At 30.2% G+C, this 115,343-nt stretch carries 106 protein-coding genes, 1 pseudogene and 2 other annotated features (2 of these 109 running past the window's edge); of the genes and pseudogenes, 18 read left to right on the top strand and 89 right to left on the bottom strand.

Annotated elements, in window-relative coordinates; genetic code table 11:
• The 5 genes from HYG85_RS20850 to HYG85_RS20830 form a co-directional block, all read right to left on the bottom strand.
• Positions 1-174: the 5' end (the start) of a glycoside hydrolase family 130 protein gene (locus HYG85_RS20850; protein ID WP_212691289.1), read on the bottom strand. Its footprint begins 813 nt before the window's first position; 174 of the gene's 987 nt are visible here — the first part of the coding sequence; its start codon is at positions 172-174; the stop codon falls past the left edge of the window.
• Positions 175-189: 15 nt separating this feature from the next.
• Positions 190-804, bottom strand: coding sequence for a YesL family protein (locus tag HYG85_RS20845; protein WP_212691288.1), 615 nt, complete (start codon positions 802-804; stop codon positions 190-192).
• An 82-nt stretch (positions 805-886) separates the two neighbouring features.
• Positions 887-2,383: an ABC transporter substrate-binding protein gene (locus tag HYG85_RS20840; protein WP_212691287.1), complete on the bottom strand. Its 1,497-nt coding sequence runs from the start codon at positions 2,381-2,383 to the stop codon at positions 887-889.
• A 72-nt stretch (positions 2,384-2,455) separates the two neighbouring features.
• Positions 2,456-3,370 (bottom strand): carbohydrate ABC transporter permease, encoded by a 915-nt coding sequence (locus tag HYG85_RS20835; protein ID WP_212691286.1) that lies wholly within the window; start codon positions 3,368-3,370, stop codon positions 2,456-2,458.
• A 14-nt stretch (positions 3,371-3,384) separates the two neighbouring features.
• Complete coding sequence (locus HYG85_RS20830; protein ID WP_113675707.1) at positions 3,385-4,305, bottom strand: ABC transporter permease; 921 nt, start codon at positions 4,303-4,305, stop codon at positions 3,385-3,387.
• Between the two features lie 489 nt (positions 4,306-4,794).
• Here HYG85_RS20830 and HYG85_RS20825 point away from each other — a divergent pair, with 489 nt between their 5' ends.
• Positions 4,795-6,597: a sensor histidine kinase gene (locus tag HYG85_RS20825; protein WP_212691285.1), complete on the top strand. Its 1,803-nt coding sequence runs from the start codon at positions 4,795-4,797 to the stop codon at positions 6,595-6,597.
• Positions 6,598-8,160: a response regulator transcription factor gene (locus tag HYG85_RS20820; RefSeq protein WP_113675516.1), complete on the top strand. Its 1,563-nt coding sequence runs from the start codon at positions 6,598-6,600 to the stop codon at positions 8,158-8,160. It begins immediately after the preceding gene.
• Between the two features lie 50 nt (positions 8,161-8,210).
• Here the strand turns inward: HYG85_RS20820 and HYG85_RS20815 are convergent, their stop codons facing one another.
• The 6 genes from HYG85_RS20815 to HYG85_RS20790 all read right to left on the bottom strand — a co-directional run bounded on the left by HYG85_RS20815 (position 8,211) and on the right by HYG85_RS20790 (position 15,920).
• On the bottom strand, positions 8,211-11,327 hold the full coding sequence (locus HYG85_RS20815) for an alpha-mannosidase (protein ID WP_212691284.1): 3,117 nt from the start codon (positions 11,325-11,327) through the stop codon (positions 8,211-8,213).
• Positions 11,328-11,399: 72 nt separating this feature from the next.
• Positions 11,400-12,230 (bottom strand): nucleotidyltransferase domain-containing protein, encoded by an 831-nt coding sequence (locus HYG85_RS20810; RefSeq protein WP_212691283.1) that lies wholly within the window; start codon positions 12,228-12,230, stop codon positions 11,400-11,402.
• Positions 12,231-12,385: 155 nt separating this feature from the next.
• Positions 12,386-13,336, bottom strand: a complete 951-nt coding sequence (locus tag HYG85_RS20805; protein WP_212691282.1) for an AEC family transporter — start codon at positions 13,334-13,336, stop codon at positions 12,386-12,388.
• Between the two features lie 28 nt (positions 13,337-13,364).
• Positions 13,365-14,255, bottom strand: a complete 891-nt coding sequence (locus HYG85_RS20800) for a helix-turn-helix domain-containing protein (protein ID WP_113675520.1) — start codon at positions 14,253-14,255, stop codon at positions 13,365-13,367.
• 77 nt (positions 14,256-14,332) lie between these two features.
• The gene (locus tag HYG85_RS20795; RefSeq protein WP_113675521.1) at positions 14,333-14,764 is read right to left on the bottom strand and encodes a SoxR reducing system RseC family protein; all 432 of its coding nucleotides are present in this window, start codon (positions 14,762-14,764) and stop codon (positions 14,333-14,335) included.
• 133 nt (positions 14,765-14,897) lie between these two features.
• The gene (locus HYG85_RS20790; protein ID WP_212691281.1) at positions 14,898-15,920 is read right to left on the bottom strand and encodes a uroporphyrinogen decarboxylase family protein; all 1,023 of its coding nucleotides are present in this window, start codon (positions 15,918-15,920) and stop codon (positions 14,898-14,900) included.
• 462 nt (positions 15,921-16,382) lie between these two features.
• Here HYG85_RS20790 and HYG85_RS20785 point away from each other — a divergent pair, with 462 nt between their 5' ends.
• Positions 16,383-17,204 (top strand): helix-turn-helix domain-containing protein, encoded by an 822-nt coding sequence (locus HYG85_RS20785; RefSeq protein ID WP_244971350.1) that lies wholly within the window; start codon positions 16,383-16,385, stop codon positions 17,202-17,204.
• 85 nt (positions 17,205-17,289) lie between these two features.
• Here HYG85_RS20785 and aspS read toward each other — a convergent pair whose 3' ends face one another.
• The 21 genes from aspS to HYG85_RS20680 all read right to left on the bottom strand — a co-directional run bounded on the left by aspS (position 17,290) and on the right by HYG85_RS20680 (position 42,355).
• Positions 17,290-19,083 (bottom strand): aspartate--tRNA ligase, encoded by a 1,794-nt coding sequence (gene aspS / locus HYG85_RS20780; RefSeq protein ID WP_212691279.1) that lies wholly within the window; start codon positions 19,081-19,083, stop codon positions 17,290-17,292.
• An 85-nt stretch (positions 19,084-19,168) separates the two neighbouring features.
• Complete coding sequence (gene hisS / locus HYG85_RS20775) at positions 19,169-20,428, bottom strand: histidine--tRNA ligase (RefSeq protein WP_212691278.1); 1,260 nt, start codon at positions 20,426-20,428, stop codon at positions 19,169-19,171.
• A gap of 66 nt (positions 20,429-20,494) precedes the next feature.
• Positions 20,495-20,729, bottom strand: a binding site (T-box leader).
• A gap of 123 nt (positions 20,730-20,852) precedes the next feature.
• On the bottom strand, positions 20,853-21,626 hold the full coding sequence (gene trpA / locus HYG85_RS20770; RefSeq protein ID WP_212691277.1) for a tryptophan synthase subunit alpha: 774 nt from the start codon (positions 21,624-21,626) through the stop codon (positions 20,853-20,855).
• A 67-nt stretch (positions 21,627-21,693) separates the two neighbouring features.
• Positions 21,694-22,866, bottom strand: a complete 1,173-nt coding sequence (trpB, locus tag HYG85_RS20765; RefSeq protein WP_212691276.1) for a tryptophan synthase subunit beta — start codon at positions 22,864-22,866, stop codon at positions 21,694-21,696.
• 47 nt (positions 22,867-22,913) lie between these two features.
• The gene (locus HYG85_RS20760) at positions 22,914-23,528 is read right to left on the bottom strand and encodes a phosphoribosylanthranilate isomerase (RefSeq protein ID WP_212691275.1); all 615 of its coding nucleotides are present in this window, start codon (positions 23,526-23,528) and stop codon (positions 22,914-22,916) included.
• Positions 23,518-24,303, bottom strand: coding sequence for an indole-3-glycerol phosphate synthase TrpC (gene trpC, locus HYG85_RS20755; protein WP_244971236.1), 786 nt, complete (start codon positions 24,301-24,303; stop codon positions 23,518-23,520). Before trpC ends, HYG85_RS20760 begins: the two co-directional genes overlap by 11 nt.
• 9 nt (positions 24,304-24,312) lie before the next feature.
• On the bottom strand, positions 24,313-25,329 hold the full coding sequence (gene trpD, locus HYG85_RS20750; protein WP_212691274.1) for an anthranilate phosphoribosyltransferase: 1,017 nt from the start codon (positions 25,327-25,329) through the stop codon (positions 24,313-24,315).
• Positions 25,326-25,901, bottom strand: a complete 576-nt coding sequence (locus tag HYG85_RS20745) for an anthranilate synthase component II (protein WP_212691273.1) — start codon at positions 25,899-25,901, stop codon at positions 25,326-25,328. Before HYG85_RS20745 ends, trpD begins: the two co-directional genes overlap by 4 nt.
• 27 nt (positions 25,902-25,928) lie before the next feature.
• Positions 25,929-27,323, bottom strand: coding sequence for an anthranilate synthase component I (gene trpE, locus HYG85_RS20740; RefSeq protein WP_212691272.1), 1,395 nt, complete (start codon positions 27,321-27,323; stop codon positions 25,929-25,931).
• Between the two features lie 451 nt (positions 27,324-27,774).
• On the bottom strand, positions 27,775-29,307 hold the full coding sequence (locus HYG85_RS20735; protein ID WP_212691271.1) for a YARHG domain-containing protein: 1,533 nt from the start codon (positions 29,305-29,307) through the stop codon (positions 27,775-27,777).
• A 47-nt stretch (positions 29,308-29,354) separates the two neighbouring features.
• Positions 29,355-30,818: a coproporphyrinogen dehydrogenase HemZ gene (hemZ, locus tag HYG85_RS20730; RefSeq protein WP_212691270.1), complete on the bottom strand. Its 1,464-nt coding sequence runs from the start codon at positions 30,816-30,818 to the stop codon at positions 29,355-29,357.
• 153 nt (positions 30,819-30,971) lie between these two features.
• Positions 30,972-31,598 (bottom strand): MBL fold metallo-hydrolase, encoded by a 627-nt coding sequence (locus tag HYG85_RS20725; protein ID WP_212691269.1) that lies wholly within the window; start codon positions 31,596-31,598, stop codon positions 30,972-30,974.
• Positions 31,599-31,672: 74 nt separating this feature from the next.
• Positions 31,673-32,122, bottom strand: a complete 450-nt coding sequence (gene dtd / locus HYG85_RS20720) for a D-aminoacyl-tRNA deacylase (protein ID WP_113675535.1) — start codon at positions 32,120-32,122, stop codon at positions 31,673-31,675.
• Between the two features lie 17 nt (positions 32,123-32,139).
• Positions 32,140-34,350 carry a RelA/SpoT family protein gene (locus tag HYG85_RS20715; RefSeq protein WP_212691268.1) on the bottom strand — a complete coding sequence of 737 codons (2,211 nt, stop codon included), beginning with the start codon at positions 34,348-34,350 and terminating at the stop codon, positions 32,140-32,142.
• 288 nt (positions 34,351-34,638) lie between these two features.
• Positions 34,639-35,151, bottom strand: a complete 513-nt coding sequence (locus HYG85_RS20710) for an adenine phosphoribosyltransferase (protein ID WP_212691267.1) — start codon at positions 35,149-35,151, stop codon at positions 34,639-34,641.
• A gap of 236 nt (positions 35,152-35,387) precedes the next feature.
• Positions 35,388-35,555, bottom strand: coding sequence for a hypothetical protein (locus tag HYG85_RS20705; protein WP_212691266.1), 168 nt, complete (start codon positions 35,553-35,555; stop codon positions 35,388-35,390).
• A gap of 181 nt (positions 35,556-35,736) precedes the next feature.
• Complete coding sequence (gene recJ, locus HYG85_RS20700; RefSeq protein ID WP_212691265.1) at positions 35,737-37,812, bottom strand: single-stranded-DNA-specific exonuclease RecJ; 2,076 nt, start codon at positions 37,810-37,812, stop codon at positions 35,737-35,739.
• Positions 37,813-37,870: 58 nt separating this feature from the next.
• Complete coding sequence (secD, locus tag HYG85_RS20695; RefSeq protein ID WP_212691264.1) at positions 37,871-40,024, bottom strand: protein translocase subunit SecD; 2,154 nt, start codon at positions 40,022-40,024, stop codon at positions 37,871-37,873.
• 215 nt (positions 40,025-40,239) lie between these two features.
• A complete protein-coding gene (scfB, locus tag HYG85_RS20690; RefSeq protein ID WP_113675540.1) occupies positions 40,240-41,595 on the bottom strand; it encodes a thioether cross-link-forming SCIFF peptide maturase in 1,356 nt (451 codons plus the stop codon).
• Positions 41,596-41,723: 128 nt separating this feature from the next.
• The gene (gene scfA / locus HYG85_RS20685) at positions 41,724-41,864 is read right to left on the bottom strand and encodes a six-cysteine ranthipeptide SCIFF (protein ID WP_113675541.1); all 141 of its coding nucleotides are present in this window, start codon (positions 41,862-41,864) and stop codon (positions 41,724-41,726) included.
• A gap of 95 nt (positions 41,865-41,959) precedes the next feature.
• The gene (locus tag HYG85_RS20680; protein WP_113675542.1) at positions 41,960-42,355 is read right to left on the bottom strand and encodes a TIGR04086 family membrane protein; all 396 of its coding nucleotides are present in this window, start codon (positions 42,353-42,355) and stop codon (positions 41,960-41,962) included.
• Between the two features lie 141 nt (positions 42,356-42,496).
• Between HYG85_RS20680 and HYG85_RS20675 the strand changes: the two genes are divergently transcribed.
• On the top strand, positions 42,497-43,342 hold the full coding sequence (locus tag HYG85_RS20675; protein ID WP_212691263.1) for a PHP domain-containing protein: 846 nt from the start codon (positions 42,497-42,499) through the stop codon (positions 43,340-43,342).
• A 76-nt stretch (positions 43,343-43,418) separates the two neighbouring features.
• Here the strand turns inward: HYG85_RS20675 and yajC are convergent, their stop codons facing one another.
• The 3 genes from yajC to HYG85_RS20660 form a co-directional block, all read right to left on the bottom strand.
• Positions 43,419-43,811 (bottom strand): preprotein translocase subunit YajC, encoded by a 393-nt coding sequence (gene yajC, locus HYG85_RS20670; protein ID WP_113675544.1) that lies wholly within the window; start codon positions 43,809-43,811, stop codon positions 43,419-43,421.
• A gap of 203 nt (positions 43,812-44,014) precedes the next feature.
• Complete coding sequence (tgt, locus tag HYG85_RS20665; RefSeq protein WP_212691262.1) at positions 44,015-45,136, bottom strand: tRNA guanosine(34) transglycosylase Tgt; 1,122 nt, start codon at positions 45,134-45,136, stop codon at positions 44,015-44,017.
• A gap of 150 nt (positions 45,137-45,286) precedes the next feature.
• Positions 45,287-47,599 carry an EAL domain-containing protein gene (locus HYG85_RS20660; protein ID WP_212691261.1) on the bottom strand — a complete coding sequence of 771 codons (2,313 nt, stop codon included), beginning with the start codon at positions 47,597-47,599 and terminating at the stop codon, positions 45,287-45,289.
• A gap of 278 nt (positions 47,600-47,877) precedes the next feature.
• On the opposite strand from HYG85_RS20660, the gene aroC reads away from it, so the two are divergent.
• Positions 47,878-48,984: a chorismate synthase gene (gene aroC / locus HYG85_RS20655; protein ID WP_212691260.1), complete on the top strand. Its 1,107-nt coding sequence runs from the start codon at positions 47,878-47,880 to the stop codon at positions 48,982-48,984.
• 42 nt (positions 48,985-49,026) lie between these two features.
• On the opposite strand, the gene HYG85_RS20650 is transcribed toward aroC, so the two are convergent.
• Positions 49,027-49,461 carry a Fur family transcriptional regulator gene (locus HYG85_RS20650; RefSeq protein ID WP_212691259.1) on the bottom strand — a complete coding sequence of 145 codons (435 nt, stop codon included), beginning with the start codon at positions 49,459-49,461 and terminating at the stop codon, positions 49,027-49,029.
• Positions 49,462-49,637: 176 nt separating this feature from the next.
• Between HYG85_RS20650 and HYG85_RS20645 the strand changes: the two genes are divergently transcribed.
• The 8 genes from HYG85_RS20645 to HYG85_RS20615 all read left to right on the top strand — a co-directional run bounded on the left by HYG85_RS20645 (position 49,638) and on the right by HYG85_RS20615 (position 55,663).
• Positions 49,638-50,540: a metal ABC transporter solute-binding protein, Zn/Mn family gene (locus tag HYG85_RS20645; protein ID WP_212691258.1), complete on the top strand. Its 903-nt coding sequence runs from the start codon at positions 49,638-49,640 to the stop codon at positions 50,538-50,540.
• Positions 50,541-50,553: 13 nt separating this feature from the next.
• Positions 50,554-51,246 (top strand): metal ABC transporter ATP-binding protein, encoded by a 693-nt coding sequence (locus tag HYG85_RS20640; protein WP_212691257.1) that lies wholly within the window; start codon positions 50,554-50,556, stop codon positions 51,244-51,246.
• A 2-nt stretch (positions 51,247-51,248) separates the two neighbouring features.
• The gene (locus HYG85_RS20635) at positions 51,249-52,052 is read left to right on the top strand and encodes a metal ABC transporter permease (RefSeq protein ID WP_113675551.1); all 804 of its coding nucleotides are present in this window, start codon (positions 51,249-51,251) and stop codon (positions 52,050-52,052) included.
• 85 nt (positions 52,053-52,137) lie between these two features.
• Positions 52,138-52,506 (top strand): GntR family transcriptional regulator, encoded by a 369-nt coding sequence (locus HYG85_RS20630; RefSeq protein ID WP_113675552.1) that lies wholly within the window; start codon positions 52,138-52,140, stop codon positions 52,504-52,506.
• Positions 52,507-52,572: 66 nt separating this feature from the next.
• Positions 52,573-53,427, top strand: coding sequence for an ABC transporter ATP-binding protein (locus HYG85_RS20625; protein WP_212691256.1), 855 nt, complete (start codon positions 52,573-52,575; stop codon positions 53,425-53,427).
• Positions 53,428-53,443: 16 nt separating this feature from the next.
• Complete coding sequence (locus HYG85_RS24840; protein ID WP_408647974.1) at positions 53,444-54,106, top strand: ABC-2 transporter permease; 663 nt, start codon at positions 53,444-53,446, stop codon at positions 54,104-54,106.
• An 18-nt stretch (positions 54,107-54,124) separates the two neighbouring features.
• On the top strand, positions 54,125-54,748 hold the full coding sequence (locus tag HYG85_RS20620) for a hypothetical protein (RefSeq protein WP_212691255.1): 624 nt from the start codon (positions 54,125-54,127) through the stop codon (positions 54,746-54,748).
• Positions 54,749-54,820: 72 nt separating this feature from the next.
• Complete coding sequence (locus HYG85_RS20615; protein WP_212691254.1) at positions 54,821-55,663, top strand: CPBP family intramembrane glutamic endopeptidase; 843 nt, start codon at positions 54,821-54,823, stop codon at positions 55,661-55,663.
• Positions 55,664-55,785: 122 nt separating this feature from the next.
• On the opposite strand, the gene HYG85_RS20610 is transcribed toward HYG85_RS20615, so the two are convergent.
• Positions 55,786-55,989: a hypothetical protein gene (locus tag HYG85_RS20610; RefSeq protein WP_212691253.1), complete on the bottom strand. Its 204-nt coding sequence runs from the start codon at positions 55,987-55,989 to the stop codon at positions 55,786-55,788.
• A 180-nt stretch (positions 55,990-56,169) separates the two neighbouring features.
• Here HYG85_RS20610 and HYG85_RS20605 point away from each other — a divergent pair, with 180 nt between their 5' ends.
• Positions 56,170-57,279: a coiled-coil domain-containing protein gene (locus tag HYG85_RS20605; protein ID WP_212691252.1), complete on the top strand. Its 1,110-nt coding sequence runs from the start codon at positions 56,170-56,172 to the stop codon at positions 57,277-57,279.
• A gap of 156 nt (positions 57,280-57,435) precedes the next feature.
• On the opposite strand, the gene HYG85_RS20600 is transcribed toward HYG85_RS20605, so the two are convergent.
• From HYG85_RS20600 to lspA, 7 genes and pseudogenes are all read right to left on the bottom strand, one after another.
• Positions 57,436-58,869 (bottom strand): hypothetical protein, encoded by a 1,434-nt coding sequence (locus HYG85_RS20600; protein ID WP_212691251.1) that lies wholly within the window; start codon positions 58,867-58,869, stop codon positions 57,436-57,438.
• A 79-nt stretch (positions 58,870-58,948) separates the two neighbouring features.
• A complete protein-coding gene (locus tag HYG85_RS20595; protein ID WP_212691250.1) occupies positions 58,949-60,421 on the bottom strand; it encodes a DUF4153 domain-containing protein in 1,473 nt (490 codons plus the stop codon).
• A gap of 52 nt (positions 60,422-60,473) precedes the next feature.
• A complete protein-coding gene (locus HYG85_RS20590) occupies positions 60,474-60,689 on the bottom strand; it encodes a helix-turn-helix domain-containing protein (protein ID WP_212691249.1) in 216 nt (71 codons plus the stop codon).
• A 28-nt stretch (positions 60,690-60,717) separates the two neighbouring features.
• A complete protein-coding gene (locus tag HYG85_RS20585; protein ID WP_212691248.1) occupies positions 60,718-61,185 on the bottom strand; it encodes a DUF2975 domain-containing protein in 468 nt (155 codons plus the stop codon).
• Between the two features lie 434 nt (positions 61,186-61,619).
• Positions 61,620-62,909, bottom strand: a pseudogene (locus tag HYG85_RS24865) (IS30 family transposase).
• Positions 62,910-63,259: 350 nt separating this feature from the next.
• Positions 63,260-64,981, bottom strand: coding sequence for a dienelactone hydrolase family protein (locus tag HYG85_RS20575; protein ID WP_212691247.1), 1,722 nt, complete (start codon positions 64,979-64,981; stop codon positions 63,260-63,262).
• Between the two features lie 108 nt (positions 64,982-65,089).
• Positions 65,090-65,539 (bottom strand): signal peptidase II, encoded by a 450-nt coding sequence (gene lspA / locus HYG85_RS20570; RefSeq protein ID WP_212691246.1) that lies wholly within the window; start codon positions 65,537-65,539, stop codon positions 65,090-65,092.
• 187 nt (positions 65,540-65,726) lie between these two features.
• Between lspA and spoVB the strand changes: the two genes are divergently transcribed.
• Positions 65,727-67,259, top strand: coding sequence for a stage V sporulation protein B (spoVB, locus tag HYG85_RS20565; RefSeq protein ID WP_212691245.1), 1,533 nt, complete (start codon positions 65,727-65,729; stop codon positions 67,257-67,259).
• Positions 67,260-67,500: 241 nt separating this feature from the next.
• Here the strand turns inward: spoVB and HYG85_RS20560 are convergent, their stop codons facing one another.
• The 3 genes from HYG85_RS20560 to HYG85_RS20550 form a co-directional block, all read right to left on the bottom strand.
• Positions 67,501-68,562 (bottom strand): Gfo/Idh/MocA family protein, encoded by a 1,062-nt coding sequence (locus tag HYG85_RS20560; protein ID WP_212691244.1) that lies wholly within the window; start codon positions 68,560-68,562, stop codon positions 67,501-67,503.
• A 3-nt stretch (positions 68,563-68,565) separates the two neighbouring features.
• A complete protein-coding gene (locus HYG85_RS20555) occupies positions 68,566-69,261 on the bottom strand; it encodes a ThuA domain-containing protein (protein WP_244971235.1) in 696 nt (231 codons plus the stop codon).
• A gap of 84 nt (positions 69,262-69,345) precedes the next feature.
• Positions 69,346-70,206, bottom strand: coding sequence for an AraC family transcriptional regulator (locus HYG85_RS20550; RefSeq protein WP_212691242.1), 861 nt, complete (start codon positions 70,204-70,206; stop codon positions 69,346-69,348).
• A 203-nt stretch (positions 70,207-70,409) separates the two neighbouring features.
• On the opposite strand from HYG85_RS20550, the gene HYG85_RS20545 reads away from it, so the two are divergent.
• Positions 70,410-71,198: a sugar phosphate isomerase/epimerase family protein gene (locus HYG85_RS20545; RefSeq protein ID WP_212691241.1), complete on the top strand. Its 789-nt coding sequence runs from the start codon at positions 70,410-70,412 to the stop codon at positions 71,196-71,198.
• A 390-nt stretch (positions 71,199-71,588) separates the two neighbouring features.
• Here the strand turns inward: HYG85_RS20545 and HYG85_RS20540 are convergent, their stop codons facing one another.
• The 14 genes from HYG85_RS20540 to HYG85_RS20480 form a co-directional block, all read right to left on the bottom strand.
• Positions 71,589-71,738: a hypothetical protein gene (locus HYG85_RS20540; protein ID WP_212691240.1), complete on the bottom strand. Its 150-nt coding sequence runs from the start codon at positions 71,736-71,738 to the stop codon at positions 71,589-71,591.
• A gap of 467 nt (positions 71,739-72,205) precedes the next feature.
• Positions 72,206-73,981, bottom strand: a complete 1,776-nt coding sequence (locus HYG85_RS20535; RefSeq protein ID WP_212691239.1) for an alanine--tRNA ligase — start codon at positions 73,979-73,981, stop codon at positions 72,206-72,208.
• A 52-nt stretch (positions 73,982-74,033) separates the two neighbouring features.
• Positions 74,034-74,280, bottom strand: a binding site (T-box leader).
• A 241-nt stretch (positions 74,281-74,521) separates the two neighbouring features.
• A complete protein-coding gene (locus HYG85_RS20530; protein ID WP_212691238.1) occupies positions 74,522-75,793 on the bottom strand; it encodes a tyrosine-type recombinase/integrase in 1,272 nt (423 codons plus the stop codon).
• Between the two features lie 89 nt (positions 75,794-75,882).
• On the bottom strand, positions 75,883-76,080 hold the full coding sequence (locus HYG85_RS20525) for a helix-turn-helix transcriptional regulator (protein WP_212691237.1): 198 nt from the start codon (positions 76,078-76,080) through the stop codon (positions 75,883-75,885).
• A gap of 223 nt (positions 76,081-76,303) precedes the next feature.
• Positions 76,304-76,846 (bottom strand): hypothetical protein, encoded by a 543-nt coding sequence (locus tag HYG85_RS20520; protein ID WP_212691236.1) that lies wholly within the window; start codon positions 76,844-76,846, stop codon positions 76,304-76,306.
• A gap of 113 nt (positions 76,847-76,959) precedes the next feature.
• Positions 76,960-77,535 (bottom strand): hypothetical protein, encoded by a 576-nt coding sequence (locus tag HYG85_RS20515; protein ID WP_212691235.1) that lies wholly within the window; start codon positions 77,533-77,535, stop codon positions 76,960-76,962.
• A 59-nt stretch (positions 77,536-77,594) separates the two neighbouring features.
• A complete protein-coding gene (locus HYG85_RS20510; protein WP_212691234.1) occupies positions 77,595-78,146 on the bottom strand; it encodes a hypothetical protein in 552 nt (183 codons plus the stop codon).
• A gap of 78 nt (positions 78,147-78,224) precedes the next feature.
• Positions 78,225-79,094 (bottom strand): NADAR family protein, encoded by an 870-nt coding sequence (locus tag HYG85_RS20505; RefSeq protein ID WP_212691233.1) that lies wholly within the window; start codon positions 79,092-79,094, stop codon positions 78,225-78,227.
• A 59-nt stretch (positions 79,095-79,153) separates the two neighbouring features.
• Positions 79,154-79,699, bottom strand: coding sequence for a hypothetical protein (locus HYG85_RS20500; RefSeq protein WP_212691232.1), 546 nt, complete (start codon positions 79,697-79,699; stop codon positions 79,154-79,156).
• A gap of 42 nt (positions 79,700-79,741) precedes the next feature.
• Positions 79,742-79,858 (bottom strand): hypothetical protein, encoded by a 117-nt coding sequence (locus HYG85_RS24835; protein ID WP_408647996.1) that lies wholly within the window; start codon positions 79,856-79,858, stop codon positions 79,742-79,744.
• 31 nt (positions 79,859-79,889) lie between these two features.
• The gene (locus HYG85_RS20495; RefSeq protein ID WP_212691231.1) at positions 79,890-80,189 is read right to left on the bottom strand and encodes a DUF6678 family protein; all 300 of its coding nucleotides are present in this window, start codon (positions 80,187-80,189) and stop codon (positions 79,890-79,892) included.
• Between the two features lie 261 nt (positions 80,190-80,450).
• On the bottom strand, positions 80,451-82,775 hold the full coding sequence (locus tag HYG85_RS20490; protein ID WP_212691230.1) for an ATP-dependent DNA helicase: 2,325 nt from the start codon (positions 82,773-82,775) through the stop codon (positions 80,451-80,453).
• A gap of 487 nt (positions 82,776-83,262) precedes the next feature.
• Positions 83,263-83,664 (bottom strand): hypothetical protein, encoded by a 402-nt coding sequence (locus HYG85_RS20485; protein ID WP_212691229.1) that lies wholly within the window; start codon positions 83,662-83,664, stop codon positions 83,263-83,265.
• A 344-nt stretch (positions 83,665-84,008) separates the two neighbouring features.
• Positions 84,009-84,551 (bottom strand): DUF1492 domain-containing protein, encoded by a 543-nt coding sequence (locus tag HYG85_RS20480; protein ID WP_212691228.1) that lies wholly within the window; start codon positions 84,549-84,551, stop codon positions 84,009-84,011.
• 165 nt (positions 84,552-84,716) lie between these two features.
• Here HYG85_RS20480 and HYG85_RS20475 point away from each other — a divergent pair, with 165 nt between their 5' ends.
• Together HYG85_RS20475 and HYG85_RS20470 are read left to right on the top strand one after the other, a co-directional pair.
• Positions 84,717-85,148, top strand: a complete 432-nt coding sequence (locus HYG85_RS20475; RefSeq protein WP_212691227.1) for a helix-turn-helix domain-containing protein — start codon at positions 84,717-84,719, stop codon at positions 85,146-85,148.
• 30 nt (positions 85,149-85,178) lie between these two features.
• Complete coding sequence (locus HYG85_RS20470) at positions 85,179-85,610, top strand: ImmA/IrrE family metallo-endopeptidase (RefSeq protein ID WP_244971234.1); 432 nt, start codon at positions 85,179-85,181, stop codon at positions 85,608-85,610.
• A gap of 296 nt (positions 85,611-85,906) precedes the next feature.
• Here the strand turns inward: HYG85_RS20470 and HYG85_RS20465 are convergent, their stop codons facing one another.
• The 28 genes from HYG85_RS20465 to HYG85_RS20330 all read right to left on the bottom strand — a co-directional run.
• A complete protein-coding gene (locus tag HYG85_RS20465; RefSeq protein ID WP_212691226.1) occupies positions 85,907-88,990 on the bottom strand; it encodes a type I restriction endonuclease subunit R in 3,084 nt (1,027 codons plus the stop codon).
• Positions 88,991-89,005: 15 nt separating this feature from the next.
• The gene (locus tag HYG85_RS20460) at positions 89,006-90,286 is read right to left on the bottom strand and encodes a restriction endonuclease subunit S (RefSeq protein ID WP_212691225.1); all 1,281 of its coding nucleotides are present in this window, start codon (positions 90,284-90,286) and stop codon (positions 89,006-89,008) included.
• Positions 90,286-92,862, bottom strand: a complete 2,577-nt coding sequence (locus tag HYG85_RS20455; RefSeq protein WP_212691224.1) for a type I restriction-modification system subunit M — start codon at positions 92,860-92,862, stop codon at positions 90,286-90,288. Before HYG85_RS20455 ends, HYG85_RS20460 begins: the two co-directional genes overlap by 1 nt.
• A gap of 461 nt (positions 92,863-93,323) precedes the next feature.
• The gene (locus HYG85_RS20450) at positions 93,324-94,334 is read right to left on the bottom strand and encodes a hypothetical protein (protein ID WP_212691223.1); all 1,011 of its coding nucleotides are present in this window, start codon (positions 94,332-94,334) and stop codon (positions 93,324-93,326) included.
• Between the two features lie 358 nt (positions 94,335-94,692).
• Positions 94,693-95,340, bottom strand: a complete 648-nt coding sequence (locus tag HYG85_RS20445) for a DUF2971 domain-containing protein (protein ID WP_212691222.1) — start codon at positions 95,338-95,340, stop codon at positions 94,693-94,695.
• A 374-nt stretch (positions 95,341-95,714) separates the two neighbouring features.
• Entirely contained in the window at positions 95,715-96,203 is a 489-nt protein-coding gene (locus tag HYG85_RS20440) for a HEPN domain-containing protein (protein ID WP_212691221.1), read from the bottom strand.
• Positions 96,196-96,501 carry a hypothetical protein gene (locus tag HYG85_RS20435; protein ID WP_212691220.1) on the bottom strand — a complete coding sequence of 102 codons (306 nt, stop codon included), beginning with the start codon at positions 96,499-96,501 and terminating at the stop codon, positions 96,196-96,198. Before HYG85_RS20435 ends, HYG85_RS20440 begins: the two co-directional genes overlap by 8 nt.
• A 128-nt stretch (positions 96,502-96,629) precedes the next feature.
• On the bottom strand, positions 96,630-97,958 hold the full coding sequence (locus HYG85_RS20430; protein ID WP_212691219.1) for an IS4 family transposase: 1,329 nt from the start codon (positions 97,956-97,958) through the stop codon (positions 96,630-96,632).
• A gap of 140 nt (positions 97,959-98,098) precedes the next feature.
• The gene (locus tag HYG85_RS20425) at positions 98,099-98,968 is read right to left on the bottom strand and encodes a DUF262 domain-containing protein (RefSeq protein ID WP_212691218.1); all 870 of its coding nucleotides are present in this window, start codon (positions 98,966-98,968) and stop codon (positions 98,099-98,101) included.
• Between the two features lie 51 nt (positions 98,969-99,019).
• Positions 99,020-99,412: a hypothetical protein gene (locus tag HYG85_RS20420; protein ID WP_212691217.1), complete on the bottom strand. Its 393-nt coding sequence runs from the start codon at positions 99,410-99,412 to the stop codon at positions 99,020-99,022.
• A 431-nt stretch (positions 99,413-99,843) separates the two neighbouring features.
• A complete protein-coding gene (locus HYG85_RS20415; protein ID WP_212691216.1) occupies positions 99,844-103,230 on the bottom strand; it encodes a tetratricopeptide repeat protein in 3,387 nt (1,128 codons plus the stop codon).
• A 1-nt stretch (position 103,231) separates the two neighbouring features.
• Positions 103,232-103,462 carry a hypothetical protein gene (locus tag HYG85_RS20410; protein ID WP_212691215.1) on the bottom strand — a complete coding sequence of 77 codons (231 nt, stop codon included), beginning with the start codon at positions 103,460-103,462 and terminating at the stop codon, positions 103,232-103,234.
• A gap of 16 nt (positions 103,463-103,478) precedes the next feature.
• Positions 103,479-103,688, bottom strand: a complete 210-nt coding sequence (locus HYG85_RS20405; protein ID WP_212691214.1) for an RNA methyltransferase — start codon at positions 103,686-103,688, stop codon at positions 103,479-103,481.
• A gap of 104 nt (positions 103,689-103,792) precedes the next feature.
• The gene (locus HYG85_RS20400; RefSeq protein ID WP_212691213.1) at positions 103,793-104,257 is read right to left on the bottom strand and encodes a hypothetical protein; all 465 of its coding nucleotides are present in this window, start codon (positions 104,255-104,257) and stop codon (positions 103,793-103,795) included.
• 374 nt (positions 104,258-104,631) lie between these two features.
• Positions 104,632-104,793: a GIY-YIG nuclease family protein gene (locus tag HYG85_RS20395; RefSeq protein ID WP_212691212.1), complete on the bottom strand. Its 162-nt coding sequence runs from the start codon at positions 104,791-104,793 to the stop codon at positions 104,632-104,634.
• A gap of 586 nt (positions 104,794-105,379) precedes the next feature.
• Positions 105,380-105,781, bottom strand: coding sequence for a helix-turn-helix domain-containing protein (locus HYG85_RS20390; protein ID WP_212691211.1), 402 nt, complete (start codon positions 105,779-105,781; stop codon positions 105,380-105,382).
• Entirely contained in the window at positions 105,774-106,757 is a 984-nt protein-coding gene (locus tag HYG85_RS20385; RefSeq protein WP_212691210.1) for a hypothetical protein, read from the bottom strand. Before HYG85_RS20385 ends, HYG85_RS20390 begins: the two co-directional genes overlap by 8 nt.
• Positions 106,735-106,905 carry a hypothetical protein gene (locus tag HYG85_RS20380; protein ID WP_212691209.1) on the bottom strand — a complete coding sequence of 57 codons (171 nt, stop codon included), beginning with the start codon at positions 106,903-106,905 and terminating at the stop codon, positions 106,735-106,737. Before HYG85_RS20380 ends, HYG85_RS20385 begins: the two co-directional genes overlap by 23 nt.
• 18 nt (positions 106,906-106,923) lie before the next feature.
• Complete coding sequence (locus HYG85_RS20375; protein ID WP_212691208.1) at positions 106,924-108,705, bottom strand: VirB4 family type IV secretion system protein; 1,782 nt, start codon at positions 108,703-108,705, stop codon at positions 106,924-106,926.
• Positions 108,702-109,334 (bottom strand): hypothetical protein, encoded by a 633-nt coding sequence (locus HYG85_RS20370; RefSeq protein ID WP_244971233.1) that lies wholly within the window; start codon positions 109,332-109,334, stop codon positions 108,702-108,704. Before HYG85_RS20370 ends, HYG85_RS20375 begins: the two co-directional genes overlap by 4 nt.
• Before the next feature lie 95 nt (positions 109,335-109,429).
• Positions 109,430-109,702, bottom strand: coding sequence for a DUF3846 domain-containing protein (locus HYG85_RS20365; RefSeq protein ID WP_212691207.1), 273 nt, complete (start codon positions 109,700-109,702; stop codon positions 109,430-109,432).
• A 13-nt stretch (positions 109,703-109,715) separates the two neighbouring features.
• Positions 109,716-110,915, bottom strand: coding sequence for a C40 family peptidase (locus HYG85_RS20360; RefSeq protein WP_212691206.1), 1,200 nt, complete (start codon positions 110,913-110,915; stop codon positions 109,716-109,718).
• 95 nt (positions 110,916-111,010) lie between these two features.
• Positions 111,011-113,017, bottom strand: coding sequence for a hypothetical protein (locus tag HYG85_RS20355; protein WP_212691205.1), 2,007 nt, complete (start codon positions 113,015-113,017; stop codon positions 111,011-111,013).
• Positions 113,018-113,092: 75 nt separating this feature from the next.
• On the bottom strand, positions 113,093-113,758 hold the full coding sequence (locus tag HYG85_RS20350) for a hypothetical protein (protein WP_212691204.1): 666 nt from the start codon (positions 113,756-113,758) through the stop codon (positions 113,093-113,095).
• Entirely contained in the window at positions 113,748-114,074 is a 327-nt protein-coding gene (locus tag HYG85_RS20345; protein ID WP_212691203.1) for a PadR family transcriptional regulator, read from the bottom strand. The genes HYG85_RS20350 and HYG85_RS20345 overlap by 11 nt, the downstream gene beginning before the upstream one ends.
• Before the next feature lie 83 nt (positions 114,075-114,157).
• Positions 114,158-114,685, bottom strand: coding sequence for a hypothetical protein (locus HYG85_RS20340; RefSeq protein ID WP_212691202.1), 528 nt, complete (start codon positions 114,683-114,685; stop codon positions 114,158-114,160).
• The gene (locus tag HYG85_RS20335; RefSeq protein ID WP_212691201.1) at positions 114,673-115,065 is read right to left on the bottom strand and encodes a DUF4320 family protein; all 393 of its coding nucleotides are present in this window, start codon (positions 115,063-115,065) and stop codon (positions 114,673-114,675) included. Before HYG85_RS20335 ends, HYG85_RS20340 begins: the two co-directional genes overlap by 13 nt.
• Positions 115,066-115,229: 164 nt before the next feature.
• A protein-coding gene (locus tag HYG85_RS20330) for a hypothetical protein (protein ID WP_212691200.1) crosses the window boundary here: on the bottom strand, positions 115,230-115,343 show its end. It continues 2,973 nt past the right edge of the window; only the last 114 of its 3,087 coding nucleotides appear in the window; the start codon falls outside the window, past its right edge; its stop codon occupies positions 115,230-115,232.

The raw sequence follows: 115,343 nt of genomic DNA, 5'->3' as shown, positions 1-115,343 counted from the left end.
ACCATCTTCAAATGGAACAACAGCACTATTGAAGATACTATTTGATGTTGGTAGATGATCTCTTTTTATTATTGGGTTCATATTAGAACGCCAAATCACTTCTTTACAATCAGTTGGTTTTTCTTCCCATGGAATGTTTTTTAATGGTTCACCAATAATCTTATATTTTCCCATTGATGTCTATCTCCTTTATTCTAATATAATTTTATCTTTTATAATCAAAGATGTAAGCATAATCAGACCGCTTATACCTGCACAAAGTATAATCGGTACATGAAATAAACCAATAAGAACAATTATCATGAGTGCTAAGCAAGTTAATGTTGTAAAAAAATACTTATTACCTAAAACAAATGCTACCTTAAATAAAAGGTTAACTGGTTTATCATACATTGCCAATAAAGAAAATATATATATGCTTATAATCAATATTTCAATGAGCACCAACAATTGGACTGCAAAAAGAAACATTGTCATATATGTATTTCCAATTATACTTTGAAAAAAGGTGATATTATTGATGTTAACATATATTATTGAAAATACTGATACAAGAACAATCCAGACTATAGTAGATTTCTTAAAGTTTTTCTTAAAACCATAAAAGAACTCTTTGAAATTACAATTACCCTTATCTTCAGCTCTTCTCAACATCACATAGTATAAAGCTGTAGTGGATGCTCCACCTGTAATGCCTAATCCTAATATGGTAAACAATATCCATAGCAAATTCATGTAAAATAAATCAATAATGATTGTTCCTATTCTATAAAATAAACTATCTATAGAAAATAATTTTCCCAATTCCAAGCACCTCTTTTCAAAGTATATTTATTAGTATAAAAGGGGCTATCAGCCCCTTTTAGTATTAAATTTATATCAATTCTTACTTATTTGCACGCCACTCATCATATTGTTTTTGAAGTTCTTCAATTACTTTATCTATTCCTGCTGCTTTAAATTTCTCAATAGCTTTTGGAACATATTCAGTAGGATCAACTACTCCTAATTGAATAGAAGCATTTACTTCTTCAGCCACGTTAGTAACAGCTGACATTGTAGTCTTAACTGATGATAGGTCAGGAGTAAATCCTAATGATGGAGCATTGATACATGAGTTGTTGAATTCTTCGAATTTATCCCATTTATCATCTGGAGTACCTTCTAATGAATAAGTGTTGAATAAGTTACCAATAGAAAATCCTGGGAACACATATGATTTTTTACCTTGTTCAGTCTTAGATATATGTTTGTCATCAACTTTATTATAATGAGTTCCTTCAATACCATAATCAATTAGATTAACTACATACTCATCAGTATATAATAGATTCAAGAATTCCATTGTTTTTTCTGGATGTTCAGAAGTTACTGAAATACCTTGCATAGCACCACGAGTTGAACTATTATTTGCATAAGGCTCATGTACAGGCATAATTGCTATCTCTGACATACTGAAATCTCCATCATGCCATATCAATTCTGCATATGGTTGATAGTGTGCTTTCGCTATGAAGTAATTTCCTGATTTATTGTAGTCTCCAACTGTATTGATTGCTGCATCTGGATGAACGAATCCTTTTTCATAATATCTGTGCATTGTCTTGAATATTTCCATTGCTTCTTCAGTTTCGTATGTGTTGACAATCTTTGAATCATCATCAAGTTTTATACCAAATGGTAAGTTAGCTCCTAAGAAATCATCTATATTAGGAATATATGGAGCACTTTGCTTATCAAGAGTCAATGGTACTACTTCTGGCTCATTGTCTTTGATAATTTGTAAATATGGCTCTAAGCTTTCTAAAGTAGTAATTTTGCTAACATCAATATCATATTTATCAGCTAGGTCTTTATTGATGATCCACATTGCCTGCCATCCTAATTCTTTATTAGTAGGCAATCCGTAGATTTTACCATTAATAGTTGCACCTTCTAAGAATAATGGATGTAAGTTATCTTTGATACCTTTTCCATACTCGTTGATTAAATCATCAAGTGGAAGTAATGCACCCTTTGATACATTTGAAGCAAAGTCATTAGCCCAAGAACATGAAAACATTAGGTCAAAGTTTTCTCCTGAAGCAATCTTAACTTGCATTTTTTGATTGTATTCAGCCCAGTCAAACATCTTGATATCAACTGTAGCATTGATTTTTTCTAATAAATATTTATTTAATTCTTCTTCTACAAGAGCTTCATCCTTTTGAGGTGTACCAATTGTATACCAAGTCAGATTAACTGGCTTTTCTTTCTCTTTGTCTGAACCTGAATTAGTAGAATCTGTTTGATTTTTATCATCTTTCTTTTCTCCACACCCTACTAACATTGTTGATAAAGCAAGCATTAATGCTAAAACTAAAATTAAACTTTTTTTAAACATTATATTTCCTCCCTTTGAATTGAAATTTAACTCTATATTAAATTGCTGATAATAGCAAATAATACACTTATATTAACCTTTTACTGAACCTACTGTAAGTCCTTGTATAAAATACTTTTGAAAAAAAGGATATGCACAAGCTATAGGTATTGTTGATATAACTACAATTGCCATTCTCAACGTTTCAGAAGGCAGCTTGTTGACTTCTTGTCTACTCATACCCATTTCATTTGCATTTTGAATAAGAAACTCCATCTGTTTCTCAATCTTCATCAATAAGTACTGTATAGGAGTTACTTGTGCAGAATCAATATATAATAATGCATTAAACCAATCATTCCAATATCCTAAAGTTGTAAATAAAGCAATAGATGCAACAGAAGGTAATGATATAGGTAGTATTATCTTAAAAAATGTTCTAAATTCACCTGAACCATCAATTTGTGATGCTTCAATTATGGAATCCGGCACACTAGTTCTAAAGAATGTTCTCATAACTATAACATAAAAAGCATTCACCGTTAATGGTAAGATAAGGGCCCATATAGTATTTTGAAGTTTAACTACCCTTGTTACAACTAAATAAGTTGGTACAAGTCCACCACCAAACAACATAGTAAAAAATGCCATGTAATTGAAGAAACCCTTGTATTTAAAACACTTTCTAGATAATGCATAAGCATAGAAAGCTGTTACTGTAACACTAATGATTGTTCCAACAACCGTTATAAATACTGATACACCAAAAGATTTTATAATCTGTGTACCTGTCTTAAATATATATTCATAAGCAGCAAAATCAAATTTTGCTGGAAATAAAGAATATCCATTAACTCTCAAAACTGCTTCATCTGTTATAGATGACATTATAACTGTTATGAATGGCACAATACACATTAGTGAAAACAAGCCAAAAAATACTGTTATAATTATATCTGATTTTTTAGAAATATCATGGAAACTTCTTTTTCTTTTATTTTTAGCCATTTATTTCACCTCCACTAGAATATTGCGTTTTCTTTATCTACTTTTCTAACAATACCATTTGTAACCATAATCAATATGAATCCTACAAATGATTGGAATAAACCTGCTGCCGTACTCATACCCACATCACCTGATTTTATCAAACCTCTATATACATAGGTATCAATTACATTAGTTACAGGAAATAAAGGTCCTGATTCTTTTGGTACATTATAGAAAAGACCGAAATCAGCACTAAAGATTCTTCCAATAGCTAATATTGTCAGTGTAATGATCAATGGTTTTAAGTGTGGTAAAGTAATATGTTTGATCTGCTGCCATTTTGTAGCTCCATCCAACATTGCAGATTCATAATACGCCTTATCTATACCACAAATTGCAGCTAAATAAAAGACTATACTATACCCAAGATTTTTCCAGTTATTAATAAATACTAATAGTAAAGGCCATTTTCCAGGCTCAGAATACCAAGATATCTTGTCCATACCTAAAGAAACCAAGATATTATTAACTATTCCTTTGTCCAAACTTAAAAAGGTATATACAAAATATGAAACAATTACCCAAGATAAGAAATATGGAAAAAACATGCTTGTCTGATATATTTTACTTAATTTTTTTCTAGTCATTTCATTAAGCATGATTGCAAATGCTACAGAAAGAATCGTCCCAGTAAGTATGAATACAGCATTATAACATATTGTATTTCTAACTATTATGAATGCATCACTGGAACTGAATAGAAACTTAAAATTATCAAAGCCGACCCAATCACTTTTTAATAAACTGTTAATGAAACCACCAGGAAAATATCTAAAATCTTTAAATGCAATAACAACTCCAAACATCGGCAAATACTTAAATACAATCAACCATATTGCCCCTGGTAAAATCATTAATAATAAAGCAAAATTTCTTTTAATGTTGCTCGTCATTTTAAAAGTAGTCTTTTTGTTAGTTAAAGCTTTCACTACCTTTATCACCTACCTGTCTTTATTTATCGCTAACGTATGTATATTATATAAGCTATCTTCAATATTCTCTAGTTTAAATTGTTTAGTTTTACTATAAAAATATCACTTTCCTAGTTATAATTATATATTTTACTTATATCCATATATAAAATCATTTGGTTTTATAGCAAAAAGTTGTCCATTTATCAATAATAATCACTGTTTATATGCATAATACTTGTTCATTTGCAGATGTTATAGATATTACACAAATATTAGTTTTCACTATTATTTTTTTACTGCAACTATCACAAAACAACTATAAATTATTTATATTTACTAGATTTTTTTTATATATTTTTTTCTAATTAGTTATATCTTACATTATTGATGGACTAAAAAGTAATTTCATATTATAATATAAACATACTCAACTAGAAATATTTATTTAAGATTGGATGTGTTGCAAAATTGACAAGATGGATATCAAACATTAAAAACCAGCTTTTCAAAAAAATCATAACTTTTTACTCACTCATAGCAATAATTTTTCTTACATGTTTATCTTGTTTATCTATATATATAATTAATGATAATAAAACAAAAGAGATTAAGAATGCTAATTCAAGATTGATAGATGAAACCTATTATACTCTAACATCAAAATACAATACTTCGCAGAATATATTAAACAATCTTTATGTGAATAAATCTTATGCTGACTCTGTTTTAACTTTTTTAGAAATTGGTTACCCTGATTTTTATACTTATTCTTTGAATAGTTACTTCAAAAATAACATATCACATTTCGCCAGACTAAATGCTTATCTGGAGATTTCACTATTACAGGATAGGGATATTGACAGCATAATACTATATAGTATAAAAAGCGAATTCCTATATACCTTTAATGGCGAAACTGAATCAAAATATTATAATAATGATACAGAATTATTCAAGAGTTATAAAGAAGAATTGAGTAAGTACCCCCTTACAGAAAAAGCCATATTCAAGACAAACTGTCCTACTGATAGTTCTACGTCTAGTACTTACAGCTATATATTAACCATTCAGAATCCTATTTCATTAAGACCTGTAGGAAAAATAATAATTAATTATGACAGCAAGAGTATTCATAATAGTATATTCAATAATTCAAACAGCATCAATCCTGGACATGTCAAAATACTCACAAACAATAATAATGTAGTTTTTGATTCGGCTAATGAGTATAACCAAAACATTGATCCTGATATCATTAGATATTCAAATCATAATTATAGGCTAGTTGATTCTACCTATGTAAAATCAATTAAGAATACAGATGCTGATATAGTTATTCTAGGTGTAATACCCAAAAAGATCATTCAAAATTATGTAAAACCTACTATTTTGTTAATTTTATTAGTTACAATATTATGTATAATAGCAATTATCGGTTTGTCTATTTTATTTACTGCATCTTATTCAAGTCGTTTGCATAACATAACATCAGCTATAAAAAAAGTACGTAATGGTGATTTATCAGTACGCATAAAAACAAAAAATAAAAAAGATGAATTAACAGCTATCTCCAATAATTTTAACAAGATGTGCGATGACCTGAATGATTATATTGAAAAAGTATATGTATATCAGGTTAAACAAAAAAGTGCTGAACTAAAATCTTTACAAGCTCAAATAAATCCACACTTTTTATATAATACATTAGAATCCATTAGAATGAGAGCTGCCGTAAGTGGTGCAAAAGATGTAAGTGAAATGATATATATCTTAGCAACCTTCTTCAGGAATTCATTAAAGACCGAAACCATAACTACTATAGAAAAAGAACTTGAACACTGTCAATTATATTTGAAATTATTTCAAATTAGATATAATAATAAATTAACTGTAAACTTAAATGTTGAAGAATCCATGCTGTCTTATAGTATAGTTAAACTATCATTACAACCCATAGTAGAAAACTATATTGTTCATGGAATAAATTTGGATGCAACAAACAATAGTATTACCATTAATAGTTATTTCAAGGATAAGGATATCTATATCGAAATAGAAGATAATGGATGTGGAATAGAAGAAAGTACTCTAAATAATATAAAATTGGCTCTTGAGCATGAGGTACAGCCTACTAGTATAGGAATATATAATGTTCATGAAAGATTGAGGATAGTATATGGTGATTCTTATGGACTAAAAATATCCTCACAAAAAAATGTTGGAACCAAGGTGACAATTCATATACCTGCAAAGAAGAAGGGAGATTTATAAATGTATAATGTTTTATTAGTTGATGATGAACCTTTTATTGTTGACGGACTTGAAGTGTTAATAGATTGGGCTAAATTGAATTTAACAGTTGTCGGTAAAGCCTATAATGGAAAAGACGCTCTTGATTTCATGAAATTCACTCATGTTGATATTCTCATAACTGACGTAAAAATGCCTAAGATGCAAGGTCTAGAACTTATATCAGAAGCAAAAATACTAAATCCTAATTGTAAATGTTTAATACTAAGTGGATATAATGACTTTGAATACGTTAAGGAAGGTATAAAGCTTGGTATAGAGAACTACCTGACAAAACCAGTTAATACAGATGAATTGACTGCTACTCTGGAAGAAACAGTCAAGAGTCTTGATCTAGCAACATCCAAGGTTATTTTTACACCTGATAATAGTGAATGGCATATATTAAGAGGCAATATCTTATCTAGATGGGTAAATGATTCAATTACTTCAGAAGAACTTAGAAATAGAGCAGATATGCTGCAAATAATTACGGATAGTTCCTGCTATAGTGTGGCAATAATCAATATTACATTAGACAGCAATGTAAACTCTCAAGTATCCAAGATATACAACATCTGTTATAACTATATAAAATCCGATGGTAAAATAATGTCCTTTGAAGACATGTATGGTAATTTTGTTTTGATATTCACCCATGAACAATATGATGATAGAGATTCTTATATACTCAATATACTAGGTAGAATATATGATAATATAACTTCTCTTAATGTAAAAGTACATATAACTCTAGGACCAACAGTTATATCTTATAAAGAACTTTCTAAAAGTTATAAGACAGCAAGAAAACTTTTTGAGTACTTTCTGATATACCCAAATAAAAAGGTTATATGTAATGATTTAATTGATGATAGTAAATTGAAAGTAGAAAACCTAATATCTATAGACCATAATTTTATAGCATCTTCACTGGTATCCAAGAACAAAGAAGAATTGTTTGACTATATAGACAAACTATTTGATGAAGTCATCAATATACCTGGAATAACTCCAGAACATCTGAAAATGATTGTTGTAAAAATCTTATTAACATTATATAAATCCATGAGCAGTCAATTTGTTCTATTTCAAAACGAAATTATAAATCATCAATCAAATTTACTATCTACTATACACAACATACATGACTTAAAAATACTTAAAGAAACTTTAAAAGATCTATTCACCTATATAATAGATAAACTAAATGAAAAAGAAACCTCAACTAGTCCAGTAGTATATCAGGTATTAAAGTATATTCATAAAAATTACAGCAAAGAGCTTTCTTTAAAAACTCTAAGCTTTCAGTTCAACATAAATACAACTTACCTGGGACAGTTATTCAAAAAAGAAACTGGTGTATCATTTCCTAATTACCTGAATAATTATAGAATCGACAGAGCTAAGGAATATTTACTGGAAAGCAATCTTAAAACGGCTCAGATTGCCAAGAAAGTCGGTTATATGGACCCTAATTATTTTTATAGGATATTCAAGAAATATACTGGTGTCTCTCCTACCGATTATAAATCATTAAAATAACTATCATTAAAAAAGGAACTGTTTAATAACAGTTCCTTTTTTTGAATCAACTATTTCAATATTAATTTGAATGTTTTAATTTCATATGGTTTAATTTCAAACTGGAATTCTCCATTTGCAGTTTCTATATTGTTTAATACTTCTCTTTCTTCTAGATCACACTCAACAACTTCTTTCAGATCTTTAAAGAATGTAAGCTTAGCATTAGTTCTTCTATTATAGCATTCATGCACACGGACTATAATATCATCACTATATTCTCCTTGCTTAACTACTTCAGCTATAACATTTTCACTATCAATATTTACAAAAGATAGTTCTTTAGGCATTGTACCCTGATTTGAACCAACTACACTAGTGTGTACTGGTACGTTGACTTCATATGCTTGCTTAACAGTTCCTCCATCTTTCCAATCACCAATGTGAGGATATAATGAATACTTGAAGTTATGAACTTCTCTATCAGCATCTTCATTAGGTACAGTTGCTGATTTTAATAATGTCAATCTAATATTGCCATCTTTTATATCATGACCATACTTACAATCATTCAATAAACTTATACCATAATTATCTTCTGACAAGTCAGCCCACTTATGACCACACACCTCAAATTTTGCAGTGTCCCAACTAGTATTCCAATGTGTAGGTCTCTCAACATTACCAAACTGAATATCATAAGTAGCTTTATCTGCATGGATATCTACAGGGAATGCTGCTTTTACAAGTATATGTTTTTCTTTCCAATCTATAGTAGTATCAAAATCAATTCTTGGAACGTTATGATATATAGTCATTAATTGAATTATAGTAGAATCCATGAAATTCCTCTTAATCTCTAAAGTAGCCTTTAGTGAAGTTTTCTCTACCACTTCTATACTCGCTACATCATCTATTTCCCACATTTTTTCTTGATAATAGATATTGATGTCCCATGCATCCCAGTTATGAGGTTTATCTTCGAATGCTTGAAGAACATTACCTCTTTCACCTTCTTTTAATACCTGTCTGTTGACTCTCTTATCCAATAATGAAATAATATGTCCCTTGTCATCTAATCTAATATCATAGAACTCATTTTCTAGATGAGCTTTATCAGCTATCAATTCATTAGAAGATTCATTTGCTTCTTTTCTTATACTGAATGTTTTATACCCTTTTGCTGGTACATTAGCATAGAAAGAGATAGTACCATTACTATAAGTAGTTAAAAGTTTTTCATCACCATCATATACACATACCTGTTCTGGGTATTCAAAATCGATTATTTCTGCTCTATCAAATGATAGTGGATTGAATACTACAACTGATTCTTCATCAACATCAATATTCTTGGTGATAGCATCTATAGAACTATCTTTTATTTCATTACCCTTAGCTATAATCTCTTCATATTGTTCTTTTGAATCATCATATACCTTTTTGATTGATGAACCTGGTATTATGTCATGGAATTGATTTAGGCATATAGTTTCCCAACCATTATATATATCTTCTTTTGGATAAGGAACTCCATCAACCAAATTAGCCATTGATGATAACCACTCAATACCTTCATATAAAAATTCGGATTTTCTATTGTAACGTTTGTTTCTTGCCATACTAGTCAATGTTCCTCTGTGGTATTCAAAATATAATTCTCCTACCCAGCGAGGTAATTTATTATTGTCTGAAACATTTCCATCTAGTGTCTCAAAGAAATCTGTTGCTGTAGTTAACTTGACAGCAGGACAACCTTTCACACCTTTTTCAAGACGTTTTGATATCTCTAACATATCTTTAGTTGGTCCACCACCACCATCGCCGAAGCCATAGCTTATTAGTACTTCATCGCTTAAATCTTTTTGTTGATATCTTTCCCAAGCTCCTTTAACAGATTTTGGATCAATATAACCATTATAAGTAGTAAAGAATCTTTCTGGAAGATCATCAAAATTAGCTGTAGTAATGAAGTGTGTCAAAATCTTAGTACCGTCAAGACCTTCCCATTCAAAAGTATCATAAGGTAATTTATTGTATTCATTCCAACTAATCTTTGTTGTCATAAAATAATCTACGGAAGATTTTTTCAAGATCTGTGGTAAAGCTGCACTATAACCGAAAACATCTGGCAACCATAGAATTTTATTCTCCACACCGAATTCATTTCTGAAGAACTGCTTACCATAAACAACTTGACGAACTAAAGATTCACCTGAGCTTAGGTTACAATCCGCTTCAACCCACATAGCTCCTTCAGGCTCCCAACGTCCTTCTTTTATACGCTCTTTGATTTGTTCATATAAATCAGGTCTATCTTCTTTTAAGAATTTATATAATTGTGGTTGACTAGACATGAATATATAATCATCATAATGATTCATAAGTTCTAAAACTGTTGAAAAACTTCTTTGAACTTTTAGTCTAGTTTGGTCTAGATCCCATAGCCATGCTACGTCAATGTGTGTATGTCCAACACATTTTACGACTACACTCTTATCTCCACAGAATTCATGATAGTATTTGTCTTCAAGATAATCCAATGCATCATTTATACTCGCATAGAATTCTTTATTATATGGTTTTCTTAAATCAATTTTGTTAACTGCATTAGTTAAAAACTTTATTGTATCTATTCTATCTTTATTTTCTTTAGGAAGTAATTTTATAACTTCTAGAGGCACATATATATCATAGTATAATTTTTCTACAGTATCATCAAATATACTAACAACATTTCTACATTCTGATAAGCTATCAATTGTTCCGCTATATGCTTGAAGATCAACAACGAATTTTTCACCTGCAACAGCCTGATTAGTTAAAACTATTTCAGTATGATTTATATCAAGTCCCTGTACTAATTTTCCATTAACAAAGATAATGAATTGTGGGTTATTAGCATCCCATTCGCCTTCTTTACCTGTAAGCACCTGAAAAACTAATTTCTTGTTTGCATATTCTTCTGTTACTTCGAATTCTCCTCTGAACCAAGCATATTTATCTTTGCCGCCCCATCTGTCATCTTTATTGAATGTTTGCCAAGGCTTATTAGATTCATCAGCTTCACAGCTTTCTTTGTACAAGCCTTCTTTCATCTGAATATTTTCAAGGGTATGTTTTTTCACATATCTCAATTCCTTGAGTTCTTCTAACAACTTACCTATTCTTTCAATCTCAAAAAACATCTTGTGACCTCCTTATAATAGTTAATTTATATTTTAAAATTAATTAATATTTACAAAATCAAAAAGCAATTATCATACAAAGGAATACCATTCATCCAACCAAGGCTGGTTTCCATATTTTAATTGTATTTGATTCTTTAAATCTGTTATTATACCGTCCGCCAATACATATTGACTATATTCATCAAGTTCTTTATCTACCTGTAATGGAATATTGTTATTTATAATATTCTTACCTAATTCCTTGATTTTATTTTCTTTCCTGCTGCCAAATTCAGTTTCTTTCAAATAGTAAAACAACCATTTATCGTGGGGATAAGTTTTCTCATCTATCAAGTAGCTTAGTTGACATATCAGCCTAATTATGTTTGAACAATGAAGAATTACAGATAATTCGTCACCTCTTTTTAATGGATGCCTTAACCAGTCTAGAGTTAATTGTAAGTTCAAATATTTGTCCTTTATATCAGCTATAACATCTTGAAATACATAATCATTATACTCCTCTATTATTCCACTGAACCTGTTTAACTCATCATGGAGTATAATTACATTAGTGTATTCCCAAATCTCTGGATAATTCTTCTCCTTAAAATACCCTATCAAATTATCATATGACTCAAGATTGTAATGTCCAATCCATTCAGGCAAGGGTAAAAAGATTCCATCTTCCCTTGATATTAAACCTTCATCATAATAATCCTTCACTATTCTATCTAATATATTCTTGTCACAGAAAAACACCAAGTCTATATCAGAATACTGGTCAGAATTACCTCTAGCAGTACTTCCTTTTAGAACAAGTGCTAATTCATACCAATACTTACTTAAAATGTGATGTTTTGATAACTCATTACAATAGTATTTCGCTTTTTCAAGAAGTTCACTACTTCTATAATTCAAATACATCCCCCCTAGTGAATAAAAAATATTCTCCAATATAAGAAAGACACTTATATATGCCTTTATTATATTTGGAGAATGCTCTCAATAAAATATTTATATTAGACTATTATTTAAGATTTTGGGACATTTTGAAATTGGGTCATAAAATATCCTTAAGTCAGTCCCACAAGTATATTGATACCCACGATTATACTGACTATTGAACAAGCTGTAGTCAATATTATAATAGCAGCTGCCAATTGACTATCATTATCCATGGCATCAGACATTGCAAAACTGCTAATTGCAGTAGGTGAAGCAAAAGCAATCAATATTATACCTAAGCTGTCACCTCTAAAACCTAAATAATAAGCTATTGTAAGCATTATTATAGGATTTACAATAATCTTTAGGAAAGTAACAATCAAAGCATAATTGAAGTTATCTTTAACTTTATCCCAAGAAAAGAAAGCACCTATACAAATCAAGGATAAAGGTAATGTCAATTGTCCAGTATATTCAATTGTATTATGTATGAATGTGGGTATTTGTATATGCAATGAAGCAAATATCAATCCAATGAATATAGAAATGATCAACGGATTTTTAGCTAGATTAACTAATGTCACCCGGACATTATTTTGAGATTCTTCTTTGGGCATAAAAACAGTAAGAGCTATAACAGCCATAATATTATAAATTGGCACTAAAAAAGCTGTTAGCAAAGCAGCTTTTGCCAAAGCTACTTCTCCAAACAAATTCAATATTAATGAATACCCTATAATAACGAAATTAGTTCTTACTATACCTTGTACAAAAGGTCCTCGTGCCCTGAAATCACGTACAATCTTTCCTGCTAATAGAATTGACAGTAAAAAAAGAATTATATTGGTAATTAATAAAAATAATATTAAATTAACTATCTCCGAGCTGAATAATTCTTTTGTATTGACACCACTGACACTTTGAAATATCATACATGGCAGACTAACTTTAAATACAATTTTAGTAGCTTTTTTTACAAATTCGTCATTTATCAATTTTAATCTTTTTAATATATAACCTATCAATATCACTAAAAAAATAGGTAGTACACCATTAATGGTAAATATTATGTTATCCAATTTATTTCTCCTTACAACTAAATTCAAATCAGAAATTTATTATATTAATCCTAAATATTCCAGGAGGATACCCTTCTTCTCTTTTAAAAAATTGGCTGAAATAATACTCACTGGAAAAACCTAATTGTTCTGAGATTTCTTTTACGAGTAAGTCAGTATTCTTAAGTAGATCCTTAGCTTTTTTAAGTTTTATTTTATTGATATATTGTTTAGTAGATAAATCTGTTTTCTTTTTTATTATTCTATTTATCTGTTTTTCACTAAGATACATATAATCAGCTATGTCCTTAGCGCTGACTTTATTACCAATGTTGTCAAATATATATTGGGTTATTTGAGTAAAACGATAATCGTCTTTTTTATGTTTTACTGGAACTTCATAATTATACTCTTTATTTCTACTAATCACTTGAACTGATGATATCATAATCAAGAGAATATAAAGTTGTATTTGATTATAGTAACCTATCTTCTCATAATATGCACAAGATAGTACTTTTTCAAATAGATTAATGATACCGTTATAATCATTATAGGCTTTACACTTATTATCATTAAGGAATTTGTATATTATTAAATCTTCAATGTTGTTTTCATTGTTTAATGAAACATGACAGTTCATACAGTATTCTACATATTTGTTACCATCAACGTTGATCTGTTCATGGTACTCACCAGGTTTAGTTATATAAAATTCACCTTTACCTATTTTAAATTCATATGTGTCCATTTTTACTATTGACATCCCATCCGCAACAAAATGAAATTCATAAGCAGAATGAGTATGCCTAGCAATATTCCATTGACCTTCAACGGTCATAACTCTAAACCAAAACATCTCAATGTCAAAAGAACCCTTAGAAAACTTCAAGTCTAATTGAGATAATTTTTTTGATGCTTTGGCAATATCGAATTTCATGATATAACCTCCTAGTTTCTACATTAATATAAAGTAACTCAACTTTCCCACTTCAAAATAAAATGCAGGTAAGCTGATTATATTTCCTTGCTTCTAACAATATTATTAGCTATTGGTCTGAATTTCTTATCTCTCCATTTGTCTTCATTTGATCTAATAATCAAATATGAAATTGCTAAGAGAGCAAAACCACATATAACAGCTATTATCTCTACATTCTGCAATTGAAATGCATAAGATATCAAGTAACCCACTCCTAAACCAACAAATAAAAACATTAGTGGTACGGTATACATGATTAATACAGCTTTCAGAAAATTACTTTGTTCTAAGGAAATTTCTACTTCATCTCCTTCTTTTGCATTACATATATTTTCAGCTTCAATAATCATATCTTTTGTCTCAAAACCTGCTGTACACGCTCTACACTTAGCACATGCTTCTCTTCTTTCAAGCTTTACTGTTACATATTTACCTGTTTCTTTTATAACAATGCCTGTTTCTGCCATAATTTCACCTCTCTAAATGTTATCTAATATATATATAGCAAAAAATAAAAATCCATTTCCTTTATAGTATCAAAATGTTTACTATAAGTCTATGGATTTTTTTGTATTGTATATATTATTTGTTTTTCATATATTACATTTCAGTTGAAACTTCTTTTAATGCTAATATATTTTCTAAAGGTACATCACTTTGCAATGCCTCATGACTTGGAGATACAACAAAACCGTCCCCAAATATCTTCTTGAGCCTTTTTACTTCATTGATGATATCCTCTGGCGAAGCATTTGGTAATAAATCTTGAGTATCTACACCACCAACGAAAATTATATCGTCCTTATACTTAGCTAACTCTTCTGCTGACATGCCTTTCGCTTTTGCTTGAAGTGGGTGTAAAGCATCCATGCCTGTACTAATCAAATCTGGAATCACCTTATATATGGAACCGCATGAATGAAGCATTACCTTTAGATCATATTCTTTTCCTAGACTAACTAATTTCTTAAAGGAAGGAAGAACAAATGTCCTGAACATATCCGGACTTATCAATAAATCCAATTGGCTTCCAAAGTCATTACCAAAAAAGAAACCAAAAAGTATGTCTTTATCTTTACAGGCTTCAAATATCCTTTTATTTGCTTCCAAGTAAAAATTGACTATTCTATCTGTTACTGCTTCAACTACCTCTGGCTCTGTATACATTTTTATAAAATAATTTTCCATTCCAAAGAAGTCACATACCAAATGGAAAAACGGTGACCACATACCACCAAATACTGCTAAACCTTTTTCATTAGCTCTTGTAATAATCTTAATATATTCATCTACATCAAGATATTTTGGATCAGGCCAAGGAATCTTATCTACATCCTCCAACTTGATATCAGCATATTTTCCGCCTTCACTTAATGTTTCTCTATGACCTATAACTGCTTCAAACATTCCTTCTCCACTAGGATGTTTCCATGCCATTCCTGCTGGAAGCCACACAAAATCATCATTGAATTTCTCACTCAACAAGATTTGATCCCCTGTAGGTATTCCAAAATATTCACAAACAATTTTCTCAGTCTCTATAGTTGGATTACCCTTCCAAAATGGATTTCTATCAGTCTTCTCTCTATTAAAAGTTGCCCTTATACGCTCTTTCCCTGTCATTTTAATCCTCCTAATATTATATCTATTATAGATAGTATAGATTATAAAAATACTCTTTCATATAGGAAAAACTAATGTAATGTTAAACAAAATTCAGATTAGATATTTATATTTTTAGCTAATAATTTATACAAAATTTATGTACATTAGAGGAAAAAGTGTTTTGTGATTGTATCTAAGATTAATATAAAGCAAAATAGTATATGTATATGTGAAGTAGTGAGGCAGGACGCCGAACCCAGCTTTTTGCTCAGGACGAGCAAGTAGCTGGCGTAACATATACATATACTGTTTTGCAAAGTCCAAGTCAGAACAAAACACTTTTTCTGACTTACTTGCTATATATTAATTACTTTTATTACAAAAATGGGTTAAATTAAATATTCTACCTATTGACTTATATTTTTAAACAATCTATACTTTTTCTATGGTAATAAAAAAGAGGTGAATAACTTGGATAAAATGACAAGCCATACAAAGATACTTAATCAAGTATTCGGAAGTGTTAAACCAAATTTTATCAATGGCGGTTATACTGTATGTAATCATTTATGGTCTAGTAATAATTATTTATTTGAATATGATAGTATAGGAATAGTATTAGACGGAAGTATATGGTTAAAATACGATGATATAGATTTTGTTGTAGACAAAGGTGAATTATATTATTTTCCAGGAAATACAATACAGTCTTTTAAGATTCATAACTGTAAAAAGGCAATCAAGTATTGGTGTCACTTCACTGCTCAAATCGGAGAAAACTCTTTATTTGATATGGTTGAATATCCCACTAAGATCAAATGTAAAGATGTACATAAAGTCATTAACATCTTTAAAGAAATGCTGAAAACATACCATAACGAATATATAGGAAATTCTTTTTATTATAATTCCAAATTATATGAACTGATACATGAATATATATATACAGCTGGAAACCAGATAACTCTAAGGAAAAATCAACTATCCCAAGATATGTATACCATTAACGAATATATTGAAAAACATATCAACAAGAACATATCCGTAAAAGAATTAGCTGATCTGGCAGGTTTTAGCACCAATTATTTTATTGAGATCTTCAAGAACTATTTTAATATGACTCCCCTTCAATATATAATCAATAAAAAAATAGTTCTGGCAAAATCATTATTAACCTGCACAAATATGTCAATAAAAGAAATAAGTATACATCTAGGTTTTTCTAGCCAAAATTATTTTTCAGAAATATTTAAGGCACAGACTAACTTTTCTCCATCCATTTATAGGAAATTGCATATATAAAAAGAAAGGTGCTGTCACACTCTGGTAACCCATAATGTTACCAGAGATACAAGACAGCACTTATAAAATATTTTTCTATATATTATTAAATTTCAATAGTATCAATTTTAAGTCCTAATTCATTTAACTGTTTATCATCAACAGTACCTGGAGCTTCTGTCATAGGACAAGATGCATCTTTAACTTTTGGGAAAGCTATTACGTCTCTAATACTATCAGATTGTGTCATTAACATTATAATTCTATCTAATCCAAAAGCTAATCCACCATGTGGTGGTACACCGTATTTAAATGCATTCAATAAGAAACCAAATCTGTCATAAGCATCATCTTTACTGAATCCAAGTGCTGCAAACATCTTCTCTTGGATATCTCTTTGGTGAATTCTTATACTACCTCCACCAAGCTCACATCCGTTAAGAACCATATCGTATGCAATTGCTCTAACTCTACCAGGGTCAGATTCTAGATACTGTAGATCTTCTTCCATAGGCATTGTAAATGGATGGTGCATAGCAGTATATCTCTTATGCTCTTTGTTCCATTCAAGTAATGGGAACTCTGTAACCCAAGCGAATTTATATACTGAATCATCAAGAAGCTCAAGTCTTCTACCAATCTCAAGTCTCAAGTTTCCAAGTGTACTATATACTACATCATTAGAATCAGCACAGAAAAGTAATAAGTCTCCTGGTTTACCATTCATAGCTTTTACCATGTTTTCCACTTCTTCATCTGCTAAGAATTTTGTAATGGCTGATTTGTAAGTTCCATCTTCATTTATAACAATCCATGCCATTCCTTTTGCACCGTATGTCTTAGCTAACTCACCTAATGCATCAATTTGTCTTCTTGGAAGATTACCTAAACCTTCTGCGTTAATACCTCTAACACTTCCACCGCTTGCAACAGTACCAGAGAATACTTTGAATCCACAATCCTTCACTATATCAGATAAATCAACTAGTTCAATACCGAATCTAAGGTCTGGTTTGTCAGAACCAAATCTATCCATAGCTTCTTTATAAGTCAATCTTTGCATTGGAATCTCAATTTCAATATCCAATACTTCCTTAAATAACTTCTGCATAAGTCTCTCATTTACATCAATTACTTTTTCTTGGTCAACAAATGATAATTCCATGTCTATTTGTGTAAATTCTGGCTGTCTATCTGCTCTAAGGTCTTCATCCCTAAAACATTTAGCTATTTGGAAATATCTATCATATCCTGATAACATCAATAATTGTTTGAAAATCTGTGGTGATTGAGGCAATGCATAAAAGTTTCCTTGATGAACTCTACTTGGCACTAGATAATCTCTAGCCCCTTCAGGAGTACTTTTAGTAAGCATTGGTGTTTCTATTTCTAAAAACTCTTCGTTGCTTAAAAATTCTCTTGTAATCATAGCAACTTTATGTCTCATTATAAGATTTCTTTGTAAATCAGGTCTTCTAAGGTCTAAGTAACGGTATTTTAATCTTAAGTCCTCTTTTACATTACTATTTTCTTCAATTTGGAAAGGTGGTGTCTCTGCCTCTGATAATATTCTAAGTGAATGAGCTCTAACTTCAATCTCTCCAGTTTTTAGGTTAGGATTGATTGTTTCATCAGATCTGCTTTCAATAATACCTTCAACAGCAATTACAAATTCACTTCTAAGCTTTTCAGCTTTTGCAAATCCTTCATCACCTATACTACTTGCATCAAAAACTATTTGAAGCAATCCTGTTCTATCTCTAAGGTCGATGAAAATAACACCGCCCAAGTCTCTTCTTTTTTGAACCCATCCCATTACAGTTACTTTATCATCAATATTTTTAGCACTTACCTCTGTACATTTATTCGTTCGTTTCAATCCTTGCATTGATTCACTCATTTTGTTACCTCCTAGTCTAATATAACTTCATTTAATATACTTTTTTAATATGCCTAAACATATGGGTTGTCAGTCATTGTTCCAGTTATTTGTTCTCTTTCATGTATTTAACTATTTCTTCAATATTTAGGTCTATCTGTTCTCTTGTTTCCATATTCTTGATTCTAACTGAATTCTCTTCTAATTCATTATCACCAATTATAGCTGAATATCTGGCTCCAATTTTATTAGCATATTTCATTTGTGCTTTTACACTTCTTGACATTAAGTCTGTCTCTACAGATATATTATTATTTCTTAATTCATTAACAAGTGCAAAAGTTGTTTTCTTAGCATTTTCTCCTACATATCCTAAATAGATATCACGAGTAGGTTTATCTTCATTAGCACCATTTATAGCTTCCATAGTCATAATCAGTCTTTCTATACCAGCGCCGAATCCAACTGCTGGAGTAGGTGAACCACCACATTCTTCAATTAATTTATCGTATCTTCCACCACCGCATACTGTTCCTTGAGCACCAATATCCTTAGATATGAACTCGAATACTGTTCTAGTATAATAATCCAATCCTCTAACAATCCAAGGATCAACTACGTATTCTATTTCCATGGCATCCAATAAACTAAGCAGTTCTTCAAAATGTTCCTTACATTCAGTATCCAATTCATCTTTTGCAAGAGGTGCATCTTTTAATACTGCTTGACAATTTTCATTTTTACAATCCAGAATTCTTAATGGATTCTTTTCATATCTTTCCAGACAAGTAGGACATAATGAATCTATATTCTTACTTAGGAATTCTTTTAATGTATTATTATATTTCTTTCTACATTCAGGACCACCTAAACTGTTGATATGAAGTTCTACATTGGTAATGCCTAGATTCTTTAACATATTAGCTGCAAGAGCAATAACTTCTGCATCAGCTGACGGCTTATCAGAACCAAAAAGTTCTACTCCAAACTGGTGGAACTGACGATATCTACCTGCTTGAGGTCTTTCATATCTAAAAGCAGGTGTTATATAAAATAATTTTGTAGGTTGTGCATCAGCATACATTTTTCTTTCTAGATAAGCTCTAACCACACCAGCTGTTCCTTCTGGCTTAAGGGTTATATTCCTATCACCTTTATCAGTAAAACTATACATCTCTTTTTGAACAATATCCGTAGTTTCTCCCACGCCTCTTTGGAAAAGTTCTGTATGTTCAAAAATAGGAGTCCTGATTTCATTAAAACCAAAATTAGTGCATATTTCATTAACTGTGTCTTCAAGCTTCTTCCAAGTATTCATATAACTGCCGTATATATCTTTCGTTCCTCTTGGTGCATTTGTCAACATATTTATTCACTCCTATTCGTTTATTAATAATCCATATAATTAAAAAATCTCGTCACTGACTTAATAGTCAGGGACGAGATGTATATAATCATATTCATTCCGCGGTACCACCCTAATAGAAGCACATGCTTCCACTCATAATCTGTTAACGGTGATGAACCGAACTCGCTTACTAGTTGTTAGCGTTCAACGAATCACTCTGAGGTGTCTTTCAATCATGGTCTATAAGAAGCTTTCCAGCTAATGGCTTCTCTCTCTGCATAGGTGGACATAATTTACTTTTCCTCTTCAACGTTTTATTGATATCTTCTTAGTAAAATAGTTTCTTACAGTTTATTCGTTTATTCATGATTTGTCAAGTACTTTTTGATATTTTCCTTAAATTGACCTATTATCTTATGATATATTATTATACTTATATTGATTATTTAGTCAAACTCTCAATATATTCTTTCAAAACTATTACATCCCCTTTTGAGCGCTTAATCTCTCTTACTATAGCAGAACCTACAATGACACCATCAACATGGTCTTCTAATCTTTTTATATCATCCCTGCAAGAAATACCGAACCCTACAGCTATTGGGAGACTTGAATTTTCTTTCACATCTTGTAGATATGATTGGATATCTGAATAAAAATTAGATTTTCCACCTGTTACTCCTAAAGAAGAAACGCAATATACAAAACCGTTACATCCATCAATTATCTTTCTGATTCTATCTTTTGATGTTGGTGCAACTAGAGGTATCAAGCAAAGTTTATCATAATCCATTATTTTTTCTAACTCATCTCTTTCTTCAAGAGGCAAATCAGGTATTATTAATCCATCAACACCTATTTCTTCACAAGTCCTAATGAACTTCTCTTTTCCATATATTAAAATAGTATTGTAATAAACTAAAAACAAGAGAGGAATTTCTGTATTTTTTCTTATATCCTTGACTAAGTCCATTATTTTATCAACAGTCACACCTGCATTCAATGCTCTAAGTCCGGCATCTTGTATCACGGGTCCATCTGCTAAAGGATCAGAAAAAGGAATTCCTAATTCAATAATATCTGTTCCTCCTTTTTCTAAAGCATAGACAAATTCTTCTGTTTTTTCAATGTTGGGGTCACCTGCTGTAAGATACCCTATAAAAGCTTTTTTATTCTTAGATTGTAATTCTTGAAATTTTTTGGTTATCCTGTTCATTTATTATCAACTCCATTATCTATTATTATATTGCGTAGTGTAACCGCTTAGGGTTTACATTGAATATTTATATGACATTTAATATTGTCTGTACATCTTTATCGCCTCTACCAGATATATTGATGATGACTACTTCATCTTTTGCCATCTCTGGTACGATTTTCAGAGCATATGCAACTGCATGTGAACTTTCTAAAGCTGGTATTATACCTTCCGTTTCGGATAATAACTTGAATGCTTGTACAGCTTCTTGGTCAGTTACTGCTTCGTATTTGGCTCTACCAGTATTATGTAAAAATGAATGTTCTGGTCCAGTTCCAGGGTAATCTAATCCTGCTGATATAGAAAAAGCTGGTTTTATATTTCCATCATCGTCAGTCAATAGATAGGTTTTCATACCATGGAGAACTCCAACTTTTCCATCTGCACCATCCGATAACACCGCAGCGTGTTTTCCAGTACCAATACCTTCTCCTCCTGCTTCTACTCCTATAAGTGATACTTCCTCCTCTTCTATAAATGGATAGAATATACCTGCCGCATTACTTCCACCACCAATACATGCTATTACTGTATCTGGTAGTTTATTTTCTTTTTCTAGTATTTGCTGTCTGGCTTCATCACCAATTATTCTCTGAAAATCCCTAACCATTGTTGGATATGGATGGGGTCCTACTACTGAACCGATTACATAGAAAGTATCTTCAACCAATTTTACCCATTGTCTTATTGCTTCATTGGTAGCGTCTTTCAATGTACCTGTACCAGACACTACTGGCTGAACTTTTGCTCCCAAAAGCTCCATCTTGAAAACATTGAGTTTTTGTCTTCTTATATCCTCTTCTCCCATGAAAACTGTACATTCCATACCGAATAATGCAGCTCCTGTTGCAGTTGCGACACCATGCTGTCCTGCTCCTGTCTCTGCTATGACCTTAGTTTTACCCATCCTTTTTGCTAATAGAAGCTGACCAATGACATTATTGATTTTATGGGCTCCCGTATGATTAAGGTCCTCTCTTTTTAGATAGACCTTAGCACCTCCAAGATAATCAGTTAATGTCTTAGCATAATACAAAGGAGATTGTCTTCCCACGTATTCTTTAAGATAATATTTGTACTCATTAATAAAATCTTCATCTATTTTATATTTCTCATAAGCCTCTTCCAGTTCTTTTAGAGGATACATCAATGTTTCTGGAACATATTGTCCTCCGAAATCGCCAAATTTTCTTTTCATTCTTATTTCCTCCTGTCCTCTTATAATAGTTGCTATATTACAATTATTTAATTAAGCTTATATAGCTCAACAAACAACTCGCTTATCTTATTCTCATCTTTGTTCAAGTTAGTTTCTACACCTGAATTCACATCAATAATTTGAGGTTTTACTGTATTAATTGCTCTAACTACATTATCTGGTGTTAAACCTCCTGCCAATACTATTTGATTGCTCTTAGAAATATTCTTGACCAAATTCCAACTAAAAACTTTACCGGTACCACCACTTTTCCCATTATGATAAGTATCCAATAAAATACCATCAACATTTTGATAAGCATCAATGATTTTTAGGCTACTCTCATCACTTACAGCAATGCTCTTCCATACTTTACATAGTATTTTTTTACAATATTCGTTACTTTCATTTCCATGAAGCTGCACTATATCCAACCTGCAAGAATGCACTAATTTATTAACATATTCAACATTTTCATTGACAAATACCCCTACAACCTTAATATCTTTTCTAATGTGTTTCCTAAGTTCTATTACTTCGTCTTCTGTAACTTGTCTTTTACTGTCTGCAAATATAAAACCTATATAATTTACAGGGTATTTGTTGATTATCTTTATTTCCTGTATGTTCTTTATTCCACAAATCTTTATATCAGGTATCATATACAAGTCGCATCTCCTTAGCCATTTTACCTATGTCATCGCATCTCATAAAAGTTTCACCAACTAATATTCCATCTACATCAGCTTTCTTCAAATCTTTCATATAATCTAATCTGTCTATACCACTTTCACTAATAACCAAACAATCATCAGGAATATGATTCCTTAACTGCAAAGTAGTTTTTATATCAGTTTTGAAAGTCTTAAGGTCTCTATTGTTTATACCTATAATCTTAGCTCCTGCATCTAATGCTTTTTCTATTTCCTCTTTTGAATGAACTTCCACTAAGGCATCCATAGATAGTCCGTGAGTGATAGTTATGAATTCATTAAGCTTTTCCTTATCTAATATAGCTGTAATAAGTAATACACAGCTTGCCCCTAGTAATTTAGCATTATATATTTGGTTTTTATCAATAATAAAATCTTTACATAGAGTTGGTATATCTACATTATCACTTACCTCCCTAAGATAACTGTCTCTGCCTAAAAAATAATCTTCTTCAGTAAGTACAGAGATTGCATCAACTGAATCCTTGTAAATATGGGACAAAGCTATAGGTTTGAAATCTTCTTTTATCAAGCCTTTTGATGGAGAAGCTTTTTTTATTTCACCAATAATTGATAGACCTTCTTGTTTAATAGCATCATAAAATGATGGTCTTGTGTTTACTTTACTGATTTCTTGTATTAATTTATGAAGGTCATATTGTTTTTCTATAATCCTCTTTTTCTTGCTTTTTATAATGTCTTCTAGGTATATTCTATCTCCCATTTCATCACCTCATTTAAAACTATTTGAATACCTAATGAATTCTTCTAACTTTAATCTGGCTTTTCCTGAATCAATAATTTCCTCTGCCATATTTATCCCTTTCTCAAATGAGTCTGCTTTTCCTGCAACATAGATGGCGGCTCCTGCATTAAGGATTAATATATCCCTCTTAGCCCCTTTTTCACAATCTAACAGTTTCCTTATTATCTCTGCATTCTCCTGCGCAGTACCTCCTGTAATATCCTGTATTTTGGCTTTTTCTATCCCATACATACCTGGATTGATTTCATAGGTTTTTATACTCTTATTATTAAGTTCTGTCACTTTACTGTCACATGTTATAGTCAATTCATCTAAACCATCTTTCCCATGAACAACCAAGGCTCTTTCAACTCCTAGATTACTTAATACATGAGCAATCTTATCCATCATATTTTCATCATAGACTCCAACTATCTGTGCCTTTGCTTTTGCAGGATTAGCCAAAGGACCTAATATATTAAATATTGTTCTAAATCCTAGCTCCCTCCTGACTGGTGCAACATGTTTCATAGTCTGATGATACTTAGGAGCAAATAAAAAGCATATACCAATATCTCTTACCATTGATTCTGATTGTTCAGGAGTAAGATCAATATTAATACCCAATGCCTCTAAAACATCTGCACTCCCACAATTACTTGATACAGAACGATTTCCATGCTTAACTACTGTAATTCCTGCTGCTGCCGTTATCAGCGATGAGGCTGTTGAAATATTATAGGTTGAAAAACCATCTCCACCAGTACCACATGTATCCACTGTATATAGATCATTAAGGTTTACTGGAACAGCTTTTCTTCTTAAAACTTTTGCACCACCTGTAATCTCCTCAATACTTTCCCCTTTTATAGTCATAGCAGTCAAGAAACTGGCTATTAAAGTATTACTGACTTTTCCTGTCATTATCTTTTCAACACAATCCATCATCTCTGATTCTGACAAATCAAAACCTGATTTAACTTTATTAACAGCATCTCTTATCATATACAGCACTCCTTATCTATAAAATTTTTAATTAGCTTCTTCCCTTCATCTGTCATTATGGATTCAGGATGAAATTGTAATCCAACTATATCTAAATCCTTATGTTTAACAGCCATTATTTCTCCATCACTTGTTGCAGCTATGTTTTCTAAACATAAGGGCAAACTACCTTTTTCAATTGCCAATGAATGATATCTTGCAACTTTTAGAGGATTTTTAATACCTCTAAAAATATTGGTGTTATTATGTTTAATCAAACTACTTTTCCCATGAAATAAGGTTTTAGCATGGGTTATATTACCCCCGAAAGCTTTACCAATACATTGATGTCCCAAACAGATACCTAATATGGGAATCTTGCCAGCAATACTTTTTATAATATTAAGACAGTTACCAGCATCATCAGGTGTTCCTGGACCAGGCGAAATAATAACCTTCTTAGGATTAAGTTCCAATATTTCTTCTGCTGTGATTTTATCATTTCTATACACTCTAATATCATTTTCAAATTCACCAATATATTGATATAGGTTATAAGTGAAAGAATCATAGTTATCAATAATTATTATCATATTTTAGCCCTCCTTTTATAGTTACTGTCAGCTATTAATAGCCGTTATCAAACCTTTTACCTTGTTCTCAGTCTCTTCATATTCCATAACTGGGTCAGAATCTGCAACAATACCTGCCCCTGCCTGTAAATATAATGTATCATCCTTGACCACCATAGTTCTTATAGCAATACACATATCCATATCACCATCAAATCCAAAATATCCTATAGCCCCACCGTATATACCTCTCTTTTCTTTCTCCAACTCATCTATAATCTCCATAGCTCTAATTTTAGGAGCTCCAGATAAAGTACCAGCTGGAAGAAAACTCATTAATACATCAAACATATCCTTATCGTCCCTTTTTGTACCACCGACCAAGGATACCAGATGCATGACATGGGAATATTTCTGCACCTGCATAAAAGATTTTATTTCAACAGAAGATATCTTCGAGACTTTCCCCATATCATTCCTACCAAGGTCTACCAACATAACATGTTCTGCCTTCTCTTTTTCATCATTCAGTAAATCATTAGCCAATTCCTTATCTTCTTCATCATTCATGCCCCTTTTTCTTGTCCCTGCTATTGGACAATTAAGTATTTTCCCTTTTCTTAATTCAACCAACATTTCGGGGGAACTGCCTATAACATTGTAATCACCAAAATTAAAATAAAACATATATGGAGATGGATTTACTTGTCTGAGTTTCCTATAAAGTTCGAAAGGAGGTATCTCACTTTTCCCACTCCATCTTCTAGAAATAACCACTTGAAAAATGTCTCCCTCGTAAATATATTCCTTAGCCCTTTTCACTGCATCCTCAAATTCTTCCTGAGTACTATGACTATGAAATGAAACCTTCCCCCCATTGTTGCATCTCTCATTACATTTGATGTTTTTCTGGAGATTATTTTTTATAACATTAATTCTCTTATTAGCTCTTAGACTAGATATTTCATCTTCTTTTTCCAAAACAATGATATTTATTTTGTTAAGAAAATGATCATAGGCAATCAATTCTTTAACAAACATCATATGTAAATCTGGTAATTGCATCTTGTCGATATTTTCATTTGGCAGATATTCATATTGTCTTATAATGTCATACCCTACAGTACCTACAGCTCCTCCTACAAAAGGAATACTAATCGTATTACTCAAATCGTATCTCTCCAGATATGTTTTAACAATATCAAGGACCCTACCTTCTTCCTTCCTCTCAACTCCATTTTCACAAATGCATACTTGATTTTTAAATGCTTTAATTACTATAAAAGGATTAATACACAAAAATGAATATCTGCCCTTGGGCTGCTCTTTACTCTCAAGGAGAAAACCTACCTGATCTTTCACATATTTCTTAAACAGCGTTATAGGTGTCTCTGTATCACCCGAAATTGTTTCCACATAAGGTACTAGTTTAATTTTATCCATCACACTACCTCCATTTAATTCTGAATACAAAAAAACCACTCCACCCCCTATTGGGACGAAATGGTTTTTCGCTAATGCCACCCAACTATAGATTCAGTAATCTATAAGTCTATTATAATAAAAAACTTATAGAAACAAAAAAACGGTACTTCCGTCATGTTGAGACGAAAGACCGTTATACCACTCAAATCTATGCTATATTTTCAGATACAGAATTACATCGATATCCTAACTCAATAACGGGAGTTCCCGGCATCAACTACTCAGTCAACAACCTTTCATCTAGCATCTCATGGAGCCATTCCTATTCATCATCTATACCGTACCTCACACCTACCGACGGCTCGCTGTAATAAATTCAGAAAAGTACTCTTTCCAATCACAGATTTTTAAAATATTTTATCAGATTATAACATATTTTATTTTGTTTGTAAATATTTAAATTAATATTTTAATATTCTTCAACTTCTACTTCAAATGTATCTGGTTCAAAATAATACCAAGCAACAATGACTGTATCTTTACATTTTCTGACTCCAATTATATATCTTCCTTTTTCGTCTATACCTTCATATGCGAAATACACTGAATCATTATCATCTGTTTTAGGAATATATGAACCCTTATGATTGTCCTCATAGTCATAATCTTTATGTAGAATATCCATTGCTTTCTTTATGCCATTATAATCTTTCTTTGTTACATAATTCCCAAATCCCAATGAAAATCCTTTTTCACTATTGGCTATTTCTGTTTCTTCAATTTTAATGTTTACAGTATCATCTGATATACAGATCTCACCACTACCTTTATTTCCCCATAAATCATCGTTATATGAAAAATTTCCTTTACCATAATGGTCAAATTTAGTTTCTGTCTTTATTTCTGCGAAACCCTTTTCCTCTGAACTGCTGACTAATGTTATCATTGCACTTTTATTATCATCTGAAAAATCTAGTTTTATCATATTAACACCTTCATCAACATTAATGAATGAAGTATCGTACCATTCCCCTTCATATTTAGAAAAATCATAAATAGTGTTATCTTTATCATCTTCATCTGTTATATCCTGTGTTATAACTTCTTCTTTTATTTCTTCTTTATTATTTGCTGACAAATAATAAAATATTTTATCTCCAAACTTTACAGCTAACGGTTCATTTTCATCAGTTTTAATATTGAAATCAAGTGCTAACTCATGAATACTTGAGTCAGTGACATCTTGTATAATGATTTTTCCACCTGTTAATTCTTTCTCACTAATCATAGATGGAGAAGCATTAACTAACTTTCCCCCATGATAATATTCCTCTTGTATAGGTTGCAAATACAACTTGTCATTTAATATGAACCACTTGCCCATATATGCCTTAACTCTATTATCACCAATATACTGACTAAAATGGAATGAATAAGTTCTGTCACTATTAAATTTATATACTTCCCCATATCCAGCTGCAACATAAGGTGTTTCATGCCAAAACCCAACTAAGCTCTGTTCAACAACAGTTAAATTATTAGATAAAGCATTAAAGTTTTTTTCCGCTTTTAGTATTAAGTCTATATTAAGCAAATCATTTTCATTTAATAACACATTTATATCAGTAATTGTTTCCTTTGGCTCATACCAACTTTGCTTCCTAAAAAAATTATCATATTTTGAGGTACTAAATACATAACCATACTTAGCAAAAATTGCATTTCTTAATATGCTCAGATTTTCCTTTGATATATTACTAATTTCCTTAAATGTAAAAGTAGAATTAAGGTCTACTTCCATATTGTTTAATACTAGCTTGTATTCTAAGATATTATCGTCACTACCATCATTATTGTCAATAACTTCTATATCTTCTTCTACTTTATCTACATTTTCTAAATCAGAGTTATCTATTACTTTATCGGTATTACTTGAATTTTGGTTTTGGCAACCAACCAATAAAAATAATAGTGTAAATATTAACAAAATATTTTTTAACATTTATATTACCCTCCAAAATTTTTGAATGATTACCTGTAGCCCAATTATCAGCCAAAAAACTTCCTCTTTCTATCAATCATCTCATCAATACGCTCAATATACTGCTCCACATTCTTAACATTCTCAATTCTCTCAATCCTATTCTCATCCCTGAATACAATCTTAGAAACAGAACCTGCACCAAGAGCAATTATAGATTGCGCCTCTTCCATGATCTCAACATTATATATACATTCCATTCCTGTAGAACAATACCCCACATTTTCATAATTACCAACCATGTTTTTTTGCCTATACATATAATATGGGTTCAATCCTACCAACTTACATTCATGATAAACCATATCAATCATATCCCTGATTGTCTTATCACTAATCAAATCATACTCATTGATACTCTCTCTTAACCTAGAAGCCCGTTTTACCGCCATAGTATGAACAGTAACACTCTCAGGATTTAATTTCTTGATCTGTTCCATGGTCTGTTTAACGTCAGAAAAAGTCTCCCCAGGAAGCCCTATTATCAAATCCATATTAATATTATCAAAACCTGCTGTTCTAGCCATAGAAAAAGCACTATATATATCCTCAACTGTATGTCGTCTACCAATAATCTCCAATGTCTTATCATTCATTGTCTGAGGATTAATAGATATCCTTGTAACACCATATTTCTTTAATACTTCTAACTTAGCACCATTAATAGTATCCGGTCTACCTGCTTCTACAGTAAATTCCTCCAATGATTCAATATCAAAATGCTTATCTATCATTATCATAAATCTTTCTAACTGTTCAGCATTTAGAGAAGTAGGAGTGCCACCACCCACATATATGGTTTTAACCTTCTTACTAGCCAACAATTCTTTTGAAACATACTCCATTTCCTTTTCCAAGGCATGGAGATAATCCATAACACGAGACATCCATTTATCTATTGGATACGACGTGAAAGAACAATACAAACATCTAGTTGGACAAAAGGGTATCCCTAGATATATATTAATCTCATCATCCTTGTTAGTACTTAATATCTCCATCTCACTTCTTACAATTTCCATCATCAAATTAACTTTTGATGGAGATATCTTATAATGATTTTCAAGACAATATCTAATTCTATCTTCATCATCACCATATCTATCTATTAAATCAAACACTATCTTAGTAGGTCTTATACCTGTCAATATACCCCAAGGCTGCTTTATACCTGTTACTTTTGAAGCCACATTGTAAAGTAATCTCTTAAGCAATATTTTTGATTGTTTTCTTCTTTCGAGAGGTTCATTTGGTAAATCCTTAATATACTCCTTGTCCAAAGAAGAAGTTTCTATAATTTCACCATTTTCATAATAAGCAGCTTTAAAATAATCCTCACATACTACTGTTTCAATAGAAACACCTTGAGAGGGTATGTCTTCTACTATATCATAATCTTCTCCATGATAAAATAGATTAAGCAGCATTTTGATTTCATATTCATAATCATGACCTTTTAGTAATAAATACATTAAATCTTACTCCTATATATATTGAACTTACACAGCTATACACCCATTATAATAAGTTCAATATCTTTCTTGATTTATAAGTATAATAAGTTAACAATTACTGAAGTAATCATTTAAACCAACTTATATAATTAAATTTTCACATGATTAATATTAACACATGTATATATTCGTCTTTTTCTCATAACCAATAGTTGTTTGAAAACCATGACCTGGATAAACTTTTGTCTCTTCTGGTAAAATCATAAGCCTATCCTTTATACTATTAATTAATGTATTTTGTGGTCCATCATAAAAATCAGTTCTACCTATGGAACCAGCAAACAATGTATCCCCACAAAACAATACATCATTATCTTTATTATAATAACATACACTTTCTGGTGAATGACCTGGAACAACGATACAGTCAAACTCTAATTCACCAAATTCAAGAATATCTTTATCTCCAACAACTTCATCATTTTCTACTGCAACAACTGTTCTCATAAGATTCAAGGATAGATTTTTATTAGGGTCAGCCATAAGCTCCCCTTCTTGTCTACTAGTAAATACAGGCACACCATAATTATCCCTGATTGCATCTACTACTCCAATATGATCAAAGTGTCCATGTGTAATAAGAATACCCATTAATCTTAGATTATTCTCTTCAATAAATCTAATGATTCTATCTTCATCCCCAGCTGGGTCAATAACTACTGCATCTTTACTTTCTTCATCATAAACAATGTAAACATTTGTCTGCAAAATCCCTAACATCATTGTTTTAACTTTCATTATAAATCCTCCTCTTACAAAAAGATAGCTAAGAGTAATAACCTTCTCCTACTATCAATTTGATTAAAACTATGCTAAAACACTTTCTCACTATCTAAAAGTAAAGTTACAGGTCCATCGTTTAATAGCTCTACCTTCATATCAGCTTGGAACATACCTTGCTTTATTCCATCATATTTTTCATTAGCTCTCTTAATGAATTCATCAAAAATCATTCTAGCTTTATCCGGCTTAGCAGCTACTGAATAACTAGGTCTCCGTCCTTTTCTACAGTCGCCATACAAAGTAAAGTTAGGAACAATAATTATCTCACCTTCAATATCTTTGACTGACAGATTCATTTTATCATCTTCATCTTCAAATATTCTTAGGTTAATTATTTTATCAAGCATATAATCATATACTTTCATATCATCATTATCTAAAAATCCTACTAACACTAATATTCCTTTACCTATTTCACCTATCAATTCGCCTTCAACTTTTACAGATGCATGTTTAACTCTCTGTACAACAACTCTCATAATACTACTTATCCTTTCTAGCTATTGGTTCTTATTATTTCTTCAACACCTTCAATGTTTCTTAACTTTTTAGTAAGTTTATTCAATTGATTAACACCATTGATGTCCATAGTTACATTAAAAATAGATTTATCACCCTTATTGGAACGAGCATTCAATGATTTTACGGGTATTCTTTCTTCAGTTAATACTTTTGATACATCATACAATAAACCTACTCTATTAGAACTTATTATCTGAATTTCAACCTGATATAGACGACTAGATTCTTTCTCATCCAGACTTTGCCATTCAGCTTCAATCAATCTATGTCTTTCCAATTCTGATAGATTAATGATGTTACTACAATCCGTTCGATGTATTGATACACCTCTACCTCTAGTAATAAATCCTATTATTTCGTCCCCAGGTACTGGATTACAGCATTTACTAAATCTAACAGCCAAATCTTCTACACCTTTTACAACAATGCCACTTTTGGACTGCTTCGCTGTTGAAGTGTTTATATCAAATACTTCTTCAACTACTTCACTATTTTTATTGGCTACCTTAATTTTCTTTTTATATTCTTCATAAAGCCTATTGACTATCTGTCCTTCCTTCAAGCCTCCATGACCTATAGCAGCACATACAGCTTCCCAATCCTTGAAGCCATATTTTCTTTTAACGGCTTGTGTAAATTCAGGTTTGATTATATCACTAAGGGGTATCCCCTTGGCTTTTGAATATTTCTCTATTAATTCTTTACCTCTGACAATATTGTCTTCCTTGAATTCTTTCCTGAACCACTGATTGATTTTACTTTTAGCTTGTGAGCTTTTTATGATGTTTAACCAATCTCTACTTGGACCATGAGAATTCTGTGAAGTAATTATTTCAATTCTATCTCCATTTTTGATCTTATAATCAAATGTAACTATTTTTCCATTGACTCTAGCCCCTACCATTTTATTTCCTACAGCACTATGGATATGATAAGCAAAGTCAATAGGCGTTGAACCAGCCGGTAGATCTATTACATCACCTGAAGGTGTAAATGCATATACCTGATCGGCAAAAACATCTAAATCTGATTTGAGAACATCCAGGAATTCTTTATTATCAGACATGTCTCTCTGCCATTCCAAAATCTGTCTTAACCAATTTAGTTTTTGTTCCTCGCTCTGCTCCATTGACTGTGTTGTCTTACCTTCTTTATATTTCCAGTGAGCAGCAATACCATATTCAGCAGTTCTATGCATTTCATATGTTCTGATCTGCATTTCGAAAGGTTCTCCTTCTGGACCAATAACCGTTGTATGTAACGATTGATACATGTTAGGTTTTGGCATAGCAATATAGTCTTTGAACCTCCCTGGTATTGGTTTATACATTTCATGGATTACACCTAAGACTCCATAACAGTCTTTAACTGATTCTACAACAGCTCTTACTGCGAAAAGATCATATATTTGATCAATGGTCTTATTTTGTCCAACCATCTTTTTATAAATACTAAAGAAGTGTTTTGGTCGACCATCTACTTCTGCTTTTATTCCAATCCTATCTATTTCACCTTTTATATCTACAACAATCTTATCTACGAAGCTAATTCTATCATCTCTTTTTCTAGCTATCTTTTCAACTAGATCATAATAGGCCTCGGGATTAAGGTATCTGAAAGACAGGTCTTCTAATTCAATTTTAAATTTTGAAATACCTAATCTATGAGCTAAAGGAGCATAAATATCCAATGTTTCCTTAGCAATCTTCTTCTGCTTTTCTTCTGACTTATATCTTAGGGTACGCATATTATGAAGTCTGTCTGCCAATTTTATAAGGATTACACGTATATCCTTTGACATAGCCAAAAACATTTTTCTATAATTTTCCGCTTGTATTTCTTCTTTATCTGTAGAATAAGGGATTTTTTCTAGTTTAGTTACTCCATCAACCAATAGAGCAACTTCCTTACTGAATTCATTTGTAATATATTCTATTGTATATTCTGTATCTTCTACAACATCATGAAGTATACCAGCCATTATTGATTCTTTATCAAGCTCTAGTTCAGCTAACAAATGAGCAACAGCCAAAGGATGTATTATATAGGGTTCCCCTGATTTCCTAAGCTGTCTTTCATGTGCTGTCTTAGCAAGTTGATATGCTTTTTGAATCATAGAAAAATCTTCGGATGGATGGTATTTTCTTATTACTTCTAATAAATCCATATAAATTTTATCAGGCATTTCATCACCGCTTCTATTTACATTTTATTTAGTATTTCTAGTTTTTCAAACTGAATTATTGATGAATCTAATATATCTATATATTATAGTTTTTTTTCTTACAAAATGCAAGAATTATTGCACTCTAAACTTTAATCTATTCAGCATAATAATTTATAGAATAATATATATTATTATTTAGTATGTATTATACGCTATTACTGGATAAATGTTCTATTGAGAAAAAGAGATAAAAAATAATAAAAATAAGACCTTTACTTTAACTTATTCAAAGTAAAGGTCTTATTTTTATCCATGTATAATAGAATCTACATCATAATTTTTTAATTTATCTCTGCCTTTTAGGAAGTCAAGCTCGATTAAATATACTAACTTTACAACTTCTCCTCCTAAACTTTCAATTAATTCTACGGTAGCTTTTGATGTTCCACCTGTTGCTAATAAATCATCTATAATTACAACTTTATCGCCTGGTTTAATAGCATCAATATGCATCTCAATAGTCGCAGTACCATATTCTAAAGCATATTCTTTGCTTTTTGTTTTATATGGTAGTTTACCAGCTTTTCTGATAGGTAAAAATCCTTTACCCGTATTATAAGCTACTGGTACACCAAAAATAAAGCCTCGTGATTCTGGTCCAACTATGTAATCGAATTCAATACCTTCCAATTTAACTTGTATCTGATCGATAGAAGCCTTTAATCCTTCTGGATTTTGTAAAATTGTAGTAATGTCATAAAATAAAATACCTTCTTTTGGGAAATCAGGTACTTCTCTTATAAGAGTTTTAAGATCCATACTTCCTTACTCCTTTTCATATACCCTATAAGGAATTAATTAGACTATAATAATATAAAATAATGTATATCATTAATTACTTTTAAAAATAGTAGTGCCTTAAAAGGATATTTATTTATCAAATTTATATGTTTAACTTATAGCTTTTCAAACATAATTAAACATACAATATTAGTATACCAAATTTAATAGCTTCTAGCAAAGCTTTTTCAAGTTTTTATTAAGAAATATATCTCCTACATAAAAAACTCTAATAATTTAATGAACAATATAACTATAAAAGCACCACAAGCAAAAGGCATAAAAGCTACTAAACATTCAAAGCCAAAAAGATATATGAATACTATTAAACAAACCAATACTATTATTAAATCACAAATTAATTTACGTTTAGACCTTCCCATTAAGAGACCTCCAATAATAGATATAAATTTTGATATAATCCTTTTAATTATAATTTGTTTATTGAATATATTCAATATTACATCTATTATTTTTCATATCATTAAGACATTAATTCAATATAGCACATATAATGTATGTTTTTCAATAATATTATTTAAAGAACATATGTAATATTTCATTTTAAATTATTTTATTATATATACTTGATTCATCTAACTTGACTCTGATGCCTTTATTCAATTTAAAACTCAAATTCATATTCTCTACTCTATATTCTAATAATCTAAGTTCACTAAATACCTCTAGGCAAGTCAATAAGGTCAATATTTTATTTGGTTGTTCAAAACCCAGCAGCTGCATTAATTTAGTGAATATAATAGTTTCTTTCATTTGTTTTTCCAGATTCAAGAGGGTTCTATATATAGTTTCAAACTCTTTTCTAGTAGGAATTACTTGTTCATCTTGAAGATATCCTTTAGTTTTTCCATCAAAATTTGCATTTTTAATGTTATTGAATTCATCATAATACCTTTTTAATGATTCTACAAACTCATTATTAGGATTAATATCCTTCAACATGATTTGAGGTTTTTTAGTACCGTTCCATTCATTTATATTCAACGTTCCTAACAATGATATATCATGGGTCACATTAATATAATCATAGTACTGTGCCATCCCGAATCCTATTCCATCCAAATAATTCTTGTTATAATCTACTCTCATCTTCAGATGGTTACTCTCTTTACCTATTTTTCTAACATCATTAACTTTCCCTTTACATATGAATTTGGGTTCAGGATTTCCTACACCATAAGGTTCCAACTTAATAATTTCTTCTATAAGAGGTATGCTGATATCTTTTATATCTATTTCCATATCAGCAGTTAATTTTGGTATTAGTGTGTCAGATTCCATAGTATTTTCGGCATATTCATTGAGAATTTCTCTAAGTCTATCAATATTCTCTTCTTTCAATGACATACCAGCTGCCATCTCATGTCCTCCAAACTTCATAAAAAGCTCTTTGGTAGAACATAAAGCCTCAAATATGCTAAACCCATCTACACTCCTTGCTGAACCAGTAGCTACCCCATCTTCAATACTTAACAGTATACTTGGTCTATAATACTTCTCAGTAATTCTAGAAGCCACAATACCAATTACTCCATGATGCCAATTACTTGATGCTGCCACTATGATTTTAGTATTATCCATGTCAATATTTTCTTCGATTATATGTACAGCTTCATCAAATATCTCTTGCTCCAATTGTTGACGCAGAATATTTTCTTCGTTGAGTTTTTCAGCAATATCATCCGCTTTATTCTTATCTTCTGTGATAAATAATTCTATTCCTCTCTTGGCATCTCCAAGTCTACCAGCTGCATTTAATCTAGGAGCGATACGGAATCCAATTATCCCAGCCGTTATTTTATCATCTTTTTTATTTCCTGATACTTTTATTAGTGCTTTTAGACCCACATTCCAAGTATCTTTCATGGTTTTAAAAGCCAACTTGGTAATAATCCTATTTTCATCTTTTAAAGGTACTATATCAGCCACTGTACCAACAGCTACAATATCTAAATATTTCCATATAGAATCTATATTACCTAATTTTATTGATAATGCATGAATTACTTTAAAAGCAACACCTACACCTGCTAACATATCAAATGGATATCCGCAGTCTTCTCGCTTGGGATCAATTACAGCTACGGCATCAGGTATACTTTCTTGACATTCATGGTGGTCTGTTATTACCATATCCAATCCTAATGAATTAGCTAAATCTACTTGTAATATGGCTGTAATACCTGTATCAACAGTAATAATCAACTTTGTGCCACCTTGATGTATACTTTTTACAGCATCATCATTAACCCCATATCCTTCTTCTAATCTATTAGGTATATAGTAATCAACCTCTGCGCCATTTTCTTTTAGATACATATATAGAACAGATGTACTTGTGATACCATCCACATCATAATCTCCATATATAGTTATTTTCTCATTCTTATCTATTGCTGTAATGATACGTTCTACAGCTTTGTCCATATCTTTCATTAAGTATGGATCATAGAATTTGTCTTTATCTGCATTAAGAAACCTGACAATATCTTTTTCTACTACAATATTACGGTTAGCTAATATAGTTGCCATTATAGTAGACAGCTTGTATTTTTCAGATAATTCATCTACAAGTTTTTCGTTTTTCTGTTTTAAGTTCCAGATGTATTTTGGTTCCAAATAAACAACCTCCAAAAAATCCCCCTAGCAAAGATTTGCTAGAGGGATGTAAGTTCAATTATCTTTGTTGATGTGCCTGTTGAATTTTCTTTTCTTCTTTTCTTTTAAATACATACCATAATGGACTTGCAATAAATATAGAAGAATATGTTCCTGAAAGGATACCTACCATTAATGGTAGAGCAAATTCTCTAATCGAAGCAACACCAATTACATATAGTATCGCAACCATAAGGAAAGTTGTAAGTGATGTATTTATTGAACGTGACATTGTTTGACTTATAGATGTATCAACAACACCTTTGAAATCTCCACGTTTCATATATTTTTGATTTTCACGAACACGGTCAAATAAAACTATTGTATCATTGATTGAGTAACCAACAATCGTTAACATTGCAGCAATGAATGAATTATTGATAGGTACTCTGAATAATGAATATACTGCTAATACAATAAATACGTCATGAATTAATGCAACAACCGCACTAACACCGAATCTATAATCTTTGAATCTTAATGTTATATATATCAACATACAGATAGCAGCTAATATTATAGATAGCATAGCGCTCTTACGCATCTCATTACTGATTGTTGGACTTATACTTTCACTTTCAATATCTTCAGAAGTTATACCGTATTTCTCAATCAATTTTTCTTGTAATTTAGTTCTTGATTCATTATCTAATTTACTAGTTTTGATAATGACTTGTTTCTTATCTATAACTGCCTGGAATTGAGGACTGTTATCATTAGTCGCTTCAACAACTATTGGTGTCAACTCACTATCCATTTCAGCTTTACTCATTGTTTTTCCTATGTTAACAAGAGTTGTAGAACCACCACTAAATTCTATATCATAATTAAGAGGAGTACCCTTTGAAGCATTATATATTGGCATTGCAAGAAGTCCTATAACTATAATAACAATTGAGATACTAAACCAAACTTTTCTCTTTGCAACAACTTTGATAGCTCTTGTTTTTTGAGCAATACCGTATAATTTTTTATTCTTGATTCCTAATCCAGCAAAAGCTCCTAGGATAAGTCTAGTAATTACTAGAGCTGTAAACATAGAAACAATAATACCAATTGCAAGAGTTTGAGCGAAACCTTTGATTGGTCCAGTTCCCATTAGATATAGGATAGCTGATGCTATTAATGTTGTTATATTACCATCTAAAATAGCTGATGTAGCTTTTTTAAATCCAGCTTTCAGTGAAGCTCTAAGTGTTTTCTCAAGTGCTAATTCTTCCTTTATCCTTGAGAATATAATTATATTGGCATCTACAGCCATACCGATCGATAATATGATACCTGCAATACCAGGTAATGTTAATGTAATCTTGAATATGCTTAATATGATAATTACTAATGAAGAATAGAATACTAATGCTATGTCAGCAGCAAGTCCAGGTATTCTATAGAATATTATCATAAATAATAATATTAAAGCAAGACCGATAATACCAGCTTTTACACTTGTATTAACTGCTTCTTCACCAAGTGTTGCTCCTACTACATTTGATCTTAATTCTTCAAGTTCTAGAGGAAGTGCACCGATACGTATATTAGATGCCATTGCTTCCGCTCTTTCCATACTTCCCATATTACTGATAGAAGCGTTACCATCTTTGATTGGATCATTAACTATAGGTTCCATTATGTTTTCACCATTATAAGCAATGGCTATTCTTTGACCTACAAACTTTTTAGTAGCTTCATAGAATTTATCTTTTCCACTTTCATTAAGTTCAAGTGAGATAATATATGGGTCAATTTCTCCTGATACCATTTTTGCAGTAGCATTCTTAACATCTTGTCCAGTTAATACTACATTTCCTTCTGGATCAATGAATTCTAGTTTACCTGGTTTACCAAGTTCTTCTAATACTTCTTCTGCATTTGTTGCATTAGGAATATCCACATTTACACGGTCAGAACCTTCTCTGTAGACTTGTCCTTCCGTATAACCCATTCCATCTATTCTTTTTCTGATTTTAAAGACTGTGTCATCTAGTTCTTTGTCAGTTGGTTTATCTTTGACAGTAGTGTATGTTATACTAACACCACCAGCTAAGTCAAGACCTAATTTTACATTGTTTGCTCCACCGATTTCATCTTTTCCTACTCCTTTAACTGCTACAAATACAGAACATGCGATTATAACAACTAAAAGCAATAGGGTAATAATTTTTTTCCCCTTCATTGCAACAATATCCTCCTTTGTACATTATCATATTTAATTTCTAATTTTTTATATTGAATCTACAATATATTCTATAGATGTCAATATATATTAATTATTTTGTAAGTTATACTTAAATAAATATCAGACCTTCTATTCATATATATTATAACTTACATACTACGTTAAATTATAAATATTATCTTAAAATTAGTCAAGATAATTTATATAATGTATTATTCCATCATTTCTTTTGCTTTCATATAAATAGCACATTCAACTCGTTTTTTCTCAAGCTCACAGCCTATTTCATATGTATCATATATATTACCGTGGAATTGATATGCATTAGCTGTACATCCACCACTACAATAGAATTTTGCCCAACAATTTTGACATTTATCTTTTGAATATACACAACATTCTTTGAATTCTTTACGTCTTTCCAGATTAGTTATTCCTTCATCAACTGTTCCAAGTTTGAATTCATCTATTCCTACAAATTGATGACATGGGTACAAATCACCCCATGGTGTAACAGCCAGGTATTCAGTTCCTGAACCGCAACCTGAAAGTCTCTTTATGACACATGGTCCTTGTGATAAGTCAATCATGAAGTGGAAGAAATTAAAATCTCTACCTTCTTCTTTTCTCTTAATCATTTCTTTTGCTAATATATCGTATTGTTCACATAGATATGGTATATCCTCTTCCCTAAGAGCATAAGGCATATCCGCTGGTGCTACAACAGGTTCTATAGATACTTGTTTGAATCCTTTATCAGCTAGATGTAATACATCCTGTGAAAAATCAAGATTAAAATGAGTGAAAGTTCCTCTTACATAATAATTCTCTTGATTTCTACTTTCAGCCATCTTCTCAAACTTAGGCATTATGATATCATAACTACCCTTGCCATTTTTGGATGATCTCATTCTATCATTTACTTCTTTTCTACCATCTATGCTAAGTACTACATTATACATGTTTTCATTAACAAATTCCATTACATCATCATCAAGTAATATTCCATTAGTAGTTATTGTAAATCTAAAGTTCTTATTATATTCTTTTTCTCTAGATCTAGCATATTTCACAATGTCTTTTACTACTTCAAAATTCATCAATGGTTCTCCACCAAAGAAATCTACTTCAAGGTTTCTTCTATTACCTGAATTCTCTAATAGAAAATCAATGGATTTTTTACCTATTTCACTAGTCATAAGTGAACGGTCTCCATGATATTCACCTTCACCTGCAAAACAATACTTGCAACACAAGTTACAATCATGTGCTATATGCAAACACAAAGCTTTTACAACAGGTTCTCTTTTTTTAAAGCTGATAATTGCTTCTTTGTATGTATCATCAGTAAAAAGTAATTCTTTATCAATAAGTTCTTTTACTTCATTAATTGATTCAATTATTACTTCCTTATCATATTTTGAAGAAAGCTTGTTTAATAAGTCCTCACTAGATAACTTCTCATAACTTTCTATTACATCATAAACAATATCATCAACTACATGAATTGCACCGCTATAAACATCTACTACGATGTTCATATCGCCCATTTTATATTGATGTACCACTGTTATTCTTCCTTTCTTATGCTTAACTATATGTAATACAGCTAAATTAATAAAATACTTTGATAATAAAGTATCCATCAAACCTAATATAAGCAGCGACTAACGTCACTGCTTAATAAACTTATAAATTATTTGTTTTCACAAGTTTGATTACCAACTGTACATGATGTTTTACATGCTGATTGGCATGATGTTTGGCATTCGCCGCATCCACCATTTTTTAAACTCTTTTTAAGAGTAGCTGAGTTTAATGTTTTAATATGCTTCATTGCTTTTTCCTCCTTTAAGCACCTGTTACTTTAACTTAAAACATTATATCACAAGATTGTCACTTTTAAAAGTAGATTTTAAAGTAACTTGTAACTTATCCTAGCATTCCTCCTAATGTACTGCCACCTACACACATGAAGAATAAACTTATTGCACCTCCAGAAATTCCACTATTCTTGTTGATTATAATAGATGCTATGACAAATATCACAAAATAAATAACTCCGGCTATAGCGCCATACATCCATTTATTTTTACCTATGCTTCTTCCTATTAGTAAGCCCATAATAATAGTTGCCAATATTATAATAATGACTCTTCCAATATTAATCTGACTATTACTCAAATCATACTTATATACGATGAATGAAAGAAGAAGTACACATAAAATAGTAATTATGTATCCAATCATAATAGCTTTAAGCACGTTCACTATTATTTTTTGCGTGTTAATGTCTGGTTTCTTTGAAATTCGAGATGTTCTGCCCATAATCCTCCCCCTTATTGTTCCATATAATATTATACTGTGCTATAATTTAAAATATGCCATGCTTTTATTTAAATTGTGGTTTGTAAATAATCGTATTATTTATTGCACATATATATATTATGTAGGAAGGACTGATTTTATTTGAAAAAACTTATAGATCTACATATTCATACGACTGCTTCTGATGGAACTTATGAGCCCTGTGAATTAGTAGAATATGCTTCAAAAAAAAATATAGCTGCTATTGCTATAACTGACCATGACTGTATCTCTGGAATTAAAGAAGCTAAGAAATGCGGTAAAATATATAATGTAGAGATAGTTAGCGGTATTGAATTTTCAACAAGATATAATGATACTGAAATACACCTTTTGGGTTTATATATTGATGAAAACGATAAAACATTTGTAAATGGATTAAATGAAATAGTGGATGCTAGAGAATCACGGAATATCAAAATGATAGAAAAACTTAATGATCATGGAATAGACATTTCCCTAGAAGATGTTTTGGCAACATCTAACTCCGATGTTTATACAAGAGCTCATTTTGCTAAGGCTATGCTTAATAAAGGCTATGTTTCATCTATGAGAGAAGCCTTTAACAAATATATAGGCAATGATAGCCCTTGCTATGTACCAAGAGAAAAAGTTACTCCAGAAATGGCTATAGAACTTGTCTTATCCTGTGGTGGTGTACCCATTCTAGCACATCCAACTCTATACAATATGGATTTAAGACAATTAGATAATCTTATTAGTGAGTTATCAAAAATAGGTTTGTTAGGAATTGAAGGACTTTATTCTCTATACAATAAATCTGAAGAAAAATATTTGAAAGACTTCGCAGATAAATATGGTCTTGTAATCTCTGGAGGTTCTGATTTTCACGGAAGCAATAAGCCAAATATCGATCTTGGTGTGGGAAGAGGCAATCTAGAAATCCCTTATTCTATACTTGAAGCTATAAAAGCTAAGAGAACATAATGACTGTAGACTTTTCTTTAATAAAAATATAAAAGGGCTGTAATCATATACAGCCCTTGTGTAAAACCCATTAATTCTATTCTTCGTCTTTCTTTTCTTCTTTGTCTTCTTTTTTATCTTCGATTAAGTCATCTCTATTTATTGTTAAATCTGGTTCTTTAACTGCAGCAACTGCATTTCTTTCAATAGGAACTCTTACGCTTTTGTTAGTACCAAGTTCAACTATAAGAACATTATTTACAGAATCAACAACTTTACCATAGAAACCACCATTAGTCATAACAGAATCACCAATATTAATGCTTGACTGCATTTGGTCTATTTCTCTTTGTCTCTTTTTTTGAGGTCTGATAAGCATTAGGTACATAAAACCAAATAAAATTACCATAGGTATTAACATAGCACCTATACTGCCAGCAGTAGATGGTTGTGCGCCAGCTCCAGCTTCTAATACAAATAAACTTGACATAAATTATTATCCTCCTTGTTTTTACACAGAAATTTATCTATTCGGTAGCTTGTAAGAATCATTATTCTTATATAATAAGATACACTGTTAATAACTTCCTGTCAACTGTTTTATCCATATATTTCAACTTAATCATCTATATAACCATAATAATAAGTTCAATATATTTTCCTAATATTTGTTAGAAAATTTTATATAATTTCTTATAACATATTCTCTATTTTATTATTTTTATATTCTTGGTATTCATTTTTATCAATAGCTTCTCTTATTTCTTCCATAAGTGTATTATAGAAATACAAATTATGAAGTACACATAATCGCATACCCAGCATTTCTTTAGCTTTTAGAAGATGCCTTATATATGCTCTGCTATAATGCTTACATGCTGGACACTGGCAGCCTTCTTCTATTGGTCTGTCATCTAGCTGAAATTTCGCATTCCATAAATTGAGTTTACCAAAATTAGTATATACATGACCATGTCTTCCATTTCTGGCTGGATATACACAGTCAAAGAAATCTACTCCTCTTTCAACAGATTCCAAGATATTAATAGGTGTTCCTACCCCCATAAGGTATGTTGGTTTATTCTGTGGAAGGTGTGGGACTACTTCTTCTAGAATTCTATACATTTCTTCATGAGATTCTCCTACTGCTAGTCCTCCAACAGCATATCCATCCAAGTCTAATTCTGAAATAACCTTAGCATGTTCTATCCTTATATCTTCATAAGTTCCACCTTGATTAATTCCAAAAAGCATTTGTTTTTTATTGATAGTATCTTCAAGGGAATTAAGTCTATTCATCTCAGTCTTACATCTTTTCAACCATCTAGTTGTCCTATCAACAGAATTCTGCATATATTCTCTTGTCGCTGGATATGGGGCACATTCATCAAATGCCATGGCTATTGTTGAAGCAATGTTTGATTGGATTTGCATACTCTCTTCTGGTCCCATGAATATTTTACGTCCATCTACATGAGAAGAAAAATATACTCCTTCTTCTTTGATTTTTCTAAGACCAGAAAGTGAAAAAACTTGAAATCCTCCAGAATCCGTAAGTATTGGTCTATCCCATACCATGAATTTGTGAAGTCCTCCCAATTTCTTAATTACATCATCTCCAGGTCTGACATGGAGATGATAAGTATTTGATAATTCAACTTGACATTTGATTTCTTTTAAATCCATACTTGAGACTGCACCTTTTATAGCTCCTGCAGTACCAACATTCATAAAAACCGGAGTCTGAATCACACCATGAACCGTGTGCACTTCTGCTCTTTTTGCTCTTCCATCTACATTCAATAATTTATACACTTTAATCACCATTCGTCAATTTTTTGTTTTTTACACGTCTACCAAGTATACAACTAATTTATTAACATTTCAAGGACATATTATACAATCTAACTTAATCTTAATCTTAACAAATTGTCATAAACAATCTGCTTAAAATATGTATAACCATTACTTATCTATATATTGTGACAAGTCTACTTTTCCCGCTTTGATTATATCAACTACTTGGTCTGCAGGCATTGGTTTACCTGTTAAGAAACCTTGTATGTTATCACATAATGATTGATATAGGAAGTTAAGCTGCTTATCATTTTCCACACCTTCAGCTATAGTTTCAAGACCGATTTTCCTTACTAGGTCTATAACCGATCTAGTAATTTCTCTTTCCACTCCTGTATATGTAGTATTCTTAATGAAGGATTTATCAATTTTAAGAGTATCAATAGGTAATGATTTCAGATAACTCAATGAAGAATATCCTGTTCCAAAATCATCCAATGATATTCTGACTCCCAACTCAATCAATTTGTTCAATAGCATTTTTGCTGAGTCTAGAGCATCAATAAATAAGTTCTCCGTTATCTCTAATTCCAAACAACCTGATTTGATACCTGTCTCTTTTAAGATATCAGAAACGATATTATAAAAGTTATGTGTTTTCAACTGAATAGGAGAAATATTTACAGATATAATACCATTAAATGAAAAATCATAAGTCCATTGCTTATATTGATTACACGCTTCCTTCAAAACCCATTCTCCTATTTCATTGATTATTCCTATTTCTTCTGCTATTGGAATAAATGTCATAGGACTTACCAATCCCAGTTTTGGATTAATCCATCTAAGCAATGCTTCAAAACCTCTTATACCACCTGTTTTCATATCAAATTGAGGCTGATAAAAAAGCTTGAATTCATTATTTTCTAATGCTTTCTTCAATTGTTTTTCAATATTTATTCTCTTCAAAAATTCTTCTTTCATATCTTGTGTAAAAAAAGATATACTGTTTTTGCACATGTTTTTAACTTTGTACATTGCAGTATCAGCATTCTTGATCAAGTCTTTTGAATCGACTCCATCATAAGGTGAAACCGCAATTCCTAAACTAATACTCAATTGATGTATGTTATTTTCAGCAGTGAACGGTTCATTAAAACAATCTTTAACTAGATTGGCTCTTTCTATTATATCTTCGTTATCATCGACATCATTCAGTATTACAGCAAATTCGTCACCTCCAAGGCGGGCAATAAAATCATTTTCAGCAATGGAGCTTGACAATCTTAATCCTACTTGTTTTAGGATAATATCACCTATTGAGAAACCAACACTATCATTAACACTCTTGAAGTTATCAACATCCATTACTATTAATGCTATTTTGTTATTTTTCTCTAAATATTTGCTAACTTGTTCTAATAGATATGCTCTATTCGGCAGACCTGTAAGAGTATCATAGTATGCTAAATACTTTATTTTATCATCTTTAATCTTCTTATTGGTTATATCTATATGTGCACCAGCCATCAAATAAGGTTTCCCATCAGCATCACGCAAAGTCTTTCCTCTAGAAACTATCCATTTGTATTCACCACGTATAGTACGTACCCTATAAGTACTTTCATAACTTGAAGTTATTCCTGCAATACAATCCTTCAAACTTTTTCTAGCTTTTTCAACATCATCTGGATGAAGAATATTATGCCAACTTTGAATGTCAGAAAACAAATCTAGATTGATACCTAAGTCATTATACCAGTCGTATGATATACTTCTTTTCCCATCTCTCATATTCCAGTACCAAATACCATCATTAGATGCCTGTGTGATTAATCTATATATTTGTTCTTTCTCTTTTATTATGCTATTACTCTCTTGCAATAAACTATTTTGCTCACTCAAGTTTTCTTCTGACGCCACTAACTCTTCATATAATCCACTGATATGCTCATTTTGCTGTCTTAATTCTTCTTCTGATGCAGCAATCTCTTCATATACTTGAGTTAATTTTTCATTTTGTTGTCTCAGTTCCTCTTCTGATGCAGTTATCTCCTCGAATAATTTGACCAACTGCTCATTCTTTTTCTTCAGTAATAGCTCTTTTTTCTTCATCTCAGTAATATCAGTAAATATTTCTGCAAAATACCCTTTTTTATCACTAAACACATTTACCTGATACCATTTATCAAATGGTTTAAAATATTGTATAGTAGAACCATGGCTACCCTCAATTGCTATCTTACCAAAAAAATTAATCCAATCAAATGATTCATCCACCATGCTTGGAATAATTTCAGTTATTCTTTTTCCAATAATATCTTCTCTTTTAAAACCCACTAAATTACAATAATCATCATTAATATCTATAAACTCATAATCTACAGGATTCCCATCAGAATCTGTAATTACTTTATGATATGCATATCCACTAAATATATTGTTAATTAAGGCGTAATAAAAATTTTCAGATATCTCCATTCGAACACCCCATCTTAGTAAAATTATTGTTTATAATATGATTTAAAATTGAACATAACCATATAATTTATATCTTTTTTTAATTGTCAAATTTACCCTTTATAGTTATTCTAATATATTATATCACATTTATAAATATTTTTTTATATTCATGTCAAAAAATGTAATTTTTTTTACACTATTTACTAGATTTAATATAAAAAATTATTATTATCTTGTCTAATTGTTAAGAATTGTATATAATATATGGCAAGCTATAAAGTATAGAAGGTGATTATATGTCAACAGGTTCCAACTTTGGAAAACTATTTACAATATCTACATGGGGCGAATCCCATGGTGAAGCAGTTGGAGTAGTTATCGACGGATGTCCAGCTGGTGTTGAATTAACAGAAGAAGATATTCAAATTGAATTAAATAAACGAAAACCAGGTAAATCTATTTTTTCTACACCTAGAAAAGAGTCTGACAAGGCTAATATATTATCTGGTGTGTTTGAAGGAAAAACCACAGGTACTCCTATATCTATAGTTGTTTATAATAACAATCAAAAGTCAAAGGATTATTCAGAAATATCCAGATTTTATCGTCCTGGACATGCTGATATGACTTATGATATGAAATACGGATTTAGAGACTATAGAGGCGGAGGTCGTTCTTCAGGTAGAGAAACCATAGGACGTGTGGCTGGTGGTGCAATTGCAAAAAAAATATTATCTACTCTTAATATTAAGGTAACAACATATACAAAATCCATTGGGAATATATCCACAAGTATAGATTTCGATGAAAATGAAATCTGGAAAAATGACCTATGTATACCCAATAAATCTTGTGTAGAGAAAACTGAAAACTATCTACTCGATTTAATTAAAGATGGTAATTCTTGTGGAGGAATTATTGAATGTAGAGTGGATAACCTTCCATCTGGGCTTGGCGAACCTGTTTTTGATAGACTAGATGCTGAACTGTCAAAAGCTGTCATGTCAATAGGAAGTATCAAAGGTTTTGAAATAGGTAATGGATTCTCAGCTTCCAAGTTAACAGGTATTGAGAATAACGATTTCTATAGATATGAAAATGATGTAATCAAAAAAGAGTCCAACAATGCTGGGGGTATATTAGGAGGCATAAGCGATGGTTCTCGTATCGTATTAAGAGCAGCAGTAAAACCTACTCCTTCTATTAAAACCACCCAGAGAACCGTTAACAAATCTGGTGAAAACATTGATATCAATATAAAAGGCAGACATGACCCTATTATAGTTCCAAGAGCTGTAATTGTTGTAGAATCAATGGTAGCTATTACTTTGGTTGACATGTTATTCAGAAACGTAAACAGCAGAATTGATAACATCAAGAAAATATATTCTAAGCCACAATAATATTATTAATGGGTTGTCTCACAATGTGAAACAACCCCATTATTATTTTTTATCCAATTCATTATGACATTCTTTACAATATCCATATAATTCTAGATTATGTTCAATCAAATCAAATTCTTTGTCCTCAATAACCTTTTTGAATTCTTTACTAAGACAACATTCTATTGCTTCTGCTTTACCACATCTTTTACAAATCAGAAAATGCGAATGATTTTCCATTAGATTAAGGGTATACTTAATGCTGTCATCTTTTGGTCTGATTTTTTCTAGTAGCCCCAAATCCTCTAATACATCAATATTTCTATAGATAGTTGATAGATTAATACCTGGATTCTTATCTTTAGTCAACAATAACCATTCCTCCATAGATATTGGTTTGTCACTATGATAAAGAGCTTCTATGATAATCTTTCTCTGATTGGTCAATTTATAACCACTATTTTTTAATAGATCAATAACTTTATTAAAATCCATATAAAACACCTTTATTCTAAGAAGATTACTTGTCGTTAATTTATTATAACATATACATGCACTTTTTAAACCAATAAAATTATTTTTTTAATAGATTTGTACTTGTCAATACTATAATTAAATAGTATAATTTAAATGCAAATTATTTGCATTTAGAATTATATAGGAGGATTCATATGAAAAGAAGATTATTATTACTAGCATCCATCGTATTAATACTATCTGGGTGTTCTGGTAAATCTGTAGATAACAACAAAATTAATATAGGAGTATCCATTGGACCAGAAGAAGCATTTGTCAATGCTGTGCTTGGTGATAAAGGCACTGTTACAACTGTTATACCCTCAGGCTTTAGTCCTGCAAACTATCAGCCTTCGCCAAAAGAATTAGAACATATCAGTGATGCTGACTTGTATTTTACCATTGGAGTAGCCGCTGAAAATAATATATTACCTAAGGTAGTAAGTAATAAAACAGAAGTTATCTCACTAAAGGATGCTTCTGAAAAACAATACCCTATTCTTTATTTAGATAATCATTCACATGAGCATGAACATGAAGAAACTACCGAACATGAGGAAGAAGAAACTAGCAAAGTAATTGACCCTCATATATGGATGTCACCAAAAAGAGTAATAGTCATGATTAATACAATAAGGGATTCTCTTTCTGATATTGACCCTGAAAATAAAGATTACTATGATGACAATGCAGCAAAATATATCGCCGAACTAGAAGAATTGGATATTTATATAGAAGAGACTCTGAAAAACTCTAATATAGATAATTTCATCATATATCATCCTTCACTTGGCTATTTCGCTAACGATTATGGTTTAAATATGATGGTTATTGAAGAAGATGGTAAAACTGCAACTATTGAAACTATGACTAATGTGATTAATTTTGCAAAAGAACATGATATAAAAGTTGTGTTCTACCAACAAGAATTTGATAGCAAACAAGCAACAGTCATTGCAGATGAAATCAATGGGAAAGTAATTTCTCTGGATATTTTATCAAAAGAATATATTGATAACTACAAAAAAATCGTTGATACTTTTGTATCTTCATATTAAAAAGGTGACTAATATGGCATTATTAGAAATAAAAAATTTATCCGTTCACTATAATAATTATCTAGCACTGGATAATATCAATTTAGAAGTTAATAAAAATGATTATATTGGAATAATTGGACCTAATGGAAGTGGCAAAACAACTCTTTTGAAATCCATAATAGGTGATATTACTCCTGATAAAGGTAAAATAATGATAGATCCAAATGTAATTATAGGTTACGTTCCTCAATTCTCAACATTCAACAGGGATTTTCCTATAACAGTATTTGATGTGATATTAAGTGGTACTCTTCCATCAGATTATAAGCTGTTCTACCGTTATAAACAAAATGATAGAAATAAAGTTATATTTGCAATAGATAAGTTAAAAATCAATTATCTAGCGAATAAAAGAATCAATCAACTATCTGGTGGTCAATTACAAAAAGTATTACTTGCAAGAGCATTAGTAACTAATCCAGATATTTTATTACTTGATGAACCAACAGCTAGTCTAGATACAGATGCAAAAGAGGAAATTTACAATATCTTGACTACATTGAATAAAGAAATGACAATAATTATGGTTAGTCATGATATTGGTATGATAAAACATAATGTAAAAAAATTTGCATGTCTTAATAAGACTATGCATGTTCATGACAACGACGAAACAATAGATCCTTGGCATTTTCAAAATTTATTTTATACGAAAGGAAAGTAGTTATGTTAGAAGCAATATGTAAATATGGTTTCATGCAAAATGCTATCATAAGTATTATCTTAGCTAGTATTGTATGTGGAATAATCGGAACAATTGTTGTAGAAAAAAAATTGGTGATGATGAGTGGCGGTATCGCTCATGCATCTTTCGGAGGTATAGGTCTTGGTTTTCTATTAGGGTTTGAACCTATAATAGGAGGACTTTTGTTTGCAGTAATATCAGCAATTGCCATTGTCAGTATAAAAAGAAGGACTAATACTACTTCGGATACAATCATAGGTATGCTATGGTCATTAGGTATGGCACTTGGGATACTATTCATATCTCTTACACCTGGTTACCCACCAGATATGACTACTTATTTATTTGGAGATATATTAACCGTTTCAGTAAAAGATATTTATCTTATGGTTATTTTGACTCTTTTTATTCTTATAAGTTCATTTGCATTATTCAACTATATAAAAAGTTATTTGTTTGATGAAATCTTTTTAAGCAGCAAAGGGGTTAATACTACGTTTTTAGAATACTTTCTATTTATTCTTATAGCCTTGAGCATAGTTATTTTAATAAAAGTAGTTGGTATCATATTAGTAATAACATTATTAACAGTTCCACCAGCAATATCTAAATTGATTACATATAATTTTAACATTATAATATTATTATCTTCAATAGTGGGTATTATTTTATGCTTCTTGGGTCTGGTCTTCTCTTATTATTTCAACATACCTTCTGGTGCAACTATTATAATATTATCAAGTGTAGCTTATTTTATTACTGCACTAATCAAATCAAAGAAATAAGTAAATTATTCTTGACAAATGATATATATATGTTTATTGTGTATATATGTAATATGCACGGTATTTACGGATAGGAGGTTAAACTTTGAATATAATCATATCAAACTCTAGTTCGGATCCAATCTATCTACAGATTACTAATCAATTAAAAAAATATATTATTACCGGTGATTTAAAAGAAACAGAGCCTCTTCCATCTATACGAAAACTAGCGAAAGAACTTCAGATTAGTGTTATAACTACCAAACGTGCTTATGAAGAATTAGAAAAAGAAGGCTTTGTTGAATCAGTTAGAGGAAAAGGATTCTATGTTGCGCTTAAAAATAAAGATTTGATACGAGAAAAAAAGATGCAAATGATTGAAAATAAACTAAGTAAAATAATAGATGAAAGTAAAATGCTTGGATTAGGTATTGATGAATTGATTGAAATAATCAAGTTATTATACGAGTAAGGTAAAAACTTAGTTTATATGATATAATCTGCATATACTACTCTAATATACTTGGAGGCATTCAATATGGAAAATATAATCGAAATTAAAAATGTAACTAAGAGTTATTCTGATTTCAAACTTGATAACATTAATATAGATATTAAAAAAGGTTTCATTACAGGTTTTATTGGACCTAATGGAGCTGGAAAAAGCACCACAATAAAGTTAATAATGAATTTAATTCAAAAAGAATCTGGCGAGATAAATATATTTGGTATGAATAATACAAAACATGACAAAAAAATCAAATCAAGAATAGGATTTGTCTATGATGATTGTTGTTTTTTTGATAATCTTACTATAAAAAGTAATGAGAAGATTATATCTTCATTCTATAAGGAATGGAACCATGATTTGTTTACCTCATACTTGAAAAGATTTGAATTGAATCCTAATAAGAGAATACGTAAACTATCAAAAGGTATGAAAACTAAATTCGCCATAGCTATTGCTTTATCTCACAATGCTGATTTGTTAATAATGGATGAACCTACTGGAGGTCTTGACCCTATTTTCAGAAGAGAATTATTAGATATTCTTTATGATCTTATTCAAGACGAAAACAAAAGCATATTCTTTTCTACTCACATAACATCCGATTTAGATAAGATAGCTGATTATATCACTTTTATTAATAAAGGTAAAATAGTTTTCTCCAAACCAACAGACATCATTAATGACAGCTATAAAATCGTTAAAGGCAATAGTGAATTATTATCAATGATCAATAAAGATCATTTAATAGGTATTAACAAGAATAGATATGGTTTTGAGGCCTTGACAACTCATTCTAGAGAGTTAATAGAATCATATCAAGACTCAATTATTGTTGATAATGCTAACCTTGAAGATATTATGGTATTCCATATAAAGAAGTAAAAGGGATGATTTTACTATGTTTCATTTGATAAAAAGCAACTTTAAATACACTTTTCAAAATAAATTTTATTTAATTATACAAATATTAATGTTAATTTATGTAGCAGTAATTTCTATAATCTATACAAATAAGTATATTACAGATGCTAATTTTATAGATCTGCCAACTATACCAATTACATTATTTTTATTTATAACTACTTTTTTCATGACAGGAACACCCTTTATAGCTCCCAAACAGCATAACTCTAGCAGCTATAGCATATTCACACTCAGCTTTCCTATTAGCAGAAAGCAATATGTTACAAGTCATTACCTAAAATTAATAATATATATGCTTATAGTTTTAATCAACATATTTTTATTTTGTTTAATAACTATCCTAATCAATGGGGCTCCTATAGTTTGGAATTATTTCCTATTATTGTTTTTTATTATATTATATACAGTTGGGGTTACAGGATCATTATATCTAATGATTTTTTTTGCAACAAAATTTTTCAAGCCTTTAATATATATAGTATACTTCATTAGTTTTTATTTATCATCAATTGTAAATGTTAATCATATTTTTTGCAGTCATTATATAAACATATACATATACACAGGATTATTGCTTATTCCATTGTTCTATTTGATATCATTGATTGTGGTTAATAAAAGAGATTTTAATGAGTAGCAGAAAGGGACATTAGAAATGAAGAAATTAATATTATCTAATCTCAAAAATACAGGAATTATATATATTCTATTATTTGTAACACTCTTTAATATTATAGCTTTAGTGGTTAGAGACTCATCATATGTTTATATCATATCCTTGATGATAACTCTTTCTTACTTCTATACATACATGAGTGTTTTCTTTCCACAAACAGATTATCTTGATAATACTTTTTTGTTGCAACGTTCCTTACCACTAGAAATAAATGAGATCATTAACAGCTGGTATTACACAGTATATATTACTAATGGAGTAGTAATTCTTATTAACCTTGTGTTCCTTATAATAATTATGGATAGTACCAGTCTCAGTAATCTGCTAGTTATATTGTTGACTTATTTTATGATGTTACTATGCTTTAATATTGTTGCTCCTTGTATCATTAAAACAACATCTATCCTCCAGAAAATAGTATGTTCAGTAATAACATTGGCATTTCTATTGGGAACTTATTTCTTTACATATTATTTGTTTGATATGATTGACTTAATGTGGATAGTAATTATTGATGCTATATCTTCAATTATTATCATTATCACTTTTAAAATATCCACAAAACATGCTTGCAATAAATTACTGATAAAATTTGATAATTGATTTATAATTATTATAGACTTTTTAGATAACTACTTAAAAGTCTAATAAAATTTTATATAAGGGGTAATGCTAATGAATCTTTTTAAGAATAAACATAACAAAATTTATTCTGGTATCAAAATCACACTTTTTATTGCATTTTATTTTACCTTTCAGAAAGCAGCTTCTTCACTCTTGATTCCACTAGATTTCACTAATTATTATACACTATATATTCTTATCAAATCTCTATCAGTTGTTGCATTAATAATTGCATTCATATTCGTCTATAAACTTGAAAATAGGTCCCCAAGAAAATTTGGAGTGATTATTTCCAAAAAATCCTTAAAGCACCTATTGATAGGTTTAGTACTTGGTGCATTATCAATCACAATTATAGCATTATTATTATTTGCAACTGATAATGCTACACTTACATACAGTTTTGAAGAACCAATTTTTTCTTTTAATCTTATTTATGTAATGATAATATTTATCCTAGTGGGAATTGATGAAGAATTATTGGTTAGAGGCTACATAGTACATACCCTTCACAGATATAACAACAAATATGTAGTTTACATTATTCCTGCGGTGATATTTTCAGCACTACATTTACTTAATCCTAATGTTAGTGTGGTTGGACTTATCAATATTGTGCTAATAGGAATTTTGTTTACTTATATGACCTTGAAAACAAAAAATATTTTAATGGCTATAGGATTCCATATTACTTGGAATTTCTTTCAAGGTGGTTTTTTTGGTTTTAATGTTAGTGGTTCCACATTGTGGGATTCTGTATATCCCGTTAGGATAATCCATGATAATCTCTTGACAGGTGGAGACTTTGGTTTAGAAGGGGGAATTTTGACAACCTTAATATTTGTAATCGTCACTATGGTTGTATACCTAATACCTGTTGAAGACAATCAATAATACATTTTTAATGTGAATTTCAAGGAAGATAGACTAGGTTTAGTGGTAAGCGAAGTCACCTAGTCTATCTTCCAAAACTTGTAGCCATCTCTAAAAATGTATTTTCAGCCAGCCCTTTATTACTAATCCAAATATTTTGTACCATTAAGGTCATTCTTAATTATATCACTTGCCTCCAAATATTCCTCTTCTTTATCTCTATTGGATTCAATGAATTTTTCTGGTAACATTGTTCCTATTTCATAATTAAATGAATATCCAAGAAGATTTCTAGTTATAATTTTAGTATGATAATGTGTGAAATCTCTTCTTTTAATTTTACCCATCTTATCCCTCCTTATATTTATTCTCTCTTTTATGATTATCAATTATTCCTTAATCAAGTTGTAATAATTACCTAAAAAATAATTAACTTTTTTAGAAACATACCGATATATAGTATAGGTAATTTTGAATTAAATTATAATTTTTATATTAAGAACCAAAATAATAAGGGGGAAATTGAATTGAGAATTAACTATAACGACTTAGGAACAAATAATATCATTACTGACCCACTTAAAAACATACATTTAATAAATAAGAAATATGCAGCAAAGAAGGTTGATGAAAATAACATTAGTGCAACTATTGATATATCTGAAGATGCTGTAAATAAATATTTTGATGAAGGTGTGTTTGATACTATTTCTAATGATATGAAAACTAATAAATCCAATAAAATTTATACTTCAAATGATATTGTCAAAGAATATGGCAAGAAATACGCTGAAGTATACAACAAAATCATGGAAAATGCTCCAGAGGATAAACGCACTGCGTATTTAGATAAATTAGACTCAGCTTTTCAAAAAGCTGTAGATGATGAATGTAATAAAATGATTCATAAAATTGAAAAATGTTTTATGGACAGTGATATGGAATGCTCATTAGATAAAGAATCTTTTAGAGATCTTTTCTCTAAAATTGCAAATGCCACAAAAGATTATTTTGTAGATGGCTCAAAACAACAATTAGACACGTATATAAGTAATAAGATAGGTAATATTGAATCAGGGGATTTTAAGACCTATAGCACTTTTACAAAAGTAACTGATATGTTTGATTATACAAGTAAAATCAGTGATAAAATGAAAAGTCTAAGAGAAATGCTTATAGAGAATTCACCTGATGATATTATAGCATCATCCGATTTAATGAATACGATTTTATCATATACCAATAAAATCAATAAGGATATTGAAAAATTAAACGAACTAAAAGATTCTATTAATACTGATGAAATGAGTGATAAATTCGGTAAGGATTTCATGAAATTAATGGATAAGAAAACATCTGACATGAATGATGTTAATAGCAAAATGCAAAAATACGCTGAACTACTTGAGAAATATAAAAAAATCCAAAAGCAAATTGATAAAGCTAATGCTAAAAGAGAAGCGTTAAATCAAAAACTGGATAAAGCCAATGAAACCAAAAACCAAGATTTAGTGAGTATGTATCTAAAAAGAGTGGAATCATATGATGTCAAGATAGCTAAGCTAGAAGCTGAATCAGCACAAATTGAATCAGAAATGGCTACTTTGTTGAAAGATATCAAAGAATCTAATATTTAATTTATTTGTTATTATCTTATAAGATAATAAGCTTAAGTAACATAGACTCTGTAAAAGGTCTGCTATACGTCGTCCATGACTTCGCTTACCCCTATACAGAGTCTAATTTATTGAGCTATTTTATCCCTATTATATATAATCAATCTATATACATAATCAATCTAATATTTTTTCGAATTGCACTTCACCAATATAATCCTTGCCCATATCAAAGAAAATATCTTTATCTTTTTTATTATGCTGGATATTGAAGGTCAATTTTGTACCTTCATCATTAAGATTTATTTTTATAGTATTATCTATGTATTTTGTCTCACTATTTACTTCATCCCACCATGAATATTGAATGACATTTATAATAACTTCTTTTTCGTCTACGTTTATTTCTTGGACTTCATAATTAATAGCCTCCATAAATCCTGTGGCATATTCATAAAAATCAATACAATAGTTGTCAATGATTAGATTATATATATACTCATCATATATTTTATCCTTCATGGTTCCCCATTTTCCAATTATCTTATTGAAAAACTCTACCTGTTCTTCATCAAAAGCAGATAAATTATTCTTGTTACTAACTAAAGCAAGTACTGATTCCAAAGAATCTTTAACCACTTTTTCATTATGAAATTGGTACATGTTATTACTAAGATAATCATATTTTTTGATTACTGCTTTTTTCCCTTGTAATTGTATTAAGTAATATAGTCCTATAATATTACCCTGTTTCCCCTGTTCACTTACTACTTCCAAAACCACTGTATCATCTGTGATTGAATTAATTATATAAGCCTCTTCTCCTGATTTCCACGACAAATTACCCTCAAGATCATAATGTTTAGATAGTATAGAACCATCTTTTATCTCGTAGGATTTTATACCACTATAATCATTAAATCTCAAGAACTCATTTTCTCTAACATCATCATAATCCTTAAACCACTCATTTTGAATTTCATTAGAAATAGAATCCAATGCGGCATCATCTATATTAGTATTACTCTTTTGTTTACTTAGATAATAATTACTTAATATTCCTTGCTGATCTTTCTGATATATATATGTATTATTATAATTACCCTCGGCTGTTTCATATGTATAAGTGCATTTCATTATGTCACTGTTTTCACCATCTAATGACAAGAATAGTTTCGTATTATCTTTTCTTTTTCTCCCCATCAGAGTTTCTCTTTCTGTTATTCTAATAAGCATAGAAATATCATTAACTTCTATAATGTCATATTTACAATTGATATAATCATTGACTTCACTAGCATAGATTATCATATGGTCTTTGTAGATACCTATACCATTATCTTGACATGATAACTCCTCTGTTATGAAAAAATCATCTTCAAAAATCGCTTTAACTTTCCAGTCACCTATAAAACTATTTATTTCATCACTTATAATAGTGTCATCGTCTTGTTGGTCCTTGTTTAAGTCTATTTTTTCATCATCTTGTTGGTCACCAGTAATATTATCATTATTAACGGATTTTATAACATCTGTAGATACATCTGTTTCATTTGAACATCCTGTGAGTATCACTATCACTAAAATCCATAAACTTATTAAATATTTCACCTTAATACCTTCCCCCCTTACAATTACTCCTCAAATCCAATTATAATGGAGTAAAACAGTAATTGCAAGAGATAGGAATCTACTCTACTAATTTTTTTGCATTATATTGTGATAAATTAAAAGATTGCCACTGTACTTCTTCCAACTCATACGTATTTAAATATTCTATATATTCACCATACATTTTGTCATCAATATTTTTTAATCGTGACATTTCACCTGCAGCATCTGTTGATAAATCAACTAAATAGTGAAAGTCAATTTTTCCTGTTTCAACATAGCGATTTATATTCTCTCTTGCAACTATTCCATCAATGTTAATGAAGTTTATAATTAAGTAACTTGCCAATGAAACAATTATTCCTATTCTAATTATAGGTAATTTTTTGTTCCATATATTAATTGCAACTAATATCATTATTAAAGTTTCAAAAACTATGAACATATACACTAATAATCTAAGTCTTGTATAACCATATGCTTCTTCATATAAGCCTAATCTGTATATAGATGATATAATCAAGACAAAAGTACAAATAACCATTATAGACAGCAAACTGTCAACAATAATATCTTTTCTGTAGTTATAATCTTTATTAGAAATATCATCCTTAATTTTTATACCTAAATACAATTTATTAATTATAAAGATAAGCACAATATTTATGACACTCAAAAACACCAACTGGAAGAATCCTTCTCTGGCATATTCTGCATAGGTATATCCAACAGGCAAATTATTATTACCACCAAACAAATATACAAACTGAATCATAGTGAATGCTATGTAAACAATATCCAGTATTGCCATAAAAGTTATTGTAATGATTCTATCAAATCCTTTAAAGCTAGTATTAGATTCCTTTTCTTCTTGCCTAACGACACTTTTTCTGTTTTTATTGTCATAAAGATAATATATCTGCCCGAAAAAATATGCCGAAACAATGATAGCTAATAAAATCTTTATTACTATATCAGCTTTTACAACATCTTCTAAACCACTTAAGATATGGGATAGTTTATCTGCAAAAACTACATCTGCCGAAGTCAAAAGATTTATTATTATAAATAATGCAGGTATGGATATAGCAATTCCCAATAATACTTTTACAAATATTTGAGAATTTTTATTATTACTTTCTTTTCTTCTGTTACTGAATAACTCAATAAACAATTTGTGCATTTTACTAATTGGAACAAATATTATTCCCAAGGTATTACCTGCTATAAGTTTAATATCTACATCTAAACATAACATAAGATTCACGCATAACAATACAGGAACAGCTATAAAATTAAGCGCTCTAAATAAGATAAAATCACTTCTTAGATATATTGTTGATAACAGAATAATATATATTATTCCTCCAAAATAAACTTTGCTCCTGAATTCTTTTTTAGTACGCAAAGCAAAATAATGATATGCAACTAATACTATGGTATAAATAGTATATGAAATACCTATTTTTTGTTCATAAAAGAATATTACAAATAACACCCCTAGTATAATACTAAGAATCCCTAATATCTTGACATGATTAAATTTTAGCATTTTTATTTACCTCCAAATCTAAATATCATTTACTATTAAAATAATTGATATTTCACTTTTTTCCCTCATCTACATACTCTAATAAATCTCCCGGCTGACAATCCAACTCTCTGCAAATAGCCTCTAACGTACTGAATCGTATAGCTTTTGCTTTATTATTTTTTAAGATTGATAAATTAGCATTAGTAATTCCAACTTTTGCAGCAAGTTCTGACAGACCTATTTTTCTCTTAGCCATCATTACATCTAAATTAACTATGATTCCCATTACATCTTTCCTTTCTTACCACTTATTATCATATGGTATAATCACTGTCTTCTTTATACTTAACCGCTTTTTCAAAAACCTCTGAAAGGATCAAAGCAAATAAGGATGCCACTATAAATATAAAAATAACTACTATGGTCATTAAAGAATTAATGATAAATGTTTTGAATATAAATGTTATTCCGATGATACAAGAAGCCAAACTAATTAATCTAAGATTTTTGACATTATCGTGGATAAATGGATTATCCAATTTACATGTAGAAAATATCTTTCTAAGAGCATTAAGAATTACCGCCGCAAAAATACCAGCTACATATAAAATAGCTAAGATTGCGTAATAATCAAATTGCGGAAATGATTCAGAGCATATAAAACTCATATATCGTCTTATTATCCAAGGTAATCCTATTAGCGTAACAATAGTAAATCCCAACATAACTACCATAAAGAAATTCAAAAAAGTAGATAATGTTTTGCTGTTAATAAATTTCATAATAATCTTCCTCCAATTTATATATAATATTCCCCGTCAGAAATAATATTATCACAACTTTATTTGTATTTCAATATATTTTTATTGTTTTTCGATATGTTTTTTCTTATAATCGATATCTAATAATATATTTTGGTAAATTAAAAAACGAACTTCCCGTTTGTAAAACTAATTTCCCGTTTTGTATTTGAAAGTAACCTTTTGTAAGTAAAATGCACCTTTTGCAACTGAATATCTCGTTTTGTAAACATATTTCCATATTAGCATTATGATTTCAACAGTATTTTTGCTATAATTCATGTGTAGACATGAATAGAATGGCATCATTAATGGAGGTCGAGATTCTTTCGATTTTTTTGTAATCGGAAAGTCCACCCCTATTTTATGATATTAAGTTAACTCATAATGCTGGTGACGTTTGTTTGGTTTACGGTTTATTTTTTGAGAAGTTTATAGGTTAAGGTTATGTTTTCAGCGGCAACTGAAACATAACCTAGCTTACCTAATATCTCTTCTCCGTAATAAAAGCTGAACGCTTCGTATGGACTTTTATCGTTCAGCTTTTTGCGTGTGTAAGAGTTCACATGATTCATCACTAATAAGATATCTTCCTGAGTCAAATCATCAAATGATGTACCTTTTGGAAGTATTCTACGAATCAGTGTATGATTCACTTCAATAGCCCCTTTTTGATAGGGTGCACTTGGATCACAATAAAACAAACGACTTCTAAGGATGTCTATGGAACCATATTCAATAGCTTTTGGATTAGAGAATTCACTACCATTGTCAGTCAAAAGTACAGGGAATAGCTTCTCATAGTCTTTTCTTCCAAATGTCCTATAGAGATAATCAAAGATATCAATAACCGACCTGGAAGTGTTTGCATCACGAAGAAATGCCATCATAAAGCTGGTATCTACAAAGTGTAATGTTAATAAAACCTTACCACCTTTTGTACCAACAACTCAATCCATTTGAACAACAGATGTTTCAGGATTTTTATTCATATATTCGGTAAAATCCTTGTATGTACGGTCAATACGACACTTTCTATCAATCTTAAATTCAGACTTTTTGTAACGTGGTCTGAACTTAACTTTTCTTGGCAAATCAATGTTTCTGACATCAAAAAGACATGCATCAACATAGTTGTATAAGGTTTTTTCACTGCACATCAGCTCATCTACATGGTTAACATAGATTTGATGTATGGACTGACCTTTACGGATAAGTGGTGAAATGATAGCATTGATTCTTGCTATTTCAACCTCATTGGTAATAATTCCACTTCTTGATTCAGAAATATTCTCAGAGTATTTATTGTGGGCATCAATAGCACTGTAATAAGGTTTTGCCAATGTACACTTTGGTAACGTATTGCAACCATTACAAACATAAGGTGGTTTAAACTTGCTGACACAAACATCTTCTTCAAAGTAGTGACAACCATCATTGCAAAGCTTACAGTTTTTACAATAGGGTTTTGATGGATACTTACATTCATCACATACTTTGGTTCTGGTACACTTAAGTCTTAGTTTACAAGAATTATAAGGATATGCGCCATACCCTGTTTTTTTGATAATGAGATTTCGTTTAATCTCTTTTGCTATTGTGGTTCTGTCCTTAGATATAATTTTAGCTATGGCTCCGAAAGAAAGACCTGCCTTTAATCCAGCTTCGATTTCTAATCGATCATCATAGGTTAGGTATTTAGACATAAATCTACCTCCTTTTATACAGCCACCAGCTAATCAACCGTAACAAAAAACGATGAAAATATCAAACAAAAGAAAAAGGAAAACCATCTTTTTTGGCTCTCCTGAATGAAACTAATCAACTATTCAAATTTTATGTAGGTCGAAAATCCATACTTATACATATCCTCTTATCAAAGAGACTTATTTAAAAAACTTAACAATTAGGTATGGAATTTCATTTTGCAATTAAGGTTTGTTATGTTAAAACCCCTAAAAAAACAGTGAATTGAATTACTAATCCACTGTTTTTATCTTATATTATTAATTTACTAAGTTACATCCTTATTCTATTAAATTTACTATTCCCGTATTTATTTCGTTAATGATATATCTCTCAACAATATACTTCCACTTTCTTTTTGATCAAATTGTAGTGTTATACTAGCAATATCGCTTAAGTCAAGATCTTTGAATTCTTTTAAAGGAATCCTTGCTTCTGACAAAGGAGTTTTCAAGGACCAATATGTTGTATTTTCATTAGTTCTTGAATGTCCCTCTGTCCAAGTCAAAGCAGCTGTATTGTCATCTAGGATTACTTTTGCTTCCTTACCTTTGTTATCATTTAATATAATTGCAAGAGCTTGATTTTCCTTTGACTTATTCAATTCACTGCCTGGATTTAAAGCTAAGTATAAGGATAATGCTTTATAATCACTCATGTCTTTTTTATTGACTGGTATTTCTATTGTAAAGGTCCCTTTATTATTGGTATAATTAAACCTAAACAGCCCATATCCATCAAAATTGGATGGATGGTCAAAATTAAGCAGTTCATCTTTATTGGGAATATAACTTTCAATCAGATACTTAACTTTTATATCTTGTATTACATTATTACCTTGCAAATCATTTTTCTTAATCTTATCTTCACTGGTAGCTTTTATTATTTCAAGTCTATCGGAGGTCAAATATGAAGTTTTAACATCCAACCCATAAGCTTTATCAACAGTAGGTTCATCAACATTAAATAAACCTGTTTCCACTTTTTTACCTAATGCTTTGTTTAGAAAATCAATAGAATAATCTATAAGAAACTGTCTTTGTTGTTCTCTTGTCAAGAAAACAACTCTATCATCTTCTGTAAGGTCAGAATAGAACTCTCTATCATCCTCTTTAACATTGTCATTAAAGAAATTATGTCCTGCTCCTTTTAAAAATATAAGAGATGCAAAAGATTTTCTGCTCTTATCTTCTTTTAATATATCAAATGTGGTTTGTCCATCTAAATTAACTACATCTCCATCATATTGTGGCAATATTATACCTGTTGGTATATCTGGATTATCATTTTCAATAACTATAACATTGGCTGGTGCTATTTTTAATATAGCGAATATATTATCATTACCTCTATCTTTTTGATCATTGATAACTGAGTCTAATGCACCACCGCCTCTTGAGTGCCCTACCAAAGCTATTTGAGTCAAATCTCCTTTATCTTTCAAATCAATACCGAAGTCATCTGATTCCCCTTTGATAGCTGATTCTAGCTTGGTAAGATGATCATTGAATATATTAACCAATCTTTCATGCTTTATAGGTTCCCCATATTCTAAAACATGTTGTGCATTAACGTTTATAGTAACTGCCAAAAATCCTTTTTCAGCTAACGACTTCAATAAATACTCAAAACCAAGATCATATCTGTCCTTATTGTAATCTTCTATTACATGAGAACCATGCAAAACAAAAACAATGGGATGTTTTTCACCTTCCTTTGGTATGGCTATCTCTCCAACCATATCATAAGGCATAGTAACACCTGAACTTTGTTTTATTTCACCACTCCCAAGATTGTATTCCACTAAATCAATTTCACTATCATTATTTTCCTTTTGCTCTTCTTTATTATCCATATCATTATCTGACTCATTATTATTTTTATCATTGCTATTTTTATCTTCATTCACAGTATTACTGCCTTGGTTATTTTCTATTTTTTCATTATCCTTTGTACTGCATCCTGACAACAGAAAACTTTGTAATAATAAAACGGCAGTTAAAACACTTAATAATCTTATACCCTTATTCATCAGTTCACCTCGTTGTGATTATATTTCTGTAATATATAAGCTATTTTAAGATTATTAATAGTTTCTGCAATTGAATACAATAGTATTCCATAATAAGTTAACAGATATTTAGGAATTTGGTTTTACTTCACTGATAATCAACAATATGCAACCTAGGAATACAAACATATCTGCAAGATTAAAAATCAAGTCTGGTTTCCACTTGAAGGAAAAATAGTCAACAACCTTTTTGAGACGTATTCTATCAAAAACATTGCTGAGTGCTCCACCTGTCAAAAAAGCTAATCCTATAGTTAATATATTGTTACCCTTCATAATTGCATAAGTTACACTAAGACAGATCAATAGTATCACCGAAAGGATATTAACCAATAGTAAAAAACCCTTTTTATTCTTAAGAAATCCTAGAAAGGCACCTTCATTATAATTAAGTTTCAATAGAATATTATTCTTGAGTATCGGCTTACAAGTTGTATCATCCATTTCATTGACAGCTTTAATCTTACATATCTGATCAATCAAAAAACATAATGGTGCAATAATTAAATATTTCATCATATCCTCCTCCCTGTATTTCTCTAAATGCTTAATGTTAATTATAACAAATTAAATGAATATGGAAAAGCATTAAAGAATATATTACTTTAGGCTTATTACTTAGGTCAATCTCCATTATAGGTACAAATAGATTACATAGAATTAATTAACTATATTATTGTTACATAATGAAAGGATTGAAAGGAAAATGAAAAGAAGTTCAGTAATAAAAGGAACCATAATATTGACTGTAGCTGCACTGATTACTAGAGTATTAGGTTTTGCTAATAGAATATACTTGAGTAATTTAATTGGTGCTGAAGGTATGGGACTCTACCAACTTGTGTTTCCTATATATATGATATGTTATACTATATGTTGCTCAGGTATCTTTACAGCTGTTTCAAAGCTTGTAGCTGAGGAAAAAGCAAAAAATAATTATTCTAACCTAAAAAGGATTATTCGTACTTCTTCAATAATAGCTTTTACTTTAGCTGTTATTTTGATGTTAGTACTTATTTTCAACGCTGAATTAATTAGCTGCAAATTAATCAATGAACCACGTACAGCTCTAGCAATTAAGATTATGGCAATATCAATACCATTTACCGCTATAATATCATGTATTAAAGGCTATTTCTACGGACTGAAATATCCTACTGTACCTGCTGTCTCTCAGATTATAGAACAGATTACTAGAATAACAATCATATATTTCTTATCAGCATTATTCATACCAAAAGGACTTACTTATGCTTGTGCCATGGCTATAATCGGAATGGTAGGTGGAGAAATAGTCTCTTTTGTAATAGTAGCAGTAGCTTATAAATTCAATTCATTGAAGGAAAGGTCAAGTTCACCTCAAAGTTATTTTATAATACTGAAAAAGATATCCGCCATTGCAGTACCAATAACTTCTAATAGGTTGATTACTACAATATTGACTAGTATTGAGGCTATTCTCATTCCAACACAATTACAATTATTTGGATTATCTCATTCTAATGCTTTAGGTACATATGGTATTTTAACTGGTATGGCTTTACCACTGATTCTTTTTCCTACTGTGTTTACTAATTCCATATCCCTTATGTTACTACCAACTGTATCAGCTGCTTCAGCCAACAAAAATAAATCGATGATTAACTTTACTACTACCAAAACAATGAAATTCACCATTCTTATTGGTATACTAAGCACATTTTTATTTTTGTCTTTTGGTAGAACATTGGGAGTTATAGTATATAATGAAGAATATGTGGGAGTATTATTAACCATTCTAGCTTGGTTATGTCCATTTATATATCTACAAACTACATTAGGAAGTATATTGAATGGACTTAATAAACAATTGATTGTTTTTAGAAATAATGTAATAGGTCTGAGTATTAGAATAGCTTTTATATTCATTTTGATTCCTATGTACGGATTAAAGGGATATCTATGGGGGTTACTTTGCAGTTTTGTTCTTGTTTCAACACTCAATATTATTCATCTTGTACGAATAACGTCTATTAATTTTAAAGTAGGAAACTGGTTGGTCAAACCAATTCTAGTTTGCTTAGCATCTGTTTCGTCAATTGATTTACTGAGTAGATATATTACTATGCCATTTTCATTATTGGTAAATACATTAATTAATATTTGTTTGTTTATGATAATATGTATTCCGCTTCTGCTATTAACGGGTAGTGTTAATTTAAATGAGGTTAATTTTATTTTGAATAGGAAAAAGAGGTAATTAGTAAGATTATTTCTTCAAGGTATAAGACAATTATAGACAACGGTTATATATTTGAACCATAGATAGCGATAGTGGATAATAACTCTCGTTACGTTAGTTATTTTTATCTGTGTATGAGGTATACAACAAGCCGTAAAAGTCGTTATTATCCACTATCGCTATCTGTGGTTTATTTATTTTTCTGCCACGTTTAAGACAGTTAAGAGAGTAACTTTAGCTTATAAGTGGTTAATCCGTTTTATCGGATTTTGTAGGAACTTTGTAGGGTAATATGTTTACTTGTGCTAGATGAATCGTGGAAGGCGTGCATTATATCTAGGACATGGTATATTAAATCTCCGTTGGCTCTATGTTCATTATTATTTATTATGCTGTTTGCCATATCTGATATGCCTAATCCTCTGCTATTGTCAGTGTATTTTTTATTTATGACAACTTCATGGAATTCTTTGTCATAACTTTTTTTAATATTTACTGGACCTGCGAATGTATTTGGGTCAGGGACACTTAGTGTTCCTTCTGTACCGTATATCTCGATAATTGGTAAATTGCTGCCCCAAACGTCGAAGCTGGTGATGATTGTACCAATAGCACCATTTTCAAAATCCAATAATCCGGAGATATGAGTTGGTACATCAACTTTTATGATTTCTCCTTTTTTAGGTTCACTTGTGATCATTCTTTCAGGAAATGATATTTTAGTTGAACCTGATACACGTTTAACAGAGCCTAACATTGTAATAAGTGCGGTTAAATAGTATGGTCCCATATCAAACATGGGTCCCCCGCCTATCTTGTAATAAAATTCAGGGTCTGGATGCCAACTCTCATGTCCATGACAAGTCATGAAAGCTGTTGCTCCAATAGGAGTACCAATTTCACCATTATTAATGAGTTCTATACAAGTTTGGATGCCGCCACCTAGAAAAGTGTCTGGTGCACCACCTATTTTTAATCCTTTTTCTTTTGCTTTATTTATCAATGCTTTACCGTCTTCTCTTGTTAAAGATAAAGGCTTTTCCATGTAGGTGTGTTTACCAGCTTCTAGAGCAGCCATGGAAACTTCTTTATGAGCCTTAGGTATTGTTAGATTTACTATTATCTCTATATCTTCATGATTTATTAGTTCTTGGACTGAGTAGGCTTTTATATTATATTTCTCTGCCTTTTCCCTTGCGCGTTCTATTATTAAATCTGCACAGCCAACTACTTCTAGATTATCAAAAATATCTGTACAGTTTTTTAGATATATATCACTTATGTTACCGCAACCTACTATACCAATTTTAACTTTTCTCATAGTCTATACCCCACAATCCTTATATTCATTTATACATTTATCCTTACCTTCAGCTACCCACATGAAACCTCTTTTCATCAACTCAATTGCTTCTGGGATATTAAAAATATCTGATTGATGACCTAATGAATTGTAAAACACTCTGCCCTTTCCCCATCTTTTTGTCCATACGACAGGCATATCAACATATCCATTCAAGGAATGCAGACCATCAGCAATAGGGAAACGAGTAGTGGCTAATACTTCAATAGCAGGATCTACATGAAGATAGTATTGTTCACTCTTAACACGGAAATCCTGAATATCTTCGACTATTTTACTAGAACTATTCTTGATATTGACTTCATATTCAACTAGATCACCGCCTGGATGAGATACCCAATTTCCACCTGTCATGAACTGCCAATCAACATTGTCTCTAAATGCATCACACATTCCCCCATGACAACCTGCAAGTCCAACTCCATGGGCAACTGCTTGGGATATGGATTTCATTTGTTTATCAGTAATTGTACCCATTGTCCATATAGGAATTATTATATGATATGTCTTCAATCTTTCAGTATCTAGGAGAATATCTAATGTATTAAAAACCTCTACTTCAAAATTACAGTCAGTCAAAGTATTCTCAAATACCTTAGCAACACCATCTGGGTCATGACCTTCCCAGCCTCCATAAATAATTAATGCTTTTTTCACAAGAACTACCTCCATTTCAATTATGATAGCTTCATTCTACATAATCATGTGTAGATAGTCCTGTCAAAAGTTGCTCAATACTTCTCAAATATTGCTATCTTGAATTTGCTCTATATTCTTTCTATATTCCGACGGTGTCATCCCTGTATAATCTTTGAAAACTCTATTATAGGTCTTAATGTTATCAAAACCGCTTAACATAGCTATTTCAATTATTTTTTTGGATGAAGATTCTAAAAGGTTCTTTGATTTCTCCACCCTGTATAAGTGAAGGTAACTTAGGAAAGTAATACCTGTACTCTTTTTAAAAAATCTAGTAAAATGATATGTACTAAAATTAGCCACCTTAGCTATTTGGTCAATGGATATATTCTCATTATAATGATATTCTACATACTTATATATTCTGCTCAATAAATTGATACGTTGATTCTGCTTGGTTTTTTCACCTTTTGAATAATACTCTATAGGAGTAAATCTTAGCAGTACTGCTATTATTCTATAAAGCCCAGCCATAAGATTCAATTTATAGGCAGATTTCTTTTGAATGAATTCTTGTTTCAGATCTAGAATCTGTCGTTCTAATTCCATCTTATAATGTTTATCTGATATCTTATCACTTTCAAATACAGGATTAATGAACTTGAGCTTATTCAAATCATTATATATGTTACTTACCAAACTTAGATTGAATTGAATAAATATCTTCCTGCTCTTTTTATTATTTGAGAAGTGATGTATTTCTCTGCTTCCAATAATTAATAGATTACCTTTATTCAATTTATATAATGTATTATTCAACCATACTTCACATTCACCATCCAACATATATATAAGTTCAATTTCATCGTGCCAATGGGGAGGAAATGTAATATTATCTTCATGAGAAAATAATAAGAAAGGAAAATCTTTGTCCACAATATGTTCTTGACGAAATGCTCCCATATTCTAACTCCTTACTCGTAGTTATTTATTTCTTATTGGATATTATATCATTAATGATAATAAAATTATTATTTTATTGAATTTAATTTATAAGATGTTATAATTTAATTACGATAATGAATGTAATCCGTTACATTTATATTTCTTATTAAGAATATTTACCTAAATAAATATTTTATTATTACTTATAGGAGGATATAGAAATGAACTTAGGAATTATTGCAGATCCTACAGAAGAAAGTTTTATAATGGCTAAAAACAAGGGACTTGATTTCATTGAATTATGTATTAATATTAATGTTGATGTAGATGAATTTATAAGTAACGTAGATCAAATCATTCAATGGATTAATGCCTATAATGTTAAGATTGGTTCAATTGGACGTTGGGGCTCTAATCGCATTGATGAAAAGGGTAATATATGTCAAGATGAACTAGAAAAAGAATATAAACTTATTGAGGCTTGTAAAAAATTAGGCTGTGGAGTATATGTATGTGGATGCAATGAACAGGAAAGTTTAAGTTATCTAGAGAATTGTCAAGCAGCCATTAATTTCTTTGAGAAACTTTTAGCTTATGGTAAAGAGCTTGGAATTAAGATAGCTACATACAATTGTCGTTGGAATAATTTTGTTTATAGTGAAAAGGCTTGGAATATAATACATGGACAGCTAGATGAATTAGGAATCAAATATGATCCTTCCCATAGCTATTATGATGATAATGACAATTATTTAAGTGAAATCGCAAAATGGGGTAATCGTTTTTATCATTTCCATATAAAAGGAGCTCTAAAAGTTGATGGCAAGCGTTACGACGACCCACCAGCTGGAATGGACCAACTGGATTGGAACTCCATCATGGCAATCCTGTACAAAATGGGTTATGATGGTAATCTAAGTATTGAACCTCATTCAGCTACTTGGAAAGGCAAATTAGGAGATAAAGGAGTAGATTATACTATTAAATACATGAGTAATCTTGTTCTTTAATTTGTTTCACAAAAAACGAGCTGATGCTCGTTTTTTACTCTCCTACTTTGCAGATAACATATGTTTATTATTATATATAATAAGAATGTAGAAATTTAAAATAAGATTTGATATTTAGTCTATTTGTTTTCCCTTTTGGAAATATATTTTTTTAGGCTCAATGTAAAATTTGATGAAAATACCATATTTATAGTCAAGATTATTTTCAATACTTGTATAAGCCTTTAGTTTTTCAAAGTCATAATTTTCACTTATTTTTCACGTAGTTTATGCCTTCTCTTTTGATAAGTATTCTTCCTTAGGTGGAAAAAAATATTTTGAAAACCTCCTGATTATGTATATATAAAGTCAGGAGGTTTTATTTTTTGTATATCAGAGGCAATTCAATAATTACCTTTCCCCCTTTTTAAGAGCATCATAAGAAAACCCTTGTCCATAATCAATGATGCAAAACCGAATACTATCTCCCCTGCCTTCAACCTTAAAAATGATTTCCCCACCTACAGGTGAAAAATCCTCCACAAAGTAATTCTGCCTCAATCATACATCCTGCATCCATATTTAACATTTTAGCTTGCCATATAAGTTCACTATCTTCTTTTTCCCCTATTAAATATAGTAGAAAACATAGTACCCTTAAGCACTCATGGCTTTCTAATTTTTTTCATTAACTATTTCGTTTAAAAGTAATTCTCGTATTTCTTTTCTGCTTCCTTTATCTGGATTAAATCCATATTTTATTAATAATAGCTCTTCTCTATCCATCTATTACACCTCTTCAATAACTATATTGTATAATTTTATGGTACCTAAAGTAAAAGCATAGTACCTAATCAATATTAACTAACAGGTACTATGCATATAATTATTTATAACGATTAAAACATAGATTCCTCCTCTATATTGGATATAAGTATGAATGGCGTAGTTACAGTTAAATTATACCATACAATGCAATTATAAATATTACATCCTCTTTACATACTTATTCTCCTTCAGTTGTTACATTAATCCAAATCAACAATAGCTTTTATTCTTCTTACACCTGAAGAAGAACTTTGCTCTTTAATTATTTTAAAATACCCAAGTTCAGCTGTATTAGAAACATGTAGTCCACCACATATTTCTAATGAATATCCTGGAATAGCATAAACTTTAACAACGTCACCATATTTTGATTCAAAGATTCCTATTGCTCCACTTTCTTTAGCATCTTCTACATTCATTTCCATACAATAAACATCAAGACTCTCCTTGATTGCCTTATTAACAATGCTTTCTACCTGACTTATCTCTTCTTCAGATAACTTTCTATGAAAAGAAAAATCAAATCTTAGTCGTTCAGAATTGATGTGGCTTCCTCTTTGAAAAACCGAATCTCCTAGAACTTGACGAAGCGCATTATTGAGTAAATGCGTTGCGGTGTGTAGCCTAACACTATTACGATTATGCTCTGCCAACCCTCCTTTGAATTTCCCAGCAGCTCCACTTCTGGATTTCTCCTGGTGCTCTTCAAACTTTGCTTTAAACCCCTCTACGTCAACAATGATTTCTTTTTCCCCTGCTAGTTCTAATGTGAATTCAATAGGAAAACCATAGGTATCGTATAATTTAAAAGCTTGTTGACCGTTCAAACATTCACCAGCTTGTAATTTCCCAAAATATTTATTTGCCATTTTCAATCCACTTTGAAGAGTTTTATTGAATTTATCATATTCCTTTTTCAATTCTTCAATGATAGTTTTTCTGAATAACTTAACCTCAGGATATGCTTCTCCATATATTTCAATAACTTCTTGCGCTAATTCAGGAAATATATTCTTTTTAACACCTAACTTATGAATCATACGAATAGTACGTCGAATAAGTCGTCTAAGTATATATCCTTGTTCTGAATTTGATGGAACAATATTCTTTGGATCAGCAAGAATAAATACAGCAGCCCTAGTATGTTCACATATGATTCTATAAGTCTTTTCATTGCTTTTGTCATATGATACCTCACTTATTTCTTCCAATTTATTGATTAATGGAACAAATAAATCTGTTTCATATACATTTTGTAGATTATTTGCAAGAATTAATAATCTTTCAAATCCTAAACCCACATCAACGTTCTTTTGTTTTAGTTCAGTAAGATTACCATCTTTATCTTTGTTATATGTCATAAAAACATTATTCCCCAATTCAACATACTTTCCACAACTACAGGCTGGTCCACACTTCTCACTACAATCAGGTAAATCATTTACATAGAACATTTCTGAATCAGGACCACATGGACCTGTCTCTCCAGCCGGTCCCCACCAGTTTTCATCATCTCCATAACGAAAAATCTGTTCTTTACTTAATCCTAGCTCTAACCATGTCTGAGTAGCTTCAGCATCATATGGCACTTTATCATTTCCTTTGTAAACAGTTACTGCAAGGCTAGAAACAGGTATATTAAGTTTCTCTGTAAGAAATTCAAAACTCATAGTAATTGCCTCTTTTTTAAAATAATCACCTAAAGACCAGTTTCCTAGCATTTCAAAGACAGTTAAGTGATAATCATCACCTACCTCCTCTATGTCTCCTGTTCTTACACATCTTTGTACATTCACAAGACGTTTCCCTAATGGATGCTCTTTTCCTAAAAGATAAGGAACAAGTGGTTGCATGCCAGCTGTGGTATATAATACACTTGCATCATTTTCAGGTACTAAAGATGCAGCTGCGGCTAACTGATGTCCCCTTTCTTTGTAGTATGATACATAAAGTTTTCTTAATTCATTTGCTGTCATAACCATCATCCTTTCTTATAAGATTGCATTAAAAAACCCTAAGCTTTTAATAGCTTAGGGCGAATTCTTAATCCGTGGTACCACCTAAATTCAGAGATAATCTCTACACTCATCAAGTACAGGCAACTCATATTACCGATACTCTATCCTATGATAACGGTGGATTTCCGTTGAAGCCTACTATTATTTCGGTTCAAGGCTCCGAGACTGCTTCAATATATTGATTGTGAAGATTCGCACCACCCATCTTCTCTCTGAACAATACAAGTATATTTACTACTTCTCTTCTTCGCCTTTATTTTTTATTTTCATAATTTTATCACTACATATCATTTTTGTCAAATATAATTCCGTAAAACCTAGCTTTCCTCACCAATCTCATCCATAAGGTATGGTGTTTGCTGATATACATAATAAGAAATGTAGAAATTCAAAATTTCTAAAACTCTATCCCTTGTAATTAAAGGCTTTAAAGTCACACGACACCAAAATATGGTTACCTGACACCAATTTTGACACCAACACTATTTTGGACACCAACTAATTTGCCTTAAACAGATAAACACAGTTGTTTTGCTCTTCTTTCTCAGTGAATTTTTTGTACTGATCATCAATCATAGATTCGGAGACATCCATTGTATCATCTAGAACTTTTTCAAGTTTTATCATCTCTTCTTGAGAATGCTCTACTAACACATGAGTATATAAATCCATCGTCATTTGTAGTGTTGCATGTCCAAGATATTTCTGAACTGTTTTAGGTTTAATCCCTGCTTCAAAGCACCTTGTTGCAAAAGAATGTCTAAAGCAGTGAGGTGAAAAGTAATCCATTTGTTCAAGTTCATCACGTAGCAAATTAATCTCGTCAATAATCTTTCGAACAGCTTGACCATAAACCTGTGCATTAAGAGGTGTACCAAACTTTGTTGTAAATAATAGTTTTTCAAAACCTTTTACCGACTTTGTTGTTCGTCTTGCCATAATCACATTTCTTTGCATAATTTGTTTCTTTAAAGCAAGAGCACACTTTTGATTCATTGGAACTTGCCTTTTACTAGACTTGGTTTTGGGAGGATCAAAGTGAAACATCTTCTTTTTATCTCCTTCAAATTTCTGATAAACCAATGTCTTATTAACATCAATGAGCATCTCATCAAAGTCAATGTCATCAAGTGTCAGACCACAAGCTTCACCAGGTCTTAATCCAGTGGATATCGCTACCGTAAATAGATTGTCATAAAATGATCCCTTACTGCATTCAAAAAAACTTGCCTGTTCTTCAGGAGTCAATACTTTTGGTTCTGCCTTTTCCTTGGTTTTCATTTTGATACCTTTTGCTGGATTTTTTGAAACAATTTCATTAATCATAGCTTTATCAAACATATCCTGTAATAGAATTCTTACCTTATTACGTGTCTCATACTGGTATCCTTTAGAATCTAAATTATTCAAAATCTCTAATATCTTAAGTTGTGTAATATTAAGCATTTTCTTTTTTCCTAAGGGTGATGAAATATGCTTTTCATAAATTGATATGTAGTGACTTTTAGTGTTAGCACAAATGGTTTGATTTTTATAGTTCTTCATCCACTTCTCAAACCATTCATCCAAAGTCATCTTATCATCAGCATGATTCAATTTATTTAAGTCTTCATATATAGCAGCATTAAGAAGAACCTTAAGTTCTTTTAAACTTCTGCTTTTCACCTCTGGTCTTCTACCAAAACGATTGGTAAAACGTCCAACATATCTACCGTCTTTTCTTTGGCTGATACCAGTCCCTAGTTCTTTACCATTTATATCTTTACCCATAATAAGCTCCTCTCAAAAAGAACTTTTAATGGGTTATATAATTTACTTTTCTATTATAACCCACTACCAGCTCAGATTTCAATATTTCGTCATTTAAAATTACCAGAATTTATATCAATCCATTTGTCCAATTTTCTTTTATTTGCATACAGTCTATTTCCAATCCGTATTACATAGGTACACATAGGATTTTTTAATAATTCTCTCGCCTTGGTTTTACCTATTCCTAAATATTTACAGAATTCTTCTAAATTTAACAATGCTTTGTCAGTTTCTTTTATCTTCATCTTCTCCACCCTCTTCATTTAAGTCACAGTTGTGGTTTATTATAAAAGCAATAAATAGTCCTGCTGTGATAGCATGATAATTAAAAATATTATATGATGTTTATTTATGTTCTAATTATAAGCAAATGGAATTTCAACTATTATTATTGACGATTATAGGCGTAAAAAAACCTCAGCTTGTCTGGGCTGAAGTTTTTTATTATACTTTATTTAATCTTGCTATTTAGTCTATTTGTTTTCCCTTCTGGAAATATATTATTTTAGGCTCCATATACCTATTTTGGTTGACATAAAATTTGATAAAAATGCCGTATTCATAGTGAAGATTATTTTCAATGCTTGTATACGCCTTTAATTTCTCAAAATCATAGTTTTCATTTACTCTGCTGGAAGACTTTTTTATCTCAATTGCAATGAGATTCTTATCGTTTCTTCCTCTTTTATGTACAATAATATCTGGTATGACACTTTTTTCTATAAGAATATCAGCATCCTCTATTATATCTTCATTACTGTTAATGCTTCTGTGACATTCTCTCCATATATCTTCAAGTATCATTATTTTTTTGCCACCACTTACTTGTTCAATATCTTTATTATATTCACAATCTACATTAAACTCTTTTCCAAACGTATTCTCTAAATATAGTGCTAATCTATGAGCGATACTTCTTTCACTAACATCATTTTTAAGAAGGTAATTATCATTTACCCTAAGAGTATCTAGTGCTATTTTTATACGTCTTTTTATTTGGTATTTTTTCATGATTTACTCCAATCTGTTGAAAATTATCTCTTATAATTATATGAGCTTAATTTTAGAAGAAAATATCATTTTTCTATGCATATATCATCCATCACTTATTGCCTACTTTTATATCATATATTCCTTCTAAAGTTAGTATTATTAGATATACGATCTCTGAAGCACTTGGGGCATTGTATAATCTTGCTACTAGTTTTCCATGCTTCATAACATTCTTTACAAATAACCCATCCATCTTCCAATTGTTCATACTCATTTAAAGTTTCAATACTAAAATCTTCACCAAACTTACTATGGATTCCCATCCATTCGGAAGCATCACGCCAAAATAGTCTTTTACACGTAAATTGATTACCGTATAAATCTATTTTTATATGCTTTTGTCCTGTAATTATATCAGTATTAACTTCACCGCATGAGGAATATATATCATCTGAGTTTGCTATATTCATGTCACTTACATTACTTAGTAATAACTCTATAGCTGACATTTCCCTATATTGCCGTTGAATTAAGACTCTTAAGTCAAATCCTCCAAAACTCATACCCAAGTCATTATCAACATATCCAGAATTTAAGATATGCACTTCTTTTAATATTGCATCGTGAAAACAACCTACTGAATTCAAGAATTCTTCTATCTCATGACTTGTTTTAATTTCCTTAAAATTTTCTAAAGTATGTCCCATTATAACCACTCTCCTTTGTAGCTATTAAATTTTATCAATTACCTATTATCAACAAATATCTATCTCTCCAACTCATTCTTACATCCTGTCAGTACTATTTTTTCTTCAACAATTAACTCTATTGCATTCTCAATATACACTTTTACCTCCGGATAAAAACTATTAATGATTTCTTCTTTTTCGGTATCCCTTAATTTATCCCAATCATTTGAAGAAAATTTGCTTGGTGGTACAATACATGCTAGACCATAAGTTATCCCTAGCTCATCTAAGAAAGTATATCCGTTGCAATACATATAATAAAATTCTTGGTATATAAGAGCTAACTGATCAAAGTTCAAATTTTTATCTAAGCATTTTTCTAGCAATCTTATTAAGTTAATTGATTCAAAAACTCCATAATCTACATATTGGTCAATAATCCTAAGTAGATTGCCTCTAGCATACTTATCTTTATAGTCTATAGATATCAAATCTATATAGTCATCATAAGATATATATGTCATTATATTATCGTTATAGTAAATCCAATCTTCAAATTTATAAATACTGTTATTATTATAAATAAGATCGTATATCCATTGCTGAAGTTCATTTAGTTCTAATTTCATGGTTGGTCTCCGTTAAATATAAATTTTTGTTGTATTATCATAGAATTAATGGTTTATCGTGATTTTTTTCTACTTCAACTAGTCAAATTGCTTATGCAATTTTTCATAATCTATTATATTCTCATTCTTACATATCCTAATAAGTTCATCCCTTACTTCCATTAAGGCAAAACCTAATAAATTTTGTCCCTTCCATAACACAGGATTATTTGCATTATCATGGTCTGCGGATAGACCTATTCCCCATATCTTATCATATGGACTTGCTTCTACAAGAATCTTATCCTTTGTTTTCATTAAGAATTGTTTTAGATTTTCATCTTGTAGAAACTTTGCTAAGTTACCATTTAATATAATACTTGCACTGTATTTTTCCCATTTGGTATTATCAAATCCCCTTACTTGTCTTCCAAGTTCTTTTATTTGCTTAGGACTTTTGTTGTTTAATATCTTATCTAATATTTCATGGTCGTTAAATAATCTAGCCTTTTCTGCCATCATATATTGCTCCATACAACAATATGTATCTGTTTCAATCGCAAATGAACTTTTCCACCATTGGCTCATGCAACTCTTTATAATTTTTCCATCTGTAGAAGGCTGATGCCCCCAGAAAAAGATATATTTAAGCTTTTTACCTTTGCTAAAATCTTTCTGTATTCGCTGAAGATTATATTTTAATTTACAATCCTTATCCCATAAAAGTATGTTGTTATCATAAACATCTTCATGTGTATCATTGTACCAACCAAGCCATCCCTTTGGTTCTGGAAACATATTTTCATACTTATTTTGTTCAATATCACTTAAACTTGTATACCACTGATAAAAGTTATAAGCATAATCTTCACCATATCCCATACGCCATCCTATACTGTATCTGCTTATATGTGGATACATAAGCCATAGTGGTGGCATAGGGTTGTTTAAACTATATGTTTGTTCCATTGTCTTGCTCTCCTTTTCTCAACTAAAAGAGGACATATGCTTTCATTTTGTCTATCTAATTATAGTAGATTCCCCTCTAGGTCTAGTATATATTTATTTCCTTCCCAATCAGTTAAATGTATCTTATCATCTATTATTCTAAAATCGTCTTTACCATCAGGTGTAACAAATATATTTCTGCCTCTAAAGCACCATCTTATTTCACCATCTGAAGTTACTGCAGATATTCCTAATTCTCCATGAATTACATACATATCATTAGCTTTAAACATCTGAAAACAAGTAATATCGTCACCTTGTATAACCCAATTTAAAGACAAGTCCATAATATTTATTGAGAATATACAATCACCAACACATATTAATAGAGTACCTTGATCTACAATATAACATGTATCATGTAGACCACTAACTCCACCTGATGCTAATAAAATAACATTTGCATCAGTAACCGTATATCTTATTCCTATTTGAGTTGATACATTTTGCTTGTTGCAGTTTACACCATAGTAATGCTTGTTATACATTCTATTATTATCTGTTGAGTTATGTGTATATTGACTTTCATTATATATCCTCATTGATTCTTCATCTAACTCAATCACAACAATCCCCCTCATGAAATTTTAATAAACTAATAGATATTTCTACTCCTTTCTATCACTCGCACATCTATAGCCATATATTAGAAATGCTCCCTCTTGTTCATGATAAAATATATTTAATTTATGTAATAATGCAATAAAATCTTTCGTTTCATCAATTATCTGATCCTCTACATATTTACCAATTTTCTTAATATATCTCGGTCTGACTTTTTACCCATTCAATAGCGTAATATGGTCTCATTGTCTCTTCACTCCAGTCACCCCAATACCATACATCACTATTAAATCTAATATCTTGTGATTCCTCTAGAACATATTTCATCTCATATGGCGGTGGAAATAATAATTCTCCAATACCTTTCCGTAATTCAGTCCATTTAGTATCATTCATATAAGAAATCATTTGCCTTCTATTTATTTCTTCTATTACTTTATTCTTGTATTTTTGGTTTTGGTCATTGATATACTCCATTTTTTCTCCCATCATTAACACTAGTGCCTTCTATAATGGATATAAGGTATTCGTATTTACTAAACTCCTTAAAATATTAATCTAACTGAAGATAATATTAATACTATATAACACATCTAATCAATTGTATAATAGCACAAGGCAATATCCAATAAATATTATTATAATAGAACTGACTTGTTTACGCAATTCATCCTTTTGAATTTACTATTCACTAAAATTCCTCCAAATAATCATGTATAATTTATCATATGTATAAGTAATACTACTTTAGCTTCATTTAAAATACTCAATACTTTTATTATCTTGTATAAATTTTTTCACATCTTCTATATCATTAGTAACTTTACATTTAGGTAATGCATTTATTACTCTACTATAATAATCCTTTTTAACGTTCATTCTACTGTCTAATATTGATATAACACCTGTATCTGTTTCACTTCTTATAAGTCTGCCAACACCTTGTTTTAACTTGATAATCATTTCAGGTAATATAACCTTATCTTTATATTCATTAAAATCCTTATAACATGTTTGTTCATATTTTGATAAAGGATCAGGTACAGCAAATGGAAGTTTAACTATTATAATCGACGATAAAATATCACCACTTATATCAATTCCTTCCCATGCTGCACCTGCTGCGAATAAAACTCCATTTTTACTTGTTTTAAATCTATTCAAACAATTATTATATCCCTTTCCCATTTTGATCATTGAGTACTTCTTCACTAATTTTGTTATTCTATTGTAGACTAATTCCATTGTTCTATATGAAGTGAATAAAACCATTGCATGACCATGAGTTGCTTTTATAATCCTTGCTATCTCACTAGTTATTGAATTAATATATTTTATATCTCTTGAATTAGGAAATGGTAATCTATCATTGATATACATTATGGTGTTTTCATTATAATTAAAAGGAGAGCTTTTGCTTACTTCCTGTAACTTTGCTCTCCTTTGACTATTTGGCATACCAACTAAATCAATACCTGTTTTATGCTTAAAATATGTAAATGAACCTCTTTCTGATATTGTTCCAGATGTCAATATAATAGGTATTCTATTCATCCATAAATGACTATATATAATTTTATTAAGTTCTTTTGGCACCCAACATATACTTGCTTTATTTTTATCTATGTTTTCTAACTCCATCCAATATGTTATATGTTTATTGTTAATTAATATATGTAGCTTTTCTTTTGTTTCTAGCAATAAATTAATTGTATATCTAGTTGATGCATCTTTATATTTGAATTCATTATTATCAAGATTGTAGATAAGGCTGTTAATGTTATAAATGATTCTTCTTATTAATTTTTCTGTACTTGTCTTAATTATAATCCTGTATCTTTCTGTTTCTTTTCCCTCATCATTTATGATAGTTCCTAATAGAGAACTATATAACCATTCAACTCTGCTCTTTAATTTTTTTGCATATTCTTTAACTATATAATCTTTTCCCTTATTGAATCTGATCTTAAATATTGAATTAATTAACCTATCAATTTTTGCTTTTTCTATTTTCATCCCATATATCTGTCTAGCTGCATTAATTATTTTATGACATTCATCTATAATTACTATTGAATAATCTGGAATTATTTCAGATTTATTATCACTCCGTTTTTTTATATCCGCAAAAAAATAATTATGATTACATATCTGGATATCATAATTGAATGATTTTGCATGTTTTAAAAATCTATTATATCTACAATATTGATATTGAGGACATCTGTTATTGCATTTATCTGTTACATTTATCCTACTTTTAACGTATTTATTTATTTCATCATATCTATCAAGATCAATACCATCAACTCCAACATCTAATAATTTGCTCAATATTTTAAATTCATTTTTATCCTTTTTATAAGGAATTGAATCTACACAATCTTTTAACCTCTTATCACATATATAATGACTTTTCCCTTTTCTAATAACAGCTGATAAATCTCTATATAATATTCCCTCTGTTTTAAGAATTCTAGAAATAAGCGGTATATAATCTTCTTTTATTGCCTTTTGCAGTGTAATACTTGATGTTGATATAACTATAGGTAATACATTGGTTACATAACCAGAAAATCTACTTATTATAGCTGCTATCAAATATGAAAAAGTTTTGCCAGTTCCAACTTCTGCTTCACATAAAGCAATCCTATTGTTTTTTATAGCATCATACATAGTTAATGATAAATCTATCTGGCTTTCTCTTATTGTAAAACCATACTTAGGTAAAATAATATTAAAAATATATTTAATCAACTCTTTATCTCTTTCAGTATTTTTAACACTATTATCTATTGCAATATTGTCTTGCTCTTTTATTATAGATAGTGATAGTAATTTTTCTTTTACATCTTCATATTTTTCTTCACTAAGTTGTTTTTTACTATGATATAAATGCTTAGATTCATTAGTTTCTACATTAATTACATTATAACTATAGGATTTACCTGTATAAAATTCAGATAGTATAATGTTATCAATCTTAAATCTTATCTTTGAACCTTTTTTAATTATTTTCTTATTAATTAAATCATCTCTTATTTCTATAAATCCGTAGTTATCTTTTTCAATATCCATTTTTAGTTCATTCCACCTCTTTATATTTAGTAACTGACTATTACATCAAAATAATTTGATACATTAGTCAATGGCTAAGTTTTATTAACATATCATAATATTTAAGCAGCAGTTAGCTAATCTGCTCATAAAAAATCTCTATATTCTCTCTCAAACATAGATATTTATTTTCCAGTATCTAAACTAGCTACCCTCCATAGGATGTCTTAGGACTAGGTAGAAGTATCATTATTTTCCCTTATGAGTCATTGCAAATTATTCTTCCTAAAAATAATTTCAAGGCAAAACTTATCGCTAGAGTGTATACTCATTATTGCGGTTTTCCTCATGTCGCTTTCCTTTCGGTCATAAGGTAACGTACTTAAATATAACTTATAGATAAAACAAAATATGCTCTATCTTTTTTCAATGTTCAGGTGAAGGAGAATACCCCTTCACCCTTTAGGACATTGAGAGCATATTTTTACGGAAACTTTTTATTATTTATTTAATTATTTTTTGTTAATTCACAATTTATGTATTTATAGATTCTTTCAAGCTTATATTGGATAGAACTAACAGGCATATTATATTTGGTTGAAAGCTCCTTGTATTTTAGTTCATTTACAAAACGATCTTTTATTAGTTTTTTATCAAAGTCTTCTAAACCTATTAGTAATGAATAAAGTCCTTGTAAATAAATATCCTCAATAACTTCATCTTCTATAGAACTCATATTCAATAACTCAAGTACTTCCATTCCCTCAATTAATATAGCATCCCATAATATTTCTTTTCTTCTGTTTTTCCTTTTTCTAGACTCTTCTTCTCTTTTAAGTTCGTCTAAACATATTTTAATTTCTTCTTCTACTAAAATTTCAGTACCTTCATAATTAATTTTTACTTTCATCTTCCATAACCTCCAATTTTTATGATTTAATTAGGTAAAAAAACAAAGGTTATGGGCTACGGCATCTAATTTTCATTTCTTCTCCTTTCTTAAAAAAGGGCATAAAAAAAGAGCCACACGTAACTGTGTGACTCAATTTCATAATTCCTATAGGTCTTATGATTTTAAAAATGGGTATAAAAAAAAGCTCCTCAAACTATAAGCTATAAAACTCTATTTATACCCCTATATTCAATTTTTATTTAAATAAATTTTGTTGTAACAAGTATATCAGTATTAAAATATTATGTCAGTACCAAGCAAGTCTAAATCTAGTCTCATTCTAGTTCCATTATAGTCTCATTTTAATATGTAATAAATCCCACTTTTTTTAATTCTTCAGCTATTTGAGGTATTAAATAACCCCATAATATTGTTCCAAGTAAATTTACTGCTTTCTTTTTTTCACGAAAATATGTAGACCTAGATATTGCTAAATAATCTATCATTTCATCTGTAGTACTTTTATATTGTGTAATATAGGTTTTATATAAAATACTATAATATCTCTCACCAATATTAGGGTAAGATTTTACCATTTTCATAGCTTTGTTAATTAAATTCACAAGACTCTTACTGTCTTCTATACTTCTTAATCTATTATCTAACCTTGACCTTGAAACATATAATTCTACATCAACTAAACTATCTATAAAATTATCTAAATCTTTATGAACTTCATATTCACATTCCTCTTTTATCAACTGGATATCATTATTAATTCTCCATAATACATTTTCATAAAGAGAGAGAAGAAGTTTAGTATTATGATATACATTTGGATTTGTCTTATCTTTATTACCTAACTCTAGTATATTAGTATGATTTTGATGATATATATGCTTCATATGAATACCTCCATTTCTAGTGCTTTATCTTGACAGAAACTACTTTCTAGTATATTATTAAACAAGAAGTTCACTTCTGATTTTAGAACAATGATTCTTGCTTGTCAAGGATAAACAATAAATTTGTTTCTATAAACAAGAAATTAATTGAATGGAGGAATATATATGAGTTTTGGCAATAAAGTCAGAAACCTAAGAACAAAGAATAAATTAACACAATCAGATTTGGCTTCGAAACTTGGAGTCTCTACAAGAACGATATATAATTATGAAAAAGGTAATCTGTTTCCTAAAGATATTAAAGTTATTAAGGGATTAGCCGAAATATTTAATGTAACCACTGATTATATAATGGATGAAATTGATGTAAATGTTATGTCTGAAGAAGAAAGTACTTTCATTAATTCTACTAAAGACAATTCTGGATACAAAAGAAAAAAAGAAGCTGAACAGCTTATTGAAAAAACTGCTGCTATTTTTGCAGGTGGTACATTATCTGAAGAAGATCAGGATAAGTTTTTTGAGTCTATAACCATATTATATTTTGATGCTAAAAGAAAAACAAGGGTAAAGTACGTTAGACAAAGTAGTAGATGATTTTGTTATGTACTATGAGCAGGTGAATTTATGACTAATTATATTGTGAGAGATGTTAATAAATTGATAATGAAATACAAAACAAGAGATCCTTTTGAAATAGCTGATGATTTGAATATTACTGTAGAGTATCATGATTTAGGAAATCTTAAATGGTTTTATTTTTATCAGTCTAGATTTAGATATATTGTGATAAATGAAAATATTGAGGATAGGTTAAAACCTATTATTTGTGCTCATGAATTAGGGCATAATAGACTGCATCAGAATTTTGCTAAGTCAAAAGCTTTACAAGAGTTTTCTTTTTTTGATATGTCATCTAAACCAGAAAAAGAAGCCAATTTATTTATGGCTGAACTTCTTGTTACAGATGATAGTATGATGGAACTTATTAAACTGGGATATTGTTATGAATTTATTGCTAATAAAATTGGGGTTCCTAAAGCAAGTTGTGGATTTTAAGGGGCAGATGATGTGGAAAAAAGGCTTTGATATAAAGCCTTTTGTGGAAACTAGTGCTGATTTTTTGAGATATTATTGATGAAGCTTTAATCAACTAAATATATATATTGCGAGTGTGAAATTTCAAAAGCTTACTTATAATTTATTATAATAGCAATATATCTAAATAAAAAAATTAATTCCATTCTATTTATCATTAAAGTATTTTATCTATTAAAACCGGTTTTAAAGTAAAGGGATAATGACCAAGAAATTTTATATTCTCGGTCATTAAAAGATATTTTTTTGATAACGTTTTAAGCATATTTTTGCTTCATCTCAACCATCAACTCTGGTAATTTACCCGTTAATAACATCATATGTTTTAATTTGTTACCTGCTGATTTATCTGTTGCCTTATCATAATCCACACTTTTTGTTAATTCATCTATATAAGGTATCACTTTAGCTTGTGCTACTGAGAATGCATTCACAGATTTTAAAAGCCAATCTTTATCAATGCCCCATCTGTCTGCTAAATCATCAATATCAGCTTTTAATTTATCCTTTTTCCAAATATCATAAGCATCATCAAAATTCAAGTTATAAGATAAATTTCCAGGTACTAATTCAGTATCTACAAACTCCTTTAGCAAATGTGCTTTATTATCCTCACCCATATCACTTAGTTCTTGAATCTGCTCATGAATTATACGTAGGATTTCTTCATCTACTGTTTGTATACCATCGACATTACTCACTTTCGAACCGATCAATCCAATTAAATGAGCTGCATCAATTACTTGTGTTCCTGCTAACTTTGTTTTCCCAACAAGTGGTTTAATAATATTTATCACAGGATCATCTGGTCCTTCTTTTCTTGTTAAATTTTTATATGCACCTACATATTTTAACCAAGTGTGTTCGTCAATACCAAATGTATCATCATTCCATTGGTATTCATAATACTGTTCCACCAAATTCAACTGTTCTGCTGCATCTTTAAAAGAAATAATAAACTTATCTTTCCCTTCTGTTTCATCTTTTAATTCTTCCCATTTTGAAGGATCTGGAAGAGATTCAACCATTTCTAGAACACTTATATTAAATTTTTCGACCGCTACAATGTATGTATCAACTATTGCTCTACTACTACTTCCACCACTACCATATAATTTTAATGCAGTTTCTACAGTTTGTTTAGTCAACCTTGGATACTGAAAATTAACAATTGTTCCAAACTCTTTATTCTTACCAAATACACGGTTTGTCCTAGAATATGCTTGAATTAATCCCTGCAGTTCCAAAGATCGATCAACATATAATGTATTTAATCGTTGAGAATCATATCCTGTTAGTAATTGATCTGCTACAATCACGAGGTCTATATTTTTCTTATTGCGTCTGCTTCCACCACGAGTTGCACGTTCCACTACGTCTTCAAAATATGCGTCCTCTCCATGTTTTTTATCACCCGCAATAAATTCAATACCTGTATACTCAGAGTAATCCTTGAACATCTCTTTAATAATTGCTGGAGAAATATTATCAGTATCATTTTCGTTACCAAAACTAAATGTCATGGTAATATTTAGTTTTTCTCCACGCTCATTTAATTGTTTCTTAAATTCATTGTAAAATGCAATCACTCGCTTTTTGTACGCAACTGTTAAGATAGCATTAAATTCTCTTCCCTGAGACTGAGTCTCCCAGTTATTTAATATTTCTTCGACAACTCTTGGCATATGTGTCTCATCTTGATATGTTAAAATACTTCTTTTACTAGCCTGTAGTTCCACATCTGCTTCAGACCATTCTTGTACCTTACGTTCAATCTCCCTATCCGCAAGTTCAGGTTGCTCTTCTTTAATTATTTCTACTAACTGTTCTCTTAAATCGTCATGACTTTTGAATTCACCAGTATTGATATAATCCACATAAAACCCTAAAACATTTCCATCTGAAATTGCCTCATCAATGGTATATTGATGAAGTATGGGGCCAAATAACTTCTCAGTGGTATTAATTACTTCACTTTTTTTATTTATTTTCCCTTTAATATTATTTTCATCAAATAGAGGTGTTCCCGTAAATCCATAGAAAAGACCATTTTTTTTAAAATATTCTTTAATAACTCCCATCATCTGTCCCATTGTTGTTCTATGGGCTTCATCTACAATAAATACAATTTCTTTATCTGCCAAAGTGTTGTCCTTAGCTTCTTCTAATTCCTTTACAAGTACATTAAGTTTGAATGTCGTTGTTACTATAATTCCTGATTTCTGTAATTTAAGCTGTTTTTTCAACTGATATGTATGTTTTGTATCATCAACTGTTACTGGTTCATAAGCTGCATACGCCTTAAAATTATCGCTAGTAGTTCTATCTAACGCTCTTCTATCAACCAAAAATACTACCTTATCAAATCTAGCACGCGTAGATAAAAATAATGCTGTCTTAAAACTAGTAATTGTTTTTCCAGAACCAGTTGTATGCCAAACAAATCCTCCATGTGCTATTCCTTCATTATCCCACCCGAAGGCAGCACCTTCTATTGCTTGCAATGCGTAGACTTGATACGGACGCATGAGCATATGCTTCCTGTTTTCTTCTTCTTTTGCTTCATCAATCACTAAATAATCTCCAACCATTTGATGTGCCATAGGTATCATCAAAAAATGCTCAATAACTTTCTGCCAATTATTTACCGTTTTATTCTCTTTATCTGCCCAATGGAAAACAAACACAGGATTAAAATCATTAATGGATTTTGGTGTTGCAAAATAACGAGTTTCTATCTCCGTAGTTATTACCATCATCTGTGAAAATGCCATGAAGTTATTACAGTATTCACCATCTCTATAATATCTGATAAACTGACCGTACGCTTCATCTAATGATTTATCCGTACGTTTTTGTTCTATATTAATTAAGGGTAATCCATTAATTAATAACACTATATCAAATCTATTATTATTAGGAGTTACTACCTCCCTTGCCACACGATAACTTGAGTCACCGCCACTTACCGCAGCTTTTTTTAAGATAGTTAGAGTAATCTGTTTCCTAGTTATCCTTGGATTATCATCACGATAAATTCCATCAATTTTACCTGTTGATTCTTCAATAGATAATATTTTAGCAGCTTCATAACTATTGCTGATCTGACCTACCTTAGTCATCACCTGTGCAAATTCATTATCTGTTAATTCTACGCCTTCAAGTTGGTCGGCATTTATACGATTCAACTCACTTCGCCAATAATTAATTAGATCGGATACTGTAACTTTCTTCTTATTTCCGTTTAAGAAATCAGGAGACTTCCATTTATATTTTACTAGTTCTTTTACAAAATGCTCCTGAAAAGTCCTTTCAGAAGCATTTTTAGGTACATTGCTCATAATTTACGCTCCTTTTTAAATAAACATTTCATTTAGGTATGCTTTTTTTATATTTTGTAGTTTATCAAGCTTACGCTGATGAAGGGTGATAAGGTTATCTAATTCTATAAAATAAGCCCCAATTTTTTCTTGCTCCTCAATACTTCTAGGGTAACAAATGAATGTATTTGTAAGTGCTGATTTTGAAATTGAACTTACTTTTGTTCCTTGCATCAAAGGTAAAAGTTGATCATGATATGCGTATGAATTCATATAATATCCTAAATACCCTGTAGCAAATTTCATGCTTGGTCTACATGGGATTGTATGCAATCCTGATATCATCTTTTCTCCCTGTAAACCTTTGATTTCACAGCATTTTCCTACTATTTCATCTTCAGCAGCATCAGCAATAATAATATCACCATTTTCTATAAATGAATTAAGATATTTATCACTAAGATCTTTATTCTCAATAAGGGGGATTACATCATCATTTACATCTAAACATTCACCGTATTCAACCAGAATATCACCATAATGGACATTTAATACCTCACCTTTTTCATAGCTTAACTGGGCTCTTGAAAAAGAGTTGTTTTGTAAATGAGTGAATGCATTTTCAAACTTACACTGTTCCCAATCGTCAGTAAAACCAGCAAATCTTAGTTTTGGCTTGCATTCTCCTTCAGCAGGAAACATCTCCGTAAGATATGCTTTTTTTAATGCTTTCATCTTTTCTAACTTACGCTGATGAAGGGTAATAAGGTTGGAAATATTAGTCAAGAACGTTGTTATTTTTTCTTGTTCATCAATACTCGGGAAAGAAACAGGAATATCTTCTAAATACACATAGTATAAATTAGAAACATTTCCACCCTCAACACGTTTAGCAAACTCATATTTAAGTAGAGCATTGAACATATATGCCGTAAATAGAGGATTCTGTTCTGTATTATATACAGAAATCATTTCACCAATAGCAACGTCCGAAATACTAAGCCAACTGCAATTTGCGAAATCTAGAGGGTCTTCTCCAACTCGTGGAACTAGAACTTCTTTGCCAGTACTAAATTTCAAATTTTTTCTAGGAATATTTGTATATGAATAGATTCTATCAATTTTTTCTGTATGTTTCGTATATAATTCTCCATATCGAACACAAGGTGTCTTTGAATCTTTTGTCACCGACCACTTTGGTGCACTTTTACCATAGTAAAAATATCCAGTTTTTCCAATTATACTCTGTTCCCAATCGTCATTTTTATCAAATTCTTTAAATCGTCTTTTCGGTACATTTTTCTCATTTTCACTCATTATTTCACCACCAATTCATCCTTGAGTGCTTCAAATTCACTCATCAATCTATCTATTTCCATATCTATCTCTGATAGTGTATCTGCATAACGCTCCTGTATCATTTGTAATGAGTTTAATTCAGCTTTCAATGGAATATGTACTAACCCGACCATTTTTTCAACAGTACTTCCAAACCATTTTTTATACATAAGCATATCTACTTCAGCATCTGTTAATACTAGAATACGTTCCCCAACAGCATCTTTTAGCTCTTTTTCCTCAATTCTAACAGCTTTAATTAGGGAAGATTTATTACTTATTAATGTTTCAACTTTCTTAAGTAAATGATATTCTTCTGTATCCTTTTGAGCTTTCTTTAACTCTGTTTTTAGTAATTTATTGTCAAAAGCATTACCTATTTCATCGTCTTTGTTCTTTTTCAAAACATCATATAAAGCATTATATTCTTTACTATCTTCATCTTTTGCAGCTTCTACTAATTCAGTTAATTCTGTTTCTATCTCTCTAATTGAATCTTTTTTATTTTCAATTGCTTCTAATTCTGCATGATAAAGTTCTTGTGCAATCAAATCATTAGGAATGATACTTCCTACCCATCCATCTTGTTCTTCTCGTTTGTTTTTTCCTGAACCCTTTGTTATCATATTAGGTTCTCTGGTACGACCCATCTTATAGAATCCCTCATTAGCAATAAGCTCTGTATCATGTGTTAATGCATCTTTCCATATTTCCGCAATAACTTGATATCCATTATATACATCAATATACTTATAGTCTGATAAGATGTTTTTGATGCTTTCAAGCATTTCTCCCATAAGATTTGTAATATCAGTGGAATTATCAACATTTCGTAAGATATTCCAATACTTTTCTATATAATCCTTTGTTTTTGTCCTGATTTCATCGGACATATTATTAATCCGAACATCATTTAGAATCTCGCTTGTTAATTCATCCACTGACTTTGTAAGATTGACATATCCAGGACGAATTGTTTGCAAGTAGCTATTTAAGACATCTGGGACTAGTGCTTGTAATATTGATAGATCGTCAATATTTTTTTGTGGAATTCCACCCAACAAATGAGCATCTACATCTTGGCTAATTTCTGTATCGATTGATTCAACGTAACGAGGAATATTCATATTATATTCATTTTTCTTGATTTCTTCACGTGTAGCAAGATGACTATATCCTGTTATCTCCGCCTTTTCTATGTACACATCTACTATTTTGGCAATGTCTTTTTCTTGAAGTACGTTCTGTTTTCCTATTTTTATAAAGCTATTTGATGCATCTATAATAAGTACTGGAGCATCTATTTTACGATTCTTTTTTAGTATTATAATTACAACTGGAATCCCTGTATTAGTAAATAGATTATTAGGTAAACCTATAATTGTATCAATATAATTCTTATCTAGTAATCTTTTTCTAATTTCTCCTTCTGAAGAACCACGAAATAAAACTCCATGTGGTAATACAATTGCCATGGTTCCATTGGTCCCTAGGTGATATAATCCATGTAGTAAAAATGCAAAATCGCCTTTTGAATCTGGTGGTAGAGTGCCTGCTACTTCAAAACGAGGATCGCTTACTTTTAATCCTGCTTTATTCCAATTTTTTGCTGAGTAGGGTGGATTCATAACAACTCCATCAAATTGCACTCCTTCATTGGGGTTTTGAGGATCTTCTGGCCAATCATTGGAAAGAGTATCCCCATTTTTGATTGTCATTTTTTCTGGACGCACTCCATGAAGAAGAAGATTCATTCGGGTCAAGTTATAGGTAGCTGTATTTTTTTCCTGACCATAGTAAGATAAATCTCTTTGAACATTCTTACCCAAGTGCTTTTTCACTGTTAATAGTAATGAACCAGACCCAACTGTTGGATCATATATTGATTTTATTTCTGATGATTTGGCAACTATCTGAGCCATAACTTCACTTACTTGATGTGGGGTATAGAATTCTCCTGCTTTCTTTCCTGATTCCATTGCGAACTGACCAATCAAATATTCATATGCATCACCAAGAATATCCCCTTTTTGTAATGCTACCATGTTAAGGTCTGCAAATAGTAATATTAGTGCTTTAATATTTTTGCTTCTTTCATGTAGATTGCTACCTAAAGCTGTATCTGTTAAGTCAAGAGTCGAACTAGAGAATAGTCCTATAAAGTCACTTGAATCACCAGAGACAGCTATTGTTCTTTCAAAACTATTAAGGCTATCTGTTACCTTTTGAACTTCAAAACTCCCAGAATTAATATCTTTAATCCATGTTTGATAAAGATATTCTGGCGATACATAATACCCCAACACACCTTGTATCATTTTATTGAGATTATCTCCATATTCAGTCTTTGCCTTAGCGTACTCATCAACTAATTCTTTTTCTGATAGTTGACCTACTCCTGCAGTTATTTTAAAAGTTTCTAATGTTTTATCACTAAGAAACTTGTAGAACATTAATCCAAGCATATAATCTTTGTAACGGCTTGCATCCATGGAGCCTCTTAATTCATTTGCTCCATCCCATAATCTTCTTTTAATTTCTTCTGATGTAATCATAATTTTGCCTCCAAATATTTCATTTTTTCATTCTATAATATCACCTATATTAACACCTAGATTATGCTGCTACATAGATTATATACCTTTTTTAATCTAGGTTTTGTTCATATTTTTATCTATAAGTGATTTTTACAATTTGGTATATGTCATTAGTATCATAAATTGGATTTTACCAAGAATAAAAATGCTAATCTCTATTATATCATGATATCTTGAAATATTGTATAACTACCTTATATAATAATTCTTTCTTCCATTTTAATTTTGTATTTAATTAACCTCTTTTTTAATTAATTTGTTTTTTGATACAAAAATTATAATGATTTATTTTTTAGAATTATTAAATTTCATATCATTATTAATCTTCTTCTAGTATTAAGCCTGATAGTTTTTCTATAAATTTTCTATGGTAAAGTAAAACCCAACTTGATCCTAGTATAAAAATAATAACCTTGTATCTAATACCTTTCATAATTTCTCTTAATAGGTTTGTTCTCATTTATTATATCTAAAAATAACTTTTTTTTAATCCCATTTATTATTTCATCTATAGGTTGGTCAATATTTAAATATGGATCTTTTTGATATCTAAATTCATATAATATACTATAAAAAAAATAGCATTTAAATGTTTTTAGCAATGAAAAGACTAATGGAATCTTTAAAATTAACTTCAATTTTTTAGAATAGACTTCATCTATTTCCTTAATTTTATAGATTAATTCGTTAGTTTTTTCTTTAAATAATTCGATTTTATTTGTATTGTCAAAATCTAGATCCTCTGCTTCTATAATAGGATCCTGAAATTTTATTAATTTTAGTTGTGGAAAATCTTTAATTTTAAGGGTTATATATTCATTATAGGAGTCGCTAATTAATTCAACATATTTTAATTCTATATCAATAAGATGGTTCCATTTGTGTTGTACTTGCTTATAAATCTGAAAATTGGCAAATTTAGTTTCATTTTTTTTATACGTAGTTACATAACCAATTATTTTAGGAGCATTAAACATCATTGCACTTATTGTCCTATGTGTAGCTCCTGAAAAATATATATCATCATCTTGGAAATATTGAAGTTTGGGTAACCCATCTCTTAATATATTTTCTCTGCTTTTATCTACATAAAAGTGGTGCTGATATGAAATCCCATTACTAATTAAACTATCAATATTTTCTTTAATTCTATTGTAATGAAGTGACTCTATTTCTGAATCTGAAATTTCACCTGTTACTGAAAAAAATAAGTTATATACCGTTCTTCCAGCCGTAATCCAACCAGTATTTATCCCAATTATTTTTTTAATATCCACTAGAGTAAGAAATTTGCCTTCTTTTTCTTTATCATAGTAACACACATAAGGACATATACTTCTTAATCTCTTTCTTTTCATATTGTCAATATGCTGTTCACTGACACCTTGTTTTATCATTTCAATAGTCCATTTTTCTATTCTTTCACCCATGAGATTTCCTCCAAAGCATTTATTCATTAATTATTTATAATAATTTCCCAAAAGAGAATATAATATAATTATACATAACATACCGTACTCCCGACGTCTCTGAACCTGACTCGCAGAACCTTCCTTCGTTTCCTTCGTTGGCGATACTCGCACCCGTTTAAGAGATGTGCGTAGCAAGAGGGAGTATTTTATTATAAAATGTTACCTCACTCATCGAAGCCTATCCTAATATTTTTCAATCTTTTTTCCTGCAACATTATCTTCCTTTACACTTCACTGTATATAGTTCTAAAAAAATCTGTTTATATACCCTGAGAATTATGTACATAAAATATATCGTATCTATAGTTCATACAGTTTACATTAATAAACTCTTGAGAATAGTTATACCATGTAATTTATTAATTATTTCTTTACTACAGTTTTCTAAAAAATAATCATATGTAGCTTTATCATAAAGTACTACATGTGTATAATTATATTTAAATATAAATTCATCAGGCACTCTCCATTCCCTTTCATGAGTCCAATCAATTATTTTAGGATTAGGTGTTTCTAAAATAAAATTTACAATTCTCCAATAATGTTCTTCAGGTAGATATTTTTTTGCTTCTATTGTATTATCATATATTACAGGTCTTCCACCATAAGTATAGACATAGAATTTAGAAAAAGATAATCCAATTCCACAATATCTGATTTTTTTTATTTGTGTACTATTTCGTTTTTCTAACTCATATTCAACATTTTGAATTATTCCATGTAATGGAGCATCTTGAAAACAAACTACGGGTCTCTTACCGACTATAAATCCGCTACTAGTATCACTTCCATTTAATCTTTTATCTTCTAGTATCTTAATTAAATTCCCTACTGCTTTTAAATTAATCTCTTCATCTGACATATTAAAAGTTAATTCACTTGGTTTAGTCAGATGGGTAACCATTCCAGTAATATCAGCTCTATTTCGTATTCTATGTTTCCAATCTGTAAATGTAAAACTCATATTTTCTCCTTTTTATTTGGGTAGTTGGTTAATTAGCAATATACTTAAAAACAAAACTATTTCATCTAATTTAAAATAGCTTGTAGCCCTGTTAAATCTCCTTTTCCTAGCGTAGAGTAATACTCAATATGTTTTTGAACTGCATCTAAAGCATTTTTAAAAGAATCCTCACCATAATCTTTCCATTCCAACTTCAACTAATATGGATAATGGGTAGTTGATAAGCAAATCATATTACTTACGATACAGTTTACCCCACTGTATGTATCGGCAAGTTTTTATATAGAATATAAACGGTTTATATCCCCATATAATGGAGTTATAAACCGGTAGGACTAAATTATAAACTTTTACGATGATATGTATTAATATTCCTATTGCAGTACCGCCTCATAATCTTCTAGGATAACAATAGCATCACTATAGTATTCTATGATATCATCAATTGTTATAGTTGGATTTCCACCATGCGCGAATTGATTACGAACCATATTCAACGACTCTAGTGAAGTTCTTAATTTTGATGAATTTTCCCTATTATCCACTTTTTCCTTCAATTCTGTCCCCCAAGATTCATTAAATTTTTTTAACAAATTAATCATATTACTATAACTAGGATTCATAGAACTTTTCTTTACTGTATTATAAATATATGTACCAATTGTTTGAATATCATAGCTATTACCATAATCACATATTAAACCCTTATAAGCTCGTTCTATTGAGCCACATGCCCTAATAATACTGTATTTTGTAAGATATTGATTTGTTGATCTTAATTTATCTTGATCAATAATTAGTTTTATTTTACCTAATTCTGTTATACAGTCTTGTATCTCTCTATCTACATTGTTATTATTCATATTCAATACCATATAATATCTTGGCACCCCTAGAAAATCTGCCTAAGATGTTAACTATATTTGTGGTCCTTTCACTAGTATATTCTTTAAACTTTTCATCCCTAAGCAGTTCTAATCTTTTTTCTTCAAGATTACCGCACCCTGAAATATGATTACCGCTTATTAACATATAATGTGTTGATACCATTATCGTATCAAACACTGTTGGATTAAGCTTCTTTACAAGCTCATTATTAGTTGATGAGAGATTATGGAACAATGTCATTAAGTTAAGCCTTTGACAGATATAAAAATTCATCTATTGATGCTTTCATGGTTGCCAATAGATGAGTTTTACTTTTACCTCTTGTTAAGATTTTATTTTTGGCATTATTAATAAACAGAGATATCTCTGCTTTAGAAAATACATTTGAGTATTTTGTTTCCTTATGCTATTCTATATAAGAAGCTAACTACAGTAGCCTGCTTTTTGACTTTTCGAGGGTCTTTTCTACCAGGTCTAACTGGCAAAATATTTTTTGCAATTAGTGCTTCAATATCGGGGGGCTCATGCCCCTTATATTTAATGAAATGTCTACAAATTGCTATCGCAATAGTATAATTCACTTGATACATATGTTTAGTAGTACCTTTGGTCTTCTTTATAACAGTGTTTAATGTAATTAGTTCACAAAAATTATACATTATAAGTCTAGCATATATTTCTTGTACTATAAATTCCACTTTTTTGGAGTGAAGATTAATAAGACCGATAGTGTATTTCAACTCTCTAAAAGCAGTCTCTATTCCCCATCTCATATGATATATCTCTTTTAATTTTTCAATTGGAAAGTCATTCCTATTTAGATTAGTAATTAATATCTCATAGGTATCTTCTGAAATAGGAAATCTTACAATTCTAAACTCTATAGGATATGTATCTTTTGAATTTACTGGTAGAAAATCGAATCGATTTCCTTTTCTAATACACTTATATTTGTCTGGATTGGTCCTGATTTCTTTAGTATGTCTTCTTGTGACTAATATACGATAATCAACATCAAAGCAATCTTCATGTGGAAGCTTCAGGCTGGATGTTATTCCATTGCCAGTTATATCTTTTACTCTAAATAGACAGTTCAAGTTCTTCTGTTTTATATACTCAAAAACATGATAACCCTCATATCCTCTGTCAGCGATGATAATAGTATTGTCAGATATGTCTTCCATACGATCAATCATCTGTAGCAATGCCTTTCTTTCATTTTGTCTTCGTCCAGGATAAATCTCAACGTCAACAAAAATTTTATTACAAATATCATAAAGAGCATTAATCTGTAAGTGATTAAAACCTTTCGCATTAGCCCGATTTGGAAAATGAGTTTCAGTGTCATCAGGATTATAGAAAATACTTAAGTTAGAACCATCAACGGCAAGAAGTCTATATCCATTAAAAGTTCTAGAAAAGTTCATAGCCTTTTTAGTAAAATCATGGAAAAGATAATTGAAAGCATCAGGTAAAATCTTATGGCGTTGTTGTACAAATGCAGAAGCAGTAGGTGTATTAATACCAAAGGAAAAATAATTCATAATTTCAAGCTTCAAATTTTGACCACCCATAGTTAGAAGAATTTCTACCATTGTCCTAAAATCAAGTTTTCTAATACGAGTAAAATCTTTCTCAGGATTTTGAAGAAATAAAGATGAAATAGTATCAAGTTCAGAGATACTGTCATATAGATGATTTTTAATTGTATTAGCATAAGTATTATTCATAGCTAAACCTCCTTTAAATAATTCATTTAAGAGGCTTCGCCACAAATTTTCGGGTAAATGTCAAGCATTTTTTAAAAGATTAATATAAAATCGTATAAAAAAAGAGCTCTGCATTATTAATATACAGAAACTCTATTTTCTTAACTTAATGACATTGGATTATGGAAGGCACTGCAACCAAAGTTATCATAAATGTATTTAACTGTATTATTAAAACTTTCTTCAAACCTTTTAATATCTTCTTCTGAACTATTCCTTAATATCTTCATTACATGATTTAAATGTTTTTTAAGTGAAATTTGCTTTTTGTCTGTAGGTAAGAAATTTTTTGATAATGCAATATACCTAAGAATAAACTCTATATCCTTCATTCTACTATCTACGTTACCACCATAAAGTTCTCTCCATTTAGAATTTTCATTAATCCTGAAAAGAAGATCATTAAAACTCCCTTGATAGATACAATTTCTTATTTCTTGAGCTGTTAAGGTTCTGCCACTTGTGTTTATTCTCTCAAATATTTGATACAAACTCGAATCATTTTTAGGTGTTTTTTGTTCAAAGATTATGGCATGAATTGTAGTACTTTTTATCCTTCTTTGCTCTTCAGGTTCTAACTGCTTGAAGCTTTTACCCCTCCATCTTTTATTTATTTTATTAGAGTTAGACAATTTAAATACAGAACTATCTTTTGAATAGATTCCCCTTTCAACAAAGTCATAAACTGTCATAATCCTCTGATAACCATCAATTATTAACTTATTATCTTTTTCAACTTTAGCTAAAAATATACTAGGAACCGGTAACCCCAAAAGCAAAGACTCTATAAATCTACTTGCTTCAGACTTGTCCCACACATATTTTCTTTGTAGCTCAGGTTTAATCATTTCCCCTTCCTTATACATTGATATTAACTCTCTAAAAGATAAATCAGCCCCCCAAGAAGTTATATTATAAAGGTCATCATTATCATAATAATCATCATCATTATTTATTTCATCAATTACCATATTTATCTCCTTTCAAATATTAATAATATTAATATTATTGTATAACATATTTTAACAAATTTCAAACTGATAATACATTTTATATACATCATTTACAAAAATAACTCTAAATATTGATAGTTCGATTTTATCTCTAATATTTGAATTTATTTGTTTATATTTCTTTCCATTTATTCTAACATCTAGTAATGCAGAATTGTTCAACTTTAGCACATTGTCAAAAAACAAGTTAACCAATGACAATATTTTATGACCACAAATAATTTCATTAGTTGGTATCAATATTATAAAATCTTTTTGTGGTATATCTCTCACTATACTATCAATAAAATATGATACTATTATTAAATCTTCATCTAAAATTTCTTCAAGTTTTACGTTAGTAAGTCTATAGACTTTTATTAATTCACTTAGAGTTAAATATTGAATCATAGTCTTATTCATAACATTATTCATCTCCTTTTTTTTTAATACCAAAACAAAAACAATATATATTTATTCTATGAATAAAGACCTTAATTAATTCAAAACCTTTAAGCTTTAATTAATATAGCTTACTTGTCTAGTAATCATCAGTGGTCTACAACCTTTTGAGTTTTCAATTTTAACTACAATTCAATAATAATGTACTAAAAACCGCAGTCACTTATGAAACAGTTCACCGTACATAGAAACATACACTTTAGATTATGAACGTGCTGAAGCACGCTTAAACAATACATCTTTGCATATCATAACCGTGTGTTTGGCGGAAAGCTAGATATTATTCTAACATTTACCAAAGATGATTTTGATAGTATGAAGTAAAAGTTTACTCTTTCAAAACTTTTCTTCATTACCAATTGTGTAGCTATTTTAGCAAAAGGCAGCCTAAACTAGGCTGTCTCTTCATTTATCTTTTTCATTTCACTTAATAAAATTTCGGCAAATTGTCTATCTATGTTACTCATATGAGTATTCATTAAATCCCACAGGATTTTAAACTCTTCTGGTTTGTTTTTATACCGACCAAAGAATGAAAACAATCCGTTTATAATGGAAGTGATTATCGCATCAAGTTTAACAAAATTATAATCTTTTTTTAAGGCATCATAAAATCTTTGTCCTTCTCTTTCGTCAACATAATTAGAGTAGTTCATAAACTCATTTACAATATTATTTGATTTAAAGAATGGTTCTTTTATATTAACATCGTCAATTATCTTAAGTAAATTGTTATAGTAATATTGTGTTTTCCCAAGGTATCTATTTAGATACTGAAACATTGCTACAACACACCTCAGATAAATCTCTCTGTCTACCTTCTGTTCAATAATCATTAAAAACATGTTGTACACTTTTATATAACTGCTATAATCACAGAACCTACTCATGCAAAAGTAGTAGCTTAATTCTTCTTCTAAATCATCAAAACTTTCTAAGTTAATAATTGAATCATACATCTCAAAAGCGTTAAAACTTATAAACATATAGTTTCCTTTTAACAAGCAATTGTTGTACTTTGAATATTCAGCCCTATTCTCCAAATCTTTTAAACACAAACCTCTTGATACTGCTATAATATCAACAACAAATTCAGACTTTTCGCTTTTAAAGTTTTTAAGATTAAAATCCATTGCTAGGTAAGGAATAGAGTTCTCATATGAATAACATAGGCAATGAGAAGTTTCTGTTAAAAAAGCTTCTTCATCCTCTAGTATTGATGAATGTATTGGAACAACTTTAACATTTGAAGCATTATGAATAAAATCTAAAGCCTTTCTAAGAATTTTACATTCATTCATAAGTAATGAATCTTGAATAGCCTCAATAGTAGAGAATAGTACATATACATTCTCAAATTTCTCTAATAAACCTATAATACCAGATTCAATCATCACAAAAAGAGATATGGAATCTACAATGATAGTATTATCAATTATTGTCGCACTTTCGTTTACCTGTGCCACTTGACCTGTTGCAATTTTAATTTTTTTCCCTCTGTGTCTTAGTTCATTAAAAATAAAATTTAGCTTATTATCTTTTAGTATTTTCATATAAGTTGATAATCCAATCTCATATGAAAAGAATCTTTCTCTAAAAGCATTGTAAGCTTCTCCATTGCCAAGTAGTGCATCTAACTCACTTCTATCAAGCACTTCATTTCCTTCATCATCAGTTTTAATGATTCGGACTGATTTTATCCAGTTATTCTTAGGAAACTCTTGATGATATTCGCCCATGTATTTAGCAGATTCATCAACTCGATTTACTCTCAAACTTAATGAAACAAAGAATCTATGACTCTCAGATTTATAGTGGTCTTGGTCAATTTCTTTAGCTTTTAATGCCATTTCAAAGGCATCATCATATTTTCCCTTTAACACATAAGCTTGTGCTAGCTGGATGTGAACATCGGCAGTACAAACCTTCTTTTCACTAATTAAATCAAGTAATATTTCAATTCCTTTGTCTAGATTCCCACCTTTCAAGTAAAAAGAGGCACCTTTCATAGCAGTCTTATAATCACCTGTTATTTCAGAGTATTCAATACATTTATCAGCTATTAAAAAAACTTCTCCTTTAGTGACAAGATATTCAATTTCAATTTGCAATCTGTCTTTATCACTCAATATGCTAAAGTCGATTTGATTAAAAAATCTATCCAATTCTCTATAATCTTTACTTTCCAATATCGTAAAGAAATGTGTTTTTATGAACTCAGATAAATCAGTTCTTAACACAGAAAACTTATTCTCCATTACTGCTGTTGTAATCTCAAAAGCTTTATCAACAAACCCATGTCTCTTAAAAAATCTATAAGCATCTCCAATAACAATATTGTTTGGATTTTCTTCTAGTAAAGCTGATAATTTTCTTTCTGCTTCTTCAATCCCTCCAATATGTTCTAAGTGTTGAATCCAAATTAATCTAAACTTGACTTCATCTTCTCTACCTTCACTGTATTTCTCAAATTCACTGCTAAACAAAGCATTATCGCTTTTACCTAATGCAATCAAATAGAATGCAAGCATTTGTTCATCACCTTTGAAGATAGAATCTATTACTCCATGCAGTTTTTCTACAACCTTACCATACTTACCATGATGCATTAACCATGTAACTTCTACTTTTAATTGTTCGGTTGGATTTAATTCACTTGAAATATCAGTTGGTTTCTTACCTAGTTTCACTTCAGCATTTGCCTTTAACTTAGCTAATTCTTGCGATTCTAAACCATCGATATACTCGGTATTCATTGATAATTCAATTACCTTTTGAGGTTCATCAATCATTTCCAGTGCATTCAAATAATATGGCATCATTCTAGTAAGAGTTGATACATCCTTCTTAGTTTTCATAATCTCAAGAATTTCCTCGAATACTTTAACTGCCTCATATAAGGCATCAAAGTCGAGTTTATCAAAAGTAATATACCCTTTATCAGTCGATTTACTAGTAGCCTTATAGAAATACGACATTGCAATCCCAAGTTGAAAATGAGTCATTGGATGTATAGCATTTGCTTCAGTATAAAATACTATTGCATCATCATAGTGCCCCAGTGAATATGATAAATCACCTTTTGCACAAACAACATTTGATAATTCTCTAGTGTCATCAGTATATACTTCTCTAAATGCTTCTAGTTGGGTTAAGCCATCCTCATATTTAATTTCCTCGTTAATACCTTGTGCAATTATTCTCAAAACTTTTGACTTTACATAATCTTCTTTAATTGTGTTGGCTTCATTACAAAGACGTATTGTAGCTTCTATATCTTGACTATTAAACTTTCTAATCGCAGTTAAGTAGATAAACTTATGATAATCAGTAGCATCACTCAAAAGTTCTAATTTTACCTTTAAAGTCTCTAGTTCAACCTCTTCTACATGTAGATTAACTTTACAGTTGTATATACCATTCAATAAATAAAACTTATCATCGACTGATAACGCTTCTCCAATCAAGTTAGTTTGCAGTCTTAAATAAGCATCTAAAGCTTCAGCAGTTAGCCCATCATCCATTAGGGCTTTAATTTCACCTTTACGTGCTTTTATTAATCCATGATGAACTGGAAGAATCGAACCGTCAACATATGTTACTGGTGCGTTATATATTGTAGTATTAAAAGAACCATCAATCTTCTGTTTTACTCTTCCACCATTCTTAGCAACTGGATTGAAAGATTTTTCAAATTTAGTCTCTGTAATCGCTGTTAATGAGTCTTCGTTAGTGTCGTCATCTCTGAAACACCTTATAATTTTATCAAATATTCCCATACTAGTCTTTACTCCCATTATCTTGCTTAGTATTGAAGGAATCCTTTATCTCCATTTTTATGTTTGAATTTTTAGAAGCTTTTGGATTAAACGATTTATCTATTTCTGTATTGTTTTTGTTATTCTTTTTGGTAACATGACTTACACCAAAATAAATAGTCAATCCAATACCAACTACTGCTAGAACAGTACCAGCAACAGTTAAAATGAAGCTAACATCTATACCATCCATATTGCCACCTCCTCTTTTATAACATCCCATATTGCTTGAAAGCATCTGTTATCATTTCTTTTTTATCTTCAGGACAAGGATAAGTTTTCGAATCCATAGAGATTCTATTGGGTGCTACTCTCATTTTTAACCCATGATATTCTTTCATGTCTGCAATCCAGCAGGTTTTTATTGATGTGTTGTATTTGTCTTTTACGTAGCTTTGTATTTCTTTATAAGTTGCCATTTCAGACCTCCTCAGTAAATTTAATTTTATATTCACTACAATTCATGTTAAAATCGATTAAATATCCATTTACACCAGTATTAAGAGTTATATTTTGAGGATTATTAATTGTCATACCAAAATCTACAATTCTGTATTCTCTTTGTGGTATAAAAAAATTCTTTTGAAAAATGTAATCCCTCAATATTGGATTTTCTAATACTCTTTTCAATACCTGTCTGGCTTAAAGAATCATATCTTGATTTAATAGCCTCTTTTGCAGAACTATTTAACTGTATAATCTTCTGCTGACCTGTTTCATAATCTGTAATAGCTATACTTTGAATCTCAAGCCTTACGCTATTTTTCTCTAATCCTAGTTTTCTGATATCTTCATCTTTTAATAAATGTACTAATCTTCTATTTATGTCTTCGTACAATATATTTTTACATACCAACTTTTTACTAAAGCTTTTCTTAAGATTATCTATAAATGAGTTAGTATCTTCAATAACAAACATAGAATCTATATTGGTAGTAAAGATATATTTATTTTTTTTATATGTTATTATCATTTTGTCTAAATTCATTTAGCTCTTTAAAGAACAACCATCCATTTTGAGATGTTCCTGATACAAGTTCAGCAGGTTTTGATGGTTTTTTAAATTCTAAATTAACACAAGTTGCAATAGTACCATTTGATTAACAGCTTTTCCCCTCTGAAAGATATTTATCTATGATATCATTATATCTTTCATAAAAATTATCTTTACACTCTTTACTAGATTCATTAGGTCTTCTTATTTAGGCTTCCTTTTTCAAGGATAAAACGTCCATCTTGTACAAAAAGTTTAGCTTTATAGGATTTTGAAGGATAGTAATATTTTATATCAATACTATTGTCTTTATTAACATCGATATTAACCCCTTCTGCTTTTAATAAAAATTCAATTTGATTTATAAATTAATTAAGTCTCGCCTCATCAAACACACTAATAATAGGTTTCTTTTCTTTCATATCTTTATTTGTAAGAGAAAAACTACTCTGTTTAAATTTTTCAATGAATTTATACTCCAAATAATCAATCGTTAACTTATCAAATGAATTATTATCTGTAACAAACATAATACAATATGACCAAAAACTTTTAGTTGTAATATGATCATTTATTCTTTCAATACCATTGACTGATTGCCCTATATATACTAAAGATTCATATTCTAAGCTATCGTCAAAAAGAAAGTATACTGCATAATTTTTTGATGAAGGGAAATCTTTAATAACTTTTAAATTGTCTTCTGTGAAGTAATAACCTCTTATTTGACTTGTTAGTATCTTGAAATATCTTTAAATTTGATACTTCATACTCGTTAGGATATAAATAAGTAACAGTTTTTTTATACGCACTCTTCCCATGTTTTTTTATTATTTTTTAATACTATCATTATAATTAATCGGACTAAAATATATGTAATATTAACCAATCATATTATACTACTTTTTATATTTAAAAACAATTTTATCTGTTATTTACAATTCATTTAACCCCACACAACATATCATTTTTCCCTAATTAACTACTCTACTTATCAATTGTTCTAGCTAATATATATCATTAATCCACTATACTCAATTTCTAATAATATTTCTTTTTCAATATCCCCTACCAATAGAGATGTATAATTAAAGGTACGTCAACATTACTCAGCCCCTATGACAAGATGACACCCAGTGATTGCTTTAATCGTTGAAATACTGATATTTTAGGAAGTTGTTCTACTTTAATCTCATTGTCATCCCTAATAATTTCATCTTGGAACAAATTCTCTTCCCTAATCTTTACTTCACCTTTTAAAATTGTATAATAATTAGACCTTTGTCCACCTTTTTCATGGAAACGGCTTTCTCTTTTAAGAAAGCCTGTTTCTATGATATCATTTAATGCTCTTTGGACTGTTCTTGGGCTGATACTACAATCTTGTGCTATTCGTTTTACACTTGGAAAACATGTCATATTGGGATCTGCTCTATTTATTAAATATAGAATAACAAGCATAGCTCTTTTACTCAAATCTGATTTATATACTAAATTGATTACTTCACCTTTATTCATCTTTTACATCTCCTCTAAAATAATTTTCTGTAATATCTCCAAATATCCTCATGTTAGATTTTTCATTTAACATATTATTGCAAGGCATAGCCACATATACAGTATCTTCAGCACAATTATTAGATCCATTAATAACAATATTCTTCTTAACCTCCTTTAGCATCAGCACACTCTTCTCAAAGTATGGTAACTCATGTGGTTTCTTTCCTCCACACACAATCCTAATATCACAGTTTATAAGCCCTTTTGCTGTTTTACTATTCAATACCCCTAAATCATATATCATAAAGTCAAAGACTGTTTCATTTATTGAATTTATACTCTCATAAGCAATACCGTTGTAAAAATAACCATCACCATTCTGTTGCATTTTATAATACTCAGCTATTAACTTTAAATGTCCACTATCATTAGTTTCAATATAACTTACAATTCCACCAATACTTTTTAAATAACTTGCAAACTGCATAGCTATTGTAGTTGTACCTACTCTATTTTGTGTACCTACAACCCCAATAGTAATTTGCTTTTCTTTAAAATCCAGTTCTCTTTGTTGCACATCTTCACACAATAGTCCTATTTTTCTTTTAATATAATCTTCTGACATACTATCAAACAAACACATCTTTATTTCCTCTTTTAAAGCTTTAACTTCTGTTTGAGTAATAATATTAAATATACCTAATTCAATTAGATTATGAACTAGGCTTTCATTTTGTTCAGCCATATAAAATACTATCTTAATTTTACTATATAACTTAAATGTTTTAACTGCATTAACAATCTGTTCCTCAGTATCTGTTATACATGTTCTATCAATAACTATGGTTTCTATATGACCTAATCGCTGTATAGACTTTCCTAAAAACTCTTTCAGGCTGAATTCACCTACATATTTTTTAATAAGAACTTCTTCTTCATCTTTCAAGAAATCCAATATATTCATATATATTTTACTGGTCAAGTAAAGTATCACTTTGTATTCCTCCCTGTTGCTGATTTATTTCAAATTGCCTTGGTATTTTAAATTCTATTTCCTTTGGCTGAAAGAAAAAAAGTGCTATTATACCCAAGACAATAAACACTACATATATCATAATTTCTATCATATTAGATTTTTTCATAATCAGTCTTCTCCTTATTTACCTTCCACCCTTATTTCCCATATAGGCAAACTTATAGGATGGAATATCAAAATCAACATGTAATCGTTTAGATCCCACCATTAATAACCCATCTCCTCTTTTTTTCTGAGCAAGCAAGGCTTCTTCAGCATCTGTTAAGTTATATAATTCCTTTAACTCCGTTAGATTTTTTCCATCTGTTCCAAGTAACACTTTAAAACAAGGAATATCAAGAAGTGCTTGTCCATACATTTTTATTGATGGAGCCAGAAAGTCAACTACTGAATGAGATACTATTGCTAGTCCTGCTTCATATTTTCTTGCTCTCTTTGCTACATCTCTTAGAAATACCAATGACTGTGGTACTCTTGGATCAATCATAAGATAACTTTCATCTGCTATTAATAATACAGGTTCTGTTCTATCCTTACTCATCTCATTCCAACAAAATGTTAGTAAGTTAAAATATTGTGTTTTCTTAACGTTATCACTTGCATTTTGAAGTGAAAATGTATCAAGGCAAACACACCTTGACTCAGCTTTTATACTACTATGACCACCAAATAGAAAAGAATCTCCACCTATTGCAATATCTTTTAATAGTGTTGCTAATTCTTTATACTCTACTTCTTTCTTTGATTTCTCTAAGATTAGTTCATATAAATCCTTCATTATAGGAAACTCATTATTCTTTAGTAGTTTAACATCTGTATCCCAAAATATATTAAATTGGTTATAAAGGTCTATTAAACATGACTTTAGCAAAGCTTTCTGTATCTCTGTTAAGTTCATATATAAATTAAAAAACACCTCAACATTTTTTAAATGTAGTGCCATTGCTCCTAGTCCTTCAATTTCATCTTGTTCATCTATTGCAGGAATATCTCTTATTTGTAGTGGATTAATTCTTCCATTACTTCCTCCACCAGCATTAATCAAATCTCCACCTAATGCTAAACAAAGGTCACGATACTCACTTTCTGGATCAATAAAAAGTATCCTTGTTCCTTTCATGTATTCAGATATTGCTAGGTGTTTGACCACTGTTGATTTACCAACTCCTGCAACTCCAAGTATAGTGAAGTTACTATTTGTCCTATCTCCGCCACGTTTCCAAGTATCAAGTACAACTAACCCTCCACTTGAATCTTTTGCAAAATAATAACCTTTACCATCACTATATCCACTTGTAGAAAAAGGGTAACCACCGACAAATGTACTCATCGGCATTACCCTTTGTAATATATCATTTATACTTTTTGTTTTTCTATAATATGGAGATAGGTTCTTAAATGCTTGCTCTTGTAAATTGGATAAAACCCTTCCTTTACATTTAGATGAAGCTATACTACTTTGTGTTTTTCTACATACTCTTTCAAATTCCTTATTGCCTTTAGATAATCCCATGATACTAAGACTCATTGCACCAACTGATTGATTATCACCATCTATACTTTCAATCATTTTATCCCCATCAACAGCTGCAATTTCTGCTCGTTTTTGTAGAAGCGGGTCTTTATTATTTACTGCATCACTTCTGTTACGTATAATACTGCTTGAAACACTGTCTATGAAATCACTACCATCTACTGGATTAAAAGTTATTCCTGCTATTGTTCCTTTTATATTAGTTAGCTTTGATAACCACCCATAATCTACTTTTTGAGGATATTTAACGATACCGTATATCTTAGCTAAGTTCTCACCTATAACAAGCTTATTTCTCTCTATCTCCAATCCTATTGGTGTTACTATACTTAATAGTGCTTTATTTATTTTTAGATTTTGTTCTTTCTTCAATTACATTCCTCCCCATTACTTTCATATATTGAATTGTTGACTAAACTACATAAACCTACAATATCTCCATCTTGAAGCAATGTACAATTAATTCCACAACTATCAAAACGTCTCATAAAATCCTTTGTCCTTTTAATCAAATCACTTTCTACACCTTCATGATTTTTCTGCCATAACATTATGTAAAATTGACGTTCAACCACTTCTCCTGATAAGGCATAGTCATTCATTTCATAAATCTCTTTTCGTAATAGTTCCTTTTGTATATGGTCTTTGCTGCTATGAAGTATCTCCGAGTATTCTTCAAGTAATCCTGATATATTTACTGGTCTTGATATGGCTAAAAATTTAAAAGGCTCACTAATACTTGATAACTCTGCTGTAAGCATATTACACATATTTTCTTTTTCTCTTTGAGATAATAGTTCTATAGATATTGGTTGAATTCTAAAATAGCTAATAATATATCCATCTTTTGTATAAAGAAAGTTATCTTTTATATCTACAATATTAGTAAAATCCTGAGCTGTATTTTCCTCATTCTTATTTTCATGATTTAATTTAGTATAAAAAAAATACCCCATACTTCCTAAAAAGCATAGGGTAAGCATAATAACTGGAAGTATCATTGTTATTCCTCCATATCATAGTTATTGTCAATATCTTTATTAGCTACGATTATGTATCTCTCTATTTCCTCAAATCGTTTTATATATTTTTCAATCTATTTATCAGTTAGTGATAAACTTTCACCGCTACCATCATCCCCCACGATAACAAAATTGCCTGCGATGATATCACCATTATCAAGACTTCTATTTCCTTCAAGCCCTATTAATTTTCCAACTGCATTACAAAATATAACAGCATTCTTATCTAATATGGCAAGTTCTATATCTCCACCTACTAATTTTCTATACTCTTCATACGTATTTTTGAACTCTATAACCTCTGGTTTCTCACCTACTCTAACATGTATACCTCTTATCTTATTCATAAAATATCATCTCCTATTCTATTAAAATAGCAGGTCTTTTAAAGTATCTAAAACCCACTTCATCTGCTGTATCAACAGAAATATTGTTATCCTTGGCATTACAATGAGCTACTAGAATATTACCTTCTTCATCAAACCCTACTATTATACCTACGTGATTGATTTTTCTTGTATTGGGAACTGCAAGAAATACAAGATCTCCTTCTATTACCAGTGATTTATCAATAGTTGTTGATAAGTTCCACTGGGCTGTAGCTCCATGCCCTATGGTTTTGTCTATATTTGACTTATCTAATCCTAGATTAGCAAATATCCATGTAACATAACCACTACAGTCAAGACCAAAGGGTCTAACAGTACCAGTTGTACTACTTCCTTCCGAATAAACTTTTGTTGGTGTACCCCATCTATCATCCCAACCACTGGCTAAACTTTTACCACCCCAAAAGTAATTAACCTTACCAACTAAGCTGAGAGCATTTTCAACTATAGTCTTCCTTTTTATGTTTAGGTCTTTTGGTAAATTAGATTTTATATTCTCTATCTCTTTAGTTGAGAGATACATTTTTGTATCTATAGGCATAATTAAATCGCTACTTAACATAACCTCTTTTAGAATTTTCTTTTGTTCATCTGAAAATCCATATTCAACTGCCATTTCACTAGCTGAACGGTTATCAATAGTAATTATCTTATGGCATGTGTTTGTAGTATTTTTAGATGTGGTTTCTTTACTATCTATAATTGTTTTATTATCAATATCTACCTGTACTATATTCATTTCCCAAAAGGTATCTTCTAGCTTCTTCTTATCTTTATTATCAAGATAAACTACCTGTTTCCCATCTTTTGTAGTATTCATAACGCTAAAAAAAGATAACACATCTATTGAACTATCAATTAATGTATTATCTTCACTACCTACTACTATTGTTTGGATAGAATCCATCCTGTTATCGTTTTGTTCAAACTCTATCTTTTGTATTAAATCATTTTGTAACTCTTGCATGATTAATTGTACAGACGCCTCACTATTACTACTCCCATCATTAAAGAGACTAAAAAATATAGCAAAGGGTGATGATAGTATAAGTAAAACTAAAATAAGCGGTGTCAATACTGCAATCAGTATTATCCACCGCCCATTTTTATCTGTGCCAAGTTTTTCTATTGTTGTTGCTAATTTTGTTATTGTAACTGGGTCTACTGCCATTCAATTCCCCTTTCAAATTAATTTAATATTGTATTGTAAATTACTATTGTGGATATTACATATCTTTATATCTATATTAATTAAATATGTTATGGCTAATTAATGGAACTAGGAGCTATATGCCAATCATCATATACATTTCCTTCTATCATAACTTTATCACTTAGATTAACTCTCAACATTCCATCAGGTGTCCAACAATCTATTACGTTTGCATATATCTCATATTTACCATTTGGATAGGGTAATGGTGTAAAGTGTGTTCTACTATTGAAGGTTGAAAAGATATTCTTTTTAAATTCAAATTTATTGATACCTATCTTTTCAAGTAATCTCCAATACATATTATAACTATATTCAGGAAAGTAAGTCACAACATTTTGTGCTTTTGTATAATGACTTGATGGTGCATTAGTAGCTATACCAGCATCTATTTTAATATCTACACCATATCCGCTTGCAATTATATATTCTCCATATCGTTCCTTAGAACTTGGATTATGGCTATCAGGAACTAATTCCATAGTAACGTTAATGCTAGCTGTATATTGAGTAAAAGTATATACCCATTCACCATAATCTTCCCAATATCCTTCATCTACCCATTTGTACCTATGAACTCTTGTGGTACTGCCATCCTTATTAGTTCTTGTATAACATCCACTGTGATATTTTTTCCAATCTTCATGCCATCTATAGTCAGCACCCCATACTGCACTATAGATTCCCCATTGAGCTGAGGTTTTATCAGCTTGATTTGGTAATTCTGGAATTTCAAAGTTGGGCATAGTATCAGTTGGACGTGGATCAGGTGGTTCATTCTCTGATAAGCTTTCAATTTTTACTTTAAAACTTTCATTTCTCCTTCCATCTTTAAGTCTTGCAGAAGAATTTCCAGATATACTTACATCTACAGTTACTTCACATAGCTTTGAAGGAGTTCTCCACTTTAACCAAGCATATTGACTATTACCACTTGGTATGACTATTGGTACAGTCGTAGATTGTCCATTTGCAGTTATAGTTACATATGCTTTATTATCAGAAGGATATGTATATGAGTTTTTTCTCGTATCTATTTCATTATGACGTTTATCAGGTGTAATATCACCATTTGTAGCTTCTACTATTACAGAAGTAATTACTTCTGTGTTAACTCTATAGGTATAATCATATGTTGTATCATTCTCTTTGGTATCACTACCATTTGGTTCAAGCATTCTCATACCTATACCACCACCACTAATAATTCTATCATCACTCCAATAAACACCATCAGCTAAAGGTTTTGTTACAGGTATACCTATCCAACTTTCTTCTAATACTATAGAATTAGGTAAATCACAATGTGTCATACCTGCTACATATTGACCAGTTTTACCCCAAAACCAATTAAAATATCCTAGCTTTTGAGATAGTGCATATTCAGTAGCAGTAAATGCAATAGGCTGCCTATACCCTTTACTATTAGGTTTTGTATATGTAATTGTGACTGGTTCATAGATAATAAGCCATGCTACTTTGTTTTGATACTTACCATTTGATTTAACTGGTAATATTTCTTCTGGAGGAACAAGACCTTTCTTACCATTAATGGTAAATGAGATGTTTTGAACTAGACCTTCCCTTGTTGTTCCTTGCTTTTCAGCTATATCATCAATAATTCCAATTAATGTTCTAGTATCTCCAAAGTAGGATTTTACAGAGTTAATATTTCCACCATTGGTAATTGGTATGGGAGGAACATTACCTGTTATCACTTCATTAATTGTTACCGGTGATAAGCTTGCACCTTGAATATAATCAATTTTATTATTTGGTGTTCCATAGGTATTTCTAGGGATAGTAAAATTGCTAGGTTTAATATATGTTGGTTGATTTCCTATTCTTTTAAACTTATTAATACTATCATTCATATCTGTATCATCACTTAATCCAACATAAATAGAAACTTTATACATATATTCAGAGCTTCTATAAAATGCTTTTCCTTTTAATGCATTATTTGTATCACCATTTCCACTATCAGCATTATCTTTTGCAAAAATATTTACTGTGGAAAATAAAATCAACATTATTATTAGGGTTATAAGCTTTTTCAATTTTTCATCTCCTAACGTAAAAAAGCCAATCCATTTATGGATTGACTTTTTTAAATATATATGATTTTATGTTAACTAAAATTTATCGCCTGTTCCCCATTCACCGTCACCATAATTGGAACTATCACGTTCCCCTCTATCACCATTAGAGGGTATACTAGAAGGTGATTTTAGAAATGGGTTTTCACTATCTGGCACTACATTTTCATCCTTATCTTCTGAAGTATCTTTTGGTACATCAGGTGTAATAACAACTGGATTTTCAATCGGCTTTTCTTCTACTGTTGGTTTTATATCATATGTAGGTGACTTAGTATTTTCTTCCTCATCACCACTTTTTAAACCATCTTCGTCACTAGATATAGGCTTCATTTCTGATTCAGTAGGCTCATTAATCGGTTCTTCCTTAGATAAATTGGGTTTTGGTGGAACAATTGGTTTTTCTACTTCTACATTTACTTCTTGTATATCCTTTTCCTTATCATTGTCCCTTTGCTGTAATTCTTTCTCAGTTTCTTTATCATTAACTTCCTTCTGTTCGTTAGTTTTAATATCTGGTACAGTAATAGTTGTTTCTTTATCAATATCCTCAACTTTTACTTTTTCTGACTCTTTATCATTAACATCTAAATCAGATTGTGTCGTTGGTTGTGATAATTTAAATATACCATATATGAGTACTATTGCTACTACAATTAATGCACACACAATAGTAATTTGCTTATTTCTATTATTCTTCATACTTACATACCTCCAATGTCTTCTTAATTCGAAATGTTAGTATCTCTAGATTTTTAAGTTCTTTATTTATAGTTTCTCTTCCTTTATCTGTGATTCCATAATATATTACTTTTCTATTCTCATTTGTTTCAGCTGTAATCTCAATAAGTCCACGTTCTAGCATTTTCTTAAGTTTTGCGTATGGAGAAGCGTTTAAAACTTTAACCTCTCCTTCTGATATTCTCGTTACCTCTTTTGATATATCATAACCTTTCATAGGTTTTTGTAATAGTACTAATAATATATATATTGTTAAGTCAGTATTTCTCTTTGACACTTAAATTCCTCCTCAAAACTATACTTATTACAACTATAGTTGTTATAATCATATTATCATTGCTCAAATCTTTTGTCAATAGCTTAGAATTTTGGAGTGAATTTAGCTTTTAATTTTAGAGGTATAATCATATCTGGTAAGTGTCCCCATCCAAAACTTAGAGGTACTTGTAAAGTTATATATACATCTGCACTAAACTCATCATTTTCATTTCCTCTAATTGGTGTATTTATTATCTTTACATCAAGATTATATAAAGAGTATTCTGTTTCTTTTTTTGTGTACTTAACATATTTTCCACTTTTTCTTTGTAATCCGAGAAGATCAGAAAGATCAGCATATACTTCTCCATTATCTATATCGGTTTCCCACTCAGAATTTTTAAGAGTATATCCTCCTGCATAACCTTGCCTAAGACCATTATAGTTGTTGTCCCAATTGTTAGTTACAACCGATATAACAGAGGATTGTACAGCATCATTAACTCCCTTTGCTATAGTTTGAAGTCTTATATACTCTGCAATGACTGTAAATAACAGCATCATTATTAAAACAGCAACGCATGCTAATATTGCTGCATTTCCATCTTTATTCTTTATCAATTTTTCCAATAGACTTCACTCCTACCTGTAGCTTTAGATGTTAATGGAATTGGAAATGAGCCAAAAGAAAAGAAACCTATGTTGGTTTCTAATGTAAGCACTAAACTAAATTCATTATTAAGTTGTATTTTACCTTTTGTTGACCATTCTACTTTTGGATTAAGTCCTGTCTCTGATTTCATATTGTTAATTTTGCTTTTGGTTTGATTTCCTATTCTCCCTTCTATTTCAGCATATCTTACTACTTCATCTGCAAAAGTATCTAGCTTTGCTTTTTTAATAAAGATTGGTAATACGCTTGTAGCTAGTGCAATTATGAGTATAACTACAAAAACTACAATTACTGCATCTATATACCCTTCTCCATTTTTATTCTTTAATATAATCAATTAATCACCCTTCCATATAACAAAAAATACTTCTTAATCACATCTTTTAGTTCGTGTTAAGAAGTATAAATATCTTTTTAATTATTGTATTTTCTGTTCCATAAATTTATTATTTAGTATTTCTTATTTAACATATTATAGTTATACTTAATGTTTGTAACTATTTATTCGTATTTTCTTAATAGAGAGATTTCAATATATGTCATAAAACTATTATATAGCTTATTCCAATCTACATTACAGTCATATTTATCAAGTAATTTTAGCATATTTCCTAC

It is taken from the genome of Vallitalea guaymasensis (assembly GCF_018141425.1).
Classification (GTDB): domain Bacteria; phylum Bacillota; class Clostridia; order Lachnospirales; family Vallitaleaceae; genus Vallitalea; species Vallitalea guaymasensis.
The sequence above is the reverse complement of the archived record's forward strand: the minus strand, read 5'-3'. Positions and strand labels throughout refer to the sequence as shown.

Coding starts and splice junctions, on each gene's coding strand:
- HYG85_RS20840 (WP_212691287.1), bottom strand. CDS start 2,383: ATGTTTAAAAAAAGTTTAATTTTAGTTTTAGCATTAATGCTTGCTTTA.
- HYG85_RS20835 (WP_212691286.1), bottom strand. CDS start 3,370: ATGGCTAAAAATAAAAGAAAAAGAAGTTTCCATGATATTTCTAAAAAA.
- HYG85_RS20830 (WP_113675707.1), bottom strand. CDS start 4,305: ATGACGAGCAACATTAAAAGAAATTTTGCTTTATTATTAATGATTTTA.
- HYG85_RS20820 (WP_113675516.1), top strand. CDS start 6,598: ATGTATAATGTTTTATTAGTTGATGATGAACCTTTTATTGTTGACGGA.
- HYG85_RS20815 (WP_212691284.1), bottom strand. CDS start 11,327: ATGTTTTTTGAGATTGAAAGAATAGGTAAGTTGTTAGAAGAACTCAAG.
- HYG85_RS20800 (WP_113675520.1), bottom strand. CDS start 14,255: ATGAAATTCGATATTGCCAAAGCATCAAAAAAATTATCTCAATTAGAC.
- HYG85_RS20795 (WP_113675521.1), bottom strand. CDS start 14,764: ATGGCAGAAACAGGCATTGTTATAAAAGAAACAGGTAAATATGTAACA.
- HYG85_RS20790 (WP_212691281.1), bottom strand. CDS start 15,920: ATGACAGGGAAAGAGCGTATAAGGGCAACTTTTAATAGAGAGAAGACT.
- HYG85_RS20785 (WP_244971350.1), top strand. CDS start 16,383: ATGACAAGCCATACAAAGATACTTAATCAAGTATTCGGAAGTGTTAAA.
- aspS (WP_212691279.1), bottom strand. CDS start 19,083: ATGAGTGAATCAATGCAAGGATTGAAACGAACGAATAAATGTACAGAG.
- hisS (WP_212691278.1), bottom strand. CDS start 20,428: ATGTTGACAAATGCACCAAGAGGAACGAAAGATATATACGGCAGTTAT.
- trpA (WP_212691277.1), bottom strand. CDS start 21,626: ATGAACAGGATAACCAAAAAATTTCAAGAATTACAATCTAAGAATAAA.
- trpB (WP_212691276.1), bottom strand. CDS start 22,866: ATGAAAAGAAAATTTGGCGATTTCGGAGGACAATATGTTCCAGAAACA.
- HYG85_RS20760 (WP_212691275.1), bottom strand. CDS start 23,528: ATGATACCTGATATAAAGATTTGTGGAATAAAGAACATACAGGAAATA.
- trpC (WP_244971236.1), bottom strand. CDS start 24,303: ATGGGAGATAGAATATACCTAGAAGACATTATAAAAAGCAAGAAAAAG.
- trpD (WP_212691274.1), bottom strand. CDS start 25,329: ATGATAAGAGATGCTGTTAATAAAGTTAAATCAGGTTTTGATTTGTCA.
- HYG85_RS20745 (WP_212691273.1), bottom strand. CDS start 25,901: ATGATAATAATTATTGATAACTATGATTCTTTCACTTATAACCTATAT.
- trpE (WP_212691272.1), bottom strand. CDS start 27,323: ATGGATAAAATTAAACTAGTACCTTATGTGGAAACAATTTCGGGTGAT.
- HYG85_RS20735 (WP_212691271.1), bottom strand. CDS start 29,307: ATGTTAAAAAATATTTTGTTAATATTTACACTATTATTTTTATTGGTT.
- hemZ (WP_212691270.1), bottom strand. CDS start 30,818: ATGTATTTATTACTAAAAGGTCATGATTATGAATATGAAATCAAAATG.
- HYG85_RS20725 (WP_212691269.1), bottom strand. CDS start 31,598: ATGAAAGTTAAAACAATGATGTTAGGGATTTTGCAGACAAATGTTTAC.
- dtd (WP_113675535.1), bottom strand. CDS start 32,122: ATGAGAGTTGTTGTACAGAGAGTTAAACATGCATCTGTAAAAGTTGAA.
- HYG85_RS20715 (WP_212691268.1), bottom strand. CDS start 34,350: ATGCCTGATAAAATTTATATGGATTTATTAGAAGTAATAAGAAAATAC.
- HYG85_RS20710 (WP_212691267.1), bottom strand. CDS start 35,151: ATGGATCTTAAAACTCTTATAAGAGAAGTACCTGATTTCCCAAAAGAA.
- HYG85_RS20705 (WP_212691266.1), bottom strand. CDS start 35,555: ATGGGAAGGTCTAAACGTAAATTAATTTGTGATTTAATAATAGTATTG.
- secD (WP_212691264.1), bottom strand. CDS start 40,024: ATGAAGGGGAAAAAAATTATTACCCTATTGCTTTTAGTTGTTATAATC.
- scfA (WP_113675541.1), bottom strand. CDS start 41,864: ATGAAGCATATTAAAACATTAAACTCAGCTACTCTTAAAAAGAGTTTA.
- HYG85_RS20680 (WP_113675542.1), bottom strand. CDS start 42,355: ATGGGCAGAACATCTCGAATTTCAAAGAAACCAGACATTAACACGCAA.
- yajC (WP_113675544.1), bottom strand. CDS start 43,811: ATGTCAAGTTTATTTGTATTAGAAGCTGGAGCTGGCGCACAACCATCT.
- HYG85_RS20660 (WP_212691261.1), bottom strand. CDS start 47,599: ATGGAGATATCTGAAAATTTTTATTACGCCTTAATTAACAATATATTT.
- aroC (WP_212691260.1), top strand. CDS start 47,878: ATGTCAACAGGTTCCAACTTTGGAAAACTATTTACAATATCTACATGG.
- HYG85_RS20650 (WP_212691259.1), bottom strand. CDS start 49,461: ATGGATTTTAATAAAGTTATTGATCTATTAAAAAATAGTGGTTATAAA.
- HYG85_RS20645 (WP_212691258.1), top strand. CDS start 49,638: ATGAAAAGAAGATTATTATTACTAGCATCCATCGTATTAATACTATCT.
- HYG85_RS20640 (WP_212691257.1), top strand. CDS start 50,554: ATGGCATTATTAGAAATAAAAAATTTATCCGTTCACTATAATAATTAT.
- HYG85_RS20635 (WP_113675551.1), top strand. CDS start 51,249: ATGTTAGAAGCAATATGTAAATATGGTTTCATGCAAAATGCTATCATA.
- HYG85_RS20625 (WP_212691256.1), top strand. CDS start 52,573: ATGGAAAATATAATCGAAATTAAAAATGTAACTAAGAGTTATTCTGAT.
- HYG85_RS24840 (WP_408647974.1), top strand. CDS start 53,444: ATGTTTCATTTGATAAAAAGCAACTTTAAATACACTTTTCAAAATAAA.
- HYG85_RS20620 (WP_212691255.1), top strand. CDS start 54,125: ATGAAGAAATTAATATTATCTAATCTCAAAAATACAGGAATTATATAT.
- HYG85_RS20615 (WP_212691254.1), top strand. CDS start 54,821: ATGAATCTTTTTAAGAATAAACATAACAAAATTTATTCTGGTATCAAA.
- HYG85_RS20610 (WP_212691253.1), bottom strand. CDS start 55,989: ATGGGTAAAATTAAAAGAAGAGATTTCACACATTATCATACTAAAATT.
- HYG85_RS20595 (WP_212691250.1), bottom strand. CDS start 60,421: ATGCTAAAATTTAATCATGTCAAGATATTAGGGATTCTTAGTATTATA.
- HYG85_RS20590 (WP_212691249.1), bottom strand. CDS start 60,689: ATGGGAATCATAGTTAATTTAGATGTAATGATGGCTAAGAGAAAAATA.
- HYG85_RS20585 (WP_212691248.1), bottom strand. CDS start 61,185: ATGAAATTTATTAACAGCAAAACATTATCTACTTTTTTGAATTTCTTT.
- HYG85_RS20575 (WP_212691247.1), bottom strand. CDS start 64,981: ATGAATAAGGGTATAAGATTATTAAGTGTTTTAACTGCCGTTTTATTA.
- lspA (WP_212691246.1), bottom strand. CDS start 65,539: ATGATGAAATATTTAATTATTGCACCATTATGTTTTTTGATTGATCAG.
- spoVB (WP_212691245.1), top strand. CDS start 65,727: ATGAAAAGAAGTTCAGTAATAAAAGGAACCATAATATTGACTGTAGCT.
- HYG85_RS20560 (WP_212691244.1), bottom strand. CDS start 68,562: ATGAGAAAAGTTAAAATTGGTATAGTAGGTTGCGGTAACATAAGTGAT.
- HYG85_RS20550 (WP_212691242.1), bottom strand. CDS start 70,206: ATGGGAGCATTTCGTCAAGAACATATTGTGGACAAAGATTTTCCTTTC.
- HYG85_RS20545 (WP_212691241.1), top strand. CDS start 70,410: ATGAACTTAGGAATTATTGCAGATCCTACAGAAGAAAGTTTTATAATG.
- HYG85_RS20535 (WP_212691239.1), bottom strand. CDS start 73,981: ATGACAGCAAATGAATTAAGAAAACTTTATGTATCATACTACAAAGAA.
- HYG85_RS20530 (WP_212691238.1), bottom strand. CDS start 75,793: ATGGGTAAAGATATAAATGGTAAAGAACTAGGGACTGGTATCAGCCAA.
- HYG85_RS20525 (WP_212691237.1), bottom strand. CDS start 76,080: ATGAAGATAAAAGAAACTGACAAAGCATTGTTAAATTTAGAAGAATTC.
- HYG85_RS20520 (WP_212691236.1), bottom strand. CDS start 76,846: ATGAAAAAATACCAAATAAAAAGACGTATAAAAATAGCACTAGATACT.
- HYG85_RS20515 (WP_212691235.1), bottom strand. CDS start 77,535: ATGGGACATACTTTAGAAAATTTTAAGGAAATTAAAACAAGTCATGAG.
- HYG85_RS20510 (WP_212691234.1), bottom strand. CDS start 78,146: ATGAAATTAGAACTAAATGAACTTCAGCAATGGATATACGATCTTATT.
- HYG85_RS20505 (WP_212691233.1), bottom strand. CDS start 79,094: ATGGAACAAACATATAGTTTAAACAACCCTATGCCACCACTATGGCTT.
- HYG85_RS20495 (WP_212691231.1), bottom strand. CDS start 80,189: ATGATGGGAGAAAAAATGGAGTATATCAATGACCAAAACCAAAAATAC.
- HYG85_RS20490 (WP_212691230.1), bottom strand. CDS start 82,775: ATGGATATTGAAAAAGATAACTACGGATTTATAGAAATAAGAGATGAT.
- HYG85_RS20485 (WP_212691229.1), bottom strand. CDS start 83,664: ATGAAAGTAAAAATTAATTATGAAGGTACTGAAATTTTAGTAGAAGAA.
- HYG85_RS20480 (WP_212691228.1), bottom strand. CDS start 84,551: ATGAAGCATATATATCATCAAAATCATACTAATATACTAGAGTTAGGT.
- HYG85_RS20475 (WP_212691227.1), top strand. CDS start 84,717: ATGAGTTTTGGCAATAAAGTCAGAAACCTAAGAACAAAGAATAAATTA.
- HYG85_RS20470 (WP_244971234.1), top strand. CDS start 85,179: ATGACTAATTATATTGTGAGAGATGTTAATAAATTGATAATGAAATAC.
- HYG85_RS20465 (WP_212691226.1), bottom strand. CDS start 88,990: ATGAGCAATGTACCTAAAAATGCTTCTGAAAGGACTTTTCAGGAGCAT.
- HYG85_RS20460 (WP_212691225.1), bottom strand. CDS start 90,286: ATGAGTGAAAATGAGAAAAATGTACCGAAAAGACGATTTAAAGAATTT.
- HYG85_RS20455 (WP_212691224.1), bottom strand. CDS start 92,862: ATGATTACATCAGAAGAAATTAAAAGAAGATTATGGGATGGAGCAAAT.
- HYG85_RS20450 (WP_212691223.1), bottom strand. CDS start 94,334: ATGGGTGAAAGAATAGAAAAATGGACTATTGAAATGATAAAACAAGGT.
- HYG85_RS20445 (WP_212691222.1), bottom strand. CDS start 95,340: ATGAGTTTTACATTTACAGATTGGAAACATAGAATACGAAATAGAGCT.
- HYG85_RS20440 (WP_212691221.1), bottom strand. CDS start 96,203: ATGAATAATAACAATGTAGATAGAGAGATACAAGACTGTATAACAGAA.
- HYG85_RS20435 (WP_212691220.1), bottom strand. CDS start 96,501: ATGAATTTTTATATCTGTCAAAGGCTTAACTTAATGACATTGTTCCAT.
- HYG85_RS20430 (WP_212691219.1), bottom strand. CDS start 97,958: ATGAATAATACTTATGCTAATACAATTAAAAATCATCTATATGACAGT.
- HYG85_RS20425 (WP_212691218.1), bottom strand. CDS start 98,968: ATGGTAATTGATGAAATAAATAATGATGATGATTATTATGATAATGAT.
- HYG85_RS20420 (WP_212691217.1), bottom strand. CDS start 99,412: ATGAATAAGACTATGATTCAATATTTAACTCTAAGTGAATTAATAAAA.
- HYG85_RS20415 (WP_212691216.1), bottom strand. CDS start 103,230: ATGGGAATATTTGATAAAATTATAAGGTGTTTCAGAGATGACGACACT.
- HYG85_RS20410 (WP_212691215.1), bottom strand. CDS start 103,462: ATGGATGGTATAGATGTTAGCTTCATTTTAACTGTTGCTGGTACTGTT.
- HYG85_RS20405 (WP_212691214.1), bottom strand. CDS start 103,688: ATGGCAACTTATAAAGAAATACAAAGCTACGTAAAAGACAAATACAAC.
- HYG85_RS20400 (WP_212691213.1), bottom strand. CDS start 104,257: ATGAATTTAGACAAAATGATAATAACATATAAAAAAAATAAATATATC.
- HYG85_RS20395 (WP_212691212.1), bottom strand. CDS start 104,793: ATGTTTGTTACAGATAATAATTCATTTGATAAGTTAACGATTGATTAT.
- HYG85_RS20390 (WP_212691211.1), bottom strand. CDS start 105,781: ATGAATAAAGGTGAAGTAATCAATTTAGTATATAAATCAGATTTGAGT.
- HYG85_RS20380 (WP_212691209.1), bottom strand. CDS start 106,905: ATGAAAAAATCTAATATGATAGAAATTATGATATATGTAGTGTTTATT.
- HYG85_RS20370 (WP_244971233.1), bottom strand. CDS start 109,334: ATGATACTTCCAGTTATTATGCTTACCCTATGCTTTTTAGGAAGTATG.
- HYG85_RS20365 (WP_212691207.1), bottom strand. CDS start 109,702: ATGAATAAGATAAGAGGTATACATGTTAGAGTAGGTGAGAAACCAGAG.
- HYG85_RS20360 (WP_212691206.1), bottom strand. CDS start 110,915: ATGGCAGTAGACCCAGTTACAATAACAAAATTAGCAACAACAATAGAA.
- HYG85_RS20350 (WP_212691204.1), bottom strand. CDS start 113,758: ATGAAGAATAATAGAAATAAGCAAATTACTATTGTGTGTGCATTAATT.